General features: G+C 59.4%; 103 protein-coding genes (1 of these 103 cut by a window edge). 48 read left to right on the top strand and 55 right to left on the bottom strand.

Annotation, left to right across the window (positions count from 1 at the left end):
* On the bottom strand, positions 1-486 hold the 5' portion of the coding sequence (locus AD669_RS11245) for a LysE family translocator (protein WP_053119682.1). The gene continues 132 nt to the left of window position 1, outside the view; 486 of the gene's 618 nt are visible here — the first part of the coding sequence; the start codon lies at positions 484-486; its stop codon lies beyond the left edge, outside the window.
* 149 nt (positions 487-635) lie between these two features.
* On the opposite strand from AD669_RS11245, the gene AD669_RS11250 reads away from it, so the two are divergent.
* Together AD669_RS11250 and AD669_RS11255 are read left to right on the top strand one after the other, a co-directional pair.
* The gene (locus tag AD669_RS11250) at positions 636-1,094 is read left to right on the top strand and encodes an Lrp/AsnC family transcriptional regulator (RefSeq protein WP_053119684.1); all 459 of its coding nucleotides are present in this window, start codon (positions 636-638) and stop codon (positions 1,092-1,094) included.
* A gap of 134 nt (positions 1,095-1,228) precedes the next feature.
* Positions 1,229-1,465 (top strand): hypothetical protein, encoded by a 237-nt coding sequence (locus tag AD669_RS11255; protein ID WP_053119685.1) that lies wholly within the window; start codon positions 1,229-1,231, stop codon positions 1,463-1,465.
* Between the two features lie 58 nt (positions 1,466-1,523).
* Here AD669_RS11255 and AD669_RS28095 read toward each other — a convergent pair whose 3' ends face one another.
* From AD669_RS28095 to AD669_RS11265, 3 genes are all read right to left on the bottom strand, one after another.
* Complete coding sequence (locus AD669_RS28095) at positions 1,524-1,682, bottom strand: DUF2986 domain-containing protein (protein WP_082341425.1); 159 nt, start codon at positions 1,680-1,682, stop codon at positions 1,524-1,526.
* Positions 1,683-1,715: 33 nt separating this feature from the next.
* Positions 1,716-2,039, bottom strand: a complete 324-nt coding sequence (locus AD669_RS11260) for a gamma-glutamylcyclotransferase (RefSeq protein WP_053119687.1) — start codon at positions 2,037-2,039, stop codon at positions 1,716-1,718.
* Positions 2,040-2,108: 69 nt separating this feature from the next.
* Positions 2,109-3,017, bottom strand: coding sequence for an alpha/beta fold hydrolase (locus AD669_RS11265; protein WP_053119689.1), 909 nt, complete (start codon positions 3,015-3,017; stop codon positions 2,109-2,111).
* Between the two features lie 215 nt (positions 3,018-3,232).
* On the opposite strand from AD669_RS11265, the gene AD669_RS11270 reads away from it, so the two are divergent.
* Both AD669_RS11270 and AD669_RS11275 read left to right on the top strand, forming a co-directional pair.
* Positions 3,233-3,700 (top strand): anti-virulence regulator CigR family protein, encoded by a 468-nt coding sequence (locus AD669_RS11270; protein WP_053119691.1) that lies wholly within the window; start codon positions 3,233-3,235, stop codon positions 3,698-3,700.
* 213 nt (positions 3,701-3,913) lie between these two features.
* Entirely contained in the window at positions 3,914-5,458 is a 1,545-nt protein-coding gene (locus tag AD669_RS11275; RefSeq protein WP_053120447.1) for an arylsulfatase, read from the top strand.
* 48 nt (positions 5,459-5,506) lie between these two features.
* Here the strand turns inward: AD669_RS11275 and AD669_RS11280 are convergent, their stop codons facing one another.
* From AD669_RS11280 to AD669_RS11290, 3 genes are all read right to left on the bottom strand, one after another.
* The gene (locus AD669_RS11280) at positions 5,507-5,794 is read right to left on the bottom strand and encodes a barstar family protein (RefSeq protein WP_053120449.1); all 288 of its coding nucleotides are present in this window, start codon (positions 5,792-5,794) and stop codon (positions 5,507-5,509) included.
* 182 nt (positions 5,795-5,976) lie between these two features.
* Complete coding sequence (locus AD669_RS11285) at positions 5,977-6,399, bottom strand: VOC family protein (protein ID WP_053119693.1); 423 nt, start codon at positions 6,397-6,399, stop codon at positions 5,977-5,979.
* A 51-nt stretch (positions 6,400-6,450) separates the two neighbouring features.
* On the bottom strand, positions 6,451-7,899 hold the full coding sequence (locus AD669_RS11290; RefSeq protein ID WP_053120451.1) for an L-lactate permease: 1,449 nt from the start codon (positions 7,897-7,899) through the stop codon (positions 6,451-6,453).
* Between the two features lie 132 nt (positions 7,900-8,031).
* On the opposite strand from AD669_RS11290, the gene AD669_RS11295 reads away from it, so the two are divergent.
* The 3 genes from AD669_RS11295 to AD669_RS28590 all read left to right on the top strand — a co-directional run bounded on the left by AD669_RS11295 (position 8,032) and on the right by AD669_RS28590 (position 9,853).
* Positions 8,032-8,514 carry an Lrp/AsnC family transcriptional regulator gene (locus tag AD669_RS11295; protein ID WP_053120453.1) on the top strand — a complete coding sequence of 161 codons (483 nt, stop codon included), beginning with the start codon at positions 8,032-8,034 and terminating at the stop codon, positions 8,512-8,514.
* Positions 8,515-8,791: 277 nt separating this feature from the next.
* Positions 8,792-9,487 carry a class I SAM-dependent methyltransferase gene (locus tag AD669_RS11300; RefSeq protein ID WP_053119695.1) on the top strand — a complete coding sequence of 232 codons (696 nt, stop codon included), beginning with the start codon at positions 8,792-8,794 and terminating at the stop codon, positions 9,485-9,487.
* 216 nt (positions 9,488-9,703) lie between these two features.
* Entirely contained in the window at positions 9,704-9,853 is a 150-nt protein-coding gene (locus AD669_RS28590; RefSeq protein ID WP_172680105.1) for a hypothetical protein, read from the top strand.
* A gap of 42 nt (positions 9,854-9,895) precedes the next feature.
* Here the strand turns inward: AD669_RS28590 and AD669_RS11305 are convergent, their stop codons facing one another.
* A complete protein-coding gene (locus tag AD669_RS11305; RefSeq protein WP_053119696.1) occupies positions 9,896-10,111 on the bottom strand; it encodes a PLD nuclease N-terminal domain-containing protein in 216 nt (71 codons plus the stop codon).
* A gap of 74 nt (positions 10,112-10,185) precedes the next feature.
* Positions 10,186-11,769 (bottom strand): EAL domain-containing protein, encoded by a 1,584-nt coding sequence (locus AD669_RS11310; protein ID WP_053119699.1) that lies wholly within the window; start codon positions 11,767-11,769, stop codon positions 10,186-10,188.
* Between the two features lie 272 nt (positions 11,770-12,041).
* Here AD669_RS11310 and AD669_RS11315 point away from each other — a divergent pair, with 272 nt between their 5' ends.
* Positions 12,042-15,929 carry an autotransporter outer membrane beta-barrel domain-containing protein gene (locus AD669_RS11315; RefSeq protein WP_053119701.1) on the top strand — a complete coding sequence of 1,296 codons (3,888 nt, stop codon included), beginning with the start codon at positions 12,042-12,044 and terminating at the stop codon, positions 15,927-15,929.
* 193 nt (positions 15,930-16,122) lie between these two features.
* On the opposite strand, the gene AD669_RS11320 is transcribed toward AD669_RS11315, so the two are convergent.
* The 9 genes from AD669_RS11320 to AD669_RS11360 form a co-directional block, all read right to left on the bottom strand.
* A complete protein-coding gene (locus tag AD669_RS11320) occupies positions 16,123-17,709 on the bottom strand; it encodes an arylsulfatase (RefSeq protein WP_053119703.1) in 1,587 nt (528 codons plus the stop codon).
* A gap of 84 nt (positions 17,710-17,793) precedes the next feature.
* Positions 17,794-18,426, bottom strand: a complete 633-nt coding sequence (locus tag AD669_RS11325; protein ID WP_053119705.1) for an SDR family NAD(P)-dependent oxidoreductase — start codon at positions 18,424-18,426, stop codon at positions 17,794-17,796.
* On the bottom strand, positions 18,423-19,061 hold the full coding sequence (locus AD669_RS11330) for a TetR/AcrR family transcriptional regulator (protein WP_256218847.1): 639 nt from the start codon (positions 19,059-19,061) through the stop codon (positions 18,423-18,425). Before AD669_RS11330 ends, AD669_RS11325 begins: the two co-directional genes overlap by 4 nt.
* Before the next feature lie 76 nt (positions 19,062-19,137).
* Positions 19,138-19,962: an SDR family NAD(P)-dependent oxidoreductase gene (locus AD669_RS11335; protein WP_053119709.1), complete on the bottom strand. Its 825-nt coding sequence runs from the start codon at positions 19,960-19,962 to the stop codon at positions 19,138-19,140.
* A 30-nt stretch (positions 19,963-19,992) separates the two neighbouring features.
* Positions 19,993-20,409: a MaoC family dehydratase gene (locus AD669_RS11340; protein ID WP_053119711.1), complete on the bottom strand. Its 417-nt coding sequence runs from the start codon at positions 20,407-20,409 to the stop codon at positions 19,993-19,995.
* A 14-nt stretch (positions 20,410-20,423) separates the two neighbouring features.
* Positions 20,424-20,864 carry a MaoC family dehydratase N-terminal domain-containing protein gene (locus AD669_RS11345; protein WP_053119713.1) on the bottom strand — a complete coding sequence of 147 codons (441 nt, stop codon included), beginning with the start codon at positions 20,862-20,864 and terminating at the stop codon, positions 20,424-20,426.
* Positions 20,865-20,893: 29 nt separating this feature from the next.
* On the bottom strand, positions 20,894-22,078 hold the full coding sequence (locus AD669_RS11350) for a lipid-transfer protein (protein ID WP_053119715.1): 1,185 nt from the start codon (positions 22,076-22,078) through the stop codon (positions 20,894-20,896).
* A 27-nt stretch (positions 22,079-22,105) separates the two neighbouring features.
* Positions 22,106-23,206: an acyl-CoA dehydrogenase family protein gene (locus tag AD669_RS11355; protein ID WP_256218855.1), complete on the bottom strand. Its 1,101-nt coding sequence runs from the start codon at positions 23,204-23,206 to the stop codon at positions 22,106-22,108.
* A 334-nt stretch (positions 23,207-23,540) separates the two neighbouring features.
* Positions 23,541-26,354, bottom strand: coding sequence for a LuxR C-terminal-related transcriptional regulator (locus AD669_RS11360; protein ID WP_053119719.1), 2,814 nt, complete (start codon positions 26,352-26,354; stop codon positions 23,541-23,543).
* A gap of 198 nt (positions 26,355-26,552) precedes the next feature.
* On the opposite strand from AD669_RS11360, the gene AD669_RS11365 reads away from it, so the two are divergent.
* The 18 genes from AD669_RS11365 to AD669_RS11450 all read left to right on the top strand — a co-directional run bounded on the left by AD669_RS11365 (position 26,553) and on the right by AD669_RS11450 (position 50,239).
* The gene (locus tag AD669_RS11365) at positions 26,553-27,707 is read left to right on the top strand and encodes a CaiB/BaiF CoA-transferase family protein (RefSeq protein WP_053119721.1); all 1,155 of its coding nucleotides are present in this window, start codon (positions 26,553-26,555) and stop codon (positions 27,705-27,707) included.
* A 59-nt stretch (positions 27,708-27,766) separates the two neighbouring features.
* Positions 27,767-28,570 carry an enoyl-CoA hydratase/isomerase family protein gene (locus tag AD669_RS11370; protein ID WP_053119723.1) on the top strand — a complete coding sequence of 268 codons (804 nt, stop codon included), beginning with the start codon at positions 27,767-27,769 and terminating at the stop codon, positions 28,568-28,570.
* 49 nt (positions 28,571-28,619) lie between these two features.
* Positions 28,620-30,176 (top strand): long-chain fatty acid--CoA ligase, encoded by a 1,557-nt coding sequence (locus tag AD669_RS11375; protein WP_053119725.1) that lies wholly within the window; start codon positions 28,620-28,622, stop codon positions 30,174-30,176.
* 4 nt (positions 30,177-30,180) lie between these two features.
* A complete protein-coding gene (locus AD669_RS11380) occupies positions 30,181-31,719 on the top strand; it encodes a long-chain fatty acid--CoA ligase (RefSeq protein WP_053119727.1) in 1,539 nt (512 codons plus the stop codon).
* A 221-nt stretch (positions 31,720-31,940) separates the two neighbouring features.
* On the top strand, positions 31,941-33,080 hold the full coding sequence (locus tag AD669_RS11385; RefSeq protein ID WP_053119729.1) for an acyl-CoA dehydrogenase family protein: 1,140 nt from the start codon (positions 31,941-31,943) through the stop codon (positions 33,078-33,080).
* Between the two features lie 31 nt (positions 33,081-33,111).
* Positions 33,112-34,323 (top strand): lipid-transfer protein, encoded by a 1,212-nt coding sequence (locus AD669_RS11390; protein ID WP_053119731.1) that lies wholly within the window; start codon positions 33,112-33,114, stop codon positions 34,321-34,323.
* Positions 34,320-35,477: an acyl-CoA dehydrogenase family protein gene (locus tag AD669_RS11395; RefSeq protein ID WP_053119733.1), complete on the top strand. Its 1,158-nt coding sequence runs from the start codon at positions 34,320-34,322 to the stop codon at positions 35,475-35,477. Before AD669_RS11390 ends, AD669_RS11395 begins: the two co-directional genes overlap by 4 nt.
* Positions 35,478-35,497: 20 nt before the next feature.
* Complete coding sequence (locus AD669_RS11400) at positions 35,498-36,499, top strand: acyl-CoA dehydrogenase family protein (RefSeq protein WP_053119735.1); 1,002 nt, start codon at positions 35,498-35,500, stop codon at positions 36,497-36,499.
* 10 nt (positions 36,500-36,509) lie between these two features.
* The gene (locus AD669_RS11405) at positions 36,510-37,298 is read left to right on the top strand and encodes a crotonase/enoyl-CoA hydratase family protein (RefSeq protein ID WP_053119737.1); all 789 of its coding nucleotides are present in this window, start codon (positions 36,510-36,512) and stop codon (positions 37,296-37,298) included.
* Positions 37,299-37,465: 167 nt separating this feature from the next.
* Entirely contained in the window at positions 37,466-39,295 is a 1,830-nt protein-coding gene (locus AD669_RS11410) for a DUF1302 domain-containing protein (protein WP_053119739.1), read from the top strand.
* Between the two features lie 26 nt (positions 39,296-39,321).
* Complete coding sequence (locus tag AD669_RS11415) at positions 39,322-40,689, top strand: DUF1329 domain-containing protein (protein WP_053119741.1); 1,368 nt, start codon at positions 39,322-39,324, stop codon at positions 40,687-40,689.
* Between the two features lie 566 nt (positions 40,690-41,255).
* Complete coding sequence (locus AD669_RS28890) at positions 41,256-43,040, top strand: LuxR C-terminal-related transcriptional regulator (RefSeq protein ID WP_305728905.1); 1,785 nt, start codon at positions 41,256-41,258, stop codon at positions 43,038-43,040.
* Between the two features lie 98 nt (positions 43,041-43,138).
* Positions 43,139-44,491 carry a coniferyl aldehyde dehydrogenase gene (locus AD669_RS11425; RefSeq protein ID WP_053119743.1) on the top strand — a complete coding sequence of 451 codons (1,353 nt, stop codon included), beginning with the start codon at positions 43,139-43,141 and terminating at the stop codon, positions 44,489-44,491.
* Positions 44,492-44,519: 28 nt separating this feature from the next.
* Positions 44,520-45,605 (top strand): Zn-dependent alcohol dehydrogenase, encoded by a 1,086-nt coding sequence (locus AD669_RS11430; RefSeq protein WP_053119745.1) that lies wholly within the window; start codon positions 44,520-44,522, stop codon positions 45,603-45,605.
* A gap of 456 nt (positions 45,606-46,061) precedes the next feature.
* The gene (locus AD669_RS11435) at positions 46,062-47,255 is read left to right on the top strand and encodes an acyl-CoA dehydrogenase family protein (protein ID WP_053119747.1); all 1,194 of its coding nucleotides are present in this window, start codon (positions 46,062-46,064) and stop codon (positions 47,253-47,255) included.
* Between the two features lie 13 nt (positions 47,256-47,268).
* Complete coding sequence (locus AD669_RS11440) at positions 47,269-48,411, top strand: acyl-CoA dehydrogenase family protein (RefSeq protein ID WP_053119749.1); 1,143 nt, start codon at positions 47,269-47,271, stop codon at positions 48,409-48,411.
* Positions 48,412-48,494: 83 nt separating this feature from the next.
* Entirely contained in the window at positions 48,495-48,917 is a 423-nt protein-coding gene (locus AD669_RS11445) for a MerR family transcriptional regulator (RefSeq protein WP_053119751.1), read from the top strand.
* 89 nt (positions 48,918-49,006) lie between these two features.
* The gene (locus AD669_RS11450; protein ID WP_053119753.1) at positions 49,007-50,239 is read left to right on the top strand and encodes an NADH:flavin oxidoreductase/NADH oxidase family protein; all 1,233 of its coding nucleotides are present in this window, start codon (positions 49,007-49,009) and stop codon (positions 50,237-50,239) included.
* On the opposite strand, the gene AD669_RS11455 is transcribed toward AD669_RS11450, so the two are convergent.
* A complete protein-coding gene (locus AD669_RS11455; protein WP_053119755.1) occupies positions 50,240-50,683 on the bottom strand; it encodes a PaaI family thioesterase in 444 nt (147 codons plus the stop codon).
* Between the two features lie 72 nt (positions 50,684-50,755).
* Positions 50,756-51,259, bottom strand: coding sequence for a thiol-disulfide oxidoreductase DCC family protein (locus tag AD669_RS11460; protein WP_053119757.1), 504 nt, complete (start codon positions 51,257-51,259; stop codon positions 50,756-50,758).
* A 219-nt stretch (positions 51,260-51,478) separates the two neighbouring features.
* Here AD669_RS11460 and AD669_RS11465 point away from each other — a divergent pair, with 219 nt between their 5' ends.
* Together AD669_RS11465 and AD669_RS11470 are read left to right on the top strand one after the other, a co-directional pair.
* Positions 51,479-52,291, top strand: a complete 813-nt coding sequence (locus tag AD669_RS11465; protein WP_053119759.1) for a carbon-nitrogen hydrolase family protein — start codon at positions 51,479-51,481, stop codon at positions 52,289-52,291.
* Between the two features lie 70 nt (positions 52,292-52,361).
* On the top strand, positions 52,362-53,462 hold the full coding sequence (locus AD669_RS11470) for a polyamine ABC transporter substrate-binding protein (protein ID WP_053119761.1): 1,101 nt from the start codon (positions 52,362-52,364) through the stop codon (positions 53,460-53,462).
* A gap of 40 nt (positions 53,463-53,502) precedes the next feature.
* Here the strand turns inward: AD669_RS11470 and AD669_RS11475 are convergent, their stop codons facing one another.
* Entirely contained in the window at positions 53,503-54,537 is a 1,035-nt protein-coding gene (locus AD669_RS11475; RefSeq protein WP_053119762.1) for an alpha/beta hydrolase, read from the bottom strand.
* Positions 54,537-54,977: a TspO/MBR family protein gene (locus tag AD669_RS11480; RefSeq protein ID WP_053119764.1), complete on the bottom strand. Its 441-nt coding sequence runs from the start codon at positions 54,975-54,977 to the stop codon at positions 54,537-54,539. The genes AD669_RS11475 and AD669_RS11480 overlap by 1 nt, the downstream gene beginning before the upstream one ends.
* 161 nt (positions 54,978-55,138) lie before the next feature.
* Between AD669_RS11480 and AD669_RS11485 the strand changes: the two genes are divergently transcribed.
* On the top strand, positions 55,139-55,324 hold the full coding sequence (locus AD669_RS11485) for a hypothetical protein (RefSeq protein ID WP_053119766.1): 186 nt from the start codon (positions 55,139-55,141) through the stop codon (positions 55,322-55,324).
* A gap of 27 nt (positions 55,325-55,351) precedes the next feature.
* Here AD669_RS11485 and AD669_RS11490 read toward each other — a convergent pair whose 3' ends face one another.
* The 9 genes from AD669_RS11490 to AD669_RS11530 form a co-directional block, all read right to left on the bottom strand.
* Positions 55,352-57,211, bottom strand: a complete 1,860-nt coding sequence (locus AD669_RS11490; protein ID WP_053119769.1) for an ABC transporter ATP-binding protein — start codon at positions 57,209-57,211, stop codon at positions 55,352-55,354.
* 139 nt (positions 57,212-57,350) lie between these two features.
* A complete protein-coding gene (msrA, locus tag AD669_RS11495) occupies positions 57,351-57,857 on the bottom strand; it encodes a peptide-methionine (S)-S-oxide reductase MsrA (protein ID WP_053119771.1) in 507 nt (168 codons plus the stop codon).
* Positions 57,858-57,963: 106 nt separating this feature from the next.
* Entirely contained in the window at positions 57,964-59,172 is a 1,209-nt protein-coding gene (chrA, locus tag AD669_RS11500; protein ID WP_053119773.1) for a chromate efflux transporter, read from the bottom strand.
* A gap of 215 nt (positions 59,173-59,387) precedes the next feature.
* Positions 59,388-60,242 (bottom strand): GDP-mannose pyrophosphatase NudK, encoded by an 855-nt coding sequence (nudK, locus tag AD669_RS11505; protein ID WP_053119775.1) that lies wholly within the window; start codon positions 60,240-60,242, stop codon positions 59,388-59,390.
* 58 nt (positions 60,243-60,300) lie between these two features.
* Positions 60,301-60,819 (bottom strand): AAA family ATPase, encoded by a 519-nt coding sequence (locus AD669_RS11510; RefSeq protein WP_053119777.1) that lies wholly within the window; start codon positions 60,817-60,819, stop codon positions 60,301-60,303.
* Between the two features lie 10 nt (positions 60,820-60,829).
* Positions 60,830-61,375 carry a GNAT family N-acetyltransferase gene (locus AD669_RS11515; protein ID WP_053119779.1) on the bottom strand — a complete coding sequence of 182 codons (546 nt, stop codon included), beginning with the start codon at positions 61,373-61,375 and terminating at the stop codon, positions 60,830-60,832.
* Between the two features lie 53 nt (positions 61,376-61,428).
* On the bottom strand, positions 61,429-61,902 hold the full coding sequence (locus tag AD669_RS11520; RefSeq protein ID WP_053119781.1) for an LEA type 2 family protein: 474 nt from the start codon (positions 61,900-61,902) through the stop codon (positions 61,429-61,431).
* 67 nt (positions 61,903-61,969) lie between these two features.
* The gene (locus AD669_RS11525) at positions 61,970-63,436 is read right to left on the bottom strand and encodes a nucleobase:cation symporter-2 family protein (protein WP_053119783.1); all 1,467 of its coding nucleotides are present in this window, start codon (positions 63,434-63,436) and stop codon (positions 61,970-61,972) included.
* A gap of 213 nt (positions 63,437-63,649) precedes the next feature.
* On the bottom strand, positions 63,650-64,549 hold the full coding sequence (locus tag AD669_RS11530) for a LysR family transcriptional regulator (RefSeq protein ID WP_053119785.1): 900 nt from the start codon (positions 64,547-64,549) through the stop codon (positions 63,650-63,652).
* Between the two features lie 99 nt (positions 64,550-64,648).
* On the opposite strand from AD669_RS11530, the gene AD669_RS11535 reads away from it, so the two are divergent.
* Together AD669_RS11535 and speB are read left to right on the top strand one after the other, a co-directional pair.
* Entirely contained in the window at positions 64,649-65,740 is a 1,092-nt protein-coding gene (locus tag AD669_RS11535) for a polyamine ABC transporter substrate-binding protein (protein ID WP_053120455.1), read from the top strand.
* A gap of 22 nt (positions 65,741-65,762) precedes the next feature.
* Positions 65,763-66,722 (top strand): agmatinase, encoded by a 960-nt coding sequence (gene speB / locus AD669_RS11540; RefSeq protein WP_053119787.1) that lies wholly within the window; start codon positions 65,763-65,765, stop codon positions 66,720-66,722.
* Between the two features lie 127 nt (positions 66,723-66,849).
* Here speB and AD669_RS11545 read toward each other — a convergent pair whose 3' ends face one another.
* The gene (locus AD669_RS11545) at positions 66,850-67,902 is read right to left on the bottom strand and encodes an aldo/keto reductase (RefSeq protein WP_053119789.1); all 1,053 of its coding nucleotides are present in this window, start codon (positions 67,900-67,902) and stop codon (positions 66,850-66,852) included.
* Positions 67,903-68,184: 282 nt separating this feature from the next.
* Here AD669_RS11545 and zapE point away from each other — a divergent pair, with 282 nt between their 5' ends.
* From zapE to AD669_RS11560, 3 genes are all read left to right on the top strand, one after another.
* The gene (gene zapE, locus AD669_RS11550) at positions 68,185-69,303 is read left to right on the top strand and encodes a cell division protein ZapE (RefSeq protein ID WP_053119790.1); all 1,119 of its coding nucleotides are present in this window, start codon (positions 68,185-68,187) and stop codon (positions 69,301-69,303) included.
* A gap of 17 nt (positions 69,304-69,320) precedes the next feature.
* Positions 69,321-69,902 (top strand): DinB family protein, encoded by a 582-nt coding sequence (locus AD669_RS11555; RefSeq protein WP_053120457.1) that lies wholly within the window; start codon positions 69,321-69,323, stop codon positions 69,900-69,902.
* A 177-nt stretch (positions 69,903-70,079) separates the two neighbouring features.
* The gene (locus AD669_RS11560) at positions 70,080-70,577 is read left to right on the top strand and encodes a GNAT family N-acetyltransferase (protein WP_053119792.1); all 498 of its coding nucleotides are present in this window, start codon (positions 70,080-70,082) and stop codon (positions 70,575-70,577) included.
* 76 nt (positions 70,578-70,653) lie between these two features.
* Here AD669_RS11560 and AD669_RS11565 read toward each other — a convergent pair whose 3' ends face one another.
* The 3 genes from AD669_RS11565 to AD669_RS11575 form a co-directional block, all read right to left on the bottom strand.
* Positions 70,654-70,863, bottom strand: a complete 210-nt coding sequence (locus tag AD669_RS11565) for a hypothetical protein (RefSeq protein ID WP_053119794.1) — start codon at positions 70,861-70,863, stop codon at positions 70,654-70,656.
* Positions 70,864-71,161: 298 nt separating this feature from the next.
* A complete protein-coding gene (locus AD669_RS11570) occupies positions 71,162-73,408 on the bottom strand; it encodes a TonB-dependent siderophore receptor (RefSeq protein ID WP_053119796.1) in 2,247 nt (748 codons plus the stop codon).
* 242 nt (positions 73,409-73,650) lie between these two features.
* Positions 73,651-75,402: a phosphoethanolamine transferase CptA gene (locus tag AD669_RS11575; RefSeq protein ID WP_053119798.1), complete on the bottom strand. Its 1,752-nt coding sequence runs from the start codon at positions 75,400-75,402 to the stop codon at positions 73,651-73,653.
* A 231-nt stretch (positions 75,403-75,633) separates the two neighbouring features.
* Here AD669_RS11575 and AD669_RS11580 point away from each other — a divergent pair, with 231 nt between their 5' ends.
* On the top strand, positions 75,634-80,433 hold the full coding sequence (locus tag AD669_RS11580) for a dermonecrotic toxin domain-containing protein (RefSeq protein WP_053119800.1): 4,800 nt from the start codon (positions 75,634-75,636) through the stop codon (positions 80,431-80,433).
* A gap of 42 nt (positions 80,434-80,475) precedes the next feature.
* Here AD669_RS11580 and AD669_RS11585 read toward each other — a convergent pair whose 3' ends face one another.
* Positions 80,476-80,664, bottom strand: a complete 189-nt coding sequence (locus AD669_RS11585) for a DUF6026 family protein (protein ID WP_053119802.1) — start codon at positions 80,662-80,664, stop codon at positions 80,476-80,478.
* A 275-nt stretch (positions 80,665-80,939) separates the two neighbouring features.
* On the opposite strand from AD669_RS11585, the gene gnd reads away from it, so the two are divergent.
* The 3 genes from gnd to AD669_RS11600 are packed head-to-tail and all read left to right on the top strand — an operon-like array spanning position 80,940 to position 84,267.
* A complete protein-coding gene (gene gnd / locus AD669_RS11590) occupies positions 80,940-81,920 on the top strand; it encodes a phosphogluconate dehydrogenase (NAD(+)-dependent, decarboxylating) (protein WP_008082539.1) in 981 nt (326 codons plus the stop codon).
* On the top strand, positions 81,917-83,440 hold the full coding sequence (gene zwf, locus AD669_RS11595) for a glucose-6-phosphate dehydrogenase (protein WP_053119804.1): 1,524 nt from the start codon (positions 81,917-81,919) through the stop codon (positions 83,438-83,440). The genes gnd and zwf overlap by 4 nt, the downstream gene beginning before the upstream one ends.
* The gene (locus AD669_RS11600; RefSeq protein WP_053119805.1) at positions 83,437-84,267 is read left to right on the top strand and encodes a Cof-type HAD-IIB family hydrolase; all 831 of its coding nucleotides are present in this window, start codon (positions 83,437-83,439) and stop codon (positions 84,265-84,267) included. The genes zwf and AD669_RS11600 overlap by 4 nt, the downstream gene beginning before the upstream one ends.
* A 211-nt stretch (positions 84,268-84,478) precedes the next feature.
* On the opposite strand, the gene nhaB is transcribed toward AD669_RS11600, so the two are convergent.
* The 3 genes from nhaB to AD669_RS11615 form a co-directional block, all read right to left on the bottom strand.
* Positions 84,479-85,981, bottom strand: coding sequence for a sodium/proton antiporter NhaB (gene nhaB / locus AD669_RS11605; protein ID WP_053119807.1), 1,503 nt, complete (start codon positions 85,979-85,981; stop codon positions 84,479-84,481).
* Between the two features lie 224 nt (positions 85,982-86,205).
* The gene (locus AD669_RS11610) at positions 86,206-87,495 is read right to left on the bottom strand and encodes a delta-60 repeat domain-containing protein (RefSeq protein ID WP_053119809.1); all 1,290 of its coding nucleotides are present in this window, start codon (positions 87,493-87,495) and stop codon (positions 86,206-86,208) included.
* Between the two features lie 283 nt (positions 87,496-87,778).
* Complete coding sequence (locus AD669_RS11615) at positions 87,779-88,045, bottom strand: hypothetical protein (RefSeq protein WP_053119811.1); 267 nt, start codon at positions 88,043-88,045, stop codon at positions 87,779-87,781.
* 345 nt (positions 88,046-88,390) lie between these two features.
* Between AD669_RS11615 and AD669_RS11620 the strand changes: the two genes are divergently transcribed.
* Complete coding sequence (locus tag AD669_RS11620; protein WP_053119813.1) at positions 88,391-89,716, top strand: sigma-54 dependent transcriptional regulator; 1,326 nt, start codon at positions 88,391-88,393, stop codon at positions 89,714-89,716.
* Between the two features lie 659 nt (positions 89,717-90,375).
* Here AD669_RS11620 and AD669_RS11625 read toward each other — a convergent pair.
* From AD669_RS11625 to AD669_RS11665, 9 genes are all read right to left on the bottom strand, one after another.
* Positions 90,376-91,692 carry a transporter gene (locus tag AD669_RS11625; protein WP_053119816.1) on the bottom strand — a complete coding sequence of 439 codons (1,317 nt, stop codon included), beginning with the start codon at positions 91,690-91,692 and terminating at the stop codon, positions 90,376-90,378.
* 45 nt (positions 91,693-91,737) lie between these two features.
* Entirely contained in the window at positions 91,738-92,547 is an 810-nt protein-coding gene (locus AD669_RS11630; RefSeq protein WP_053119818.1) for a hypothetical protein, read from the bottom strand.
* A gap of 45 nt (positions 92,548-92,592) precedes the next feature.
* A complete protein-coding gene (locus AD669_RS11635; RefSeq protein WP_053119820.1) occupies positions 92,593-93,273 on the bottom strand; it encodes a C39 family peptidase in 681 nt (226 codons plus the stop codon).
* A 64-nt stretch (positions 93,274-93,337) separates the two neighbouring features.
* Positions 93,338-94,348 carry a hypothetical protein gene (locus AD669_RS11640; RefSeq protein WP_053119822.1) on the bottom strand — a complete coding sequence of 337 codons (1,011 nt, stop codon included), beginning with the start codon at positions 94,346-94,348 and terminating at the stop codon, positions 93,338-93,340.
* Positions 94,349-94,419: 71 nt separating this feature from the next.
* Positions 94,420-94,989 (bottom strand): hypothetical protein, encoded by a 570-nt coding sequence (locus tag AD669_RS11645; protein WP_053119824.1) that lies wholly within the window; start codon positions 94,987-94,989, stop codon positions 94,420-94,422.
* 1 nt (position 94,990) lies between these two features.
* On the bottom strand, positions 94,991-95,440 hold the full coding sequence (locus tag AD669_RS11650; protein ID WP_053119826.1) for a hypothetical protein: 450 nt from the start codon (positions 95,438-95,440) through the stop codon (positions 94,991-94,993).
* A gap of 357 nt (positions 95,441-95,797) precedes the next feature.
* Positions 95,798-96,322, bottom strand: a complete 525-nt coding sequence (locus tag AD669_RS11655) for an AAA family ATPase (RefSeq protein WP_053120459.1) — start codon at positions 96,320-96,322, stop codon at positions 95,798-95,800.
* The gene (pnuC, locus tag AD669_RS11660) at positions 96,319-96,882 is read right to left on the bottom strand and encodes a nicotinamide riboside transporter PnuC (protein WP_053119827.1); all 564 of its coding nucleotides are present in this window, start codon (positions 96,880-96,882) and stop codon (positions 96,319-96,321) included. Before pnuC ends, AD669_RS11655 begins: the two co-directional genes overlap by 4 nt.
* Positions 96,883-97,141: 259 nt before the next feature.
* A complete protein-coding gene (locus AD669_RS11665; RefSeq protein ID WP_053119830.1) occupies positions 97,142-98,776 on the bottom strand; it encodes a methyl-accepting chemotaxis protein in 1,635 nt (544 codons plus the stop codon).
* Between the two features lie 304 nt (positions 98,777-99,080).
* On the opposite strand from AD669_RS11665, the gene AD669_RS11670 reads away from it, so the two are divergent.
* Both AD669_RS11670 and AD669_RS11675 read left to right on the top strand, forming a co-directional pair.
* The gene (locus AD669_RS11670) at positions 99,081-99,911 is read left to right on the top strand and encodes an undecaprenyl-diphosphate phosphatase (protein WP_053119831.1); all 831 of its coding nucleotides are present in this window, start codon (positions 99,081-99,083) and stop codon (positions 99,909-99,911) included.
* Positions 99,908-100,336 (top strand): DUF1294 domain-containing protein, encoded by a 429-nt coding sequence (locus tag AD669_RS11675; RefSeq protein ID WP_053119833.1) that lies wholly within the window; start codon positions 99,908-99,910, stop codon positions 100,334-100,336. The genes AD669_RS11670 and AD669_RS11675 overlap by 4 nt, the downstream gene beginning before the upstream one ends.
* A gap of 115 nt (positions 100,337-100,451) precedes the next feature.
* On the opposite strand, the gene AD669_RS11680 is transcribed toward AD669_RS11675, so the two are convergent.
* A complete protein-coding gene (locus tag AD669_RS11680; RefSeq protein WP_053119835.1) occupies positions 100,452-100,811 on the bottom strand; it encodes an MmcQ/YjbR family DNA-binding protein in 360 nt (119 codons plus the stop codon).
* Positions 100,808-101,716: a LysR substrate-binding domain-containing protein gene (locus tag AD669_RS11685; RefSeq protein ID WP_053119837.1), complete on the bottom strand. Its 909-nt coding sequence runs from the start codon at positions 101,714-101,716 to the stop codon at positions 100,808-100,810. Before AD669_RS11685 ends, AD669_RS11680 begins: the two co-directional genes overlap by 4 nt.
* Before the next feature lie 128 nt (positions 101,717-101,844).
* Between AD669_RS11685 and AD669_RS11690 the strand changes: the two genes are divergently transcribed.
* Together AD669_RS11690 and AD669_RS11695 are read left to right on the top strand one after the other, a co-directional pair.
* Complete coding sequence (locus AD669_RS11690; protein ID WP_053119839.1) at positions 101,845-102,456, top strand: FMN-dependent NADH-azoreductase; 612 nt, start codon at positions 101,845-101,847, stop codon at positions 102,454-102,456.
* Between the two features lie 237 nt (positions 102,457-102,693).
* Complete coding sequence (locus AD669_RS11695) at positions 102,694-103,731, top strand: dienelactone hydrolase (protein WP_053119841.1); 1,038 nt, start codon at positions 102,694-102,696, stop codon at positions 103,729-103,731.
* Between the two features lie 95 nt (positions 103,732-103,826).
* Here AD669_RS11695 and AD669_RS11700 read toward each other — a convergent pair whose 3' ends face one another.
* On the bottom strand, positions 103,827-105,014 hold the full coding sequence (locus tag AD669_RS11700) for an MFS transporter (RefSeq protein ID WP_053119843.1): 1,188 nt from the start codon (positions 105,012-105,014) through the stop codon (positions 103,827-103,829).
* 266 nt (positions 105,015-105,280) lie between these two features.
* Positions 105,281-106,867 carry an ABC-F family ATPase gene (locus AD669_RS11705; RefSeq protein WP_082341426.1) on the bottom strand — a complete coding sequence of 529 codons (1,587 nt, stop codon included), beginning with the start codon at positions 106,865-106,867 and terminating at the stop codon, positions 105,281-105,283.
* Positions 106,868-107,247: 380 nt separating this feature from the next.
* On the opposite strand from AD669_RS11705, the gene lpxO reads away from it, so the two are divergent.
* Positions 107,248-108,147, top strand: coding sequence for a lipid A hydroxylase LpxO (lpxO, locus tag AD669_RS11710; RefSeq protein ID WP_053120461.1), 900 nt, complete (start codon positions 107,248-107,250; stop codon positions 108,145-108,147).
* Between the two features lie 148 nt (positions 108,148-108,295).
* Here the strand turns inward: lpxO and AD669_RS11715 are convergent, their stop codons facing one another.
* Positions 108,296-109,150: a Ku protein gene (locus AD669_RS11715; RefSeq protein ID WP_053119845.1), complete on the bottom strand. Its 855-nt coding sequence runs from the start codon at positions 109,148-109,150 to the stop codon at positions 108,296-108,298.
* 191 nt (positions 109,151-109,341) lie between these two features.
* Between AD669_RS11715 and AD669_RS11720 the strand changes: the two genes are divergently transcribed.
* A complete protein-coding gene (locus AD669_RS11720; RefSeq protein WP_053119846.1) occupies positions 109,342-109,683 on the top strand; it encodes a hypothetical protein in 342 nt (113 codons plus the stop codon).
* A 52-nt stretch (positions 109,684-109,735) separates the two neighbouring features.
* Positions 109,736-110,881, top strand: a complete 1,146-nt coding sequence (locus AD669_RS11725) for a PQQ-dependent sugar dehydrogenase (RefSeq protein ID WP_053119848.1) — start codon at positions 109,736-109,738, stop codon at positions 110,879-110,881.
* Positions 110,882-111,011: 130 nt separating this feature from the next.
* Here AD669_RS11725 and AD669_RS11730 read toward each other — a convergent pair whose 3' ends face one another.
* Entirely contained in the window at positions 111,012-112,112 is a 1,101-nt protein-coding gene (locus tag AD669_RS11730) for a GNAT family N-acetyltransferase/peptidase C39 family protein (protein WP_053119850.1), read from the bottom strand.
* Positions 112,113-112,204: 92 nt separating this feature from the next.
* On the opposite strand from AD669_RS11730, the gene AD669_RS11735 reads away from it, so the two are divergent.
* A complete protein-coding gene (locus AD669_RS11735) occupies positions 112,205-113,779 on the top strand; it encodes a RimK family protein (RefSeq protein WP_053119852.1) in 1,575 nt (524 codons plus the stop codon).
* Positions 113,780-113,786: 7 nt separating this feature from the next.
* Positions 113,787-114,710 carry a magnesium transporter CorA family protein gene (locus tag AD669_RS11740; RefSeq protein ID WP_053120464.1) on the top strand — a complete coding sequence of 308 codons (924 nt, stop codon included), beginning with the start codon at positions 113,787-113,789 and terminating at the stop codon, positions 114,708-114,710.
* A 129-nt stretch (positions 114,711-114,839) separates the two neighbouring features.
* Here the strand turns inward: AD669_RS11740 and AD669_RS11745 are convergent, their stop codons facing one another.
* A complete protein-coding gene (locus AD669_RS11745) occupies positions 114,840-115,175 on the bottom strand; it encodes a DUF2834 domain-containing protein (protein ID WP_053119854.1) in 336 nt (111 codons plus the stop codon).
* Between the last annotated feature and the right edge of the window lie 168 nt (positions 115,176-115,343).

Here is a 115,343-nt window from a genome sequence, read left to right on the forward strand (position 1 = left end):
ATAAATCACTCCGCAACTGACGGTGTGCACCAGCCCGAGCGCGATCATCTGCGCAGGCACTGGCCAAGCTGCGGCGGTGCTGGTGAATTGCGGCAGCAGCGCGAGAAACAGCAAGAACACTTTCGGATTCAACCCGCTGACACAAAAGCCCTTGAAGGCCCAGCGCGCCCACGAATCAGTGCTCTGGCTTGCATCAGCGTGCGGCGTGGGAGGGCGGGCTAGCAGATTAGCGCCTAACCACAGCAGATAACCGGCGCCGGCCACCGTCAGCACCGACAAGGCCAGAGGATGATTGGCGACCAGTGTGCCGACACCCGCCGCGACAATGACGGTTGCGAGCAAATGCCCGGACAACAGCCCCGCCACGGCAGGCATAACGACGCGATGCTTCAAGCCTGCGGAGATCGCGTACGCCCAATCGGCACCCGGTGTGATGACAAATAGAATCGACACCGCCCAGAACGCGGCAAACATGCTCAAAGTCATGGCGTCACCCAGGGTCGTTGATTGGAGGTGGTTTTGATCATCGTTGCTTCCTGAACAGTGTTTTGTGCCAAGGAAGAATAATGAAAACCGGCTAGAATCTTCTTTCAAAGATGATCGTTGTGGCGTCGCAAATTGGAAGGTTTTACTGAATGGACAGAATTGATCGCAATATTCTTGCTGAGCTGCAAAAGGATGGTCGGTTGTCGGTGACTGAACTGGCGGATCGCGTCGGGTTGAGCCTTTCACCCTGTCATCGCCGCGTGCGGGCGTTGGAGGAGTCGGGGGTGTTGCTGGGTTATCGCGCGCAACTCGATCCTGCTGCGCTGGGCCTCAACTTTTCCGCGATGGTGTTCGTCACCCTGCGCGAGGGCAATCGTCAGGCTGTCGAAGCGTTTGAGACGGCGCTGGTGGAGATTCCACACGTGGTGGATGCGCAACGGCTGTTTGGTGAGCCTGATTATTTGCTGCACGTCATCACTGAGGATCTGCCGGCGTTTCAGCGTTTGTACGACGAGAGCCTGTCGACGTTGCCCAATGTGCAGCGGCTGACATCGACGTTGGTGATGAAGCGGGTGGTGCAGGATCGGCCGTTGCCTTTGGGCGTTTAAGAGAGGGGCACTGCGCACCCCGGCGGGGATAAATCCCCTCGCCACAAGGGGCTACATTGTGATTCGGTTGAACTAAAAGCTGACCGGCTCGTCAGGATATTAAGTCGTCCATTCAACCACTGACGGATATCCGCATGCACACCTATACCCTGGAATACCTGTTCAACGGCGAGCCGCGTAGCCACACCTTCGAACTCAAAGAAACCCATCTGGCCGAGCATGAAGCGGCCATGCATCTACTGGAGTTGCATTTGGGCGATGCCGAAAACGGTTTGCTGATGCCCACGGCAGACGCCACCCCGGAAGAAATTCTGGAGCAGGCCGAGCGGGTAGGGTTGACGCAGATTCGCGTGGTCAATCAAACGCGATAAGGGCAGCGCCGATTGCAGTGTGCGTTGCAACACTGCAATCGGGCCTGAAACGCGGGGATCAGCTTTCGGCGGTTTCGCCTGGGGTTGCAGCGGCCTCGGCGTCCAGCTTCAGGCGGTCAGCCTTGCTGATGTATTTCGGCTTTTTCGGCGCCAGTTTGGCGCTGGCCTTTTTGGCCTTTTCCTTGAACAACTGCTTGAGTTTCTTTTGACGGTTCATCGGTTTTACTCGGTTTTAAAGGCGCAATAACAACTAGCGAAGAGCGTACACGTAAGCGTCGATGGTTGAGCCGTCTGCCAGAGTCACCTGCGTCAGCAGGCGTTGGTATTCAGAACCTTCGAATTCGTCAAGCGCAGCCCAGTGCTCGGCAAAATGCTCGGAAGAGAACACGTAGCCGGCAATGTCGTCGCCATCGTCGGCAATGATCAGGCCGGGATAACCCAATTCCGCACCCCAACCGGCTTCGGCCAAACGGCCTTTGAGCGTGGCAGTTTCCCAGACACCGCCGATCTTCAGCATGACATGCTCATTCGGTCGCCCCGGGCCCAGGGTTCCATAAACGAATAGACGCTCCACGTTTGCTCTCCGCTGGAAAAGGGGTGAATCCTGACCTATGGATCGAGTCCAGGCAATCAACAACTGGGGTCACAGCGATATAAAGTCCCGAACGGCTTTAATCGTCGGCACCGGTGCCTCTTCCATCAGCCAATGACCTGCCGCAGGAATCACCACTTCCGTGACGTTGTCGGCGGCGTTGCGCATGACGATCGCCTCGTTGTTGCCGAAGGATTTCTCGCCGCCCACCGCCAGTACCGGCATGCTCAAGTGTTTTTGCAACACCGGTTCGTTGTCGAGGGCATCCTGACGAATGCTGCGAAATTGCGCGAAAGCGGCGTGCATGGCGCCCGGGCGCGCATAGAGTTTGGCGTAGTGCTGACGGGTTTGTTCATCGACCTTGGCCGGGTTGCCGGCGAACTCATTCCAGAAGCGGTCAAGGTAGATGCGCTCGCGGCCAGCCACCAAGCGCTCCATGTCCTTGCCACCAAAATCGAAGTGCCAAAGCATCGGCGAACGCACGATGTCGTTCCATGGCGTAATGCCGGGCACGGGCGCGTCCATCACCACCAAACGATCGGTGAGCTGCGGATAGCGTGCGGCGTAGGCAAACGCGACCATCGTGCCGATGTCATGGCCGATGACCACCGAGTGTTCGATCTTCAGCGCGCTCAACACGCCGCGAATATCGCCGGCCTGTGTCTTCTTGTCATAACCGCCCTCGGGGATCGACGACAAACCCATGCCGCGCAGATCCGGCACCACCACCGTGTGATCGCGCGCCAGATCCGTCGCCAGCGGCGCCCACATGTCGCCGGTATCGCCAAAACCATGCAACAGCACCACCGCCGGGCCTTTGCCGCCGACCCGAACGTGCATCGTCGCGCCTTCGACCTTGATGTCCTGCGTCTTGAAGCCTGCGGGGAACGGCGTGATGTCGGCGTGAGCCTGAAGGCTCAGAGCGAGGAGGGTGAGGGCGGTCAGCAAGGGACGGATCATGTCGGTGGCTCCGGATGCGGGTGCGCTGTTGGGGGAATGGAATGAGCGTAGACGTATCCATGGCGGCAGGAGGGTTTTTAACCGACAGCCAGAAGCTGGTCAGGGACGTCAAATCGCTGTGCAGTCGCCTCCTGAACTTGTGCCCGTTCAATCATCTAAGCTGAACGTGCAGCGTCCGGAAAACACGGGAGCACGCAACCATGAAGGAACCTCTCATGTTCAGATTACGCTCAACGATTGCAGCGCTTTCATGCGTTGCGCTGATTGTCGGTTCTACCGCCGCGCTGGCCGATCTCGGTAACGGAAAGGGCCAGGGCAACGGTAAAGGCAACTCGCAAAACGTGCAGAACCAGGGTGGACAGGACGGGCACGGCAACAAGGGCAAGAAGTCCGGTGGCGACTGGGGCAATGGCCCAGGCATCGACCGCGGCAACGTGCTCGGCATTGTCGGTGGCTATCGCGATTACTGGAGCCCGGGGCCGACGTTGCCGCCCGGGATCCAGAAAAACCTCGCACGCGGCAAGCCCCTGCCACCGGGGATCGCGAAGAAACTGGATGGACGCCTCGTCGGCCATCTGCCGCATTACGACGGCTATGAATGGCAGCAGGTGGGCACGGATCTGATCCTTGTCGCGCTGGCGACGGGTCTCATCTACGAAGTACTCAACGGGGCTTTTGATTAACACCCACCAAGGGTGACAGGTCGCCAGAACCTGTCGCCCATTCTGTTAGATCCCCGCATGACGCAACTACCTTTCTTGCTTAATCACCTCCAATGGGTGATTGGCGTCAAATGACAAAACACTGGCGTGATCTGTCAAGTCGGTGAGTGCGCCACAAGGCAGCCTACGGCCACTGCGCTTCACCCGACAACTACAAGAAAGGATCAAACGATGATGAACACGAGCGACCGGCTCAAGCGCTGGTGCGGCGCGTTCGCCTTGCTGGCGGCGGGTATGTCTTCGGCACTGGCGGCCGATAAGCCGAACATCCTGGTGATTTTTGGCGATGACATCGGCATCACCAACATCAGCCGCTACAGCAACGGCATCATGGGTTACCAGACGCCCAACATCGACAGCCTGGCCAAAGAAGGCGTGATGTTCACCGACTATTACGGCGAACAGAGCTGCACCGCTGGACGCGCGGCATTCATCACCGGCCAGCATCCGGTGCGCACCGGCCTGACCAAAGTCGGCATTCCCGGCGCCCTTACCGGGCTCAAACCCGAAGACCCGACCATCGCCGAACTGCTCAAACCGCTGGGCTATGCCACCGGCCAGTTTGGCAAAAACCACTTGGGCGATCGCGATGAATACCTGCCGACCCACCATGGTTTCGACGAGTTCTTCGGCAACCTTTATCACCTCAATGCCGAAGAAGGCCCGGAAGACCCGGACTGGACCAAGAACCCGGCCATGGACAAGCTGTTCCGCCCCCGTGGCGTGATCCGCAGCAGCGCCGACGGCAAGATCGAAGACCTTGGTGCGCTGACCAAAAAACGCATGGAAACCATAGACGAGGAATTCCTCGCCGCGTCCACCAACTTCATGGACAAAGCTGTCAAAGCGGATAAGCCATTCTTCGTCTGGTTCAATTCCACGCGCATGCATTACTACACCCACATCAGCGACAAAGTGGCGGGCAAGTCGGGGCAGGGTGACTACAACGACGGCATGCTCGAACACGACGACCAGGTCGGTCAGTTGTTGAAAAAACTCGATGAACTGGGCGTCGCCGACAACACCATCGTCATCTATTCCACCGACAACGGCGTGCACTTCAACCAGTGGCCGGACGCGGGCATCACGCCGTTCCGTGGCGAGAAAAACACCAACTGGGAGGGTGGTTTCCGTGTCCCGGCGATCGTCCGTTGGCCGAACCACATCAAGCCCGACACCATTTCCAACCAGATCATGTCGCACCAGGACTGGATGCCGACCCTGCTCGCCGCTGCCGGCGTGACGGATGTCAAAGAGCAATTGCTCAAGGGCTACAAGGCCGGCACCAAGGATTTCAAAGTGCACCTGGATGGCTACAACTTCCTGCCGTATCTGGAAGGCAAAGAAGCCAAAGGCCCGCGCACCGATTTCTACTATTTCAGCGACGACGGCAAATTGCTTGGCGTACGAGACGGCGACTGGAAACTGGTGTTCGCTGAGCAGCGCGCGCATAAATTTGATGTCTGGCGCGACCCGTTTGTAGAGCTGCGCATCCCTAAAGTGTTCAACCTGCGCCGCGATCCGTTCGAACGCGCCGACACTGATTCCAACAACTACAACGGTTGGTGGGACAAGAAAGTCGGCGTTGTCGGGTTGCCAGCCATGGCGCGGGTTCAGCAGTTCCTTGCCACCTTCCAGCAGTTCCCGCCACGTCAGCGCCCGGCGACATTTACGGTCGATCAGATGGTCGAGAAGTTCATGCAATACAAGGTGCAGTGATCGGTTAGCAGCCATAAAAAAGGGACGCAAAGGCTGGTGCGTCCCTTTTTATTTCAACACTACAATGGAGGCCTGATCGGGAAACTCGGTCGTCATCTGCTCAAGGCATTTTTGCATCAGCCGCGCATCCCTAGGCAAGTGGCTGGAGAACGCCTGCCATCCTGAAATCTGCAGCTTGAGCGGCATATCAACCAGCCCGGTAATCGCGTCCCAGAACGCATCCCAGTTACAGCCGTACCAATCAGGGAAACCCAGGCTTTCGCGCAGCAACGCGTGAAGTTCGGCGGAACTCGTCACTTCACTCAAATCAATGGTTACAGTCTGTACTCTAGGCATCATCAGCACCTGAACTCGGATCGCGGAAGTGAACGGGACAGCATTGTTGATCACCTATCCTGTGGGAGCCGAGCTTGCTCGCGAAGAGGCCGGCGCATTCAACATTTCTATCGACAGTTACGCCGCCTTCGCGAGCAAGCTCGGCTCCTACAAGGGATCAGCGTTGATTGAGGTACCTGCGTTCAAACCGCCCGCTCACCCAACCGCTGCACCAGCCTCACCAGATACCCGTCCGGATCCTGAACAATAAACTCGCGCTGACCCACCTCCACATCCGCCGCCCGGTACCACGTGTCCTTGCACTCCCGGTACAGCGCAAACCCGGCATGACCCAGTTTCTCGATGACGGGGGCGACCGCCACAACATCAATCTGCAGGTTGATACCTCTGCCAAACGGCTTGCTCAACGGCGCGGTCAGCCATTGACCCGCCTGCGGATCGACTTGCTCCAGCATGACTTGGGCGCCATTGAGATCCAGATAAGCAAAGCCGTCTTCCGGGCGCTGGTAGGCGATGGTGAACCCCAGGCAGGACACCCAGAAATTCAGGCTGTCCGGCAGGTCGGTGACCATCAATTCCGGGACGAGCGTGTTGCGTTTGAACATGAGGTGAATTCCGTTTCGTTGAATATTTCGGCGCGAGTCTATCTCGAATCACTATCCAATCCACACACTCAACACCCCGGCAGCCAAAGCGACCAGCGCCGTATTCAGACACACCAGCGCAAAGCCAAACCTGACCAGTTCACTCTCTTCTTTGGCCTGTGTTTTGGCTAACCCCAAAATCAACATGACGATCGACAGCGAGCCCAATGCCGCATGCCCGGCCGCGCTGTTTTGTACCGCTGCCAACAACAGACGCGAAGACTCGGGCAGCATCGCGATGGCGGGCATGAAGATCGCGTTGCCGCCGACGTTCGACCCGGTCATGTAGCCTGACAGCGCACCCAGCAGTGCAACCAGCGAGGTCGCGGCGCTGGGCGAAAGACCCGCGAGCAATTGCATCAGGCCCGCGAGAAAACCCGCTTTGACCATCATCTGCGACATCGCCAGAAAGAAGAAAATCGTCAGCAACGGCCGTTTGGCGCGCGCAGCCAATCCGCTCAGCATGCCGCTGTCGGTAACGTTTTTTCGCCTGTGAAAGCTTAACCCGATCAACACCAGAAGCAGTGCCACACCGGGTGACGCCAGTGGTTTCCAGCTGACCTGAGCACCTTGCACCACCCAGTGATTCTGCCAACCGGTGATTGCCCACAAGACTTTCAGCGCGACGATGCTGACGATCAACAACAGATACGGCCAAGCCTGACGCGGCCAATGCAGCTCATCGCGTTCGCTCGTGTTGCGAGACCGTCGCCATAGTCCGGCGGACAGTGCAGCGGTCGCCGTCACCAGACCTGCGGCAACACCGGCGACTTCCGGCCCCAGCCAGCGACTGGTGCAATACAACACGCTGATGAAGATCAACCAAAACGCGCCCAGCGCCCGCCATTCCTGCCATTGCCGCGCACCCGCCAGATACAACGCCAACGCTGCCAATCCGAGGAAAACCAGCGCACTGGTCAGCGCCGACGTCTGCGCCAGCATGGCGGCATCCAGATGCGCCAGCGAAGCGCCAATCACCGAGGCCAGGCCCAATGTGCCCCACGGCATGATCGCCATCCCGGTAAGCGCAATGCGCAAGGCAACCCGGCGTTCGAATAGACTCAACAGCAGCGGCACCGTCGCAATCAGCGACACACCGAAACCGGTCATCGCCTCCAGCAACGGCGCCAGCCCGAGCACGATAAACACCACTTGATCGCCGCGCCCCAGTCCCAGCGAACGCACCCATTGGCTGACGACCAAATTGACGCCGAGTCGCTCGATCATCATGACAAACGCCAGCCCCGGCACAATCACGAATGCAGTGCTGGCGAACAACACGGCGGTGTCTTGAGCTGCGCCCAGCAGGCTGCTCGATTGCCAGGCATCAGCTGCGCCTGCAATCCAGAGCACCATCACCAGCAGCGTGCCGGCGACAGCGGCCTGAACCGGAGGCCGGCGCAGCACGACCAACATGGCGGTCACCAGCAAAACAGGGGAGAGATGAAACAGTGCGTCCATGGCCAACATTACCCTGTGCAAATTCTCGATCAGCCGGCGAATGCCGACTGCGAGCAAGATAATATTTCGCACGACTGGATAAAGGTGCGCAGTTTTCTGCTAGTTTTCGAGAAAATTTCTCGCGAGCCCGACATGGTCAAAAGCGTCGCTACACCCCAATCACTGGATAAATTCGACCGTGCCATCCTCGAACTCGTCCAGCGCGACAACGCCATGCCGCTGCGCCTGATGGCCGAGCAGGTCAATCTGTCCACGGCGGCGGTTCAGCGCCGCATCAAGCGGATGGAAGAGGCGGGCGTGATTACCGGCAATGTTGCGGTTGTCGATCCGAATGCGGTGGGTCGCCCGATCACCATCATTGTCGAGGTGATGGCAGAGCGCACCAGCATTGAGGCGCTGGAGGCAATGAAAGCGCACTTCCGGGTGCCCGAGGTTCAGCAGTGCTATTACGTCACCGGCGAGGTGGATTTCGTGCTGGTACTGACGGTCGCCAGCATGCAGGAATATCAGGCGCTGGCGCGGCGATTGTTTGCCGAGAACACCAACGTAACGTGGTTCAAAACCATTGTGGCGCTGGATCGGGTGAAGGTCGGGCTTGAGGTGCCGGCGGGTTGATGCGGCGCGGCTGAAAAAGCTATCGCGAGCAGGCTCACTCCTACAGTTTGAAATGCGTTCCCCTGTAGGAGTGAGCCTGCTCGCGAAGGGGACAGTCGGGCCACCGCGAAATCCGCCGCTTCCGACAAAGCCGAACCACCGGCACCTGCGGCGCAACCGCCAGACGATTCGCTTGAGATGTCCGCAGCCGTTGGGCAAACTCCGCCGTTTGACTGGCTGCCACACCTTCGCGAAGGGTCGCACACCGCCAAAAGCCGTCGCTCGAAGGAGTCTTTTGTTGAACCACAACACCTTGTCCCAACGCCTGGAACGCGTGGCTGCGCACGTACCGGCGGGCGCACGCCTGGCCGATATCGGCTCCGATCACGGCTATTTGCCGGTGGCGTTGATGCGTCGTGGCGCGATCACCTCGGCGGTGGCGGGCGAGGTCGCGTTGACGCCGTTTCGCGCCGCTGAACGCACCGTGCGCGAAAACGATCTTGAGCAACACATCACCGTGCGCCATGCCAACGGTCTGGCGGCGATCAAACCGGGCGACGCGATCACTGCGCTGACCATTTGCGGCATGGGCGGCGAGACGATTCGCGACATCCTCGACAGCGGTAAAACCCATCTGAGCGGTGAAGAGCGTTTGATCCTGCAACCCAACGGCGGCGAGCAGCCGCTGCGTCAGTGGTTGATGGACAACGGCTACACCATCCTCTGTGAAGAACTGCTGCACGAAAACCGTTTCTACTACGAAATCATCGTCGCCGAACGTGCCGGGCCAGTGGCTTACACCGACGAAGAACTGTATTTCGGTCCCTTGCAAATGCGCGCCCGCAGCGCGGCGTTTCTGAGTAAGTGGCAGCGCAAGTTGAAGTACAAACAGAAAACACTGGCCCAGTTCGCCCACGCCCGCGATGCAGTGCCCGAGGCGAAAGTGCAGGACACCGCTCGGCAGGTGCGCTGGATCGCTGAACTGTTAGCTTGAACGGCAGAACCGATCGGGACGGCACGCCTCAAGTGCCGCCGATACGCGGCCCTCGCCAACCACCACAATGCGTTTGCCTGCTCCATTACCCATTTCAACGTCCCTGCAATCAACGAAAAAGTTCGAACTGATGGGTGATTGTAGCGTCCACCCACAGAGGCAACGCATCGCGCGCACATTCGCGGCGATGGCAAATTCAGTGTTCAGGAGACGATCATGAAGAAAATCTGCGCGTGTCTGGGGATCTGCAGCGTGATGCTGCTGCAAGGTTGTTACGAGGGTTCCAACGATGCTCCCAACAAGGAAGGCGACAAGAGCAAAGCGTCGCTGCAAATACAGCAGGACAAGCCTGAAGACAGTAAATGAACCCGATGGGTGAGGGAGCAATCTCCCTCACCCTCTATCGGTTTAGCGGCTGGAATTAGAGGTCGCGCCATGGGTGATGTGCTTGGGCCCCGCCAGCGCCCAGGCAATCAAACCGAACAGCGGCACAAACACGATCAGCACGATCCACACGCCCTTGGTACTCGATTTCCCCTCGCTTTTGCGCACCCGATTGATGGCCCAAAGCTCGATAAGCAGAAGAACTGCCGCCAGTACGATCCACACGGTTTCGATATGCATTGGCTACCTCCTGATGGTCTATGCGTTAGGTGGCAAGAGGTGCGTTGGGTTCATTTATTTTGTGGAATGCCTGATCACACGGTCGACTCCAGCGCAGCGTGGTCGCTGACCACGTTTGCCCGCGCGTGTTGAAAGCGCAGAAATTCCTCGACCGGCATCGCTTTGCCAAACAGCCAGCCCTGACCGAAGTGCACACCATTGGCGCGCAAGTAATCCCGTTGTGCCTCGGTTTCGATGCCTTCGGCGACGATCTTCAATTGCAGACTCTTGGCCATCTCAATGATGTGGCCGGTGACCGATCCGGTCGCTGCATCCTGTTCAATGTTGTCGACGAACGACTTGTCGATTTTCAGCACGTCCAGCGGCAGCCGTTGCAGGTGTTGCAGGCTGGAGAAGCCTGTGCCGAAGTCGTCGATCGCGGCCAGATAACCCAGCTCGCGGGCGTGATTGACCGTGGCGCGGGCGGCGTCGATGTCGAGGAAACCGCGTTCGGTGGCTTCCAGCCAGATCTGATTCTGCTGCACACCAGCCTTGTGCAGCGCAGCCTCCAGGCCGGGCAGGAAGCGCCCGCTGCTGACGTCCCTGGCGGCGAGGTTGATTGCCACGTGCAGGCCGCGCTCCTTGACCAGCAAGGGGCCGAGGTCGCGCATCACCGAATCGATGACTTGATCGGTGATTGGCAGAATCAGGCCACTGCGTTCGGCCAGCGGAATGAACGCGTCGGGGCAGACCATCGAACCGTCGGGATGCTGCCAGCGCACCAGGGCTTCGGCACCGACACAGGCGCCATCGCTGAGGCTGACAATCGGTTGATAGTGAACGACGAATTCGCGATTACGCACCGCCAGTTTCAGCTCGGCCAGCGGCGACAGGCGTTGGCGTGTGCGGCGCGCAATCAGCAACACCAGCAGGCCGGCGAGCAAACCGCCGATGGGCAACAGCAGCATTTCCCGGCGAACCAGCCCCTGCATCAACTCATGCCGGGAGATCGCGGCAATCGCCACCCAGTCACCGCTGTGCACGAGGGTGTAGAGGTAACCTCCGTCCAGAGCCGAATGCGAACCCGAGTGCACGCGGCTGAGAAAATGCTCCGCTCCCGGTCGCGAGGCGCTGACCAACTGGCCCGCTGCGGTGCCGACTGTCAGGTGCATATCCTCTTCGAGCATCACATGAAGAAATTGTGCGGGGTCGACCAGCACATTGAACGCCGCGTATTGCAGCGCCATCATCGGCTTGGCCGGGACGATGCGCGACTGCACACCGAGCGACACGCGCACGCCGTCGGTGGTGGTGAAGTCTTCCGGCCATGGCGTTGCGTGGTGACCGACCGGGCCCCAGGAACCGCAGGCGTAAATCTCTTGCTCGACATAACCGACCGACTTCACTGAAAAGGTGTTGATGGTCAGCAGGCGCATCTCGTCGATGCTCTCGGGTGTGCAGGGCGCCAGGCTTGAGCCGGCGATGGTTTTGAGGGCGCTGGCGGCTTCGTTGAAGGTGCCGCTGGCCCGACTGGAGGCGACGGCTGCGAGGGTTTCCAGACGTTGTTGCGCGGCGTGCAGATTGAGCACCCAGGCCAGATAACCCATCAACAATACGGGAAGCAAGACACACGGAAACCCCAGGAGAATGCTCCCCCAGACGATGCGTTTTTTATTCATTTGTCGCCACCTTGGCCCAAGGCCTGTGACGTGCGCACAGCACGGCTGTCTTCCAGCAAAGACAGATTACGGCGGCGCTGGCGGGCAAATATTGCTTTGGATCAAAAACTCAGCTGAATGGATAAAGCCGTGCAGAAACACTGCGCAGGCCACGGGTTTTCCGCCATCTTTCGAAATAGCTACTAAGGTTTAAAGCTGTATTTACCACGCAAGACTCCGGTGGTGCCGTCAGTCGCCTGCCACGGGGGAAAACGCTGGACAAGGAGGTTTTCATGCAAAGCGCTTGTGTGCATCCATTCAGCGGGCATGCCCCGCACTTTCTTCGCAGTGCCTTGCTGGTCGCCATGGCCAATGCCCTGACCCTGACCGATGCTCACGCCGCCTGTGGCCCGCTGGCTGCTGGCGCCTATAACGTCTCGCAAACCTGCACGCCGACCGTCGGTGTCGCCGCTGCGATCAGCACCCAGGCGGGCACGAGCATCACCACCACGGCCGGCTCTTCCGTACTCGTTCGCGGCAACAACAGCAACTCGGCGCTCAGCCTCAGCGGCACGACCGTCAACAGCACACCACCGACCGCCGCCAACGCGGTGTTTTCCAATGTCATCGGCACGACCGGCAACGCGACGCTGACCGTCGACGGCGGCACCAACACCGTCAACATCGGCGGCAGCGGCCTCGATGCGCTGGCGATCACCAATGCCGGCGCGGGTTCTTCGACGGTCACGGTGACGTCCGGCACCACCCTGAACATCCTCAACTCGGTCGTCGGCAACGAGCATGACGGCATCGACGTCAATGGCAGCGGCGGCGGAGCGATCAACGTCAGCCACCAAGGCAATGGGCAGATCACCCTGCTGGGCGGTAACGGAATCTGGACGAAGGCCACGGGCAGCGGCGACAACAACGTCAATGTCGGTGCCGGGGTGAATATTCTGGTGAACAACGATGATGCGCTGTCGGCTGGTCTGCCGATCATCGACGACACCTTGCCGACCGCTGGCGTCGGCAACCACGCCGGGGTGCATACCCGCGCGATCAATGGCAACACCACCGTGGTGAATGCGGCCAGTGTTAAGGGACTGGGCATGAACGCCTTCGGCATCTTCACTGAAGGCGGCGCTGGCAATACGCTTCTAAGCAACAGTGGCACGATCAATACCGACGGCCTCAACGGCTTCGGCATTCGTGCGATTTCGACCGTTGGCAGTATCAATGTCGTCAACAACGGCGCCATCACTACCACTGGCGGCGGTGGCCACGGGATTTACGCCAACGACAATACTGGTGGGCTGGGTTCGATCAGTATCGAAAACAATGCGTCGATCAACGTCGGCAACATCGCCAGTAATGTCGGTGCGCGGGCGATCTATATCATCAAGCGCGGTACCGGCGATGTCACCGTCACGGGCAGTGGCGATCTCACCGTGCTCGGCGCGCAGAGCACCAATCGCGCTTACGGCATCATCGTCAGCGCCGAACAGAACAATGTGCTGATTGATTACTCCGGCAACATCACCGCCAGCGGTTTTGGCGCGGGCGGCATTCGGGTGGACTCAACGGGGGGCAACGTCCGGGTCAACTATTCTGGCGATCGAATCGAAACCTTCAACAGCAATGCCAACGGTATTTACGCCACGACTCAAGCCCCGACAGGAACCGTAGACATCGCCGCCAGCGGCACGATCATCACGCACTCCGACGCGGGGACGGGCGACGGCAGTGGCATTGGCTCCTTTGGTTTGCAGGCGCTGACGCTGGGCGGAAATGTCAGCGCGGTGTTCACCGGCACGCTGATTGACGTCAATGGGGCTGGCGCGGCGATTCTTGCCGGTAGCGCGTTCAACGGCGGCACGGGCGCGGGCACAGTGAATATCAGCAATAGCGGGCAACTGATCGCTCGCGGTGATCAGCAGCGTGGCATTCGCACCTTGTCCGGCGATGGTACGCAAACCATCGTCAACACCGGCTCGATTCAAACGCAGGGCGCCAGCAACAGTCAGGGGATTCTGGCTGAAGCGTCGGGTGCGGCGAATGTTTCGGTCACGAACAGCGGAGCGATCACCTCGCGAGGGACGAATTCATCGGGCATCGCCGTGTTGACCGTGGGCGGCGTTGCCAACGTCAGCAACAGCGCAACGATTCAGGGGGGCTGGGCCGACAGCAGCGGTATCGCCTTGGGTGGTGCGACGCAATCGCTGAACAACACAGGCGTCATCGGTTCGCTCAGCGATGTTGCGGTGCGCGGCGATGCGACCACGCCCGGCACGACATTTACCCTCGACAACATTGGGCAGATGACCGGCTCGGTGAACGCTGTGAGTGCGGCGAGCACGGTGGCCAACCGCGGCACCTGGACGCTGCGCAATTTTACCGATTCAACCGGCAGCGGCACGCGGGACACGTGGGGTGTGGCGGCCAGCAACCTCGGTACTTCGGGTGCCAACAGTATCGACAACAGCGGCGTGATCCGCCTGGCAGAGCAACCGGCAAACGGCATCGTTAATTTCAGTAGCAGTGGTGCGTATCTGCCGTTTGGGCAGACGTTCAACACGCCGACTGCGGGCGGTGCGGTGCAGGGGCAGTTGCTTGGCGTTAATCGCTTCACCAACAGCGGCACCCTCGATCTTCCGGGCGGGACCAACACGGTTGGCAACGTCCTGTTGATCAGCGGCGCTTCTACTGCGGGCAGTAACGGTGGCGGGGTGTTTGTCTCCAATGGCGGTCGCTTGCTGCTCAATACCACGCTGAATGCGGGAGGTGCCGACAGTCGTTCTGACATGTTGGTGGTCGACTCGATCGCGACCGGTAGCGGCGGCGCCACGGGGCTTGCGGTGCGCAATGTCGGCGGGCAGGGCGCGGTGACGCAGGGCAACGGTATCGCGGTGGTCGAGGCGCTCAACAACAGCGCCGGGGCCGGTGATGCCAATGCGTTTCGCCTGGCGAGCCGCGTCGTCGCCGGGCCGTATGAGTATCGCCTGCAGCAGGGCGGCGATGATGGCAGTGCGCGCAACAGCTGGTTTCTGCGTTCCGATGCGCCCGTGCCGGATGGGCCGCCAGAGCCACCTGCGCCTCCGACGCCGCCAGATCCGGATCCAACGCCCGATCCCGACCCGACGCCAGACCCCGATCCAACGCCTGCGCCTGCTCCCGTGCCGAACTATCGCCCGGAAGTCTCCCTGTACGGCGCGGTACCCGCACTGGCGCTGGTTTACGGGCGGACGGTGGTCGACACCCTGCACGAGCGCGTGGGCGAAGAACGCCTGAATGCCGGCGATCCACTGCCCAAAGAAGATGAATCGACGACGACACCGTCCATGGGCTGGGGCCGGGTGATTTATCGCAGCGGCAAGCAGGATGGCGATCGCAAAAACGCCTTGGGCAACACGCCTGAATACAACTATGACCTGACGGCGTTTCAGGTCGGCACTGACCTTTATCGCAAGGTCAGAACTGACGGCAGTCATGAGCAGGCCGGCATCTCGCTGTCGGCGGGCAGCATCGACGCGGGCGTCAGCCATTACACCCGTCGCAACGCCGGGGAGGACACCTTGCGTGCTTATGGTTTGGGCGCCTACTGGACGCACTTCGGCCCGTCGGGCTGGTATCTGGATGGCGTGTTCCAGGTCAATCGCTTCGACGTCGAAGCCAAACCGAGCAACCTGCCGAAACTGAAAACCCGGGGCTGGGGCTACACCGCTTCGCTGGAGAACGGCTACCCGTATGAGTTCGACAAAAACTGGTACATCGAACCGCAATTGCAGGCGATCTACAGCTACGTCGACCTCGATAGCAGCGACGACGCCGGCGCAAAAATCCGCTTCCGCGACGTCGACTCATTGATTGGCCGCGCGGGTGTGCGCATCGCCAAGGATTGGGACACCGAAGGCGTCGACAAAAGCGCACGGCGCACCAATGCGTGGATTCGGCCGAGTGTCTGGCACGAATTCAAAGGGCAGCCGAAGACCGAGTTTTCTTCGGAGACGGGTTACATCCCGTTCGAGTCGGATATTCAGGGCACGTGGGGCGAGGTGAATGTCGGGGTGGACTATCAGGCGAATCGGCGCACGACGTTTACCGCTTCGGCGGGGTATCGCCAAGGGTTTGATGGCGACAGTCATGGGTACGACGCTATGTTGGGGTTCAAGATTAATTTTTAGGCAGTACACCATTTTGGAAGAGCAACACTTTCCCTGTGGTGAGGGGATTTATCCCCGACCGGCTGCGCAGCAGTCGTAAGCCCGGTGCATGCGGTGTGATTGATACACCGGGGTGGGCTGGTTTTGGGGCTACTGCGCAGCCCATCGGGGATGAATACCCTCGCCACGGGTGGGTGTGGCGAGGGGATTGAGTTTATTGTTTGGTCTGCATGCGACTTTTCTCTTCGATTTTCGCGTCTACCGCTGCGCGAATCTGATCGATGCTGAAACTCGCCGGTTTCTGACTTGGCGGGTATTCGATGAAGGTCTGCAGGAACCGCGCAGCCTTGCCCACGCCCGCTGCCAGCAGGTATGAGTTTTTCGTCAGCCAGTCGTAATACTGGTCGGAAACTACGTCGGCGCGTTCGTAGGGATCCATGCGCAGGTTGAACAGTTTCGGCACGCGCAATGGCACGAACGGGCTGCTCCATACCGGGAATCCGCCCGGTTCGCGTTGTTCGGCGAAGACCACTTTCCAATTGTCAAAACGCATCGACACCAGTACGCCGTCGTCGTTGAAATAGTAGAACTCCCTGCGCTCGCCTTTTGCCTGCTGGCCGGTCAAGTAGGGCAACTGGTTGTAGCCGTCCAGGTGCACTTTGAAGTTTGTGCCTCCCGAGACGGGCGCCCAGCCTTTGAGCAGTTTGTCTTTGACACCGTTATCGCCCGCTGCGGCGAGCAGCGTCGGGAACCAGTCCATGCCCGAGAACATTTCGTTGGACACTTCACCCGCCTTGATCTTGCCCGGCCAGCGCACGATTGCGGGTACGCGATAGGCACCTTCCCAGTTGGAGTTTTTCTCGTTGCGGAACGGCGTGGTCGCGGCGTCCGGCCAGGAGAACTGGTTCGGGCCGTTGTCGGTGGTGTAGACGACGATGGTGTTGTCGGTGATTTTCAGGTCGTCGAGGGTTTTCAGCAGTTTTCCGACGTCACCGTCGTGTTCGAGCATGCCGTCGGCATAGTCGTTGCCGGGCATGCCGCTCTGGCCCTTCATCGATTCACGCACGTGGGTGAACAAGTGCATGCGCGTGGTGTTCATCCAGACGAAGAACGGCTTATCCGCTTTGGCCTGCTTCTCGATAAAGACTTGCGCGGCGGCGGTGGTTTCGTCGTCGATGGTTTCCATACGCTTGGCGGTCAGGGCGCCGGTGTCTTCGATTTTGCCGTCGACGTAGCTGTGTATCACCCCGCGCGGGGTTCTCGATTTGACGAAATCCGGATCGTCCTTGGGCCAGTACGGGCGCTCGGGTTCTTCTTCGGCATTGAGGTGATAAAGGTTGCCGAAGAACTCGTCGAAACCGTGGTTGGTCGGCAGGTATTCGTCGCGGTCACCCAAGTGGTTTTTGCCGAATTGACCGGTGGCATAGCCTTGAGATTTCAGCGCTTGGGCGATGGTGATGTCGCGTTTTTGCAGACCGATCGGCGCGCCCGGCACGCCGACTTTGCTCAGGCCGGTGCGCAACGGGGATTGGCCGGTGATGAACGAAGAACGGCCAGCGGTGCAACTGTTCTCCGCGTAATAGTCGGTGAACAGCATGCCTTCTTTGGCAATCCGGTCGATGTTCGGGGTTTTATAGCCGACCACGCCCATGGAATAGGCGCTGATGTTGGTCTGACCGATGTCATCACCGAAGATCACCAGAATATTCGGTTTGTCAGCAGCCCCGGCGGATGCCGGGATCGCCAGGGCCGACATCGCCACGAGGACGAGGGTCGGCAGCCACTTGATTGTGCGAGTCATCTGACTGGCTCCTTATTGTCGGGCGTCGCGAAGAGCGACCAATGGCCATGTTCAGATGTCTTGTATCCGACCACCCCACCCGTATCAGGTGGCGCGGTTGTCGATGTGTAAAACAGCGCCGGTGACGCTGGCGCCAGCACCGCTCGCCAGCAACAACAACGGGCCGTCGAATTCTTGCAGGCCGGCGTCTTTGCCTCGGCCGGGGGCGATGACGTTGACGCGGATGCGATGCGGTGTCAGCGACTGGGCCATCGCGCGGCTCATGCGAATCAGGCTGCTGTTGCCGCGCAGGCATGGGTTGGGCTCGGTGATCGGTCGCGGCGGCGGGTCGATGTTGACGATGCTGCCGCCGCGCTCGGCCTCGATCATATGCAGGCTGGTGCAGTGAACGATGTGATTGTTCAACGCAATGTGCTCGCGTTCGGCGCTGTTGTTGATTAATACATCGACGCTGCCAAAGCGCTCTTTAACGGTGTCCAGGGCGGCTTCGATGCTCGGTCGCCGGGCGCTGTCGAGAGCGACGATCAACACTTCACCTCCATCCCAGCGCAGGTCTGCCGCCAGTTGCTCCAACTGCGAAGGATGCTGCGCGCCGATGGCGACTTTTGCACCGGCCAGGCTGATCAAACGGGCGAAGTGCGCCCCCAGACGCGTCGCCGCATCGGCCACCAACACGGTTTTGCCGGCCATGGAAAACGGTTGCATGAGATCACTCATGGCCGCACCTCCATTGGCGCGTGATGACGGCTGATCACGGCGCGCGGCACCGAGAGGCGGGGTGCGGGGAGGGCGCTGGCGCCGAGCATTTTCAGCACCAGCTCTGAGTAATGTTCGATCACGTCGTCAATGCCCCAACGGCCATCGGCCTGATACCAGACACAGGCGTGGGTGAGCATGTTGAACAGCGTGCGCGCCATCAGTTTTGGTTCGGCGCAGCTCAGTGAACCTTCGCGGACGCCTTGTTCCAGCAAATCCTGCAAACCTTTCAAGTACAGGCGTCGGGCCTGACGGACTTGCTGCAGATCTTCTTCAGCGAGGCTGCGGAATTCGAGATTGCCAAGCATGGCCTCGTCCTGGTGTTCGAGGTGATAACGCACGTGACAGGCAATGAACGCGCGCATTTTCACGTCGGCGCTGGCGGTCTTCGGACGGCAGCGCCGCCACGCCTGAGTCAGGCCTTGCAGGTACTCCAGAATCAGCTCCAGCAGCAACTCGTTTTTGCCTTTGTAATAAAGGTACAGCGTTGAGGCGTTTATGCCGGCTTCGGTGGCCAACTGGCGCAGGCTCATCGATTCATAACCGTTACGCGAGATCAGTTTGATGGCGGCCAGACGGATATTGATTTCAGTCATGTTCAAAAGGGGATCCTCCACTCATCAATCTCACATTGCGCAGGTGAGGTGAGGGGAAAGCCCCTCACCGCGATGCTTATTGCAGATTGCCGGCGACGGCGATGGTTTGTGCGGTGATGTAATTCGATTCCGGCGAGCAGAACAGGTACACCGCATCGGCCGCTTCCTTGGTGGTGCCCGGACGGCCCAGCGGGTTGCGTTGGGCGAACGACTTGGCCGCTTCCGGGCTGATGCCGACGCGGATGTCGCGGCCTTCGATGTTCACGGTGGCGCCGGCGTGGGCGTCGGCGCTGGTCATGCGCGTTTCGATGAAACCGAATGCCACGGCGTTGACGTTGACCTTGAAGCGACCCCACTCGCGGGCCAACGCACGGGTCATGCCGAGCACACCGGCCTTGGCCGAGGAATAGTTCATCTGCCCGGCGTTGCCGTTAAGTGCCGACACCGAAGAGATGTTCACCACTTTGCGGAACACTTCGCGCTCGGCGGCGACGTCGGCTTGTGCCTGCGCCTTGATGATCGGGTAGGCGGCACGCAGGATGCGGAACGGTGCGGTCATGTGGCAGTCGAGAATCGCGTACCACTGCTCGTCGGTCATCTTCTGGATGACGTCGTCCCAGGTGTAACCGGCGTTATTGACGATGATGTCGATGCCGTTGAAGTTGTCCATCGCGGTCTTGATGTAGCGTTCTGCGAAGTCCGGCGCACTGACGTTGCCGTGGCAGACGGCCGCTTCGCCACCCAGTTTGCGGATCATTTCCGCTGTTTCGTGGGCCGGATCGGCGTCAAGGTCGTTGATCACTATGCGCGCGCCTTCGCTCGCCAGTTTCAGGGCGATCTGCTGACCGATGCCGCGACCGGAACCGGTGACCAGTGCGACTTTACCTTCAAGTTTTGCCATGGGGTGTTGCTCCTCGATTATTGGATTTGTTTACAGAGCGATCACGGCGTCGCCAACAATTTTGGTTTCGCCGTATTGATTGGTGGTGCGTACTTCAACCTTGATGCGCCGTTCGCCGTCGATCTCGAACAGCTCGACAACGCTGCCGGTGCAGGTGATCTGGTGGCCCAGGTGGGTGATGCCGAGAAAGCGCACGCCGAACTCGCGCAATTGGCGCTGATCGACCCATTGCGTCAGCAAGCGACCGAGGTAGGCCATCGATAACATGCCGTGGGCGAACACGTCGGCCATGCCGGCCTTGCGCGCGTAATCGCTGTCGATGTGAATGGCGTTGTGATCGCCGGATGCGCCGGCAAACAGTGCCAGGGTGGTGCGGTTGATCGGCGGCAGGGCCAGCGGGGGCAGGGTGTCGCCGACGTTGATTTTTTCCAGGCTTATCGCGTTCATCAGGGTTCTCCGCTTCAGCTGTTGCGCTGCACAAGCACGCTGCGCAGATCCGCGACATGCTCACCGTGCTGATTGGTCACTCGGGTTTCACGCACCACAAACTCAAGCGCGCCGCCCTTTTTGTCGTAGATGTCGGCAATGCGCACTTCGAAGCGCAAGGTGTCACCGGCGTAGGCCATGCGGTGATATCGGAACGATTCTTCGCCATGCAGAATCCGCGCGGTGACGATGCCCAACTCGTCACGCCAGGCGTTCGACGGGATCTGGAATTCCAGCGAAAACAGAAACGTCGGCGGCAGCGGCAGGCCCGGATAGCCTGCGTCGCGGGCGGCTTGTTCGTCGAAGTAAACGGGATTGGTTTCCCCGGTAGCCTTGGCGAAGAAGCGCAGTTGCCCGGCTTCGGCGGTGGCGAGGAAGGTCGGCAATTGGCGGCCGATGTGTTTCTTGTCGATCATCTGCAGGGCTCCGTTGAGGACTGGGCGCTTCAGTTTTTCTGGTAAACGGTGACCACGCAGGCACCACCCAGACCGAGGTTGTGTTGCACGGCGATACGCGCGTCCTGCACCTGACGTTTGTCAGCGGTGCCGCGCAATTGGTGGGTGAGCTCGTAGCACTGCGCCAGACCGGTGGCGCCCAGTGGGTGACCCTTGGAGAGCAGGCCGCCGGACGGGTTGGTCACCCATTCACCGCCATAGGTGTTGTCGCCGTCGTTGACCAGTTGCTCGGCGCCGCCTTCAGCGCACAGACCGAGGCCTTCGTAGGTCAGCAATTCGTTTTGGGCGAAGCAGTCGTGCAACTCGATCACGTCGATGTCTTTCGGGCCAATGCCGGCCTGGTTGTAAGCAATCTCGGCTGCCATGCGAGTCATGTCGAAACCGACCACGCGGATCATGTCCTTGGCGTCGTAGGTGCTCGGCAAATCCGTGGTCAGCGCCTGGCCGGCGATCAATACGTCGGTGCGCAAGCCGTGTTTTTTTGCGAAGGCTTCGGAGACCACGATGCTCGCGGCGGCACCGCAAGTCGGTGGGCACGCCATCAACCGTGTCAGCACGCCTTCCCAGAGCATCGGTGCGGCGAGGACTTCTTCGGTGCTGACCACATTGCGGAACACCGCCAGCGGATTGTTCGCAGCGTGACGGCTGGCCTTGGCGCGGATCTTGGCGAAGGTTTCCAGCTGCGTACCGTACTTCTGCATGTGTGCGTAACCGGCGCCAGCGAACTGGCGAATCGCGGTCGGCAGATCAGGCATGCCGACCAGTTCGTTGGTCAGATTGAGCGCGCGCTCGGTGGCCGGGGCACGGTCAGTCCAGGCTGACTTCAGTGCGCCCGGGTTCATCTGCTCGAAGCCAAACGCCAACGCGCAATCCACCACACCGCTGGCCACGGCCTGACGGGCAAGGAACAGCGCCGAAGAGCCGGTGGCGCAATTGTTGTTGACGTTGATCAGCGGGATGCCGGTCATGCCGACGCGGTACAGCGCTTTCTGACCGCAGGTGGAGTCGCCGTAAACGTAACCGGCGTAAGCCTGCTGAATGTCTTCGAACTTCAGGCCCGCGTCGGCCAAGGCCTGACGGATCGCCTGTTCGCCCATGACGTCATAGGGCTCGTTGGTTCCCGGTTTCTTGAACTGGATCATGCCGACGCCAGCAACGAATACCTTATGGCTCATTGTGTTTTCCTTTTTTGTTGTTGAGGGTCAGAGCTTGCGTGCGATCAATTCGCGCATGACTTCACTGGTGCCGCCGTAGATGCGGTTGACGCGCATGTCGACGAAGGCGCGGGCGATCGGGTACTCCATCATGTAGCCGTAGCCACCGTGCAACTGCACCATGTCGTCGATGCATTTCCACAGGGTTTCGGTGGTGTGCAGCTTGGCGATCGCGGCTTCTTCCAGGCTCAGGCGTCGGCGCATGTGTTCGCCGAGGTAGTAATCGACCATCACCCGCATCGCGGTGGCCTGGGCCTTGATGTCGGCGAGTTTGAATTTTGTGTTCTGGAAGTCCCAGACGGTTTGATTGAAGGCCTTGCGATCCTTGACGTAATCGACAGTCTGCTCCAGCAAACGCTCGAGTTTGGCGGCGGCGGACACGGCGATGGAGAAGCGCTCTTGTGGCAGCTCACCCATCAGGTAGGTGAAGCCCAGGCCTTCTCCGCCGAGACGATTGCCGACGGGTACACGAACGTTGTCGAAGAATAATTCGGCGGTGTCCTGCGCGTGCTGGCCGACCTTGTCGAGTTTGCGACCGCGCTTGAAACCGGCGCGGTGGCCTTCGACAGCGATCAGGCTTATGCCTTTGGCACCGGCGGCAGGATCGGTTTTGCAGACGACGATGATCAGGTCGGCGGTCAGGCCGTTGCTGATGAAGGTTTTGCTGCCGTTGATGATGTAGTCGTCGCCGTCGCGTACGGCGCTGGTGCGCACAGCTTTGAGGTCGCTGCCGGTGCCGGGTTCGGTCATGGCGATGGCAAGGATGATTTCGCCGCTGCAGATGCCGGGGAGCCAGCGTTGTTTTTGTTCTTCGTTGCCGCAGCGGTTGATATAGGGGGCGATGACGTCGGAGTGCATGCCGAAGTAGGGGCCGCTGACGCCGGCGCGGGCGAATTCTTCGTTGAACACGGCGCTGTGGCCGAAGTCGCCGCCTCCTCCGCCGTACTCTGGGGGCAGGGTGATGCCAAGCAAGCCTTCGCGGCCGGCCTTGAGCCAGGTTTCGCGGTCGACCTGGCCGGCGGCGTCCCAAGCGGCTTGGCGTGGCAGGCATTCGCGTTCGAAGAAACGCCGCGCGGTGGTGCGGAACATTTCATGGTCGTCGCGGAAAACGGTTCGGGCGATGTGCACGCAAGACTCCTCAATGATCACGGGCCGGGGGCGGCTTGGAACTGAGGGTTACGATAGGGTGGGGGCGTTGGGCGGACGCCACCCGAGGTGGGTGGGATCGGCTGAAATCATGCGCTTGTCTGGGAACTGGCTTGCCAGCGATGGCGGTCTTAGAGCCGAACAGTGTTCTTTTGAAGTACCCGGTTCCAACTGCGGGCTTGCTCGCGAAAGCGGTCTGCCGGTTACGTTGATATTCAACCTGCCGAAGCCTTCGCGAGCAAGTTCGGCTCCTACAAGGATTGTGGTGTGCCGGGCTTTAGTGGCTGAGGTCTGCACCGTCCTGTGATTCCAGATCCCGCACCCGTGCCACGGCCTCGTCGCGGCTGTTGACGCCGAGTTTGCTGTAGATATGGCTCAGGTGCCATTTCACGGTTTCCGGGGACAGGCCCAGGGCGCGAGCGATTTTTTTGTTGGGCAGGGCTTGGGCGAGGAGGCGCACCACTTCGATTTCGCGTTCGCTCAGGGGCTCAATGCCGCTGGCGAGGGGGTTGCCTGGCGCTGTCGTTGCGGGTTTGCCGTTGGGCACTGCGGGGGTGGTGACGTGGGCGGCTTGCAGGCGTTCGACGTAGAAGGCGATCACCGGGTCGAGGGTTTCTTCATCGGCGATCGCGGTGATCAAATCCAGCGCCTCCGGGTGCGCGTCGAGCAGGCTGCGCAGCAGGCCAAAACGTTGGCCACGGCGCAACGCTTGCATGATTTTGTCGCGCGCGGCTTGACGATTACCGCGCTGATTTTCGATGACTGCGCTCAACACCAACAGACGCACGGTGCCGAGTTGGCGGCGGTGCAGCTCGCAGGTATCGATCAGCTTTTCGATGCGCAGCAACGCACCGCCAAGGTCGCCCTGATGGATTTGCCAGCGGGCTCGCGCGTTCTCGGCAAGGATGTGGATTTCCTTCAGCGCACTCTGTTCCGCATCCGGGTGGCGCGCATCGATGGCTTCGAGTTTCGCTAAACGGGCCTGGGCCTGCGTGGTCTCGCCCAATATCAGCAGCCAGCGCACTTGCCACGTCAGGCAATACGCTTGCAGACGATCGAGACCCAGCTTGACTGCGTACTCATTCAGCCGCTCGACAAACGCCTGCGCTTCCTGTTGATTGCCGGCCAGCCATTGCACGTTCCAAAGCACCTGCAATACGCGCAGTACCGAGTCGGGGATGGAGATGCGTTCGAGAATGTCGATCCAGCCGGAGAGCAGTTTGAACGCAGCATCGACATCGTTGGTTTCGTACAACACCTCACCGAGCAACGCGGCCGAAAGATACGTCGCATCGGCGCCCGCCTTGCCGCAGTGCGTGGCTTCGTGGAGCACGTCGCGATATACGCGCTCGGCCTGTTTCATCTGGCCTTCCAGCGCATGGCTCAAGCCAATCAAGCAACGACCCTGCAGACTGCCGGCCGTGGTGCCGAGCAGCGGTTCGCCGTTGATCAGCAGTGTCGGCCGGTCGAGTTGCACTTGCCGGGCTTTTTCGTATTCGCCGCGATGCATGTACAGCCACGAGAGAATGTTGGCGCAGGAACCGATCGCCACGCTGTTGCTGCCTAGCGGTGGGTTGAGCAGTTGCGGCAGTACGGTCATCGCCGCGTCGGTGTCGTCGCGCTGCAACGCCAGCGAGGCGCGCAACAGCGCAATCATGAAACGGTCATGCACATCGCTGAGCGGTACGTCTTCGAACAGTCGATCAAGGCTTTGCGTGCACGCCGCAAAATCACGCGCATACAGTTGCATCCGCGCCTTGAGGATGCGCAGTTTGACCCGCGCCTGCACTTGCTCGACCGGCAGCAATCGAACCAATTCAATCAACATCCGCAGGTCGCCGTGGGCATACAGCGCCTCGGCGTGCTGCTCGACCAGATCCGCCGCCGCCTCGGGATCCCCCCCGGTTACGGCGTGATGAACCGCTTCATCCAGATGCTGATGATCACGAAACCATGCCCACGCGCGAGCATGCACTGCTTGTTGTTCAGCCTTGCTGCGCGAGTCGAAATACTTCAGCAAGGTCTCGCGCAGCAGTGGGTGCAGGCGATACCAGGTCTCGCGTTCGGCGCTGTCCACCGGGATCAGGAACAGATTGTCCCGCTCCAGTCGCGCCAGCAAATCGGTGGCCTGACCGACGGCGTCCGGGTTGCCACTGAGGGCGGCGCACAACGAAGCGCAAAAGCGGTTGCAGACGGCCATCAGCAGCATGAGGTCGAGGTCGGTTGGCGACAGGTGCGACAACACTTCCACTTCAAAGAATTTGGCAAATGCCTGATCGTCGCGCAACTGCGCCTGATCGGCCTCGGTCGGACGATTTTTTTTGCGGCTGACCGCCAGCAATTGCAGCCCGGCAACCCAACCGTCAGTCAACTCGTGTATGCGCTTGGCGTCGCGGGCGCTGATCTCACCCAGTTGCGCCTTGAGGAATTTTTCGGACTCCAGCGGGGTGAAGCGCAAATCGCGCAGGTTCAGTTCCAGCACCAGATCCTGACTGCGCAAACGCGCCAGTGATAACGGCACCGAACTGCGCGAAACCAACGCCAGATGCAGGTTGGCCGGGGCGTAGTCGATCAGCCATTGCAGCGCCTGATGAATGCCGACATCGGTCAGGTGGTGCAGGTCGTCGAGCACCAGCACCAGTTCGCGCGAGCGGCTGGCGATGCTGCGCACCACGGTGATAATCGCGCGCTCCACGGCTTCACTGTCGATCCCGCGACCTTCGAGTTGCGTGGCTTCGTGCACCAGCGTCGGGTCGATCTGGCCGAGGCTGGCCAGCAAGTAGTCGAGAAACCGCGTCAGCTCGTTGTCATCCGCCGACAGCGTCAGCCACGCCACGTCGAAACCCAGCGGCAAAAGCGCCTGACGCCAGGCAATCAGCGTCGAGGTCTTGCCACAACCGGCCGGGCCCTTGAGCACAATGCAGCGCTGGCGGCGCGCTTTGAGCATTTGTTCTTGCAGACGTTCGCGGGAGATCAGCCGGCCGGCGCTGCGCGGCGGGATCAGTTTGGTGCTGACAATCGGCGACTGCGAAGGATTCAAGGCCTGACTGGCGAGCGTGTCCGGGGTTTTGGACTTGCGAGGTGTGTCCATGGGGCTGTCCGAATCTTTTTTTGTTATGAGAGTGCACGAATTGCCACCGAGTGTAACGCACACCCGCGCCGATATGACCCTGTGTTTGGCCCCCGCCACCCGATGCGGGTGGTGGTGATTGGTGGGTGCCTTGATTTACTGGATCGCACAAAATAGGGGTGCTGGCTGGCGCTCCATCAGAATAATGGAGCGGCAGCAATGGGCGTACTGAGCGGCATTCGTGTGGTGGAATTTGCGGCAATCGGCCCGGCGCCGTTCGGCACGATGTTGCTGGCGGACATGGGCGCCGACGTGGTGCGCATTGACCGGGCGGAGGCCGCCAGCGATCTGGGACCCAGGCTTGAGGGCAGAACCGTGGACATCACCGGGCGCAATCGACGCTCGGTGACGCTCGACCTCAAAGACCCACAAAGCATCACTGCTGCACTGGAGCTGATCGAACGCGCCGACGTGCTGATCGAGGGTTTTCGTCCCGGCACTCTCGAGCGCCTCGGGCTTGGCCCCGACGTGGCGCTGGCGCGCAATCCACGGCTGATCTACGCCCGCATGACCGGTTGGGGCCAGACCGGGCCACTGGCCGACCGTGCCGGCCATGACCTCAATTACATCGCACTGTCCGGCATGCTCTCGGCCATCGGCCCGGCCGGCGGAAAACCGGTGCCGCCGTTGAATCTGGTCGGTGATTACGGCGGTGGTGGCATGTTGCTGGCGATGGGCGTGCTGGCGGCGCTGCTCAATGTGCAACGCGGTGGCGCCGGGCAAGTGGTCGATGCGGCCATGACCGAAGGCGCGGCGCAATTGGGCTCAGTGATCTTTGGCTTGCTGGCTGGCGGGCACTGGACGGAACAGCGCGGTAGCAACCTGCTCGATGGCGGCGCGCCGTGGTACGACACTTATGAAACCGCTGACGGGCAGCACATGTCGATCGGCCCGATCGAATCGCGTTTCTACGTGCAGATGCTCGAGATCCTCGGCTTGGCTAACGCCGATCTGCCGGGTCAGCACGACCGCGCTGGCTGGCCGCGTCTGCGCGAAGCCTTCACCGATGCCTTTCTCAGCCGCACCCGCACGCAATGGGCACAAGCCTTTGCCGACAGTGATGCCTGCGTGGTGCCGGTGCTGGGCCTGGCAGAAGCGGCGGAACACCCGCACAGCGTGGCGCGGGGCAGCTTTATCGAGGTCAGCGGCGTGGTGCAACCGGTGCCGGCGCCGCGCTTTCTCTCCACACCTTCCGCAACGCCGCGACCGGCGCCACAACGCGGCGAACACGGCGGCGAAGCCTTGCGCGACTGGGGCTTCGACATTGCGGCCATCGAGCGTCTGCGTGAGTTGGGGCTGGGTTTCAAGGCCTGAAGGCTTGAACGCCAATCTAATAAAAACACTTGAAACACCCGGAGCGCAGGAGTCAGCCCATGGCCATTCAGTTCAAGATCATCGAGCACGTGGCGGTTATCACGCTCGATGCGCAGCAATCGAACAACGCGCTGAGCATCAGCGACCTGATGCACCTGCGCAAGACGCTGGTGGCTTGTCAGGATGACGAACAAGTGCGGGTGATCGTCCTGAACGGCGCCGGTGACCGCGCGTTTTGCAGCGGCGCGAGCCTGCGTGAACCGTCGCGGGTGCTGCCCGGTTTTGTCGCCAGTTCGCTGAAAAGCCGCGAGACCGAAGCCGAGGAGGGCGGCTATGCACGTCTGTTTGACCTCAGCGATCTGGAGGTCTGGAAACCGGTAATTGCCGCGATCAATGGCGCCTGTCTGGCCGGTGGTCTCGAGCTGGCGCTGCAATGCGACCTGCGCATCGCCGTCACCAGTGCCACGTTCGGTTTACCCGAAGTGCGCGACGCGACCATTCCGGCGGCGGGCGGTGTGCAATACCTGCTGCGCGCGGTGCCAGCGGCTCACGCGATGAAAATGGCCCTGACCGGTGAGCCGATCAGCGCCGAGGAAGCGTTGCGCATCGGTTTGATCATCGATCTGTTGCCCGCAGATCGGCTGATGCCCGCCGCGCTGAGTCTGGCCGAACGCATCGCTGCCAATGGGCCGTTGGCCGTGCAATCGGTCAAGCAACTGGCGATTCAAACCGCGCACCTCACCCCTCGGGATTTCGTGATTCAGGCGCACCTGCACTGGGGCCTTTTGCGCGACAGCGAAGATCACACCGAAGGACGCGTGGCCCTCGCACAAAACCGCGCGCCGAAATACATCGGCGCCTGAGACCCGCACTGCGCCAATCCCTGACAACAACAATTAACAGGACACCCGCATGTATCTGACTCAAGGCCTGCACCGCGTTTTGCAGCAACAACCTCACGCCCTGGCGACGGTCTTTCGCGACCGCCGGCGCACCTATGCCGAACTCGCCGACCGCGTAGCGCGTCTGGCCGGAGCCTTGCAAACATTGGGCATGCACACCGGGGATCGTGTCGGCCTGCTCGGTTTGAACTCCGACCGCTTTCTCGAATATTACCTGGCCACCTGGTGGGGCGGCGGCGTGGTCAACCCGGTGAATATTCGTTGGACGGTGGCAGAAATCGTCTACTCGCTGGATGACTGCGACACGCGCATTCTGATAATCGACGACACGTTCCTGCCGATGGCTGAAGCCATCGCCAGCACAGCCAAAGTGCGACCGCTGCTGATCCATGTCGGCGACGGCCCTGCGCCTGAAGGCATGCTCTCGTACGAGCGATTGATAGCGGATGGGACCCCTGTCGACGATGCCTTTCGGGGAGGTGACGACCTCGCCAGCATTCTCTACACCGGCGGCACCACCGGCCGGCCAAAAGGCGTAATGCAGTCGCACATGAATCTGTGGTCGGCTGCCGTCGCCCGCGCCGCCGATGTGCCGGTACCGGCGGATGCGCTGACGCTGCACATCGCGCCGATGTTCCATCTGGCGGCACTGTCGCGGGTGATCCTGATCTCGTTGATTGGTTTGCCGAGTATCTTCGTCCCGGCCTTCGATGCGCTGGATGTGATGCAGACCATCGAGCGTGAACGCATCACCGACATTCTCATTGTGCCGACGATGTTGCAGGCGTTAATCATGCACCCGCAGTTCGCCCGGCATGACCTAAGTTGCCTGCGCAGCCTGACTTACGGCGCTTCGCCCATTGCCGTGCCGCTGCTGGAAATGGCCCTGAAAGCACTGCCAGCCGTGGAGTTCACCCAAGGCTATGGCATGACCGAAGCCGCGCCGCCGATCGCCGCCAATGGCCCGGAAAACCACAGCGCCGAGGGCATCGCCAATGGCCGGCTGCGCTCCGCCGGACGCCCGGGGCTGGGGGTGACGGTACGTATCGTCGACGAGCACGACAACGAAGTCCCGCGCGGTACCGTCGGCGAAGTGTTGGTGCGCGGGCCAAACATCATGCTCGGCTACTGGAATAAACCCGAGGAAACCGCCGAAGCCTTGCGCGGTGGCTGGATGCACACCGGCGACGGCGCTTACATGGACGACGACGGTTATCTGTACATCGTCGACCGCTTCAAGGACATGATCGTCAGTGGCGGCGAGAACGTGTATTCCGGCGAAGTCGAAAGTGCGATTGCCAGTCACCCGGCAGTCGCTGCGTGTGCGGTGATCGGGATTCCGTGCCCACAGTGGGGCGAGGCGGTGCACGCAGTGATTGTGCTCAAGACCGATGCGCAAGCGCTGGGCGTGGAGATCATCGAACATTGCCGCCGCCAGATCGCCGGCTACAAAACCCCGAAAAGCGTCGAGTTCCGCAGTGCGTTGCCGCTGTCCGGCGCCGGCAAAGTGCTCAAGCGTGATCTGCGTGAACCGTTCTGGGCTGGCAAAGATCGGGGCGTGAGCTGACACCATGTACATGACTCAATGCCTGCAACGCACGGTGCAGCTGAACCCGGATCACCTGGCGACGATTTTCGGCGAGCGACGCCAGACTTATCAGCAGTTTGGCGAACGTGTCGCGCGGCTTGCCGGGGCCTTGCAACGACTGGGCATGGCGGCGGGTGACCGGGTCAGTATGCTTGCGCTCAACTCCGACCATTACCTCGAATACATCATGGGCGTGTGGTGGGGCGGCGGGGTGCTCAACCCGGTCAACAGCCGCTGGAGCGTGGCGGAAATCGTCTATTCGCTGGATGACTGCACGCCGGTTATTTTGATTGTCGATGAGCATTTCGCCGCGATGGCCGAGGAGATTCGTCAGACGGCTCGGCAGGCGCCACGTTTCGTGTTTGCCGGGGAGGGCGAGGTGCCAGTGGGCATGCTCGGCTTCGAGCAACTGATCGCCCACGCCACGCCAGTGGAGGATGCCGGGCGTGGCGGCGATGACCTCGCCTGCATCATGTACACCGGTGGCACCACCGGGTTTCCGAAGGGCGTGATGCAATCGCATTTGAATCTGTGGTCGGCGTGCATGCCGCGCATGGTCGACATGCCGCCGATTGCCGGCGGGCGCTTGTTGCACGTGGCGCCACTGTTCCATGTGGCCGGGATGGCGCGGGCGTTGATTCAGTTTCTCGCCGGCGAAACCCATGTGATTGTGCCGACGTTTGAGGCGCAGAATCTGCTGCAGATCATTCAGCGTGAGCGCATCACCGAAATCTTGTTGGTGCCGACCATGATCCTGGCGTTATTGGCGCATCCCGAAATCGACCGTTATGACTTGAGCACTCTCAAACGCCTGACCTATGGCGCCTCGCCGAGTGCCGGTGAGATGGTCGAGCAGGTGCTGAAACGCTTTCCGGACATCGAGCTTTCGCATTCTTACGGATTGACCGAGGCATGCCCGGTGGTGTCGAGCAATCTGCCCTGCAACCACACGGCAGAGGCGCGACGCAGTGGTTTGTCGCGGTCGGTTGGGCGCGGCGGGCTCGGCGTTAATGTGAAGATTGTCGATGCGCAGGGGCAGGAAGTGCCGCGTGGCACCGTCGGCGAAATCATCGTGCGCGGACCGAACATCATGCTCGGCTATTGGAACCGTCCAGAAGAAACCGCCAAGGCGTTGCGCAATGGCTGGTTGTACACCGGCGACGGCGCTTACATGGATGAGCAGGGGTATCTGTTTATCGTCGACCGCTTGAAGGACATGATCGTCAGCGGTGGCGAGAATATTTATTCGGCGGAAGTCGAAAATGCCCTCGCCAGGCATCCGGCGGTGTCCATGGCGGCGGTGATCGGCATACCGCACGAGCAATGGGGTGAAGCGGTGCATGCAGTGGTGGTGCTCAAGCCCGGCGCCGTGGTGGAGGCCGAGCAATTACGCCGCCATTGCCGCCAATACATCGCCGGCTACAAATGCCCGAAAAGCATCGAATTCCGCAACGCCTTACCCCTGTCCGCCGCCGGCAAGATCCTCAAACAACAGTTGCGCCAGCAGCAACTCATCGACTGACCCGCCGCCTTCGCGAGCAAGCCCGCTCCCATACTGGATCCGTGCCCGGCACCAATCCCCCTGTGGGAGCGGGCTTGCTCGCGAAGAGGCCAGCCGCTTGAACATCGATCCTGTGCCCAGCCATCGCTACCCGATCCGGGTGGCTTCAATGGTTCGCCCCGTCAATACATTGGACTCACGAACCCGGCGCTCGCGCGCTTGGCCATCCACTGGAGAGTCCGATGCATATCAACCGTACCGTCTACCGTGAAGACCACGAAATGCTGCGTGAAACCGCGCGGCGTTTTTTTGAGCGTGAATGCCTGCCCAAACAGGCGCAGTGGGATGAGGCCGGGCAGGTTGACCGGGAAACCTGGCTCAAGGCCGGCAAGCACAATTTGCTCTGCCTGACCGTGCCGACCGAGTACGGCGGCGGTGGCGGTGACTTCGGTCACTCGGCGGTGCTGATCGAAGAACTGTACCGCGCCGGCGTGTCCGGCTGGAGCCTGGGCGTGCACTCGGATATCGTCGCGCCGTACATCGTGCGTCTGGGCACCGAACAACAGAAGCAACAGTGGCTGCCGAAAATCTGTTCCGGCGAAACCGTGCTGGCGGTCGCCATGACCGAGCCCGGCACCGGTTCTGACCTCAAAGCCATCCGCACCACCGCCGTGCGCGACGGTGATGAATGGGTGATCAACGGCAGCAAAACCTTCATCAGCAACGGCCTGACCTGCGACATGGTGGTGGTGGTCTGCAAAACCGATCCGAGCGCCGGCGCCAAGGGCTGCAGCCTGATCATGGTCGAGTGCAACCGTGAAGGTTTCCGTCGCGGACGCAAGTTGGAGAAGGTCGGCCAGCACGCAGCCGACACCGCTGAACTGTTTTTTGACGACGTGCGCGTGCCGGTCGGCAACCTGCTCGGCGAAGAGAACAAGGGATTCATGCACCTGATGGAAGAGCTGCCGCAGGAACGTCTGGTGATCGCCCTGTACAGCGCCGCCAAACTCGAACGCCTGCTCGAACAGACCGTCGAGTACGTAAAGGATCGCAAGGCGTTCAACCAGACCGTGTGGGACTTCCAGAACACCAAATTCAAGCTCGCCGACATCAAGGCGCAGGCCACCGCCGTGCGCCTGACCATCGACCATTACATCGGCGAACACATGCGCCGTCGTCTGACGGTGCAGGAGTCGGCCATTGCCAAACTTTATGCCACCGAAACCCTGTGCAAGTGCATCGACGACATGGTGCAACTGCACGGCGGCTACGGCTACATGCTCGAGTACCCGATCGCCCGCGCTTTCGTCGACATGCGCGTGACGCGCATTTTCGGCGGCACCAGCGAAGTCCTGCGCGAGCTGATCGCGCGCCAGTTGTAAGCCTTTCCTCCTCCCGTTTTCAGGTGATTCCATGAGCGAAAAAGTACTGGTTGCCGGCGTCGGCATGATCCCGTTCCGCAAGCCCAGCGACAGCCCGACCTACGTGCAGATGGGCGCCGAAGCCGTGCGCCGGGCGCTGGCCGATGCCGGCATCGATTACACGCTGGTTCAGGAAGCCTATGCCGGTTACGTCTACGGCGACTCCACTTGCGGCCAGACCGTGTTGTACGAAGTCGGCATGACCGGCATCCCCGTGGTCAACGTCAACAACAACTGCTCGACCGGTTCGACCGCGTTGTTCCTCGCGCGCAAGGCCATTGAGTCTGGCTCCGCCGATTGCGTGTTGGCCGTGGGTTTCGAACAGATGCAGGCTGGCGCATTGAAGTCGCACTGGGATGATCGCCCACCGACCCGTGAGCGTTTTTTGCCGATCCTGCGCGGTCTCACCGCCGATGTCGGCGCCGACATGGCCCAGGCCCTGCGCACCTTTGGCGGTGCCGGGCGCGAGTACATGCAGAAGTACGGCACACGTATGGAAACCTTCGCTGCCGTGCGCGCGAAAGCCAGTCGCCATGGCGCCAATAACCCGTTGGCGCTGTTCCGCAAAGTCCTGACCACCGAAGATGTGATGGCCGATCCGGTGCTGTGGCCGGGGGTGATGACTCGCTTGATGGCGTGCCCACCGACCTGTGGCGGCGCGGCAGCGATTCTGGTCTCCGAACGTTTCGCAAAAAAACACGGCCTGCGCCGCGACGTCGAAATCGTCGCTCAAGCGATGACCACCGATACCCCGCAATCCTTCAATTTCGAAAAGCCGTCGATGCTCGATTGGGTCGGCACGCACATGACCCACGCCGCCGTGAATCAGGTCTACGAAAAGGCCGGGGTCGGCCCGCAGGACATCGATGTCTGCGAGCTGCACGACTGCTTCGCCCAGAACGAGGTGATCTGCTACGAATCGCTGGGTTTCTGCCCTGAGGGTGGCGCGGAAAAATTCGTCATGGACGGCGACAACACTTACGGCGGCCAGATCGTCATCAACCCGTCGGGCGGCCTGCTTTCCAAGGGCCACCCACTGGGCGCAACCGGTCTGGCGCAGTGCTACGAGCTCACCCAGCAACTGCGCGGTAATGCTGAACATCGCCAGGTCCAAGGCGCGCGCCTGGCCATGGCGCATAATCTCGGTCTGGGCGGTGCTTGTGTGGTGACGCTGTACGGTAAAACCGGCGGAGGTGCGCAGTGAGCAGTTTGCTCGATGCCTTCCGTCTGACAGCCTTGCCGGCGCACGCGGAAACCTTTCGCGCTGAAGTGAAACGTTTTCTCAGCGAACACCTGCCAGACGTTTCGCCGGATGTGCGGGCGCGCAGCTGGACCGGTTTCGACGCCGCGTTCAGTCGGCAATTGGCCGCACGCGGCTGGGTCGGCCTGACTTTGCCGCCGGCCTACGGTGGCGCGGGGCTGGATGCGTTCAGTCGTTTTGTACTGGTCGAAGAACTGTTGTCGGCCGGAGCACCGGTGGCCGCGCACTGGATCGCAGATCGGCAGAGCGGGCCGCTGATCCTCAAGTTCGGCAGCGACGCGCAGAAGGATTTTTATCTGCCGCGCATTTGCGCCGGTCAGGCATTTTTCTGTATTGGCATGAGCGAGCCCAACTCGGGCTCGGATCTGGCCAGCGTGCGCAGCCGTGCGACCCGCTGCGACACCGGCTGGCGCCTGAGCGGGCGGAAAATCTGGACCACCAACGCCCATCACGCCGATTACATGATTGCGCTGGTACGAACCAGCGGCGTGCCTGAAGACCGCCACAACGGCCTCTCACAATTCATCATCGATCTCAAGCAACCGGGCGTCAGCGTGCGGCCGATTGTCGATCTGGCCGGCGACGCGCATTTCTCCGAAGTGGCCTTCGACGATGTGTTGCTCAGTGAGGATGCATTGGTCGGTGAGGAGGGCAGTGGCTGGAAGCAGGTCAACGCCGAACTGGCGTTCGAACGCAGCGGCCCGGAACGCTTTTACTCCAGCATCGTTTTGCTCGATCTCTGGGCCGACAGCCTGCGCCGCCACGGTGCCAGTGCTGCCGAAGCGACGTTGCTCGGCAGTTTTATCAGCCAGCTCAGCAGCCTGCGCAACCTCTCGCTGGCACTTACCGAGTTGCTCGCTCGCGGCGAAAGCCCGGTGGTGGAAGCGGCGTTGGTCAAGGACATCGGCACCGAATTCGAACAGGCGATCCCGGCCGCCATCGCCGCTGCCATTAGCGCGAATCCGGACGCCGCAGTTGACGCCGATGTGTATCGCACTGTGGCGTATCTCAATCAGGTCGCACCGACGTTTTCGCTGCGGGGCGGCACACGAGAAATCCTCCGCGGGATGATCGCCCGTGGTCTCGGCCTGCGCTGAATTCAAACAGGAACCTTGTGATGTTCACTGAAGCCATTGAAAAGATTTTGAGCGACCTGTGTACGCCGGCGCGGGTGCGTGCGGTTGAACGAGGTGAGGGCGCGCAAGCGTTGTGGCAAGCCCTGGAGGAAGGCGGTTTTCTCGAATTGTTGACCCCGGAAATCGCCGATGGCGCCGGGCTGTCGCTTGAGTCGCTGGCGCCGATCTTCCTCGCGTTCGGTCGTCATGCGTTGCCCGTACCAGCGGCGCAAAGCATTGCCGCCCGCGCGCTGATGCGCGACTGCCCGCAGGCCCCTCCGGCCGGAATGCTGACGTTGTCCGGCAGCGCTCGGCGTCAGGCTGATGGCGAGCTGTGCGTGCCGCATCTGGCTTACGGATCACGCGCCGATTTCGCGCTGGTCAATCTCGACGGTGAACTGTTGCTGCTCGATTGCACCCAGGCTCGACGCGAGTCTGACGGTGTACACGGCAGCCTGTGCGCGACGCTGTATTGGCCCGACGAAACGGTGGGCCCGGCCCTCGGCGACAACGGTGCAGAGATCCGCATGTTCAATGCCGCGATCCACGCCGCCAGCATCGCTGGAGCGATGGAGCGGGTGCTAGACATGACCCTGGAGTACTGCAACGACCGCGTGCAGTTCGGCAAAGCCATTGGCAAATTCCAGGCGGTGCAGCATCAGCTCAGCGTCATGGCGGAGCACGTCGCGGCGGCGCGAATTGCCGCACAACTGGCTTTCGCTGGCGATCACCCGGTGCCGGAACTGATGACCACCGCCATCGCCAAGGCGCGCACCAGCATGGCCGTGCCCAGTGTCGCCGCCACTGCGCACGCCTTGTTCGGAGCGATCGGCATCACTGAGGAGCTCGACCTGCAATTGTTCACCCGTCGTCTGCACGAATGGCGCATCAGCGAAGGCGCGGAAACCTACTGGAACGGCCTCGTAGGCCAGGCCCTGTTGGCTCAGCCGAACGTCAGGGCCTGCGAATTCGTGCGTCAACTCACCCCATCGCCCGCCGCTTGAGGAACCCGCTATGAGCGCTTTTTTGAAGTATGAACAGGACGGCCATGTCGTCACCTTGACGATGAATGATCCCGAGCGACGCAACCCGCTGACCGGCAACAGTGCCGTGCCGGAATTCCTTGAAGCCATCGAACGAATCGAGCGCGACAGCAGCGTGCGCGCGGTGATCATCACCGGGGCCGGCAGTGCTTTTTGCTCCGGCGGCAATGTGCGTGACATGGATCGTTATGCGCAGATGTCGGGCATGCAATTGCGTCAGGAGTACCGCACCGGCATTCAGCGCCTGCCGCTGGCGTTGTTCAATCTGGAAGTGCCGGTGATTGCCGCTGTCAATGGCGCAGCCATCGGCGCCGGCCTTGATCTGGCGTGCATGTGCGACATCCGCATTGCCTCCGAACAGGCGAAGTTTGCCGAGAGCTTCGTCAAGCTCGGGATCATTCCGGGTGACGGCGGCGCATGGTTGTTGCCGCGCATCATCGGGTTGTCGCGGGCCACCGAACTGACCCTGACCGGGCAAATGATCGACGCTTGCCAAGCGGCGGAATGGAACCTGGTGTCGCGAGTGGTACCCGCCGATCAGTTGCTCGACAGTGCCCGTGACATAGCCGCAGCCATTGCTGCCAACCCGCCGCACGCGGTGCGTCTGGCCAAGCGTTTGTTGCGTGAAGCTTTGCACACCCGACTCGACACCTTGCTGGAAATGTCTGCGACGTTTCAGGTGTTGTCGCACCAGACCGCCGACCATCGCGAAGCCGTTGCAGCGTTTATCGATAAGCGTACGCCAACGTTTACCGGCTGAGTGTCACCCCTGGTAACGCCCCGGAGCGCGACTTGAAAAAGAGCCGTTACACCTTCGAAAAATCGCTGCAAAACCCGTCATCCAAATCACCCATTCGGGTGTGAGGGCAGACCCGGCGCCTCGCTAGCATGAGCGCTCAACCCGTCATCCTTAACCGGAGAAACCGCATGACAAAAACAACAATGCGCGGCGTCTTCCAGCCAAGTCTGCTGGCCGTAGCTGTAATGGTTGCCACCGGTGTGAGCAATAGCGCTCACGCCGTTGATTTCAACATTGGCGAGATTGAAGCGAAGTTCGATTCGTCGCTGTCGATCGGCGCCAGTTGGTCGGCCTCTGATCCCGACAAGCAGTTTATTTCCAACTTCAACTCCCAGGGCAAGACCGGTGAATCGTCCTCACGCACCACCGACGACAACCGCTTGAACTTCAAGAAAGGCGAAACCTTCTCAAAGATCTTCAAGGGCGTGCATGACCTGGAACTGAAGTACGGCGACAGCGGCGCCTTCGTGCGGGGCAAATACTGGTACGACTTCGAATTGATGGACGAGCATCGGCCGTTCTACGACATCGATGATTCGGGGCGAGATCGCGCCGCCAAATCTTCCGGGGCGATGTTCCTCGACAGCTTCGTTTACCACAACTACACGATCGGCGATCAGGTCGGCAACGTGCGGCTTGGCAAGCAAGTGGTGAGCTGGGGCGAGAGCACGTTCATCGGCAACTCGATCAACAGCATCAACCCGATCGACGTCGCGGCATTGCGCAGGCCAGGTGCCGAAGTGAAGGAGGGGTTGATCCCGGTCAACTTGCTCTACGTCTCGCAAGGGTTGGCGGACAACGTCACCGCCGAAGGTTTCTACCAGTTGCAGTGGGACAAATCGGTGGTCGACAACTGCGGCACGTTCTTCGGTAACGATGGCGTTCCGCAGGGCTGTAATGACCGTCTGGTGATCGCCGGCCAGGATCTGGCGCCAGGCGTGGCGAAGAACACTGGCAGTCTGGCCGCCATTGCCGCCGGGACTGACGATGCCTACATCCCGCGCCTGAAAGACAACGATGCGCGCAACAGCGGCCAGTATGGCCTGGCGTTGCGCTGGTACGTGCCGGAAGCCAACGACACCGAATTCGGTGCCTACGCGATGAACTACCACAGCCGTAATCCTTACCTGAGCATCAGCCAGATGAGCAGCGCGGCTGGCGGCGTGGCCTCGGCGCGCAGTGCGCGTTATTTCATTGATTACCCGGAAGACATTCGTCTCTATGGCTTGAGCTTCCAGACAAACGTCGAGGGCGTGTCGCTGGGCGGTGAAGTCAGCTACCGGCCTAACATGCCGCTGCAATTGAACACCGCCGATTTGCTTTCGGCAGCGACTTTCGGCGCGACTTCGCCGCTGATCACCACCGGATTCGCCGGGCGCACCCTGGGTGCCGAGGTCAACGGCTACAAGCGTATGCCAGTGACCCAGGCGCAAGTGACTGCCACACAGTTCTTCGATCAAGTGTTCGGTGCGAGCCGCCTGACCGTGGTCGGCGAGGTGGGCTACAACCACATCAATGGTCTGGGCAAGGCTGATGGCTCGGATTTGCGTTTTGGTCGCAGCCCGGCGTTCGGTTCCGGTGAGCTGCCGGGCGTGGTCGGCGCCACCACGTGCCGTGGCAGCGCGGCGGGCCTGCCCAATGCGAGCAACCCGGCGCAGGAATGCAACAGCGACGGCTTCTATACCAGCAACAGTTGGGGTTACCGCCTGCGCGGCAAGCTCGATTACCAGAACGTTTTTGCCGGCATCAACCTGTCGCCGAACATCGCCTGGTCGCATGACGTCGAGGGTTACGGGCCGAACTTCGAAGAGGGCTCTAAAGCCGTCAGTCTCGGTGTCGACGCCGACTACCAGAACACCTACACCGCCAGCCTGAGTTACACCAATTACTTCGGTGGCGATTTCAATACCAACGTCGACCGCGACTACGTTGCGCTCAGCTTCGGCGTGAATTTCTGATGCAACCCTGCCAGAGGTACTTCCCCATGAACGCACGTAAGTTTCTGCGCGCTGGCGCATTGAGTCTGTCGCTGCTGGCCAGCACTGTGATGGCTGCGGTTTCTCCTCAGGAAGCCGCCCAACTGGGCACCACACTGACGCCGCTGGGCGCGCAGAAAGAGGCCAATGCCAACGGCACCATTCCTGCCTGGACAGGGGGCCTCAAGCCCGGTGCCGCCTCCCTCGACAATGGTTTTCTCGGCGACCCGTTTGCCGGTGAAAAACCTGAATTCGTGATCACCGCGGCCACTGCCGAACAGTACAAAGACAAGCTCACGCCGGGGCAACTGGCGATGTTCAAGCGCTACCCGGACACCTACAAGATCCCGGTGTACAAAACTCAGCGCACGGCGGCCGTGCCACAGAATGTCTATGACATTGCCAGGAAAAGTGCGGTGACCACCGAGCTGACCCCGGATGGCAACGGTCTGGTCAACTTCACCCAGACCCGTTACTACCCGTTCCCGATCCCGAAAAACGGCGTGGAGATTTACTGGAACCACACCAACCGATATCGCGGCGGCAACATGGAGCGGGTCGCGGCACAAGCGGCGCCGCAGACCAATGGCTCGTACTCCATCGTCGAATACGAAGACAAACTGGCGTTCCCGCAATTGATGGAAGGCGTGCAGGGCTCTGAGGGTGACAACGTTCTCTATTACTACAAACAGGAAATCACCGCACCATCGCGGATGGCCGGCAGCGTGATCCTGATTCACGAGACCATCGACCAGGTCAAGGAACCACGTCTGGCCTGGGTCTACAACGCCGGTCAGCGCCGTGTACGCCGTGCGCCGCAAGTGGCTTACGACGGCCCGGGCAACGGCTCCGACGGCATGCGCACCGCCGACAACACTGACATGATGAACGGCGCTCCGGATCGTTATGACTGGAAACTGCTGGGTAAAAAAGAGCTGTACATCCCGTACAACAACTACCGTTTGCAGTCGCCGAAACTCAAATACGACGACATCATCAAACCGGGGCACATCAATCAGGATCTGACCCGTTACGAGTTGCACCGCGTGTGGCACGTCGAGGCGACATTGAAGCCAGGGCAACGTCATGTCTATGCCAAACGTGACATGTATTTTGACGAAGACACCTGGCAACTGGCCGAGGTCGATCACTACGACGGTCGCGGGCAACTGTGGCGGGTGGCCGAAGGTTACGCGATCAATGATTACGAACGCGGCGCGCCGAACTTCGCCATGCTCGGGATCTACGACCTGATCGCCGGTCGCTACAACGTGCTGGCGATGACCAACCAGTCCAAGCATGCGACGACCTACGGCATGACCGCGAAGATGACGGACTTCACCCCGTCGGCGCTACGGAACGCCGGTATTCGCTGATTTTTTGAGCAATGTGCTTTACACAACGCCCCGCTGTCGGGGCGTTGTGCGTGAGAGTCGCCACCACCTGATGCGGGTGGCGCGGCGTGTCGGGGTTCGCTCAATGATGGAGGCCACATACCATCAGCGAGGTTCGCCATGTTTGTGCCACGGCCGCATTTGTGCGGCGTACTCCAGCGTGAACAGCGCCGCTTGCAACTGCTTTGTGCGCCTGCCGGTTATGGAAAAACAGCGTTATTGCGCGAGTATTTGCGCGGGGAGGCGGTGGTCTGGCTGGCGTTGGCGGGGCGACCGTTGACGTTGCAGGGATTGGTGGCGGCGTTGGTGGATGAGCTTGGGTTGGCGAGTGATATAGCGCCGGAGGCATTGCTGAGATTTTTGCAGTCTGAACTATTGCCTTCGCGAGCAAGTCCGCTCCCACAGGGGGATGTGTACACAATTGAACAAGTGAACCTATTCCCAAAGGGCAATGCGATCAAATGTGGGAGCGGGCTTGCTCGCGAAGAGGCCAGGGCCGACAACCCTCATTCTGGATGTTGCCTGTTTTCGACGACCTCCCACCCCAAATGCCCGCCGACCTCAACCATTGGTTCGACCAACTCCTGACCCTGCAAAACCCTCACCTGCGCGTACTCGTCACCTGCCGCCAACGCCCCGGCTGGAACCTGCCGCAGTTGCTGCTAAACGGCGAGCTACTCGAACTCGATGCCCATCAACTAGCGCTTCGCCCTGACGAATTCGAAGCGTTGGTCAATCTGCACGCGCCCTACACCGATGCGGCTGCACGGGAAAAGCTCTGGCATGAAACCTACGGCTGGTGCGCCGGAGTCCGGCTGTGCCCCTCAGGTTTGCTAACGCAATACCTCGAACGCGAACTGCTGCCGCGCCTCAGCGACACCCAGTGCGACATGCTCTACGCCCTGGCGCACTTGTCCAAAGCCAACGCCGAGCTGTGCGAGCAACTCTGGGAAGGTCAGAAGGGCGCTCAAGTCTTTAAAAGCCTGATCGACTGCCAGGCGTTTCTGCTGCCCATCGACGCCCAACCGGGTTGGTTTCGGCTATTGCCCGCCGTCGCCCAGACACTGCAAAACCGTTTGAGCGGCGCTGCGTTGAATCGACTGCGTTTGCGCGCCTGCCAGTTACTCAGCGTTGCCGGCCACGTCGATGACGCTGTCGAACAGGCGCTTAGCGCCGATCAGCCGGAAGTGGCGGTCAATTACATGGAGCGCTTGTGGCTGAGCTGGATCCTCAGTGAACGCCATCTGGATCGGTTCATGGACTGGCGCGAGCGCCTCGACCCACAATTGCTGCAAAGCAGTTCGCGGCTGATTTACCTGTGCGCTAAAGCGCTGTTGTTCAGTGGACGGCTGGACGAGGCCGAGGCGTGTCTGCAACGTCTCGGACATTTTCTGCCGCTGCCGGACGCGCTGCGCAATCAACGCCTGTTAGCCAATTGGCAGACGTTGCACGGCACCTTGCAGGCTCTGCGTGGCAACTACGACGCGGCACGTCTGCATTGTCAGGCGGCGCTGCAGTATCTGACCACGCAAGACTGGCTGTCGGTGTTGCTCTGTCACTGCATGCTGGCGCGCATCGCCATGCAAACAGGTGAACTGACCGAAGCGCAGGTGCTGCTCGAGTATTCGCTGGAGCTCGCGCGCCGACGTGGCAGTCGCGAAGCCGAAGTCCTGGTGAACATGGATCGGGTGCGTCTGATGATGCTGCAAAGCCAACCGAGCCTAGCGCAGTCGTTGTTGCGCAGCGAGCTGGCGCAACTGACGGGCAGCACTGCCCAGTCTTATCCGTTGCTTGGTCGATTGATGTTTCTCGAAGGCAAATTGCTGTTGCAGCAGGGTTGTCCCGGTGAGGCTGAACACGTGCTGCTACGCGGACTGTTGCAGGTTCGCCACTGTAACGCGCCGTTTGTCATCGATGCCTACCTGCTGCTGTCCGAGATCGCCTCGCGCAACCATGACGTGGAGAAGGCGCATCTGTTGTTGTATGAGGCCGAGCGGCGCATGCAGTGGGGCAAGATCGACGCTGCCTGCTATCAAGAGCCAATTGCCGCGCAAAAAGCTCGAAATCTGGCACGCGAACAGGGCGAGGACACCGATAAAACCGCTCCCGCGCGCGTCAGTGGCGTGATGGATTATCAGGATGACCTGACGCCCCGTGAAGTCTCGGTGCTCAGGCTACTCGCCGACGGACTGTCGGTGCGAGAAGTCGGCCACCGGTTGTTTATCTCGGTGAACACCGTGAAGACCCACGCCAAGAACATCAACGTCAAACTCGGCGCCTGCCGCCGCACCCAGGCCATCAACAGCGCCAAAGCCATGGGCATCCTTGCCTGACGTCACTCGGCAAACCGTCACCCACCTGATCCGGGTGGCGGCGCCATGCCGGTGATGCGCCACCCTTCGCTCAGACACGAATAACAAGAGAGGTAGTGATGAGCGCCATCGAGAGTTCGACGAGCACAACCATCCGCGCAACCCTGGAAAAGCAGCGCGCGGCATTCCTCGCCAGTGCGCCTTGGAGCGCCGAGCAACGCTGTGAATTGCTCGATCGGGCGATCAGCCTGCTGGTCAATCATGAACAGGAAATCATTGACGCGCTGACGGCGGATTTCGGCCATCGCAGCCCCGGCTTTTCCAAGGGCAGCGAAGTACTCTCGCCGCTGGCGACGCTCAAGCAAACCAAGGCCGAACTTGCCGACTGGATGCACCCCGAAACCCGCAAGGCCCGCACGGGTGAAGCCTGGGTGCAATATCAGCCGCTGGGCGTGGTTGGCATCGTCACCGCGTGGAATGTGCCGGGTTACATGGTCTTCAGTGGATTGGCCGGCGCCTTGGCGGCGGGCAATCGGGTGATGATCAAACCGTCTGAATTCAATCCGCACACATCGGCGTTGATCGCACGATTGATCCGTTCGGTGTACGCCGAAGACGAAGTCGCGGTGGTGTTGGGCGGCGCCGAAGTCGGCCAGGCGTTCTGCGCGCAGCCGTTCGATCACCTGTTGTTCACCGGCGCGACCAGCATCGGCAAGCATGTGCTGCGCGCAGCGGCGGAGAATCTGGTGCCGGTGACGCTGGAACTGGGCGGCAAGTCGCCGACGATCATTTCACGCTCGGCAGACTTCAAGGACGCCGTGGCGAAAACCGTGATCGGCAAACTGCTCAACGGCGGTCAATTGTGCGTGGCGCCGGACTACGTGTTCGTTCCGCAAGAATCGATGGACGCATTCATCAGCGTCGCCAAAGCGGTCGTCGCCGGGTTCTTCCCGACGCTCAAGGACAACCCGGAATACACCTCGATCATCAGTGGTCGTCATTTTGAGCGCTTGCAGGGTTACCTCAGCGAAGCGCGCAAAGCCGGGGTCGAGTTGATCGAACTGAACGCCGCTGCTGAGGATTTCAGTGAAGGCCACCGCAACAAGATCGTGCCGACCTTACTGCGTGATCCCGATGACCACCTGCAAGTGATGCAGGACGAAATCTTCGGCCCGCTGTTACCGATTATTCCTTACGCGACCCTTGAAGAGGTGATCGCGCGGATCAACGCGCGGCCACGTCCGCTGGCGCTGTACTACTTCGGCAACGACGCCGTCGAAGAGACGCAAATATTGACGCGCACCTGTTCGGGCGGGGTGACGCTCAATGGTGTGTTGAGCCATGCCAGCACCGAAGGTCTGCCGTTCGGTGGCGTCGGCCAGAGTGGCATGGGCGCTTATCACGGCATCGACGGTTTCCGCACCTTCAGCCACGCCAAAGCCGTACTGCGCACCGCGGCCAACCCGGCCTGAATTCTTATTTACTGTTGAGAGCATTGCCATGAAAGCTGCCGTATTCCATCAGGTGGGCACCCCGCTGGTCATCGAAGAAGTGGGCATCAGCAAACCTGGTCCGCGTGAAGTATTGATCCGCACCAAAGCGGTGGGTGTTTGCCATTCCGATCTGCATGTCATCGACGGCTCGTTTCCATATCCCGGGCCGTTGGTACTGGGCCACGAGGCGGCCGGGGTGGTTGAGCAGGTCGGTTCTGAAGTGCGTTCGGTCAAGCCGGGCGACCATGTGGTCACTTGCCTGACGGTGTTCTGCGGCCACTGCGACCACTGCGTGACCGGGCATCTGGCACGTTGCGTATCGCCGGAAACCAAACGCGGCAAGGACGAGGAATCGCGGCTGACGTATGTGCAGAAACCGATTCCGCAGTTCGTCAATTTGTCCGGGTTTGCCGAGCAGATGCTGGTGCATGAAAACGCCTGCGTGGCGATTCGCCGGGACATGCCGCTAGATCGCGCGGCTTTGCTCGGTTGTGCGGTCACCACCGGTACGGGCGCTGTGTTCAATACCGCCAAGGTGCGGCCGGGCGAAACCGTTGCGGTGATCGGTTGCGGCGGCATCGGCCTGGCCGCAATCAACGGCGCAGCACTGGCCGGGGCAGGGCGGATCATCGCCATCGACATGCTGGATTCGAAACTGGAACTGGCTCGGCAGTTCGGCGCCACTGATGTGATCAATGGGCGCGACGGTGATGCTGCCAGGCAGGTGATGGAACTGACACGCGGTGGCGTGCATCACGCTTTCGAGTGCATTGGCCTCAAGCAGACAGCGGAACAGGCTTTTGCGATGTTGGCCCGTGGCGGCACGGCGACAGTGATCGGCATGCTCAAACCCGGGCTCAAAATTGAAATCGATCCATTGCAATTACTGCATGAACGCCGCATTCAGGGCTCGCTGATGGGCTCCAACCGCTTCCCGGTGGACATGCCGCGGCTGGTGGATTTCTACATGGCCGGCAGGCTGAAACTCGACGAAATGATCTCCCAGCGGATTCGCCTTGATCAGATCAACGACGCGTTCGACGAACTGCGCCGAGGCGAACTGGCGCGTTCGGTGATTATTTTCGACGAGTGACAACGGCGCGCCTGACAGACCGCTTTCGCGAGCAAACCCGCTCCCACAGATGTGCAATGTCGTTCGCAACATTGGCGTTCACCCCAAATCCCCCGTGGGAGCGGGCTTGCTCGCGAAGGCGTCGGGACAGCTGCATTGATGGTGACTGATGCACCGCTTTCGCGAGCAAGCTCAGCTCCTACAAGTGTTTGGTGGCGATCGCAACATAGGCGTTCACCCCAAATCCCCTGTGGGAGCGGGCTTGCCCGCGAAGGCGTCGGGTCAGCTGCATTGATGGTGACTGATGCATCGCTTTCGCGAGCAAGCTCGCTCCTACAAGTGTTTGGTGGCGATCGCAACATTGGGGTTCGACCCACATCCCTTGTGGGAGCGGGCTTGCTCGCGAAGGCGTCGGGTCAGCTGCACTGATGGTGATCGATAAACGCAATATTTGAATCCAGCCACTGGAGTTGATTGATGGACATTGATTTCACACCGGACGAATGCGCGTTTCGCCAGGACGTCCGTGCCTTTTTGCGTGATCAGCTGCCGGCCGAACTGTCGGAGCGCATCACCCATGGCAAGCGCTTGAGCAAAAACCACCAAGTGCTCTGGATGCAGACGCTTAACCGCCAGGGGTGGCTCGCTCCGGGCTGGCCGCAAGAGTTCGGCGGTACCGGCTGGAGTGACGTGCAAAAACACATTTTCGACGAAGAATGCTTTGCTGCCGGTGCACCGAAAGTCGTTTCCTTCGGCCTGAAAATGGTCGCCCCGGTGATCATCAAATTCGGCACACCGGAGCAACAAGCTCGATTTTTGCCACGCATTCTCAACTGCGAAGACTGGTGGTGTCAGGGCTATTCGGAACCGGGCGCCGGCTCTGATCTGTCGTCGCTCAAAACCCGCGCCGTGCGCGATGGCGATAACTACTTGGTCAACGGCCAGAAAACCTGGACGACCCTCGCGCACTTCGCCGACTGGATGTTCTGTCTGGTGCGCACCGACCCGGAGGCGCGGCAGCAGCGCGGGATTTCCTTTCTGCTGATCGACATGAAAACCCCCGGCATCACCGTGCGCCCGATCATCACCCTCGACGGTGAACACGAAGTCAACGAAGTGTTTTTCGACAATGTGCGCGTGCCGGTGGCCAATAGGCTCGGCGAAGAAAATCAGGGTTGGACCTGCGCCAAATACCTGCTCACCCATGAGCGCACCAGCATCGGCGGAATCGCGCAGAACAAGGCACTGCTGGCACGCCTCAAACGCATTGCCAGTCAGGAAATTCGTGATGGTCGACCTTTAATCGAAGATCCGCTGTTCCGTGCCCAGATCTCCGAAGTCGAGATGCAACTGATGGCCGCCGAGATGAGCAACCTGCGCACGTTGGCAGCCGCGCGTGACGGCGGAGTGCCGGGCGCGGAAAGTTCGTTCCTGAAGATCAAGGGCACCGAAATCCGCCAGGCGATCACTTGGCTGATCAGCAAAGCCGTTGGCCCGTATGCGCTGCCGTTCATCGAAGACGAGTTGGGTTACGGCAGCGAGGCGTTGCTCTATACCGACTACAGCAGCGCCGCCACTTACCAATACCTGGACGCACGCAAAGCCTCGATTTATGGCGGCGCTAACGAAATCCAGAAAAACATCATCGCGAAAATGATTCTCGAACTGTAAGGGGCAGGGCGCCATGAACTTCAAACTCAACGAAGAGCAGCTCATGCTGCAAGACACCGCCGCCCGACTGGTGCGCGACGCCTACGGTTTCGAGCAGCGCGAGCAATATCGGCAAAGTGAACAGGGCTTCAGTGCGCCGTTCATGCAGCAACTCGGTGAACTTGGCCTGTGCGCCGTACCGTTCGCCGAGGAGTTTGGCGGCTTCGGCGGCAGCGGCGTGGAAAACATGCTGATCGCGACCGAACTCGGCCGAGGCCTGTGCCTGGAGCCTTGGCTGCAATCGGTGATTTTCGGTGGTGGCTTGATCAGCCAATTGGGCACGCCGGAACAGAAGCAAACCCTGCTGCCACCTGTCGCCGAGGCGAGTCTGCAATTGGCGGTCGCGCTGGAAGAACCGCAGAGCCATTACCAATTGCATGATGTGCAAACCGTGGCCACGCCGGCCAGTGGCGGCTGGGTATTGAGCGGACGCAAATCCGTGGTCATCGGCGGCCAGAGCGCCGGGTTGATCCTGGTCTCTGCGCGCACCAGTCATGGCGTGCGGGACGAGCAGGGCATCAGCCTGTTTCTGCTCGATCCGCAAGACAAAAGCGTGCGTCGCCGCGCCTTCCCGACCATGGACGGGCGGATGGCTTGCGAGCTGTATCTCGACGACGTTTACGTCAAAAGCAGCGCCATGCTCGGTGAAACCGGACGCGCATTGTCAGCGTTGCGCTACCAGCAAGGCCGCTGCATCGCTGCCCAGTGCGCCGAAGCAATCGGCAGTATGGAAACCGCTTGCGCCTTGACCCTCGACTACCTGAAAACACGCCAGCAGTTCGGCCAGCCGATCGGTAAATTCCAGGTGTTGCAGCACCGCATGGTCGATATGCGCATTGAACTCGATCAAGCCACGTCGATGACCTTGCTCGCGGCCTGCGTTGCCGATCAACAGGACAGCGACGAGCGCAGCCGCAAACTATCGGCCGCCAAATTCATCGTCAGCCGCGCCAGCCGTTTTGTTGCCGATCAGGCCATTCAACTGCACGGCGGTATTGGCCTGACCTGGGAATACGTGTTGTCGCACCATGCCAAGCATTTGCTGATGGTCGCGCGGCAGTTCGGTGACGACGATCACCACCTGCACACCTACGCGAGATTGCTGCAATCGGCGTAGGCCCATCCGGCGTGCAGCCCTTGGCCACAAAACCGCCAAAGGTTTAAAGTGCCCTTCAAGGTCAAACGCTGCTCGGGTGAAACATGAAAATCGGTGAACTGGCAAAAATCAGCGGTCTGGCGACGTCGCGCATCCGCTTCTACGAGGCGAGCGGGCTGATCAAGTCCGTTGCGCGCAAGGCCAACGGCTATCGGGATTACGCGCCGGAAACCGAGTGGATTTTGCAGATCATCACCGGTGCGCAGGCGGCGGGGTTTTCGCTGGATGAAGTTCGCCAGCTGCTGCCGACAGGGGCAGATGACTGGCGCCCAGAAGAAATGCTCGTGGGGCTCAAGCGCAAGGTTGCGGAAATCGAAGTGCTTCAGCAGCGGCTGGCGCACAACAAAGCGCAATTGCTACAGGTGATCGAAGGCATCGAGAGCAAGCCAGAAAACGTTGGCTGCGCGGACAATGCGCAGCTATTACTCAAGCGCATGCGCAAGGACGCGGTTGAGTCTTCCCGTTAACGCCTGATGTTTGATCGACACCAAAAAAGCGGTTGACCTTCAAGTTGACTTCAATCTTATGGTGATCCCACGTTAAACGAGGATTGCCCATGAACGTGTTCGACAGCCTGTCACTTCCCAACGGCTCCACCGTCAAAAACCGCATCGCCAAAGCCGCCATGGAAGAGAACATGGCCGACGCCGATCAGGCGCCTTCAACCGAACTCATGCGTCTCTACCAAGCTTGGGCCGACGGCGGCGCTGGCCTGATCATCACCGGCAACGTAATGGTCGACGGCCGTGCCATGACCGGGCCGGGTGGCGTGGTGTTGCAGGACGAACAGCAACTGGCCAAGTTCAAGCGCTGGGCGCAGATAGGTCGATCCGGTGGCGCGCAGTTCTGGTTGCAGATCAACCATCCGGGCCGACAGATGCAGGCCAACCTCGGACAGAAAACCTGGGCACCGTCAGCGATTGCGCTGGAACTGGGCAGCCTGTCCAAACACTTCGCTACGCCCCATGCGATGACGCCGGAAGTGATTGCCGACGTGATTCAGCGTTTCGCCACTACCGCACGGCTCGGTGAGCAGGCCGGGTTTACTGGCGTAGAAATTCACGCCGCGCACGGCTATTTGCTCAGCCAGTTCCTTTCGCCGTTGACCAATCAGCGCACAGACGAATGGGGTGGTTCGCTGGAAAACCGCGCGCGACTGTTAATCGAGATCGTCAAAGCTGTGCGCGCTGTGGTGGCGCCAGGCTACGCCGTCGCGGTGAAACTCAATTCTGCCGATTTCCAGCGCGGCGGCTTCAGTGCCGAGGACGCGCGGCAAGTGGTGACATTGCTCAACGATCTGGGCGTGGACCTGGTCGAGTTGTCCGGTGGCAGCTACGAAGCGCCGGCGATGCAGGGCGACGCGCGTGATGGTCGCACCTTGGCGCGCGAAGCGTATTTCGTCGAATTCGCCCGCGACATTCAGACCGTCGCCAAGATGCCGGTGATGGTCACTGGTGGCGTCCGTCGTCGTCCGATTGCCGAGATGGTCGTGCAGAGTGGCGTGGACATGGTCGGCATCGGCACAGCCTTGGCCATCGACCCCAACCTGCCGCGTGACTGGTTGCAGGGCAAAGACAGCGCGCCCGAATTGCCGGCGATTACCTGGAAGAACAAGGCCATGGCCTCGCTGGCCAACATGGCGGTGGTCAAGTTCCAGTTGCGTAAACTCAGCCAGAACCGAACCCCCGATCCGAAGGTGTCGCCGTTGCGCGCGTTGATTCAGCAGCAGATTGCCAATGCCTTGCGCACTCGGCAGTACCGCAAATGGGTGGCGGCACGGGCGCTGTGATCAGCCCTTGTACGGCAGGTTGCGCATGGTCACCAGCGCCGTGGCGCAAAGCGTTTCCTTGCCATCCTTGACGGCAAACAGATCAGCCGCCGCCACGGTGGTGTTGTTCGACGCATTGATCACCCGCCCTCGGGCGAGCAGTTTTTCGCCGTCGGCCGGGGCGATCAACTTGACCGTAAAATCCGTGGTCATGTTGATCCAGCCCGGCGGCAGCAAGGTGCCCGCCGCCGAACCGCCGGCAAAGTCCGCCAGCGCACCAATGATCCCGCCCTGAAAAAAACCATTGTGCTGAGTGAGTTCTTTGCGCGTCGGCTGCTCGATTTCGCAGTGACCCGGTTTCAGGTAATTAAAGTGAAAACCCAGCAGTTTCGCCGCCGGCATGCTGAGCACAGCGGCGGGCACGTGCTTGTCGTAATCGGGGTTGCTGGCAGTGAAATCTTCCATGGTGTTGATCCTTGTCGTGACATGAGTCACTGGGTATAGCGGCTCAGCGGCAGAAACCAAGGTTTGTGCGGGTTAATAAGGCTTTTGAATATCCTCCGATAACGCGATGCGGTGGGTTACGCCTGCGTTGAAGGCTTTGAGGAAACGCCGTTCGTGATCGGCACTGGGCAACAGGCAGGTGTCGTACTTGCCGAACAGTCGATAGCGATTGCGCGCGATGCGGTCGTAGGCCCAATCGCGTAACGCACGCGGGATGACGCGCAACAGCCTTAGCGGTTGCCAGCGCCCGGGTAACTGGCTGATGACTTCGAAAAAAGCCTCCGAACGCTCCCAGTAATGCCGGTCACGAATCACCGCCATGGTGTCGAACTGATCAATCGGTAAACCCGCCCATGCCAGCAGCGCCTGACCCTCGGGCGATTGCACCGCCGCCAGCCGCACGCGGCGTTGCTGATCATGACGAATCAAGAAACGCGCCCAGCCGTTGCACAGTTTGCACACGCCATCGAACAGCACCACGGTTTCACCGGGTTGCAGCAAGGGCGCTGGGGTAGGGCGGGTCTGTGTGGCGGGCATAGGGGCTGATTCTTGGCAGAGGGGCACGTCGGATCATAGCCGGGTGTTGGGTGAATCAAAAGATCGCAGCCTTCGGCAGCTCCTACTTGGATCGGCATCTAACCCTTTGGGGGTACTCCCTCAGCGTGATAGGAAGTTTCGCCATGATCCGCATACTGGTCGCACCTTTGACAAAGCCTTGCTTCCTGGCCAGGACGCTATTTTCCGAAAGGTCTGACAATGAAACTAGAACTCGTACAGCTGGCAGGACGCGATGGCGATGTCGCGCACAATCTGCAACGCATTTTGCAAACGATCGCCGACTGCCAGCCGGGCACCGACATCGTGGTGTTTCCCGAGGCGTACCTCACCGGTTTTCTCGGCCATGACAACATTGCCCAACTCGCTGAAAACCTCAGCGGGCCAAGTGTGCAGACGATTTGCACCGCCGCCCGCGAACGCGATATCGCGGTGGTGGTTGGCCTGATCGAACGCGCCGGCGAGCGCCTCTACAACACCACGCTGTTCATCACCCCAGAAGGCATCGCCCTGAGTTATCGCAAAACCCATCTATGGGTTGGCGAGCCTGAACTGGTGTTGCCCGGCGACCGCTTCGCCACCGTGCAATGGCGCGGCGTGCGCATCGGTTTGTTGATTTGCTACGACATCGAATTCCCGGAAAGCGCCTGCGCACTGGCCGCGCTCGGCGCCGAACTGATCCTGATCACCGACGGCAACATGCAGCCCTACGGCCACGTTCACCACACCGCCGTGGCCGCTCGGGCGCAGGAAAATCAGCTGTTCGCCGCCATGGTCAATCGCGTCGGCGAAGGCGTTGGCGAAGTGTTTGCCGGTGGCAGCACCGTCGTCGATCCCTTCGGCCAGCGCCTTTTCGAAGCCGGCGCGGAGGAATGCCGGCATGTCATCGAACTGGACATGACGCGCATCGCCCCGGCCCGCGCGCTCTACGATTATCGCGCCGAGAAACGTTTGAAACTCGCCGCTGACATCACCGAACACCCGGACGGTCGCCGCGAGCTGCTGATCCCCTGAACCTTGCGCTATCCATAACAACAATGTCGCGGCGAACGGCCAAGCGCTGGCCGATTCCCCAGGAGCTCCTATGAAACTCAAGCGTTTGCTGCACCTTGGCGTGTTCACCGTTTGCGGCTTGGTGGCGGCCGTCAGTTCGGCGCAGGGCCCCACGGTGAACTTCTACAACTGGTACGACTTCATCGCGCCGGAAGCGCCAAAAGACTTCGAGAAAGAAACCGGCACACCGATGCTGCTCGACACCTTCGACAGCGCCGATGTCATGCAAAGCAAGTTGATGGTCGGCCGCAGCGGCTACGACGTCGCTGTGGTGACCAACAGCGCGTTGCCCAACCTGATCAAGGCCGGCGTCTTGAAGGAACTCGACAACAGTCAGTTGAGCAATCGCGCGAATCTTGATCCAGACATTCTCGCCAAGGTCGCGCAAAACGATCCCGGCAACCGCTACTCGATCCCGTATCTGTGGGGCACCACGGGGATTGGTTATGACGTCGATCAGGTGAAGAAAATCTTCGGTGACGAGACGCCAGCGGATTCCTGGGATCTGATCTTCAAGGAAGAAAACATCAAGAAGCTCAGCCAGTGCGGCGTGGCGATGCTCGACTCGCCGAGCGAGATCATCCCGATCACCTTGCACTACCTCGGCCTGCCGCCGGACAGCACCAACCCCGCCGACTACGAAAAAGCCGAAGCGCTGCTGCTGAAAATCCGCCCGTACATCACCTATTTCGACTCGTCACGCTTTATCACCGATCTGGCCAACGGCAACATCTGCGCGGTGGTCGCCTGGTCGGGCGGCGTGTACGACGCGAAAACCAGCGCCGAGCGGGCGAAGAATGGCCGACAACTGGCCTATCGCATTCCGCGCGAAGGCTCGTCGGTGTGGATTGAAAACCTCGTCCTGCTCAAAGATGCGCCGCACCCGGAGCAGGGCATGCAATTCATCAATTACATGCTGCGCCCCGAGGTCATCGCGAAAAGCACGAACTACCTGAGCTACCCCAACGGCAACAAAACGGCGCTGGCCTTCGTCAATGAGAACCTGCGGAACAATCCGGACATCTATCCGCCGGCCGCGACACTGGCGACGCTGTTTCCTTCACAGCCATTGCCGCTGAAGATCGAACGGGTGCGTACGCGGGTGTGGAGCAAAGTTAAAAGCGGCACTTAAGGCTCGTCATGTGGTGAGGGAGCAGACGCCCTCACCACCGTTACTGTGTTGTCCTTTGAGTCGCGGGATGGTTGGCGATGCCATTTACATTGGCGGCGCCATCCGCGATCCGCGCCGTAATCCACTCACGACTGTACGCCAGCACACTCTGCGCAAACGCTGTCGGAAAGTGAATGAAACCGTGCGGCGAGGAAGGCAGCAGGTACACCTCGACCGGCGCCGATTTGATCCAGCGTTCAGCGATGTCGAGCGTGTCGTCACGCAGAGGATCCAGTTCACCGGCAAACAGCAACGCCGGCGGCATGCCGCTGAAATCGTCATAGAGCGGTGAAAGTGGCGGCTGACGCCGTTGTTCATCGGTCATGTCCGGCGTCAGCATGCGCAGCGCTTCAACCATCCCCGGCCCGTCCAGCACCAGCGTATCTGCCCGCGCATTGCGCACACTCGGCGTTCCCGTCAGGTCATAAACGCCGTAGTACAACAGCGCCCCGCAGATTCGTTGCAGCAATGGCGGTGACTGTTTCAGTGCCAGCAAAGTCGCTGCCGCCAGATGACCGCCCGCCGATTCGCCGACGACGATAACCGGCAGGTCGGCAAACTCGTCCTCATTGAGCAACCAGCGTGCGGCGTTCAGACAGTCCTCGAGCAGGCCTTCAATCGGCGTCGACACGGCCAGACGATAATCGACCGACACCACCGCGACGTCGCAGGTGTTGACCATGGCGATGTTGAAGTTGTCGTTCATCTGCGCGTTGCCGATGACCCAACCGCCGCCATGAAAATCCAGCACCACACCTTTCGGTTGGCCTTTGGGACGGATGATCCGAACCGGCACCGCGACGCTGCCGCTGCTAATCATTCTTCGCTCAGCCGTCAGGCCGTGCTGACGCAATTGCTTCGCGCCGCCGCCCACCTGACTGACCCGCAACAACGCCTGAATCAACCGCGGCGTGAATCGATTACGAATGCGGAAGCGCGGCAACCACGCGAGTTTTTTATTAAAGGCGTGCACCTCCGCCAACTCCCGCTCGCCCTGCGGCCACGGTGCTTTCCGCGTCGACCTGAAGCCGCCCATCAACGGTTATTACGCAGAATGGAGAAATTCAGCGCCGCCGCCACGCACAACCACACGAGGTACGGAAACAGGATCAACCCAGTGATCACATCCAGCCGCAGCGCCATCACCACCATTACCGCCACCACCAGCCACAGCAACACCAGAATCACCATCGCCGCCAACACCTGATGCGCGCCAAAGAACACCGGCGTCCACAGCGTATTCAACGCGATCTGCGCCGCCCACAAAGCGAGAACCACCTGACTGCCGGGAATCAGCGTCAAGCGGTAACCGGCCCAGGCCAGCAACAGATAAATCACCGTCCAGGCCAGCGGAAATGCCCAGTTGGGCGGGGTGAAACGCGGTTTGTTCAGCGACGCATACCATTCGCCCGGTTTGAAAATCACGCCGGTAGTCGCCGCCGCGGCGCAGGCCAGAAGAAAAATGAACAGAGTCATCGCCAGTCCTTAGCTGTGATCAGCTGGTTAGGGGAGGAGGGCCGAGTTGGCCGTGTTAGAGAGAAGACGCCTGGCGTGGCGAAAAGTTTGGAATTGTCTGCGGTTCAAGCACTGGCGGGTCAGCTACGCTCAGCGCAGCAGCGAATTTTGGCGAGGATAAAATGGACTTCATCCTGGATTTGATAGCCCATCGCATCGGCGTGTTTGTGCTGAGATTGCTCAGCGGTGGCCGCTTCAAGGGCGAGAGTGGATTTGCGTGGGGCTGGGCGGTGGCGGTGGGCGGGGTGATTCTGATCGCGCCATTCGTGGCGTTTATCGCGTTGCTCATTCATTACAGTGGCCCGTAGCGTTTGTCGGCTACGGGTCATTTGTACTTAATCCTGATCCATCGCCTCGGCAATCCCTTGATCCTCACCGAGGAACCCGCCGCTCTGATGGTGCCAAAGCCGCGCATAGATGCCGTTTTTGGCCAGCAGTTCGGTGTGGGTGCCTTGTTCGATGATGCGCCCGTCGTCCATGACGATCAGTCGATCCATCGCCGCAATGGTCGACAGTCGGTGGGCAATGGCGATGACGGTTTTGCCTTCCATCATTTTGTCGAGGCTTTCCTGAATGGCCACTTCGACTTCCGAGTCCAGCGCGCTGGTGGCTTCGTCGAGGAGCAGGATCGGCGCGTTCTTGAGCATCACTCGGGCAATCGCTACGCGTTGACGCTGGCCGCCAGACAGCTTGATGCCACGCTCACCGACCAGGGTGTCGTAGCCGCTGTGGCCTTGGCGATCGCTCAGTTGACTGATGAACTCATCGGCCTGCGCGTTGGCGGCGGCAGTGCGCACTTGCGCGTCGGTGGCATCGGGGCGGCCATAGGCGATGTTGTCGCGAATCGAGCGGTGCAGCAGGGACGTGTCCTGCGTGACCATGCCGATGGCGCTGCGCAGGCTGTCCTGCGTGACGTGCGCGATGTCTTGCCCGTCGATGCGGATCTGGCCTTTGTCGACATCATAGAAGCGCAGCAGCAAGTTGATCAGCGTGGATTTACCGGCGCCGGAGCGACCGACCAGACCGATTTTTTCGCCCGGACGAATGTTCAGGCTCAGGCCATCGAGCACTTGGCGTTCGCCGTTGTAGTTGAAGCTGACGTTGTCGAACGTGACCGCGCCGCCGGAGGTGACCAACCCCTTCGCGTCCGGCGCATCCTGCACTTTAGGGCTGCGCGTGAAGGTGGCCATGCCGTCCTGCACGGTGCCGATGCTTTCGAACAACGCGGTCATCTGCCACATGATCCAGTGCGACATGCCGTTGATGCGCAAGGCCATCGCGATGATCGCCGCCACGGCACCGGTGCCGATTTCGCCCAAGTGCCACAACCACAGCGCATAGCCGCCGGCGCTCATGATCAAGCCGACGACCAATGCCTGGTTGACGATCTCGAACTGGCTGACCAGGCGCATCTGACGAAAACCGGTCTGTTTGAAATCTTCCATCGCCGCGCGCGCGAAGTGCGCTTCACGGTTGGAGTGGGAGAACAGTTTGACCGTGGTGATGTTGGTGTAGGCGTCGGAAATACGGCCGGTCATCGACGAGCGTGCATGTGCCTGTTCCTGACCGACTTTGCCCAGACGCGGGACGAAATAGACCATGGCCAGGCCAAACAACGCGATCCAGCCAACGAACGGCAGCATCAGTTTCAGCGCAAACCCGCCGGCCAGCGCGATGATCGCGATGAAATACACGCCGATGCCGGGAAGGATTTCGATCAGGGTGAACAGCACGTCACGCACCGCCAGCGCGGTCTGCATCACCTTAGTGGTGACCCGGCCGGAGAACTCATCGGAAAAGAACGAAAGGCTCTGCCGCAGCATTAGCCGGTGGAAATCCCAACGCAGGCGCAGCGGCAAATTGATCGCCAGAATCTGGTGCTGCACCATCGTGCGCAGCGCGACCAGGCCTATGCTCGCCACCATGACGATGCCCATGCCCCACAACACGCGGGCTTCCTGTGCGCCGGCGTCGCCACCAGCCTTCCAGGTCGAGAGCAGATCGACGACCTGACCGAGGAACGAAAACAGCCACGCTTCGTAGATCGACACCGCGGCACTGAGCAGCGCAAACAGCAGGATATAGCCGCGCGCGCCGCGTGTGCAGGCCCAAAGGAACCGCGCCAGACCTGCGGGTGGTGGCGGTACTTCGTCTGGCGGGAAGGGGTCGAGTCTTTTTTCAAAAGCGCGAAGCATGGTGGTTTCCGAAACGATAAATATGCGGCGATTTTGCCACTTTAAGACTGCATCAGGGTCGGAAGCCGTCATTTACCCATGACTGATTTCGACCCCGACGCAGTGTGGCGATTAACGGAGATGCCCGTTGCGCTGACCCTCAGGCGCGCTTTGGCAGTTTCCAGTTCGGCCGGATGAAGTGGCAGGTGTAGCCATTCGGGATACGTTCGAGGTAATCCTGATGCTCAGGTTCCGCCTCCCAGAATGGCCCCGCCGGTTCGATTTCAGTGACGACCCGGCCCGGCCACAGTTTAGAAGCGTCGACGTCGGCCGCGGTGTCTTCGGCAGTGTCGCGTTGCGCTTCGCTGAGGTAATAGATCGCCGAACGATAGCTCGGGCCGAGGTCGTTACCCTGACGGTTCGGCGTGCTCGGGTCGTGGATCTGGAAGAAAAATTCAAGAATCTGCCGATAGCTGATCACCGCCGGATCGAAGATGATCTCGATGGCTTCGGCGTGGTTGCCGTGATTGCGATATGTGGCGTTCGGCACGTCGCCGCCGGTGTAACCGACCCGCGTTTGCAACACGCCCGGATAACGCCGCAGCAGATCCTGCATGCCCCAGAAGCAGCCGCCGGCGAGAAGGGCAGTTTCGGTTTGAGTGGTCATGTCAGTGCTTCCTCTTGAGGGCATTGGTGTCTGTGTAGTTATGAGGGCGGGTTGGCGGATTCCAAGGAAAAAGGCAGGGAATAGTTTTCCGGTCTTTCGACGGCGCTCACAAAGTGGTGTTGATCATCCCACCGACAACACCGCTGCCGATCACGACCAGCCACGCGGGAAGCCGCCAAAACATCAACGCGATCAGGGCTGCCAGCGCCAGTCCGAAGTCTTCAACCGTGAAAATGGCGTTCGTCCAGACGGGGTCGTACAGCGCCGTCAACAGCAAGCCGACCACCGCCGCATTGATCCCGGCAAGCGCAGCCCGCGTGCGCACGCTGCGTCGCAAGCGCTCCCAAAAAGGCAAAACCCCTGCGATCAATAAAAAGGACGGGGCGAAGATCGCCAGCAAGCAAAGCAGGCCGCCTGTCCAGCCGGAAGGTGTCTGGTTCATCGACGCTCCCAGAAACGCTGCGAACGTAAACAATGGGCCTGGAACCGCCTGAGCAGCCCCATAACCGGCAAGAAAGGTTTCATTACTGACCCAGCCGGGCGGCACCACCTCGGCTTGCAGTAGCGGCAAAACCACATGCCCGCCGCCGAATACCAGAGAGCCTGTGCGGTAGAAGGCGTCGATCATTGCCACGCTTCTGTCAGCGGTCAGTCCGGCTAACAGTGGCAGGCCAAACAGCAGTGCAAAAAATAGCGTCAGCCAGATTGCGCCGGACTTGCGGCTGATCGGAATTGGCAGTAAATCGTGCGCATCGCTTGGCCCGGGTTTGCATAGCATCACACCGGCAAGTCCGGCAATGACGATCACGCTGACCTGTCCCCACGCAGACGGTTCAAGCAGGGCGCCACACGCAGCAATAACCATGAGAGCGATGCGCGTGAGATCAGTGCAGAGGTTTTTCGCCATGCCCCAGACCGCTTGGGCAACGACCGCCACAGCGACCACTTTGAGGCCGTGAAGGGCGCCGGGCCCAAGCGCATCGCCGTAACGGGAAACACCCAAGGCGAACAAAATCAGTAGAGCGGCCGATGGCAACGTGAAGCCGGCCCACGCCGCCAGCGCTCCGCGATAGCCAGCGCGGGACATGCCCAATGCGATGCCCACCTGACTACTGGCCGGTCCTGGCAGAAACTGGCAGAGCGCTACCAGATCGGCATAACTGCGTTCGCTCAGCCAGTGTCGTTTTGTGACGAACTCATGGTGGAAGTAACCCAAATGCGCGATGGGGCCCCCGAATGAGGTCAAGCCGAGGCGCAAGAAGATTGCCAACACCGACCAGGCACTGCTGCGCGTTTCGTTAAAGGGTTGGGCCATTAATACGGTTACTCAGCAGGGTGCCCGGAGCTTTTTTCAATGGTGTCTTCCTTGAGTGGAGCGTTTTCAGATGTTGTGAGGGTGAACGGGCGGGCCCCTTCGCGAGCAAGCCCGCTCCCACATGGGGTCCGTGTCGTGCTCAAAATCCGCGTTTGACGCAGATCCCCTGTGGGAGCGGGCTTGCTCGCGAAGAGGCCGGCCGCGCCACCACAAACCTACTGTTTAGCAACCAGTATGTCGTCGAGGGCGCGATAAATCGGCAGCCCCAGTTGCACAGCCAGTTCTTCGATCAGATCGGCGCTCCCGGAGGTACCACCAACACGCAAAACCCCATCGCAGCGCTGCAACAGCGTCTTCGCATAGTCGCGATAAACCCCATCCCCCAACCCCGCCGACGCCACCAACGGAAAATGTCCCGCCTGCAGCAATTCACTGCCAGTAGCCAACGCCACCCGATCATCAGAACCGCAAACCACAATCGTCAACGCATCCGAGCTCGGCATCACTTGCTTGAGGTACTGCAAAAGCATGATGGTCTTGCCATCCATGATCCGCCCGTCATCAACCATCGCCAGTGCTTCGGCAAACGGCAACTCCAGTACCTCGATGTCTTCGCCTTCCTCGGCCAGACCACCGCCATCGCTGATGCGATCCTGCGGCTGATACTCACCGACAAAAAAATGCAGGCATTCAGTCACCGAGCCGGGGCTCATGAACGCTTCGTAGACCTTACGCACCGATTGCACGCGATAGCCGGTTTCTTCTTCGGCCTCAAGGCGCACGCGCTCTTCAGGGCTGGCGTCATCCAGCAAACCGGCAGCGGTTTCGATCAGGTAGCCGTCATGGCCATTGACGAACGTCGGGATGCGGAACTGGCGGATGAGAATGACGGTGCGCTTAGCCAAATTATAGAGACCGATCGTGGCGCCATTGCCGCGATCGTAGACCTCACGGGTGAGCGCCTGCCAACTGCCGTCACGGCGTTGCAGTTCGAAATCGATCTTCTTCAGGATGTACCAGTTGTCCGAGAGCAGATGCTGGGCGACGATGCGCACATTGCGGTGATTCATGAACAAGCAGCCTTGCTGGAAATTTATGAATTAATACCACACGTCTGCACGAACTTCGCTAATCGACAGACACGCCTTGCACAGCCCCGTTGAGCAAGATGAGTTCAACGGCTTGATCGACGCTCAGTCGCGCCGTATCAACCGTGAGCGGTGCCGGCGACCAGGGTTCATAGTCATGATCAAGCACCGATTGCCACGAGGGTGGGATCAAACCCGGAACATCTGACTGCCGCTGTTCAACGCGCCGACGGTGCTCTTGCGGGTCTGAGCAGATCACTTCGATATTCAGCAGCGTAGCGTCAGCACGGGCGGCAACTTCGGCCCACGCTTGTCTGCTTTCAGCCACAGGATTGACGCAGTCGACGATGACAGTGTGACCCGGTCGAAGATTGCCCAGCGCCAGTTCAAGCGCAACAAAATAACCACTGCGGCCGACATCGCCTGCGAGAACATCGGCGTTACGGATCGCTTGTTCAATCGTATCAATCCTCAGGTACGTGGCTTTTAACCGCGTCGCGACAGATTTGGCGAGGGTCGTTTTGCCGGTGCCGGGCAAACCGCTGAACACAATAAGCATGGGGAGCTCCTCAGCGTTGACTCAGCCATTCTTCGCGGCTGATTTCCCAAAGATCCCGGGGCCAGCGGCCGCTGACGAAGTTACCTTCATCGCTGCCAATCAGGCGCATGCCGCTGCGTTCGGAGAGCCGGCGCGAGGCGATATTAGGCGCCGCTTTCGGCACCCGCAGGATCGGGCGATCAAGGGTTTCGAACCAATAATCGGTGACGGCGGCGCAGGCTTCGGTCATCAAGCCTTGACCGTGCCATGCCGGCGCGAGCCAGAGCCCACGGTTGTTGTCCTGCTCATCCATCAGGCTGATGTTGCCGATCAATTGTTCAGGTGCCGATTTCAGCCGCAGCGACCAATGCCACTCCTTGCCAGCGGCCATCGCCGGCAATGCAATGTCGCGCAGGTAGGTGAGGGCGCCGTCGGCGGGGTAGGGCCAAGGGACGAGGGCGTTCAGGTAACGCACCACTTCCCAGTGCGCAAATTGCTGCTGCACGGCATCAGCGTCGGCCAGTTCCAGCGGGCGCAGGATCAGCCGTTCGGTGTACAACGTCGGTATCTCTTCCATAGTCGTGCCGCCTCCTTGAGCATTTCCAATGAACGCCCAAGGCTAACCCATCTTTACCAGGTCGCGGCAGTGGCTTTTGGCAAACTCAGCTTGCCGCTGTCGACAAAACGCATGGTGCCGAACAAGCCGCTGGCGAGTTTGCCGCGCAGCACGTACGGCAGATTGTCGAGGGTTTGCGTCTGACTGAGGCCGAGGGTTTGGCGCAGTACCGAGAACGCGGAAATGCTCACCGGCACGCTGACGATGGTTTCGGAGAAGCGCGGAATCGTGCCGCTCTGATCGCTCACGCCGGAGGCCAGTGAATGGCCGTTGACTTCCAGATCGAGGGCGATGCCGTTGTAGTCGATGGCGGTTTCGTTGGGGTTCTGCACGCGGATCTTGATCGCGAAGCGCACTTCCAGATCCTGGCTCGGCAACGGTTCGAGGCCGACCACGTTGATGTTCACCGGATCTCGGTTGGGAAACAGCGCGCAGGCACTGAGGGACAGCAGCAGTAACGACAGAATGACGGCGTGGACGCGGCGCATAAACGGTCTCTCAACAAAAAAGGGCTGAACCGTTGCCGGTGCAGCCCTTTCTGTTAAAGGCCGGACGTCAGCGGTTCAACTGTGCGACAGCCGCCGGTTGGCCAGGTTCAGCTTTGGACGGCATGTCCGGGTTTTCCATGACCTGAAGAATAGAAGCTTCCGGGTCGAAATCGTCTTCTTCCAGCTCGATGAATTCTTCCGGCAGGAAGACGTTCAGCACGATAGCGCACAACGCACCGACGGTGATTGGCGATTCGAAGATGTTGCGCAGCGCTTGCGGCAGTTCGCGCAGCACCTCCGGCACAGCGGCAATGCCCAGGCCCATGCCGAGGGAAATCGCCACGATAAGCATGTTGCGACGGTGCAGGCCGGCTTCGGCGAGGATCTTGATCCCGGCCACCGCGACGGTGCCGAACATCACCAGCTCAGCGCCGCCGAGCACCGGTTTTGGCATCAATTGCAGCACCGCGCCGATCATCGGGAACAGCCCGAGCAGCACCAGCAGACCGGCGATGAAGAAGGCGACATAACGGCTGGCGACGCCGGTGAGCTGGATCACGCCGTTGTTCTGCGCGAAGGTCACCATCGGCATGCTGTTGAACACCGCCGCCATGGCCGAGTTGAGGCCATCGGCGAGCAGACCGGACTTGATCCGGCGGATGTACAACGGGCCTTTGACCGGTTGGCGCGAGATCATCGAGTTGGCGGTCAGGTCGCCCGCAGCTTCGAGCGGCGATACGAGGAAAATCACCGCGATCGGCACGAACGCGACCCAGTCGAAATTGAAACCGTACTTGAACGGCACCGGCACGCTGACCAGCGGCACTTCGGGCATCGAAGCGAAATCGACGGTGCCCATCAGCCATGCAACGAAGTAACCGAGGGTCAGGCCGATAACGATCGCGCCGAGGCGCAGGAACGGCACGTCAACGCGGTTCAACACGACAATGGTGCCGATCACCAGCGCGGCCAGAAACAGATGGCTGGACGCGCCCAGATCCGCCGCGCCGAAACCGCCGGCAATGTCAGTCATCGCCACTTTGATCAACGACAGGCCCATCAAGGTGATGATGGTGCCGGTGACCACCGGGGTGATCAACATGCGCAATTTGCCGATGAACTGGCTGAGCGCGACCTCGATGAACGCGGCGAAGAAGCACACGCCGAAGATCGTCGAGAGGATTTCATCGGTGCCGCCGCCGCGCGCCTTGACCATGAAACCGGCACTGAGAATCACGCTGATAAACGAGAAACTGGTGCCTTGCAGACACAGCAATCCAGAACCGACCGGGCCGAAACGCTTGGCCTGAACGAACGTGCCGAGGCCGGAGACGAACAGCGCCATGCTGATCAGGTAGGGAATTTCGCTTTGCAGACCGAGGGCGCCGCCCATGATCAGGGTTGGCGTGATGATGCCGACGAAGCTGGCGAGCACATGTTGCAGCGCGGCGAACACAGTGGCGGTGAGGTGCGGACGGTCGTTGAGACCGTAGATCAAGTCGTTGTTGCGCGGGGCTTTTTCAGAGGCGGTCATGGTGATTTATGCGCCGCGAGGCGGGGCCGGGTCAGAAAATGGAGGCGCAGGATGCCGCAAGAGCGCGGCGAGGGCAACGAGCAAAAATTGCCTGAAAGGTCAGGTTTTATTGGGGGTTGTACCCAAATCCCTGTAGGAGCTGTCGAGTGAAACGAGGCTGCGATCTTTTGATCTTGAATGGCAAAGTCAAAAGATCGCAGCCTTCGGCAGCTCCTACAGGGGGTTGAAGGCAGCCAATAGGTCTTCTTCGAAGGCTTTCTGCGCATCCCCCGGCACTTGCGCCCGGTGCCGAGCCAGGTGAAATGCCACATCGAAACTCAACTCACCTTCACGCACCGGTCGCAATAAACCCTTGTCCTGCAAACCCCGCGCATAGTGATCCGGCAAATACCCCACATGCTTGCCCGACAAAATAAACGCCAATGTGCCTTCAACCTGCTCCGATCTGGCCGAACACACCTTGCCCTGAAACGGCTCGTCACTGCGCAGAAACCGGTACGGATGATCGACCCGATCACACGCCGCCAGTGCCGCATCGCTGGGCGCATCGTCGGTGAACAGCGGATGCCCCGCCGCGCAATACAAATGCTGGGTTTCGCTGAACAACTCGTGATAGTCGAACGCACTCTGCACCTGGGAAAAATAACCGATTGCCAGATCCAGCCGCTGCCGCAACAACAAGCGCTCCATCTCCCCGGGCATCGCACTGATCACTTCGATGCGCACCGATTCATCACGCTCGCGAAAGCGCCGAATCGCCTCGGCCACCCGTTGCAGCACCGATTGATCGACGGCTTCAGAAATGCCCAGCCGCACTTCACCGATCAAACGTCCGGCGACGCCGTTGGATTGATGGCGAAACGTCTCGATAGATTCAAACAGCGTGCGCGCGGCGATCAGCAGTTGCTCGCCCTTGGGCGTCACGCCGAAACCACCCTTGCCACGGCTGCACAGACGATAGCCGAGGCGGGTTTCGAGCTTGGCCATTTGCTGGCTGATGCTCGACTGGCTGAGGCCCAACTCACCCTGCGCCGCACTGAAACCGCCGCACTCGACCACGCTGACAAACAGGCGCAACAGCTGCAAATCGACATCGTGGAGCTGACCGAGCATCACATTACTCCGCAATAAAGTCAGGATAACTATTCAGGTATTTTTCTAATGTATCCGACGGCGCACGCTGCAACCACTTCCCTCGGTCAGGTGTGCGTCATGGCTCCCATGTTCAAGCTGTGTTTCCCCGCGTTGCTGTTTACCGTTGTCAGCATGGCTCAAGCCGAGGACAAGACCCTCAACCTCTACAGTTGGGCCGATTACGTGCCGCCGCAGACGCTGCAACGCTTCGAGCAGGAAACAGGTATTCACGTGCGTTACGACACGTTCGATACCTCCGAAGTGCTCGAAACCAAACTGCTCACCGGCGGCAGCGGTTATGACGTGGTGGTGCCGTCGTCCAGCGTGCTGGCCCGTGGATTGGCCGCGGGGGCGCTGAAGGAAATTCCTCACGAAGGGCTCAAGGGTTACGCCAACCTCGATGCGGATTTGTTGACGAAACTGGCGGCCGTCGACCCCGGCAATCGTTATGCCGTGCCTTACACCTGGGGCACGCTCGGATTGGGCATGAACGTCGAAGCAGTGAAAAAACGCTTGCCGGACGTGCCGCTGAATAGCCTCGATCTACTGTTCAAACCGGAGTACGCCGCCAAGCTCAAAGACTGCGGCATCGCGATTCTTGATTCACCGCAGGAAGTCATCGGCCTCGCGCTGCACTACCTCGGCAAAGATCCGTACAGCACCGACAAAACTGATCTGGCCGCCGCCGAAGCGCTGCTGCAAAAACTGCAACCGTCGGTGCTGTATGTCGCCACGGGTCGGCAGATCAGCGATCTGGCCAACGGCACGGTCTGCCTCGCGCTGACCTACAACGGTGACGCGAGCATGGCGGCGGATCAGGCGCACAAGGCCAACAAGCCGTTCGAAGTCGCTTACCGCATTCCCAAGGAAGGTACGCTGATCTGGCAGGACAACCTGGCCATCCCCAAGGACGCGCCACACCCTGAAGCTGCGCGGGCGTTCATCGAATTCATGCTGCGGCCTGACTCGGTCGCCGAGCTGACCAACACGCTGTTTTTCGCCACCGCCAACCAGGCTGCGACGCCGCTGGTGGATGAAGCGGTGCGCAACGATCCGGACATCTATCCGCCGGCCAATGTGCGCGAGCTGCTTTACGCCGACCGCAGCATGAGCCTCAAAGACATGCGTCAGCGCACACGTCTGTGGACCACTTTCCGTAGCCACCAGTAACGATAAAAAAAGGAGCACTCCGATGGACGTGCCGATGCTCAACGACCAAGCCCTGACGCGCGACAGCCTGTATGGCACCTCTGCCGAAAGCACTTACGCCGGTATCACCAGTTTCATGCGCCGGCGTTACAGCCGTGATCTGCGCGGTGTTGATGTGGCGGTCAGCGGTGTGCCGTTCGACACCGCCACCAGCAACCGCCCGGGCGCACGTTTCGGGCCGCGCGGGATTCGTGCGGCGTCGACCGGGATTGCCTGGGAACGCCACTGGCCGTGGACGTTCGACCCGTTCGATCATCTGGCGGTGGTCGATTACGGTGACTGCGATTTCGATTACGGCTCGCCGCACAGCATCCCGGAAAGCATCGAGGCCCACGCTGAGCAGATTCTTGAATCCGGCGCGGCCATGCTCACTTTTGGCGGCGACCATTTCGTCAGCTATCCGCTGCTTAAAGCCCATGCGCGTAAGCACGGGACGCTGTCGCTGATCCACTTCGATGCGCACAGCGACACCTGGCCGGACGAGGAGGGCAAACGCGTCGATCACGGCACCATGTTCTGGCACGCCGCGAAGGAAGGTCTGGTGGATCCGGCGCGTTCGGTGCAGATCGGTTTGCGCACCACCAATGACGACAACATGGGTTTTCAGGTGCTTGATGCGCGGCAAGTGCATCGGCGCGGTTGCGAGGCGATTGTCGAAGCGATCCGCGCAAGGGTGGGCGATAACCCGGTGTATTTGACGTTCGACATCGACTGCCTCGACCCGGCATTTGCGCCTGGCACAGGTACGCCGGTGTGCGGCGGTTTGAGCACGGTGCAGGCGCTGGAGATTCTTGGCGGTTTGCGCGGGATCAATCTGGTGGGCATGGACGTCGTCGAAGTGGCCCCGGCCTACGATCACGCCGAAGTCACTTCACTGGCCGCCGCCACACTGGCCATGGAAATGCTCTGCCTCTACGCCGCCAAACACAAAGTAGACCTCTAACCGCAATTGCCTGTGTAGGAGCAGAGCTTGCTCGCGAAAGCGGCGTATCAGTCGATGCATGAGTTGACTGAACCACCGCCTTCGCGAGCAAGCTCTGCTCCTACAAGGGTGTGTGGCGTTGAGGGTGTCAGGCCACTGGGATGATCGGCCGATCCAGCGTCTCCGGCCCGGTGTAGCGGGGTGCTGAACTGGTAATCGTCTCGAACGGCACGCCCGCCGGCACGCTACTCACACCCTCCAGCCGCGCCAGTTGTTCATCGCTCAGTTGCACCGCAAGCGCCCCCAACGTCGCATCCAGTTGTTCACGGGTACGCGAACCCAGAATCGGGATCAGCGCCGTGGTCGAGCGCTTGGCTTTTTCGCGCAGCCAGGCAATCGCGACGTGAGTGGGGCTAACGCCGATCTCGCTGGCAACCGCGAGCAAGGCATCGAGCAAAGCCGTTTCCCGCGCGCTTTTTTCCGCATGCACCAGCATGCCGAGTTTGGCTGCGCGGTTGTTGTCATCGTTGCCGCGATACTTGCCGGTGAGGAAGCCGCCACCCAATGGCGACCAGAGTGTTGCGGCCAGTCCGAGGGCTTCGGCCATCGGCAGTAATTCCCGTTCGGCGGTGCGTTCGGCGAGGCTGTACTCGACTTGAATCGCAGCAATCGGCGCGAACCCGCGCACCTCTGCCAGCACGTCGGCGCGAGCGATGCGCCAGGCCGGGAAGTTCGACAAACCGGCGTAGTGAATCTTGCCGGCGCGCACTAGATCGTCGAAGCCGCGCAGGATCTCCTCCATCGGCGTCACGCCATCGCTGATGTGCGCCCAGAACAGATCGATGTGATCGGTCTTCAAGCGCTTCAGGCTTTCTTCGACGGCACGCATCATGTTTTTGCGGCTGTTGCCGGTGTGGGAAATATCGGCCGCCGGCGTGGTGCCCATGCTGTATTTGGTGGCGATGACCAGTCGATCGCGCTCAGGCGCGATGAACTCGCTGAGCATCGACTCCGATTGCCCGCCCTGATAACCATTGGCGGTGTCGATGAAATTGCCGCCGGCCTCGAGGTAACCGTCGAAAATGCGTTTGGCTTCGTCACGCTCTGCGCCATGCCCCCAACCGGTGCCAAAGTTGCCGGCGCCCAGCGCCAGTTCCGATACACGCAAGCCGGTTTTACGGCCAAAAACCTTGTAGTGCATGGCGATGCTCCCGATCCGACTCAGTAAGATTACGGTTGAAATATGGCGCCAATATGATGCTGGTAATATTCCACTGTCAAGACACACTCCGCTCAACGGTACCCTCGTATTTGTAGGAGCCGAGCTTGCTCGCGAAGGCGGTGGATCAGTCAATTCATGCGTCGACTGATACGCCGCCTTCGCGAGCAAGCTCGGCTCCTACAGGGTTTTGCGGTGCTCTCAAGCCTGGTTGGCTAACGGCGATGAGTCCGTTTTGCGGGCCGTCGTGGCATACTCCCGCGCATGACTTTCGACTCCCCCCTCAGCGCTTGGCAACACGCCATCGAGCACAAGGGCTTCATCCAGGATGAAGCTCAGGAGCACGCCGTCTGGGCGTTGCAAAAATGCCACGAAGCTTTGCACGCCGGGGCCAAGTCGGTCACCGGCGTGTACCTGTGGGGCCCGGTCGGGCGGGGCAAAACGTGGCTGATGGATCAGTTCTATCAAAGCCTGCGCGTGCCGGCGCGGCGACAGCATTTCCATCACTTCATGGGCTGGGTGCATCAGCGTTCGTTCCAGTTGACCGGTATCGCCGACCCGTTGCGCGCGCTGGCCAAGGAACTGGCAGCCGAAGTGCGGGTGCTGTGTTTCGACGAACTGTTCGTCAACGACATTGGTGACGCGATCATTCTCGGTCGGCTGTTTCAGGTGATGTTCGACGAAGGCGTGGTGGTGGTTTGCACGTCCAATCTGCCGCCGGATGATCTGTACGCCGATGGCTTCAACCGTGACCGCTTCACGCCGGCAATCGCTTCGATCAAGGCGCACATGCAGGTGGTGCCGGTGAACGGCGCCGAAGACCATCGTCTGCACCCCGGCACCGGGCTGCAGCGTTACTTCGTCGCCACGCCGGAGCAGGGCAGCGCGCTGGATGAGGTGTTTCAAACGCTGAACGCCGGGCAACCCGCCAGCGCTGAGCCTGTGTCGGTCGGCCACCGCGTGTTGAACGTGGTGCAGGCCAGTGCGACGGTGCTCTGGTGTCGCTACGCCGATCTCTGCGAGCAACCGTTCGCCGCCATGGATTTCATCGCGCTGTGTGATGCCTACCAGTCTATTCTGTTGAGCGAGGTGCCCAACCTTAGCGCGCAGAAACGCGAAGGCCGCATTGCCCGTGGCACCGAGGACAACGCCGAGCGCGTGGCGGCGGGGGATCGCGAGTTGCCGCAGTTGTCGGTGCATGACGACGGTGTACGGCGCTTCATCGCCCTGGTCGACGAGTGCTACGACCGCAAGGTGCCGCTGTACATTGAGGCGCAAGTGCCAATGGATGCGCTGTACACCGAGGGTTATCTGGAATTCCCGTTCCGTCGCACCCTCAGCCGTTTGCAGGAGATGCAATTGCAGCGCTTTGCGGAAGCGTGAGTGAAGAGGGCGCCAACATGACCCAGCCGCTGTCCCATCATTTGCTGACCATGGCCTATCAAAATGCCTGGGCCAACCATCGTCTGGCCAAGGCCTGGATGCAGCTCGATGGCGCGGATCTCGTCGCGCCGCGCATCAGTTTTTTCCCCAGTATTCGTCTGACCCTCAATCACATCCTCACTTGCGACTGGTTCTATGTCGACGCGCTGGAACGCGAGTTGCGCGGGGCCGAGCCGCACCCGGATTGTTACGTGTTTTTCATTCAGGATGAGCCGTTTACCGAGGCTGCGTCCCTGCGCGAGGAACAGGCGCATGTGGATCGCCGGCTGATCGCCTATTGCGAGCAGATGCGCGATGCCGATCTGGGCCGAATCGTCACCATCGCCCGCGACACGCCGCAACATGACAGCCGATTGCGCATGCTTTCGCATCTGTTTGAACATCAGATTCATCATCGTGGGCAGGTGCACGCAATGCTCAGTGACACCTCGGTGAAGCCGCCGCAACTGGACGAGTTTTTCTGCGCGGGAGAGGCCAGGTTGCGGGCTGAAGACTTCGCCGAACTCGGCTGGACGGAAGAGCTGATTTGGGGGCATTGATTTTTCGAAAGCAAAAGATCGCAGCCTTCGGCAGCTCCTACAGGGGAATGGGATCCATGTAGGAGCTGCCGAAGGCTGCGATCTTTTGATCTTGTCGACAACACCGTGCTCGCGCTAAGGTCAGGCAGCCTATCAGTGCGCACTTTGCGCGCCGGGGTTGTGTGTTTGGGGATGGAAATGGATTCCGCAGAAATTCTTGTACTTCAGGCCAGTTACACCAATCCAGTGCATGCCGAGGCCATCGGCGTGGTACTCAACAACTATGCAGAAGATCCCATGGGCGGCGGTCATCCGATTGCCCCCGAGCTGCTGCAACGCCTGCCGGAAGAGCTGGCCCGGCGACCGCATGCGTTCAGCGTGCTGGCGTTCGTTGGCGGTGAGCCGGCCGGTTTGGTGAACTGCTTTGAAGGCTTTTCGACGTTCGCCTGCCGACCGCTGGTCAACGTTCACGATGTGGCGGTGGTGAACAAGTTTCGCGGTCTCGGCTTAAGCCAGAAGATGCTGCGCAAGGTCGAGGACATCGCCCGCCAGCGTGGCTGCTGCAAGATCACCCTTGAAGTGCTCGAAGGCAACGATATCGCCCAGGGCTCTTACCGCAAATTCGGTTTTGCCCCGGGGATGTTTAACCCGGAGCACGGCCGCATGCTGTTCTGGATCAAGGATTTGCAGGCATAAAAAAAGGCGCCCCAACAGGGCGCCCAACTGTCATCTGCGGTGACCGGAGCACAGTCCTCGCAGGTCCATCGGTGATTCAGTTGCGATAAGACTCGGTCACTTGGGCCGTCTGGTCGTCGGGAACCCGCAGTTCTTTGGTCTTGGCGTCGCTCACCTGTTCGCTTTGCGCGTGGTGAACGGGAAAGTTGTTGAAGTAGTAGCGCATGCGTTCGGCGCCCCCTTCGGCAAAAGCGCTGGCAGAGCCAAGGGCTAGCAGCCCGGCAAGCATTACAGTCGTGGTTTTCATGGTGCCTCCTACTGAACAAGTCGGAGCCGTTCGTCCATGAAGCAGAACTCGAAAGCGAGTGTGTTCTTCAGGAATTAACTCGGGGTTAACACCAGAACATTCGTGGTGGGAGGAATAACTGTGGCGAGGGGATTTATCTGTGGCGAGGGGATTTATCCCCGATGGGGCGCGCAGCGGCCCCTCTTTTGATCTGAAAGAGAAGGGGGCCTGCTGCGCAGGCCATCGGGGATAAATCCCCTCGCCACAGATAAATCCCCTCACCACCGATAAACCCTGCACTACTCGGATAGGGGAGGGACTAAAGCTTCCAGTCCAGACTCAGCGCCACCGTGCGCGGATCACCCCAGAACACGCCGTTGTAGAAGCCGACATTGTCGTAATACTTCTCGTCAAACAGGTTGTCGACGTTCAGCGACGCCGACACGTGCTCGTCGAATTGATAACGCGACATCAGCTTGACCACGGTGTACGCGCCCTGATGAATCTTGGTGTTCTCTGTAATGAAATCACCATTCGCCTCACGCCCGACCGGTCGATCAGCGTAGTCGAACATCGCACTCTGCCAATTCACCGCACCGCCGACCGTCAGCGCCTGCCAATCCCCCGGCAAACGATACGCCGTCGACACGCGCAGCATGTTCAACGGCGAACTGGTATTGGTGCGCTGTTTATCGCCATTGACCGAATGGGTATAGGTGTAACCTGCCGTCATGTTCCAGCCAGTCATCACTTCGCCAGACACTTCCGCTTCGAAACCGTTGACCTTGTTGCCCTTGCCGCCAGACTTATAAAACTCTTCGCCGCTAGCCGGATCCGGTGGTACCGAATCGTCAAGTTCGGCCACGTTGTCCTGCTTGCTCCAGAACACCGCTGTCGCGACGTTGAGGCGTTCTTCCAGCAGGCTGCCCTTGAGACCGACTTCGTAGTTGCTGCCCACCACCGGGTCGAGGTAGTTGCGGCTGCTGTCGCGGTAACTCTGCGGTTTGAAAATATCGGTGTAACTGGCGTAGACCGTGTATTCCGGCGTCAGGTCGTAGAGCAGACCGGCGTAAGGCGTCCAGATGTCGTTCTGGCGCTGAGTGGTGCTGTCGACACTGGTCAGTTGCAGGTTTTCGTCGTAGTAACGATCGTCCTTTTTGCCTTCCCAACTGCCGTAGCGGCTGCCGATCACCGCGTGCAGTTCATCGGTCAGGCTCAGGCGTGTGGCGATGTAGCCGGCCTTCTGGCGGGTGCTGCTGCGCGAGCCGGTGCGGCCGGTAACGGTGTCGGAGAACTTGGCGATATCGCCCATGTATTTCCAGTCACGAATGCTGTCATAACCCGCAGGCACCGCGCCCGCGACGATGGACGGGGAATACGAACGGTGATTCGCCTCGCCGTAACCGAGCATCATTTCGTGCTCACGGCCGAGCAGGCTGTACGGGCCGGACAGATTGAAGTCGTACACATTCATTTTCTGATTGCCGAGCATATGGCCCCGGTAGGCGTACATGCCGCTGCGATCGGCTTCCGGGAACCCTGTGCCGCCGTAATAAACCTTGCCGTCGACATCGCTGTCGCGGTGGGTGTAGGCGGCTTTCAGGCGCCAGCCACCGGCCAGATGCTGATCCAGCGTGGCGAACGCGGTTTTATCGCGCAGCGGCCACGAACTCCATGACGTCGCCATGTTGGTCGAACGACCGAGCCCGGCCTTGGTGCCATCGGCATTCCAGTACGGCAGGGTGCCCCATGAGGTGCCCTGAACCTGTTTGTCCTGATAGTCATAACCCACTGCCAACACGGTGGAGTCAGTCAGATCCGCCTCAAGAATGCCGTAGCCGACTCCACGTTGCAGGGCGTAGCTGTCGCGGAACGACTGGCTGTCGCGATACGCCAGCACCGTGCGCCCGCGCAAACGACCATCGAACGCCAGCGGCCCACCAACGTCGACGTAGCTGTAGTAATCGTCATAACTGCCGCCGCTGACCCCGGCCAGCGCCTGCCATTGAGCCGTCGGGCGTTTGCGCACCATGTTGATCGTCGCCGAAGGGTCGCCAGCGCCCGTGGTCAGGCCAGTGGCGCCGCGTACCACTTCGATGCGGTCGTAGATGATGGTGTCGGCATCGGTCTTCATCCGGTCGAAGGTGTTGAGCATCCCGTCGATCTGGAAATTGTTGATCGAGTAGCCGCGCGACGAATAACCGACCCGATCCGAATCGTTGTGCTGCACGACGATACCCGTGGTCTGGCTCATGGCTTCGGACAAGGTACCGAGTTTGAAATCGTCCATTTGCTGACGGGTGACCACGGACACAGATTGCGGGGTTTCCTTGATCGACAGGTTCAGCCGGGTCGCGGTGCTCATGGCGCCGGTGGTGTAGGCATCGGTGTTTTCGGTGGTGATGCCCAAACCTTGGGCGGTAACGTTGGTCGACGCCAGTTCGAGCGCCGTAGAGGCAGGCTCTGGCTGTTGTTCAACGTCTGTTTCGGCCAGCAAGTCAGGGCTCAGTGCAACGCCGCAGAGGCCGAGGGTGAGGGTCATGGAACGGGTGATAGGCGCGAACATCGCAGCCGACTCCTTGTCTTCGAGGGGAAATATCCTTTGGTTCAAAGACGAAGAGGGCGGATGCGATTTAGTAACAAACAAGAAATATTGTTATTTGGGTGTTTCAAAACCCCGTAGGAGCTGCCGAAGGCTGCGATCTGTTGATCTTGTCTTCTTAAAAACAAAGTCAAAAGATCGCAGCCTTCGGCAGCTCCTACAGGGAATGGTGGGCATGAAAAAGGGGCCTTTTTGGCCCCTTTACGTTATTGCTGTTGCGCCACTTCGGGTGGTGCCTCTGCAGGTTTTTTCGGCTTCATCAGACTGAAGTCGATCAAGGCACGTTGCTGCTTCTCATACGGGTTGCCGATCAACAACGGACGCGGCTTGAAGCTGTCACTCACCAGGCTCTTGCTGCGATCCAGTTCATCGGAACTCAAACCGGCCAGATCCGCCCAGGTATGGATCAGGTGCGAGCTGCTGTAAGGGCGATCCAGATCAGCGGCGAAGTTCCAGTCATGGTTTTCACGCCACTTTGGCGATGCCCACGCCATGAACGGAATGGTGTACATCGGCGCTGTCGGTTTGTTCTCGTTACGGCCCAGCGTGGTGTGGCCGACCGAGTCGAACACGTCTTCACCGTGGTCGGAGAGGTACAGCAGGAAGCCGTTCGGATCGGACTTGGCGTAGTCCTTGATCAGGCTCGACACCACAAAGTCGTTGTACAACACGGCGTTGTCGTAGCTGTTGTAAGTCGGCACCTGATCGTCACGCACGCCGGCCGGTACGCCGGTGCGATCCTGGAACTTGTCGAAGCTCGGTGGATAACGGTACTGGTAGCTCATGTGCGTGCCGAGCAAATGCACGACGATCAACTTGCGCGGTGCCGGATCGGTCAGGGCCTTGTTGAACGGCTCGATCACGTCGCCGTCGTACTGCGCGGCGTTCTGGTTGCGGTTGTTGTTCAGGTACACCTGCTCGTCGGCCTGTTCGGAAAAGGTCGTGAGCATGGTGTTGCGCTTGGTCATGGTCTGCTGGTTGGTGATCCAGAAGGTCTTGTAACCGGCCTGTTTCATCATGCTGACCAGCGACGGCGTCGACAGGTACAGATCCGGATTCTCTTCATCAGCGAAGGTCAGCACTTGCTGCAAGGCTTCGATGGTGTAAGGGCGCGGGGTGATGACGTTGTCGAACACCGCGAGCTGATCTTTGAGCTTGTCCAGTTCCGGCGTGGTCTTGCGCGGGTAGCCGTAAAGGCTCATGCGCTGACGGTTGGTCGACTCACCGATCACCAACACCAGGGTTGCAGGCTGATTGGCAGAAGCGTCCTGGAGGTTTTTCAGCGGCGGAATCTTGCTCGCGCTGTGCAGCATGTCCTGCATGTCGGCCAGGGTGTTGACGTAGCGGTGATAGGCCACCGCCATCTGCCACGGCACGGCCGGCTCGATGCGGGTTTCGAACTTCTCGAAGCCTTCAGTAAAGCTGCCGGTGCGCATGGTTTGCTTGATCAGCGGGTAGCCAGCCACTGCAATCACGATCGCGGCGGCAGCCACATAGGCACGGCCACGCGGCATGTACACCGGGCGTAGACGCGTCCACAGGAAGTAGGCGAACAGGGTATGGGCGAGGAACGCCGGCACCATCCACCAGGCAAAGTACTGGGTCATGTACTCGCCCGCTTCAGAAATGTTCGACTCGAACATGATGAAGATGACGCTTTGCGAGAATTCTTGCTGATAGATGAAGAAGTAACCGAGGCTGGCCATCGAGCAGGCCCACAGCACCACGCCGATCACGGCGGCAATCAGTTTTGTGCGCTTGGGGAACAGCAGCATCGGCGCCAGCCAGATTGCGCTCATCACGAACGCCTGACGGAAACCGGTGAAACCGGAGGTGCCGGTCAACTGGATCAGCAGCTGGGTAATACCCGAGAAGTACCAGAAGAAAACGAACAGCCAGAGAAAACCGGCCCAGTCAAAACCTGTCGCAGACTTGTTGCTGCGTTTGAACATCGCCATCAGCGCTCCAGCTTTTAAATTAATTGTGCGGATGCACCGGGGGGTGATCGCGCAAATGCCATCCGCGCAGAAAATGAGCGGTTATCCACAAAAGGAGAAGTATCCGCAATCCGTTGTGAAAAGTTTGTGATTTACACCCGAACGGCACTTGCCGTGCGGTATTGGGATACCGCACGGCAAGTGCCGCGATAGGGTTTGATGAGGTTCGCCCGAATCCAGAAGGAAATGGATATGACCGAACCTGTCTTAACCGAGCCTGCGTTGCAGGCCAATGAAGTCCTGGCCCAGGCGGTAGCACTGGAGTTTGCACAGCGGCCGATTGTCATCACAGCGGTTCTCAAGCATTTTTCCGCTGCATTGGCCCGGCGTTTTCCAGCGCAACGCATCAACGTTCTTACCACAACGCTCAACCTGCCGGCGTGGGAGGCCGACGATGAACGCGACAACAGCGTTCACGCCGTTGAAATAGAAGGGGCGGGACACACTACCGTGCCACTGCTTGAAGTGATGATCCACAGCATCACCGGCAAGGCGTCATTGCACTTCACCGCCGGGCATTTTCTCAGCGATGTAAACGGACAGCGTCTGCAGGTCGACATGCCCGAGGTCGAAGACCTGCTACGCGCAATACCGAAGGTGCTGCCCGCTTTGCTTCAGCAGGCGCTGACCGATTTCTGGAGCGATACGCTCACCCGCTATACGCGACGATGGCAGTGGTTTGCGGACATCTGCAAAGCCGCGCTGGTGCTCAACTTGACGCCGGCGAGCGACCTCGACCACGAGCAAATCCTGACGCTGCGTCAGATTGCCCACTGTCCTGAGAAAGCCGAACGACAGCGGGCATATGGCGCTGATTGTGCAGAGGCCTGGTTGATGAGCTACAGCGCAACCAGCGGCGAAGCGGCGCACACGGGGCACGACATACTGGTAACGCGCCGCGTCGGAGCGCGCCAGATCGTCCTGTGTTTCGATCCTGCCGGAAACGTTGCCGCGTTCGACACGCTGCAAGCCGTGACCGATCGGTATGGCGGCGTGGGCACCGCGATCAACGTCGATATCCAGCTTTGGTCGATAACGGCGGACGTCTTTGTCACCCAGGTTCAGGCTGTGCTCGACGCGCAACTGGGCAAGCTTGCACAGTGGGGAGACGCTGGTGGTCATGACCTGGCTGATCTCGAAGCGCAGTTCGCTGCGATCGGAGATACCGGCGCGTTGTTTTATGTAGCGTCAGATCTGGCTGTGCCTTCAGGTGTGTTCGGCGCGGTAGCCAACAATCAGCCTCTATGGCTTTCTCTCGCTTCCTCCGTGCAACTGCTTGATTGCAGTCAACGCTTGTTGGCGTTGGCGGCATTGCACTTAGCCACCGAGGGTCGCAGCTACGATGACGGTATCGACAGCGCCGCGACATTTGCCAGGCATGCACTGATTGGCGCCATGGCACCTTTCGGTACGGGCTTTGACCCGGACGCGCTGCTCGTCACGCAAACCCGCTATCAAGCGGATGCTTTCGGCGTGGCCACCGGCACAGCGATTGTTGAGACGACGACTCTGACCCAACGTGCACTGATGAATCTCGGAGGGCTGGTGCACGCCAAAACCACTTGGCGCTTGCGCGATGACTCAGTTTTACCTGCCTGGGTCAGTGAGGACTCGCTGCGATCGCTGATCACTGACGCCGATATCGGCGCTGGCTATACAGAAATGGTCAAACGTGAGCTTCTCGATGACCCCGTTAAAAGGCTTTGGCGAGAACGGCGTTTTGCCGAACACCTGCGCGTGCAACTGCCGTTGCTGGCACTTGAAAGCCACATTACCGGACGCGGCGCGCTGACTGAGGCGGGTTATCGGCAGGTGGATGCGCTGATGCAGGTGCAAATCATCGACCGCAAAGTCGATGCGCAACCCATCGTGATCCGTCCGCTGGCGTTTGTGCTGGACGCGGCAGAGCGTGTCGACGTGGTCAGTAACATGTTCGTGATCGGCCCGCAAAGTGTCGACGCAGGGCCGCATGTGTTGTACCGACCGCTTTATTCTCCGCCATTGATGCAATTCAGCTCGTTGCCGGCGTTGCTGGCTGCGATCTGCGCTGATACATCGCTACAGAAAAGTGTGCTCGACTGGCTTGAGCCGGACGCGCGCAGCATTTACGCCAATGGAGGATTTGAGGAGCCTCATCTGGCGACGGTCATCATTGACGTCGATTTTCCAGTGCGGCCTGCGCCGGCAGCGCCGGTGATCAGTGAGTTACCCGTCGTCGGCGATCCGCTGATGGAGCTGTACCGTGCCAATGCACATTTTTTGCTGCAAAAGGCGGATGAGCAGACAGTTTCTAACGCCGAGTATCGCTGGTCTGTGCTGCTCGGGCTGGGTGTGCATGTTTTCGATGCGTTGCTAGGGTTGATCATGCCCTATCTGCGAGGCTCTACGGCGGCGGCAGGCTGGTTAATGACGCTGGAGCTGGATGCCCTGCGATCATTGACTGCCTTGGGCAGCGGTGAGGTCGACCCGGGCCGTCAGTTGTTGGTCAGTCTGATGGCGCAACTGGCCGTGGCATTGCTGGCGCATCGACTCGCGGAGCGCGACATCGCCTTGCCAGGCACGCCTGTCAGGGCTGCGCGTACGCCTCACGCCAGTTCTATAGGTCATGTTCTGACGACAACCGCTTCGGTCGAAGAGGCGCTGGACACGGTTGTGGACTTTTCTGTCGCGCCCCCCAGGGATTCACGCACGCGACTCGAACGCTACCTGAGCCTGCACCCACAAGGCGTCGGGCCGCGCATTGATACTGCGGCGTTCCCCGGCATTCATGTAGTCGACGGTCGTTGGTACGCGAAGGTGCCTGGCCGAATTGCCGGTTGGGGATGGGCGCAGGTGACGCCGGTCGAGGCGCCGGATGTGGTCATGCTGGATCACACCGGCCAACCGATAAAGTGGCTGCAACTGCGTTACAACGGGAATGACCAGTGGGATACCGCTCCGGAGTTTCGTGTCCGCCACGGCGGGCGGGCGGCCAGTCGTCTGCGCAACTTCGTATCAGGTGATCCACAGCTCAATGCCGCTCGCGCAGCCCGCGCCAATAAGCTGGAGCGGCTCAAGGCAAAAAGAGCGGAGCTTGACGTACAGATCATCAAGGTCAGAGAAAGCGGTAACGCGGCGATTCTCGCTTTCCACAACGCCTCGGCGGGATTCGACGAGTTACAGGCGCGCATAGATGGCACTCAGGGCAGGGAGCAGGCGCAATTGAAGCGCGAGATGCAGGCTCTGCAGCAGCGGTTACGGATTCTCGATCCGCAGATCCACAAGGCTGGGGCCTCCTACGCCGAACTGCAGCTCAAATACATCACGGAACTGGACAAGGTGCGCCCGATACTTGATGCCGATGAGCATTATCTACGCGAGGACAGAATCCATTACCTCGAGGACAAACTGGCACGACTTTTCGTCATAGAAAATGCCCTGGAGAATGTCTCCGATACCATGCCGCAGTTGGGTTTCGGCAAGGAGCAGGTGTTCCCGCTGGTGTATGACGGCGCTGCGTCCGCCAATGACGTTCCCTACAACGCATTGTTTGAAGCGCGCAAACGCATTCTGAAGTTCTACCCCACGCGCATCGAAGTCAGTCAGGCGCTGGAAGATACCGCTGAAGAGCTGGTTAAAGTTGACGAGGTTGTCTCAAAGGGCCGTCGTTCGGCGAGTTTTATTCAGGGTTTTACTGCTCGAGCGTTGAACACTGATGACTACAAGGTCTTCGAACTGATGTCGATACAGGGCGCACTCACGGGTAATCCGGCTCATTCGCCCAGCATGCTCGAAGCCGCTGCGATCGAGGGACTCAGCCGAATACCGTTAGGGCGTGTGACCGGCCACCTGTTGGAACTTGATTCAACTTACGGTTTTACCCCCAACGAGCGGATTCTGCTGCTTCAAGATGCCGTCGCTCATTACGCCAATGCTGAAGCATTGGCGCATTGTCTGGAACGGCACGCCGGGGCAACCTCGTTTGTACCAGAGGAATTCGTCAGTCGGTTTCTCGACAGATTGAAGCCTTATCGCTTCAAGGCCGAGCAAGAACTGGAGCGCGTCGCGCGGGCTGAAGTCACGCAAACAGAACCGCAAGAGCCTGCTGCTGATGTGAGACCGCGTGCAAAACGCACCCGCAACAAGACGCGGCGAGTCATCGAAACTGCAGACGGGATGGTCATGGGGTCATCCAGTGACGAATTGGATGATCCTGATGAAACCGTGATCTCCGTTGACCCTTACACGGGGACGCGTACGACCTATTATCGCCATGTGGATGCCGATCCGGCTTACCAGGCCCGGCGGGTCGCGTCACCTGTACCGCCGCGCCCGATACCCGGTCTGGGCAAATTGCTCAAGGACGGGCATTCGCTGCTCAAGGGTGTCGAAGGGTTCAGGATCCGCGTTGCGCAGGCAGCAAACATCTCCATCGAGCCCAAAAGCCAGGAGGACATGTTGGTGAGTCAAGCGCTAAAGCTCGAAGAGACAGCTGATCAGCTACAGCGCAGACGCCACGAATATTCGACGGAGCAGCAAGAAAGTGTGTCCCGACTCGCCCAGGCATTATCGGCTAGCGGTCAAAGTCTTCGCGATCAGGCTGTGCAATTGCGAATCGACGGAGCACGCCGTCTGCCGCCAACCGTCGGTAATCTGCAGTATTTGCTGGATCACCGTGAGGTGCGCATCGGAAATTGGAGCTGGTCAGACAGAACGACCCTCGCCGGTGGTGCTGATTTTTTGCTGGAGTTTGAAGTGCTGGACGAAAAGGCCTTGGCCAATCAACGGCATCGCGTGTTGTGGTACGCGCATTTTCATTGCGCCAAAAAAAACGCGACAACGCTGAAGAAAGGCCATCTGAAATTGGCCAGCTTGCGCTACAAAACCTATGCCGATCAGGTGCGAGAGGCGCAAGCCAATCAGGTCAAGGCAATTGAAAGCGCCAACATCAACGCCAAGGTGGCGGAGAAGCTGTTTTTCATGCATTTGCCGGCAGAGGAGCGATCCAGATAAGCGACCGCTCGACTTTTGATCACTGTGCAGGCGCGTTACGACTTAATTGCGCAGTGCGCGGGCAGTCGGAGCGGGCAGCAGGTCAGCAGAATGTTGGGCTTGCACCAGCGACTGCAGTTGGGCGACCTGGCGCAGGAGCTGTTCACGCTCTTCGCGCAATTGGCGCAGTTCGTCACGACGAACGGTGACATACAACGTTTGTGGGGGACGTGCGGTAACGACTGTATCCATTGCTCACCTCGCAAATGGCATGCATCAACTGTGGACAGGCCCTCGTTCGCGAGGGCTGAACCACTATCGGCGCCAATTTTGATTTCTTTTGTGCGGGAATGGAACTTTTTTATTTTTCATGGTCGGTGTGTCTTCGCCACGTTTCGGGGCGTTATCAGTCTGGATCGGGCACAATGCCCGGAAACTTCATCGCAACGCTCTGGACTAACCTCCTATCAGTCGCGTTGGGCTATAACCAATGACACACATTTATTTGTAGTAAGGAGCATCAGCACATGCAACTCGGGATTATTGGACTGGGCCGCATGGGCGGCAATATTGCGCGGCGTCTGATGCTCAACGGTCACACCACCGTTGTTTACGACCGCAATACCGCTTTCATCGACAACCTGGTCGCCGAGGGCTCCACGGGCGTCGCCGACTTGCCGGCACTGGTTGCCGGTCTGGCCAAACCGCGTGCGGTCTGGGTCATGCTGCCGGCCGGCGCGCCGACCGAAGACACCATCAACACCCTGAGCACACTGCTGGAGGCCGGCGATACCATCATCGACGGCGGCAACACCAACTATAAGGATGACATTCGCCGGGCCAAGACCCTGAACGAGAAGGGCCTGCACTACATCGACGTCGGTACCTCGGGCGGCGTCTGGGGCCTGGAGCGCGGCTATTGCATGATGATCGGCGGCGACGCTGAAACCGTGCAGCGCCTCGACCCGCTGTTCGCTGCACTGGCGCCGGGTATGGGTGACATCCCGCGCACCAAGGATCGCAAGTCCGATGACCACCGCGCCGAACACGGCTACATCCATGCCGGTCCTGCCGGCGCCGGGCACTTCGTGAAGATGATTCACAACGGCATCGAGTACGGCATGATGGCCGCGTTCGCTGAGGGCTTCGACATCCTCAAGACCAAATCCAGCGAGCGTCTGCCGGAAGATCAGCGTTTTGATCTGAACGTGGCTGACATCGCCGAAGTCTGGCGTCGTGGCAGCGTGGTGTCCTCGTGGTTGCTCGACCTGACGGCTGATGCGCTGGCCAGCGATCCGAAACTCGACGGCTTCTCCGGTTCGGTAGCGGACAGCGGCGAAGGTCAATGGACCATCGAAGCGGCCATGGAACAAGCGGTGCCGGTACCGGTGCTGTCCAACTCGCTGTTCTCGCGCTATCGCTCGCGCGGTCAGGGTACATTTGGCGACAAGATTCTTTCGGCCCAACGCTTCGGCTTCGGCGGCCATGTGGAGACACCGAAGAAATGAGTCATACGATCCGCAGAAAATCCAAGGCAGAACCCGCTCCACCGACCACGCTGTTCCTGTTCGGTGCCCACGGCGACCTGGTCAAGCGCTTGCTGATGCCGGCGCTGTACAACCTCAGTCGCGACGGCCTGCTTGACGAGAATCTGCGGATCGTCGGCGTTGACCACAACGCCATTACCGATGAGGCCTTTGCGCAGAAGCTCGAAGACTTCATCCGTACCGAAGTGGCGGCGAAGGTCGGCAAGGGCGATCAGATGCTTGATCCGGCCTTGTGGGCCAAGCTCGCCAAAGGTATCAGCTACGTCCAGGGCGACTTCCTGGACGACAGCACCTATTCCGCGCTGGCGGCGAAAATCGCCGACAGCGGCACTGGCAATGCGGTGTTCTATCTGGCCACCGCGCCACGTTTCTTCAGTGAAGTGGTGCGCCGACTGGGCGCCGCGAAACTGCTGGAAGAAAGGCCTGAAGCGTTCAGAAGGGTGGTGATCGAGAAGCCGTTCGGCTCCGATCTGCACACCGCCGAAGCGCTCAACGCCTGTTTGCTCAAGGTGATGTCCGAGAAGCAGATCTATCGGATCGACCATTACCTGGGCAAGGAAACCGTGCAGAACATTCTGGTCAGCCGGTTCTCCAACAGCCTGTTCGAAGCGTTCTGGAACAACCATTACATCGACCACGTGCAAATCACCGCGGCGGAAACCGTCGGTGTTGAAACCCGTGGCAGTTTTTACGAACACACCGGCGCGCTGCGTGACATGGTGCCCAATCACCTGTTCCAGTTGCTGGCCATGGTCGCCATGGAACCGCCGGCGGCGTTCGGGGCTGACGCGGTGCGCGGCGAGAAGGCCAAAGTGGTTGGCGCGATTCGTCCGTGGACGACCGAAGAGGCGCGCGCCAACTCGGTTCGCGGCCAGTACAGCGCCGGCGAAGTCGACGGCAAAGCCTTGAACGGCTATCGCCAGGAGCCCAACGTCGCGCCGGACAGCAGCACCGAAACCTACGTGGCGCTGAAGGTGATGATCGATAACTGGCGCTGGGTCGGCGTGCCGTTCTATCTGCGCACCGGCAAGCGCATGAGCGTGCGCGACACCGAGATCGTCATCTGCTTCAAACCGGCGCCTTATGCGCAGTTCCGTGACACCGAAGTCGACGAGTTGCAGCCGACTTACCTGCGCATCCAGATCCAGCCCAACGAAGGCATGTGGTTCGACCTGCTGGCGAAACGGCCGGGGCCGGCGCTGAACATGGCCAACATCGAGTTGGGGTTTGCCTACAAGGATTTCTTCGAGATGCAGCCGTCGACAGGTTACGAAACCCTGATCTACGACTGCCTGACCGGCGATCAGACGCTGTTCCAGCGCGCCGACAACATCGAGAACGGCTGGCGCGCCGTGCAACCGTTCCTCGATGCCTGGCAGCAGGATGCGAGCGTGCAGACTTATGCTGCCGGTGACGATGGCCCGCAGGCCGCCGAAGACCTGCTGACTCGCGATGGTCGCGTCTGGCATGGCCTCGGGTGAGTGACCTGCCGAAACAACCCATCCGTTTTCTGCTCAGTGACATGGACGGCACGCTGTTGCTGCCCGATCACACGCTGAGCCAGCGCACCATTGATGCGGTTCGTGCCTTGCGTGAGGCGGGCGTGTTGTTCAGCCTCGCCACCGGGCGTCCACCGAAAGCCATGTTGCAGCAGATCGAAGCTTTGGGCGTTGATCTGCCGACAGCGGCGTTCAATGGCGGCACCATCGTCAATCCGGACGGCAGTTTGCTGGCCGCGCATTACTTGCCGGCCACCACCGCGCTGATTGCACTGGCGACGTTCGCCGATCAGCCGGACGTGGAAATCTGGGTGTTCAGCGGCGGCGACTGGCTGCTGAAGGATCCGCACGGGCCGATGGTGCCGCGCGAGCAGCATGGCCTCGGCTATCCGCCGGTGGTGGTTGAGAGTTTCGAGCCGTATCTGGAGCGCATCGACAAGATCGTTGCGACCAGCAATAACACTGAACTGCTGATCGAACTGGAAGCGCGCTTGATTCCGAAGGTCAACGGCATGGCGCAAGTCTCGCGCTCGCAACCGGTGTACCTCGACGTGACCGCGCTGGAAGCCAACAAAGGCACCGCACTGACGACGATTGCCGAGCACCTGGGCATCCCGCTGGAACAGACCGCCGCGATCGGCGATGGCGGCAACGACCCGGCGATGTTCCATTGCGCCGGATTATCGATTGCCATGGGCCAGGCTGAGGACGCGGTAAAGCGCCAAGCCGACGTAGTCACCGCCCCCAACACCGAAGACGGTGTCGCCCAAGCCATCGAAAAATACATCCTCCCAACCCAAAACCTGTAGGAGCCGAGCTTGCTCGCGAAGGGGCTGTGTCAGACAGCGCATTTGTCGAATGACACACCGCTTTCGCGAGCAAGCCCACTCCCACAATTGTTATGCGGCGTTTTGACTGTAGGAGCTGCCGAAGGCTGCGATCTTTTGATCTTGCTTCAAAAACAAGATCAACGGATCGCAGCCTCGTTGCACTCGACAGCTCCTACAACGTGCACGGTGGTTAGAGCCAGTAGCTCACGGCGTACCAGCCCAGCAGGCCCATCACGCAGGTGTACGGCAGCGCCATCCACACCATCCGCCCGTACGACAAGCGCACCAGCGGGGCAATCGCTGAGGTCAGCAGGAACAGAAATGCTGCCTGACCATTCGGCGTCGCCACGCTCGGCAGGTTGGTGCCGGTGTTGATCGCAATCGCCAAGGTCTCAAAGTGCTCGCGGCTCATGTGCCCGGCGAGGAAGGCCTGTTTCACTTCGGTGATGTAAATGGTCGCGACAAACACGTTGTCACTGATCGCCGACAGCACGCCGTTGGCAATGAACAGCATCCCCGGTTGTTGCTCGACCGGCAGTGCCAGCACCCACTGAATCAGCGGCGCAAACAATTGCTGATCATGAATCACCGCCACCACCGCAAAAAACACCACCAGCAGTGCCGTAAACGGCATCGCGTCCTTGAACGCGCTACCGAGACGGTGCTCATCGGTGATCCCGGTAAACGCCGTGATCAGCACGATCACCATCAGTCCAATCAGGCCGACTTCGGCGACGTGAAACGCCAGGCAACCAATCAAAATCAGTGCCGCCGCACCTTGCACCAGCAAAGCGGCGCGTTGACGCGGGGTACGCTCGGCATCGTCTTCGGCGGCGTAATCGGCCAGCACCGCACGCACGTTGTCCGGCAGCAGCGTGCCGTAGCCGAACCAACGCAGTTTCTCCAGCAGCACGCAGGTCACAAGACCGGCCGCCAATACCGGCAACGACACCGGCGCAACCTTGCTGAAAAACTCGCCAAAGTGCCAACCCATCTCATGGCCGATCAACAGGTTTTGCGGCTCACCGACCAGCGTGCAGACACCGCCCAGCGCCGTGCCGACCGCGCCGTGCATCAACAGGCTGCGCAAAAACGCGCGGAATTGTTCGAGATCGTCGTGATGCAGTTTGGGTAGGTGCTGATCGTCGGCAAACTCGCTGTCCTGACGCGGATCATTGCCCGAGGCAACGCGGTGATACACCGAATAGAAACCGACCGCCGCACTGATGATCACGGCCGTAACGGTCAAGGCATCAAGAAACGCCGACAGGAACGCCGAGAGAAAGCAGAACATCAACGCCAGCGCCGCTTTCGAGCGAACCCCCAGCAACAGCCGCGAGAACAAATACAGCAACAGATCCTTCATGAAGTAGATGCCAGCCACCATAAACATCAGCAGCAGGATCACCGGGAAGTTGTGCACCAGCTCATCGTAGAGAGCCTGTGGCGTGGTCATCTTCAGCAGCAGCGCTTCGATCAGCAGCAGGCCGCCCGGCATCAGTGGGTAGCACTTGAGCGCCATGGCCAGGGTGAAAATGAACTCGATCACCAGCAACCAACCGGCAGCGACCGGGCCTGCGGTGAACAGAACTACAGCATTGAGGATCAGGAATCCGACGATGGTCGCCTTATACCAACGTGGCGAATGCCCGAGAAAATTTTGCGCGAACGCCTGGGCCATTGAACCGGACATCGGTTGCTCCTTATCTTAAGAAGCGCGCAAGTTGCCGCATGTGTCGAGCAAGTTCAAGTTGTTAATGACTTGGCTGGAAATCCCTTGTAGGAGCTGTCGAGTGAAACGAGGCTGCGATCTTTTGACTTTGCAAGATGAAGAACAAGATCAAAAGATCGCAGCCTCGTTTCACTCGACAGCTCCTACAGGTCAACAGGTCAACGGGTCAACAGGCCAACAGCCCGTTATGGGTTGAGGTAGCGCGCGACCATTGCCCGGTAGTTGCCATCCAGTGAATAACCGCCGACCAGAATCCCGCCATCGGCTTGCAGGGCCAGTGAGTTGGCGGTGTCGAGGCTGCGTCCCAGGCGTGTGCGCAGCCAGCCGCAGCCATCGCCGAAACTTGGGTCGAGGTCGCCGTCAGCCAAATAGCGCGCGACGATAAAATCCGCTTCAACGCCGCCGATGGTCGCGCCGACTGCGATCATGCGACCGTCTGCCATGCGTTGCGCAGCGCTCCACTGGCAGCCGCTCGGGCCGATTTCCAGCAACTGCGCCAAACCGTCATGGCTGTGCAGATCCGGGCGGCCGTTATGGTGCAGCGACAATGCCACGCAGCGAATCGGATCACGGCTGCTGCCGAAACAATGCAGGTGTTCCGCCGATTCAATCACCTGGCTGACCTGCGCGCTTCGCCCCTGAGCCTTGAACGCCATAAAACCGTCCACCGCAAAACGTTCATCCAGACTGCCGTCGGCCAGATAGCGCGCGAGCAGGCCTTCCTGCGGGAAGTCGATCGAACCGGCCACCACGATCCGCCCGTCCTCCTGCAACAGCAGGCTGCTGAGCCAGGTATTGAGCAATAGGTGACGGATCATGACGAAGCCGCGACCGTTGAACGTGTCGTCGAGACTGCCATCGGGTTTGAGGCGAATCAGCATGCCGGCGTGATCGGCCAGTTCGAAATGGTGGTTGGCGATCAGCAGGATGTGCCCGTCATCCTGTACAGCGAAGTCGCAGGCTTCGGCCCCGGGCACGCCCGGCGGTAGCCAGGTATCGCGCGAGCCGGTGGATAGATTGCCCGGCAGGCGCACGACTTGCCGGCCATTGTCGCCGAAGGTCGGGTCTGGCTGACCGTGGGCATCGAAGCAGGCAAAGGCGGGAAGGGTTTGATGGGCGCTTTCATAATGCAGGCCGGCGAGCAGGATTCGGCCGTCCGGCAGCGCCAGCACCTTGCTGGCAGCGGCCTCGAAACCGGCGGCGAACTCGCCGATGACGCTGCCCTGATGGCCGAACCCAAGATCGGCAGAACCGTCGGCCAGCAATCGCGCCAGGCCAAACCGGCTGCCATGAGCGGTGCCGATTTTTGCGGCGACCAATACACGACCTTGCTGATCGAGTGCCACGGCTTGCGTCATGCTCGACAGGCTGCCGGCGAAATAAACCTGCGCCACGCCGGTCGCAGCGAATGTCTGATCAAGATGTCCGACTTTATTTATGGGGGTTGCCAGCGCAAAAGCATTCGAGCCGAACATGCACGCATCTCCTTGCGAGTTGACCATAACCCGGGAGCCGGGTGGGTAACTGCATGAGCGGAACATTCAATCCCTGATAAACAATAAGCACAACTGTAAGAACTAACAGGCGGAGGGTCGCACTGTGCCGAAACAGTGTCTTTTTGAACCAAATGCAAGCCTGCCAAGCAGTTGTGCCTGGTTTCGTTGCTTAGCGATGTAAAAAGTGCGCGGGGTTAAAACAACAGGGCAACTAACAAAGAAGAGGGCGGATGACATTGAAGTCATCCGCAATGCCCTCTGCTCAGTGCGGCATCGACCACGATTGCAGCTCGTAACCTTCTTCGCTCAATTGTGCGCGAGCTTGCTGCAAGACCAATTCAAGTTGTGCCGGATCCGAATAGTCACTGCTGGAAATCTGTTTGCGACCAATGTGATTGTTGGTGCGGTCGATGACGGTCAGGCTGACTTCGCCATTGCCGTCTTGTGGGGCCCAAGCCACGCACTGGAACGGTTTGAACGCGTGGTTGGCAATCAAAAGAGCTTCGTTGATACGGAGCGGGGCGGTCATGGGGTCTTCTCTCTGTCGTGCCCAATCAAGTGATGTGCCGTCGGTTGGGCTTACCGTTCGGCTGGTTACTTGTACTGATGCACGCAACCCGGTGACAGGTCACACCTGAAACAAAGAAATTTCAACTTTCTTTCATATACTCAGTTTTACGGGAGCTATTGAAAGCCGGATGAAAGATTTAAAGTCGATAGCTGACTAACAACTTCCCTTCTTATAACTGGTTCGCTTGTATCCCTATAAGCAATCGATACAAGGCGCTGTCAAAATCTTGCTAATGTTACAGCCAGGTCTGCCAAATGACTGTTTTTACAATCATTTCTTATAATTTGGCGCCAAGGAACAGTCATGAGCGAAGCGCCTGCATTACGACGTTTATTGGTCGTCGATCCTTGCGACGATTGTCATCGCCTTTTGCCCGGTTTACGTGCGATAGGCTGGGATGTCGACAGCTGTACTTTGGAAAACGCCGCTGACCGAAGTTGTGATGTTGGTTTGCTGCGCTTGCAACCGTTTCACCTCGAACGCCCCGAAGCCGTCAAAGAACTGATCAGCCGCAGCGGTACTGAATGGATCGCCGTGCTGAATCAGGAAGTCCTGCGTTTACAGAACGTTGGCGACTTCGTTTGCGAATGGTTTTTCGATTTTCATACCTTGCCGTTCGACGTCTCGCGGGTGCAGGTCACCCTCGGTCGCGCGTTCGGCATGGCGCGCCTGCGCGGGCAGGGCACGATCCATGTGGATCAGCCGGAGCATGAGTTGCTCGGTGACAGTCGACCGATTCGCGAATTGCGCAAATTGCTCAGCAAACTGGCGCCGACCGAGTCGCCCGTACTGATCCGTGGCGAAAGCGGCACGGGCAAAGAGCTGGTGGCGCGCACCCTGCATCGACAATCGCAGCGCCACAGTAAACCGTTCGTGGCGATCAACTGCGGGGCGATTCCTGAGCATTTGATCCAGTCAGAATTGTTTGGCCATGAGAAGGGTGCGTTTACCGGCGCTCATCAACGCAAGGTCGGGCGCATCGAAGCGGCCAACGGTGGCACGCTGTTTCTTGATGAAATCGGCGATCTGCCGCTGGAACTGCAAGCCAATCTGCTGCGTTTTCTCCAGGAAAAACACATTGAACGGGTTGGCGGCAGTCAGCCGATCCCCGTGGATGTTCGGGTATTGGCCGCGACCCACGTCGATCTGGAGTCGGCGATCGAGAAAAAGCGTTTCCGTGAGGATTTGTATTACCGGCTGAATGTGCTGCAAGTGGTCACCGCGCCGTTGCGCGAACGCCATGGCGATCTGTCGATGCTGGCCAACCACTTCTCGCATTTCTACAGCCACGAAACCGGCCGGCGGCCGCGCAGTTTCAGTGAAGACGCGTTGATTGCGATGGGCAAACACGACTGGCCGGGCAATGTGCGCGAACTGGCCAACCGCGTTCGTCGTGGTTTGGTGCTGGCCGAAGGGCGACAGATTGAAGCGCGAGATCTGGGTTTGATCAGCCAGCAGTCGATCGCCACGCCGATGGGCACCCTGGAAGACTATAAAACCCGCGCCGAACGCCAGGCCTTGTGCGATGTATTGAATCGGCACAGCGACAACTTGAGTGTGGCGGCAAAAGTGCTGGGCGTTTCGCGACCTACGTTCTACCGGTTACTGCACAAACATCAAATTCGTTAAATCAAAAGATCACAGCCTTCTGTAGGAGCCGAGCTTGCTCGCGAAGAGGCCGGTACATTCAACATCAATATTGAATGTACTGACGCCTTCGCGAGCAAGCTCTGCTCCTACAGAATCATGGCGTACGCGCAGTTTAATTTGCACCACAAACCAGTGTAGGAGCCGAGCTTGCTCGCGAAGAGGCCGGTACATTCAACATCAATATTGAATGTACTGACGCCTTCGCGAGCAAGCTCTGCTCCTACAGAATCATGGCGTACGCGCAGTTTAATTTGCACCACAAAACAGTGTAGGAGCCGAGCTTGCTCGCGAAGAGGCCGGTACATTCAACATCAAAATTGAATGTGCTGACGCCTTCGCGAGCAAGCTCTGCTCCTACAGAATCATGGCGTACGCGCAGTTTAATTTGCACCACGAAACAGTGTAGGAGCCGAGCTTGCTCGCGAAGAGGCCGGTACATTCAACATCAATATTGAATGTACTGACGCCTTCGCGAGCAAGCTCTGCTCCTACAGAATCATGGCGTACGCGCAGTTTAATTTGCACCACGAAACAGTGTAGGAGCCGAGCTTGCTCGCGAAGAGGCCGGTACATTCAACATCAATATTGAATGTACTGACGCCTTCGCGAGCAAGCTTTGCTCCTACAGATTTCTGTGGTTAGAAGTAATACGGGAATTTCAGGCTGAAGGAAAAGTCCGGCGCATCTTCGGTCATACCTATGGACAGGTTAGGCACGATCGTCAAGTTGTCGGTGGCCGCAATGGTCATACCGATGTTGAAGTAACCGGCGTTGGCGTCACTGGAGACAACCGACTCCCAATCGCCGCCATCCTGTTTGATCTTGCTCTTGCGTTGCACCAGGTCGGAGACCGAGAACGACATACTCATCTTCTCGTTCAACGCAAACGCTACACCGGCGCCGATCTGGAAGCTGTCACCGAGTTGCACTTTGCCGCCAATTTTCTCGTTGACCCGTGGACTGATGTCGTCAAACGAATCTTCGAAGTTGTGGGTGTAGGACAAGCTACCGAAGAGCACGGCAGGGTCGAAGGTTTTCACCAGCGAGATGCCCGGCGTGATCGACCAGACGCCGTTACCGGTCGGCAGGCTGTCAGGCACGAACAGGTTGGTGTTGTCGCCTGGAGCCTGTTTCAGCTTGATCCCGAAAGGATCCTTGCCGGTTGGCGCCTTCACACGCAACGTGACCACCGCATCCGGCAGGTTTGGCGATTCGTCGAGGAATTTGTACGCCACGCCGACGTTGACATCGCCAAGGGTCGGATCCTGAGTGACATCCTGTTCACTGAGGGCGCCCGATGCGCCGCCTTGCGCACCGCCGGACTGGTAAGTCGAGTCGCGGTAAATGACTGGAGCGTTGATATCGAACTGCCAACGGTTGTTGTAGTTGTAGCGTGCCGTCAGGTCGAGGGTCCAGGTATCCGCCTTGATCCGGTCAAGGTTGATGCTGCCGAGAAAGATCGAATCCAGCGCCAGGAAGCCATTGAGCGCCAGTTGACGAGTGTCGTAACGCGAATAGGTGATACCGGTTTCAACGCTGAAACGACCGCCACCGAAGAAGCCGCTGGCCTCGTCGTAAAGGTTGGACACCGATTGTGCGGGCTGCGAATCATCGGCCAGCGATTGGCCATAAGAACTGCCCGTGCCCCCACCGGCTGCGCCCCCCGATGCGGCTGCTGCACCAGTCCCTGTTGCGGCCGCCACTTTTTGAGTTCTGAGGTCGGCCGGCGATTTGACCAGGCGTTTGGGTTGCGGCGCAGCGGGTTGGTCTTCGACCTGGCGGACACGTTGTTCAAGGACCGCCAGGGCTTTTTGTTGCACTTCGTATCGTTGCTTGAGTTCCATCAGTTCTTGTTTTAGCGCTTCTACATCGGCGTCAGGTGCAGCTTGCAACATTGCCGCCGGGAGAAGCGTACTCAGACATACAGCAGCACGCAGTGATACTGATCGATACATGAAAAAGCCGTCCCTTTAAGCCCAATGATCGAGACTCAGCGTAGTTCAATATCCTATGTTGCGTAGGGCCCTGAGTTGAGTCAGGTTGCAATCCAGTGCGCCGGCACTCATGCCGTTATTGTTCAACACAACGTTGAGTTGAGTCATGTTATTGACCACGTTCGAACTGCCCAGCAAACGGGTGTTCTGCAGCAGCCCGCTCTGGGCAACCTGTTGCAGGGCGGTGCCCTGATTGCCGCTGGCCTGAATTGCCATTTGCACGCCACCGCCGGTAGCGGAAACCGCGACATTGCCGGCGGCGTTGCTGCCGGTGATGGTCTGGCCTGCGACCAGAGCTTGTCCCTGGGAAGGCGTAATGGCGGGGGCTTGGCTGGCTTCTTTGACGTTGATCGCAACGTTGTTGTACGCGGTGTTGTCATCGCCGGCAGCGCGCACGCTTTGCGTTACGCCCTGGCTGGTATTCAAGGCTGCGCCACCAATGATGGTGCCGGTGCCTTGTTGTTGGGCCGGTTGGGTCGTTGGGGCGGCGCCGCCATTGTTGGCGCTGGCGACGGCGTTCTGCGCCGAATTGACGATATTGCCGGCCTCTTTGATGGTCGAAACATAGAATTCGGGTTTGATCGTGGATTGCTGGATCTGCATCGAGGCGGCTGCACCGATCAGATCGCCACTGGCGTTGCGCCAGGTACTACTCATAACAATGCCGAAGCTGATAATCCGCCCCGGCATGACATACCGACCACGCAGCTCAGAGAGCTCCTGATCTTTTATTTCGATGGGTTTAAATCCTGCATTGGCATAGCCTGACGCACTCGCGGCCAGGCAGGCGGCGGCCAGCCAGTATGAGGTTTTCATCTGCTGCTCCCGGGACATCCAGTCCCATTTTTTTATAAGCGGCGATTAAAAGAAGTCGCTCTGAATGAATCCGAAGTCCATCAATTCAGCATCTTTGACAGGGTTGAAGCCATCCAGCTTGTTCTTCGCGGTCAGCGGTACCGGTGGGCTGCGTAGTGCGTTTGCCTTGTCATAACCGGGGCCCACAATGGCGAAGACGATGCCGTTCCAACCTTTGACAAAATCATCATGTTTATAGCGTTTGTGTCCCAGCACCGGGTCTCCGATGTAAACCCAATCCTTATCCGAACGCTGTAGCACGACGAAATGCTTGTAGCCGCGAATTTCCATCAGTACCACCACCGGGATTGTTACTGCGTCGAGCTTCTCCGGTGGAATCTTGTAGCCCCTGGCGCGCATGCCGATACTTTCTATGTAGCGCTTCATGTCGAGCATGGAAAAACCTTGAGTACGGACAAGGTCCTGGTCAGCGTTGACCAGCATGCCTTTGATGATGTGCTCCTCATCGACGTCGAGCCAATAGGCCTGGCGTAACACCGTCGCCAGTGCAGCAGCGCCGCAGCTGAAGTCGGTTTTCTGTTCGACGATGTCGGCAAACTTGCGCTCACGAATGCTCTGCACATCCTTGTAAATGAGTACGCCACCGGGGAGGGCGGCCACTGGCATTTGCGCGGCCTGGCTCAAGCCAGACAGGCAAAGCAAAGCGATAAGGGCAGTTTTACGCATGATCGATACGCCTTGGCGGACTGAAGGAAAAGCCCCGTTGCCGGGGCTTTCAGTTCGATCGCGATTACATGCAGGCTTTGCAACCTGCGGCGATGGACAGCGAGTTGCTTTGTTGGTTGCCAACACCTGCGGCGTTGTTGAAACCAGCGTTGCCGGAGAAGTTGTTGCCAACGTTGCTCAGGGTGGCATTGTTGGTCACAGGGTTTTTCCAGCCGTCTGGAGTCATCACTTGTTGAGTGGTTACGCCAGCCAGACCGAAGACACCCACAGCTTCGAAGGTAGCTTTCTGATCTTTGCTACCACCGTTGCCACCGTGGCCACGATCGTCATAGCCGCCACCGCCGTGACCGCTATCGCCTTTGATGGTTGCTTCGCCAACTGCACCGAACGCGCCAAGAGCGGCGACAGTACCGGTGAGGGTAGTGGTTTTGTAGGTTTGAGTGGCGGAGTTGGCCACAGTCAGACCGGTGGAGCTTTGGTTGGCTGCAGCGGCAGCATTCGCTACACGGCCACCCGATACAGCAATTGCCAGGTTGTTTTTCTGTTGGTTGAAGTTGCCGGCACTGTTGTTGATGCCAATGTTGCCGGAACCGCCGTTACCCACATTGTTCAAGCTTGCATTGTTGGTCGTCGAGGCGTTAGCCACAGCGTTGTTGTTGTTAACCTGGGTAGCGCTGGAAACAGCAACGGCGGTGCCGAAGATGAAGCTTTCGTCAGCGGTGGCCAGTGCAGCAGCGTTGTCTTGCTGGTTGCCGTCGCCGGCGGTGTTGTTCATGCCCAGGTTCCCGTTGGAACCGTTCGCCGAGTTATCGACAGTGGCATTGTTTTTAGTACCCTGGTTGCCAACGATGTTGCTATCGCTGTTTTGCGAGTCGAGTACAGCAGCCCCAGCGCCGGCCCCGATTTGCAGAAGCTCTTCGAGAGTAGGGCCTTTTGGTTGATTGTTATGACCACCGTTATTGTGGCCGCCGTTACCATGACCGTGATCGTCATCACGACCGCCTGCCTGTGCTGCGATTGCCATCACTGCTGCAAGTGCGAAAACCAGTGGTTTGAGAGCCATTGTAGGTTTCATGGTGTTTCTCCATCGTGCTTATTAGTTGGTTAAGTGTTGGTACTTTCTAATTGCACTGCTTTTTATATGGGTCAGTCTGCGACCCGGATGCTCAGGGTGTTAGCCATTCGGTTCCCCACCCCGGCACTCTGGTTCACCTGGATTACCCCGCGGCTGCCGGTGAAGGCCTGATCACTTGTCGTGACCTGGCGACTGCCGATTGAGGTACCAGTTGCTCCTGAGCTTGGTAACAACGCCACGTTCTGTTGCGAAAGGGCGCTATCGTCAACACTCTGCGGGGCAGCACTGATGCTGACGCGCGTCACGTTGGCCATTTGGTTGTTGGCCCCGGCACCCTGGTTCACGCCCAGAATCCCGTTACCATTACTGAAAGAGTTGCCGCCGATGTTCGCGCTGGCATTGGCCGAGCGTTCGGCCGGGGTGTCGATGTGCTGAATCACGCTGGTCGATGCGCTGGCACTGGTGCCGATGGCGATTGCTTTGGTGTTGGTTTGTTGCATCTGGTCGCCGGCGGCCTGGTTAACGTTGTAGTTACCTTTGTATTGGATGCCGGTGTTCTGAATGTCTGCGTTGTTGTTGCTGGAGTCGGCCATGGCGCTGGTGCAGCTGAGCAAGGCCAGAATGAGCAGGGTGCGATTCATCTCATTGGCCTCCAGCCATGCGGGTTAGCGGGGCGAGACCGGTGCTCAGAGAGCGATTGATGGTGTTGGAAATGCTGCCGCCGCTGCCGCCACCGTGACCGGCACTCATACCGGGCAACCCGTTGGGGTTGGTGATGACGTTGGTACCGGGCAGCGCACCGTTCTGATTCATGATGGTGCCGCTGATGGAGGAACCGCTGGCGACGCTGGCAAACTCGCCGTCGCTGAGTTCACCGCTGTTCACGGCCTGATTGACGCGTGCCGAAGGGTTGGCGTTGACGGTGGTTGGGTAGGGGTCTTTGCCCCTCTCGCGTCCGATCGAATGAACCTGGACATCGCGATTGAGCACAATCACGCCGTTGCCTTCGGCCTGAGCGTAGAAACTGATGAATGTGCTGGCTGCAGATCCGATCAGCACCAGGCAGGTGAAGCCTTTTTTGATATTCCCCACGGCGGCAATTCCTTCTTCAGTGGGCTGGCCCTAGTCAGCGTTGGGAAGGAGAGAGCGAAAGCTGTGCCGCTTTTTAAAAAAGACGGTTTTTCAATGGGTTATCGGAAAAGTTCGCAGGGCTGAAACACGTGATGTTTCATCGCTGAAACAGTGCTTGGCCAGCAGACCTGTCTGTTCGCTGAACAAAGCTCTGGAACAAGGGTTTGCGGGGATGTGTTTCATCAGCGTAACAAGCGGCATGACAAAACGATGAAGGGCGTTGAAACGGCCACTTTGCACTCGGGCGAGTGTTTCAGAAACGGACACAATTGCCCCAAAACAGGGTGAAATGGTGGGGCAAAAGCCCCACGTCGCTGATCACTCAGCCAATAGATGTGCGACCGCGGCTACGGCTTGCGCCTGTCGCTCGGCCCAATTGCCTTGAATGATTTGAAAGGGCTGCTGGTGTTTACCAAGCCAGTTTTGGGTGGCTCGAAAGAACATCAGACGTTCCTGCAGATCCGGTTGGCAGCGCTGACCGTCATCCGTCCAGTCGATCTGCTCAGGGGACAGCAACAGGTGCAGATCGTAATGCCGCGCCAACAACTCGGGCTCCAGCCAGTCCGGACAATCACCGAACAGCGTCTGGCTCCAGAGGATATTGCTCAACAAGTGGGTGTCGAGAATCAGCAGCGCTGGCCGCTGCGCGCGCGCCTCGTCTTCCCATTGCAACTGGCCACGGGCGATCGCGGGAATGTCAGCCAGACAGGTATCGCGCGGATTCTCTTCGATGAACCGGCGCACGTACTCATCCACCCGAACCCCGCCGAACTGCTTTTGCAGGCCAGCAGCGAGCCAGCTCTTGCCCGTCGATTCAGGGCCGGTGAGCACCACGACTTTCATGTGCGCAACGCCGGATCGGCCCGCCATTCACGCCAGCCTTGCACGGCGATCAGGGTGAACAAGGCGTACAGCGCAGCGGTGAGGTACAGACCTTTATAAATGAACAACCCGACGAAGATCACATCCAGCACAAACCACAGCGCCCAGCATTGCAGACGTTTCTGCGCCATCCACAACTGTGCGACCAGGCTAAAACCGGTGAGTGCTGCGTCCAGCCAAGGTTGCGCGGCATCCGTCCAGTGCGCCATCGCCGCGCCCAGCAACAAACTGCCAACCGCGCCGACACCCAGCCCCAACAGAATCGAACGCTGATCGAGCCGCGTGACCTGCCGACCGTCATGCATCGTCCCGGCCCGCGTCCACTGCCACCAGCCGTAGATTTGCAGGGCGGCGTAGATCACTTGCAGCAACATGTCCGAATACAGCTTCACCTCAAAGAAGATCCAGCTGTAGAGCAACACCATGACCAGCCCGATCGGCCAGCACAGCGGATTCTGTTTAACCGTCAGCCACACGGCAATCACACCGAGAGCGGCGGCAAACAGTTCGAGCCCGGACATGAGTCTTCCTTGGGGGAGTTGAAGGGGGGCGGATTGTACCCAGAGACGGCTAAGGGGCGTTAGCTACCGCACACGCACTGTTGGCAACAAATTTCCCTGTGGCGAGGGGATTTATCCCCGTTCGGCGGCGCAGCCGTCGCAAAACCGCAGAACGCGTTCTACCTGGAAGACCGCGGTTGCCGGGTTTGGGAGCGCTGCGCACTCCAACGGGGATAAATCCCCTCACCACAGGATTAGTGTTCCACAGGCAATTGGGGGGTTAGACACGGAATTGGCGTAGGAGGCTGTTCAGCTGTTCGCTCAACTGGCCGAGCCGTACGCTGGCCACACTCGACTGTTCCGCCGCCAACGCCGTGCTGTGCGACAGCCCGGCCGCTTGCGCCACGTTCTGGTTAATGTCCTCAACCACATGCGCCTGTTGCAGCGTGGCGCTGGCAATCGAAGCGTTCAAGCCATTCAGATTGCGCAGTGCCTGGCCAATCGCACTCAAACTGGCCCCGGCCAGACCCGCTTGCTCAATGGTCAGCTGCGATGCCTTGCTGCTATCGCCAATCACCTTCACGGCCGCTTCGGAATGATTTTGCAAACGCTCAATCATCGTCTGAATTTCCGCCGTCGACTTCTGCGTCCGTTGCGCCAGCAATCGAACCTCATCCGCCACCACCGCAAAACCGCGACCCTGTTCACCAGCACGTGCCGCTTCGATAGCAGCGTTGAGCGCGAGTAGATTGGTCTGCTCGGCAATCGAACGAATCACTTCCAGCACACTACCAATCTGCGTGCTTTCAGCAGCCAATGTGCGAATCACTTCAACCGCCTGATCAATCGTCCCTGACAGCTTGTCGATTTGCTGCAGGCTGCCATCGATATTGATCTGTCCCCGTTGTGCCTGCGCTTCGGCGTCGCGCATTTCGGCGGCGGCGTGCTCGGCGTTTTTCGCCACGTCTTGCACGCCGTAAGTCACCTCGTTGATCGCGGTGGCCACCAACTCCATTTGCTGCGATTGCTGCTGACTGCGTTGCTGCGCCTGCGAGGCATCGTTGCCCAGTTCGCTGGACGACACTCCCAGCGCACTGGCCGAGACCTGCAAGTCGCCGATCACCCGACGCAACTTGGCCGTGAAGGCGTTGAAGTGGTGGGCCAGCTCAGTGACTTCGTCCTGACCGTGGGTATCGAGACTGCGGGTCAAATCGCTTTCGCCGCTGGCGATGTTGGCCATGGCGTTCACGGTTTCCTGCAACGGCCGCACGATGCTGCGCGCGATCAGAATCACCAGCAGCGCCATGATCACGGCAATCGCCAGACCAATCGCCGAGGCCTTGATCACCTGGCCCTGAAATTCGGCCTGCACATCGTCGATATACACGCCGGAGCCAAGCACCCAGCCCCACGGCTCGAACAGTTTGACGTAGGAGGTCTTGGCCACAGGTTCGCTGGCACCGGGTTTTGGCCAACGATAATCGACCATGCCAGCGCCTTTGGCTTTGGCGATGGCGACCATCTCGTTAAACACCGCAAAACCGTCCGGATCGCGGATTGCCGAAAGGTTCTGGCCTTCAAGTTTGGGGTTGGTCGGGTGCATGACCATCACGGGCGTGAGGTCGTTTATCCAGAAATAGTCGTTCTGGTCATAGCGCAGGCCGCGGATCGCAGTCAGTGCCTGCTTCTGCGCGGCCTCTTTGCTCAAGGTGCCGGCGATTTCCAGGTCATGGTAATAGGTCAGCAGGCCGCTGGCGGTTTGCACCACATGCTGGGTTTTCTGGGCTTTGGCGTGATAGAGGTCGGCGTGGATCTGCTTGAGCATCAACGCACCCAAGGTCAACAACATCACCACCGCTACCACCAAAATGAGCCACAAGCGTCGGCTGATCGACACACTGCGCAAGCTGTTCATAACGCTGTCACTCCGGGTTCTTTTTATTGTCATAAACCATCGCCAGCATCCAATCACGATTCGGCGATGCGACCTACGCGAGCCAAGTCGTATAACGCGGCAGCGCTTTTACGGCTTGTCTGATAGGATTTCGGCCCCGCGCGTGAAAACCTGAATCCAAGTTGATATTTCACGGAATTTTGACCTTTTCGTGTAGATCCTGTGCGCGCGGAATCGGTACAGCCACAAACAGCTACGCTGATCGCAGTGAACGTAAAAAAACATTATCGGGGCATGCCGGCGTGCATCGCTCTTTGGGGGATTGATGGATCTTTGGACTGCCTTTCAGGCACTGATACTCGGAGTTGTAGAGGGGCTGACGGAGTTTTTGCCCATTTCCAGTACCGGACACCAGATCATCGTTGCCGACTTGCTCAACTTCGGCGGCGAACGGGCCATGGCGTTCAATATCATCATCCAGCTCGGCGCGATTCTCGCGGTGGTCTGGGAGTTTCGCCGCAAGATTCTCGACGTGGTTATTGGTTTACCGACCCAGCCGAGCGCGCGACGTTTTACCGCTAACCTGCTGATCGCATTTATGCCGGCAGTGGTGTTGGGGGTGATTTTCGCCGACCTGATCCACGAATACCTGTTCAACCCGATCACCGTTGCAGCGGCTCTGGTCATTGGCGGCATCATCATGTTGTGGGCGGAAAAGCGTCAGCATGAAGTGCATGCCGAAACGGTCGATGAGATTCGCTGGACGGACGCGTTGAAAATCGGTTTCGCCCAGTGTCTGGCAATGATTCCAGGGACTTCGCGCTCCGGCTCGACGATCATCGGTGGTTTGCTCTTCGGTCTGTCGCGCAAAACCGCAACCGAGTTCTCGTTCTTCCTCGCCATGCCAACCATGGTCGGTGCAGCGGTTTACTCGGGCTACAAGTACCGCCACTTGTTTGTGCCGGCGGACTTTCCGGTGTTCGCCATTGGTTTTGTCACCGCCTTCATCTTTGCCATGATCGCGGTGAAAGGCTTGCTGAAGTTCATCGCCAGCCACAGCTATGCGGCGTTCGCCTGGTACCGGATCGTCTTCGGTCTGGTGATTCTGGCGACCTGGCAGTTTGGCTGGGTGGACTGGTCGGCAGCCAAGCCATGAGTGATTCCCGCGCACGCCGGCCGGAAGGGCGACCTTCTGGCGGCAGCATTCAGCACCCGAAATTGAAGCTGATGGTGCTGCTGATCGTTCTCGCGCTGCCGCTGTTCGGCTCGCTGTCGATGTGGCTGCGCGGGATCTCGCTGGTGCCTTTGGCGGCATACGGCATCGTCAGCGTGCTGGCGTTCTTTCTGTACTGGGCGGACAAACGCAAGGCCCGCGCCGATGCCTGGCGCACGCCGGAGAACATCCTTCACGCCGTGGAACTGGCGGGCGGCTGGCCGGGTGCGTTGATCGCCCAGCAAGTGTTTCGGCACAAGACGCGCAAGGTGTCGTTTCAGGTGCTGTTCTGGATGATCGTTGCGCTGCACCAGGTGTTCTGGATCGACCAGATCTTCCTCGGCTCGAACCTGCTGGCCCTGTTCTAAACAAATACCGACTCCCCCTGTAGGAGCTGCCGAAGGCTGCGATCTTTTGATTTTTCTTTTTAAACATCAAAATCAAAAGATCGCAGCCTTCGGCAGCTCCTACAGGGGGTTGGGTTTACAGCAGTAGGGCGATCTGGGTTTTCTTGGGCAGTTTGCTTACTACCAACTGGTGCGAACGCTGCAACAATCCGCGCAGTTCCTCAGCGCCTAGCGGGTAGGGCGGGTGCATGATGATCCACTGCGCCCTCGCCAGATACGGCGCCGGTTGAATTCCCGGGCGGTCGCAATGGCCGAGGAACAGATCCTTGTCGACCTTGAACGCCAGCGAATCACCGCGCAGTCCCTGCAAGGCAAACATCTTGTTGCCGGCAATCGAGAACACGCGCACGCCGCCCCATTTATAATCTTCCCGAGCACCGGGCAGGCCCAGGCAAAACGCGGCGACGTCCGCTTCGCTCATTTTTCCTTTCGTCATAACAACCGCTCCCCACAGGCATTAAACGACTCGACCAGATGATCGATCCACGCGCGCACCGCCGGCATCACCCCGCGACGATGCGGGTACACCGCTTGCAGCCAGCCGCCGGGTAGCGACCACTCCGGTAGCATCTGCACCAGCGTGCCGTTTTCCAGTTCGGTTTCGCAATACATCATCGGCAACAGCGTAAAGCCCTGACCGGCCAGTACGCAGGCCTTGCGCACCACAAAATCGTCGATTCCCAAACGTGCTTCCATGCTTAGCTCGAAGCTCTTGCCGTGTTGATCGAGCAAGCGCACATGCACCATGCGATCAGCTTCCAGCGCGCCGAGCACCGGCAGATTTTTCAGGTCTTGCGGATGTTCGATTGTCTTGCCTTCAAGAAAAGCCGGGCTGGCGATCACCACCATTTGCGCCTGACGCAATCGTCGAGTCACCAGCAATGGATCTTCGTCACCCAGTTCTCTGACGCGCAACGCGACATCAATCCCTTCGGTGACCAGATCCACCCGGCGATTGAGCAGCACCACTTCCAGTTGTACCTGCGGAAATTTGCCGAGAAAGTCGCTGATGACCATCGGCAACATTTCATGGGCCAACCCGGTAGGGCATGACACACGCAATCGACCGCGTGGCTCGCTGGACATGCTCGCCACGGCCTCGTCAGCCATTTCCGCTTCCAGCAACATCGCCTGACAGTGGCGCAGATAACGCTCGCCGACCGCAGTGAGATTGAGCTGGCGTGTGGTGCGCTGCAGCAGACGCGCGCCGAGTCGCTCTTCGAGTTCGGCAATTCGCCGCGACAGTCGTGACTTGGGAATGCCCAGCAAACGGCCCGCCGCCGCAAAGCCACCGGCCTCGACGACTTTGGCGAAATAGTAGAGATCGTTGAGATCTTGCATCAGGGAAATCCAACTGTTCTATCAGTGGGACAAACTATCGCATTGTCGGCGGCTAATCATCCATTGGTTTCTTGCGTAGGATTGTCTCCATTCAGTCGCCACAGGCGATGCATTCCAGGAGATTCCGCATGAAACTGCTGCATATCGATTCGAGCATTCTGGGCGACAACTCGGCTTCCCGTCAGTTGAGCAGCCAAGTCACCAAAGCCTGGCAAGCCGCCGAGCCGAGCGCCGTGGTCACTTACCGCGACCTGGCCGCTGACGCCATCAGCCACTTCTCGTCGACCACCCTGGTTGCCGCCGGCACCACCGCTGAACTGCGCAACGCCGCACAACAGCATGAAGCCGACCTGAGCGCGACCACCCTGGCCGAATTCATCGCTGCTGACGCGATCGTTATCGCCGCACCGATGTACAACTTCACCGTGCCAACCCAACTCAAAGCCTGGATCGACCGCATCGCCGTTGCCGGCCAGACTTTCCGTTACACCGAAGCCGGCCCTGAAGGTTTGTGCGGTGGCAAGAAAGTCGTGATCGTGTCCACCGCTGGCGGCATCCACGCCGGTCAAGCGAGCGGCGTTGCTCACGAAGACTACTTGAAGCTGGTGCTGGGCTTCCTCGGCATCACCGACATCGAAATCGTTCGCGCTGAAGGTCTGGCGTACGGCGACGAAGTGCGCAACAACGCGATGACCGCCGCTCAAGCGAAAATCAGCGAGCAACTGTTCGCCGCTGCGTAAGGCTTGCGTAAAGAACAGCTGTTGTTCAGGTAACACCCAAAAAACTCTGTATTCTGGTTCTGCAAGGGCCAAATACGGAGTTTTTTGTTTCTGACTGTTACATAATCTGGCCCGGGTTATGCAGTCAAACAATCAGTGTCTGACTGTGTCGCCATTGCGCAGCGTCGAACTCACGACGTTTCGCCCTTGCACAGCAAAAGGACTTTTCGATTGAGTAACAACAGGGTGGGGCATCCCATGATGCGTCTTTGTGCAACGTTACTGATTTGCCTGCTAGGCAGCCTGAATTCAGTGCACGCCGCCCCCGGGTTGCACCCTCGCTGGAGCGTCGGCTATCACGAAATGACGTTCCTTGATCCGCTGGATCTGCAACCGATGCGCGCCATTGCGTTCTATCCATCGACTGACCGCGAGCACACCGCGTTGCTTGAGGGTTACACGGTCGAGGCTGGCGAAGACACCAAAGTTGCCATGGGCCGCTTTCCGATGCTGATGTTGTCCCACGGCAACACCGGCACACCGCTGGCACTGCACGACCTCGCGACCTCACTGGCGCGTAAAGGCTTCGTCGTCGTTGCAGTTATTCACCCCGGCGATAACTCCAAAGATCACAGCCGACTCGGTACCCTGAGCAATCTTTACGGGCGCCCGATCCAGATATCCGAAGCGATTACCGCCACGCTTGGCGACCCAATGCTTGCGCCATTCGTCAACGCTGACCAAGTCGGGGTAATCGGCTATTCGGCAGGCGGTGAGACCGCGCTGATCCTTTCGGGGGCGCAGCCGGATCTGGATCGCTTGCGTCGCTACTGCCAAGAGCGTCCTGACGATCGCGACGCCTGCAACACTAAGGGCGAGTTGATAGTCGATCGCGATGATTTACAGCCTGTCGCCGATCCGCGCGTACATGCCTTGCTGTTAATGGCGCCGCTGAGTCTTAAATTCGGCCGTCATACCTTGGCCGACGTGCATGTGCCGGTACTTCTTTATAGCGGTGATGGCGACAAACTGGTGGCTTTCGACAAAAACGCCGCAGCGCTGGCGCGCAAACTGCCGACCGCGCCGGACTTCAAGTTGCTGGCCGGGGCAGGACACTTTGTGTTTATGGCGCCGTGCACGGAAGAGCAGCTCATGGCGATGCCGGCGTTGTGTACCGACGCTGATGGCGTGGATCGAGAGGATATTCACCGCAACCTGATCTCCGAGGCTGGCCGGTTTTTCTCGCATGCGCTGGGTAAACCGACGCGGGCGGGGATGCAGACCGCGGATCAATAACCCGATAGATCAAAAGATCGCAGCCTTCGGCAGCTCCTTCATGAGAGGGTATTCCTTGTAGGAGCTGCCGAAGGCTGCGATCTTTTGATCTTGATTCAACCCATTGCTCGGCGTTTAAGCAGTAGGGTCAGCCCCAACCCGATCACCGACAGTAGCGCCGCACTGAAGAAAATCCACGAATAGCCCAGATTCAACGCCACCGCGCCCATCAACGGCCCGGCAATCGCCAGCGCCAGATCGAAGAACACTGCATAAGCCCCCAGCCCCGAACCTCGGCTGGAACTCGGCACGCGCTTGATCGCCTCAACCCCCAGCGCTGGATACACCAGCGACAGACCAAATCCCGCCAGCCCCGCACCGATCAAAGCGAATGCCGTGGAAGGCGCCAGCCACAACATCACCAGTCCCACAGTCTCGATGGTCATGCAGGCAATCGCCGAGGTAAAACCGCCGAAACGACTGATCGCCGAGATAAACAGCAATCGCGACAGAATGAAGCACACGCCAAACACCGTCAGGCAGTACGCCGCGCCGCTCCAGCCACGGTTGAGGTAATAAAGCGTGATAAACGTGGTCAGCGTGCCGTAACCGATCGACGCCAAGGTCAGGCTCGCGCCGAACGGGGCAATGAGCCCGAACACTGCCCAGAACGGCAGACGTTCGCCACGAATCACCGGTACCGAAGGTTTGTTGCGGATCAACAGCAGCGCGCCGGCGGCCAATACCGATAGCGCGATCCCGAGGCTGGCGAAGCCGTATTCAGCGACCATCACCACGCCCAGCGGCGCGCCAATCGCAATCGCGCCATACGAGGCGATGCCGTTCCAGCCAATCGATTTTGCCGTGTGTTCGACGCCGACCTGGCCCATGCACCAACTGATCGTGCCGACACCAATGAGGCCCTGCGCGACCCCCAACAACAAACGCCCGAGAATCAGAATCAGCAGGCTGGTCAGTGGAAAACTTTGCAACAGCGTCGAAATCAGGGTGAGCACGCCACTCAGCACAATCCCCAGCAAGCCATACACGATCGCCCGTTTGGTGCCGATGGTGTCTGACATGCGCCCGGCCATCGGGCGGCTGAGCAGGGTGGCCAAGTACTGTGAACCGATGACCAGCCCGGCAATGATTGCGCTGAAACCCAGTTGCTCGTGGACGTAACCGGGCAACACCGCGATCGGCAGACCGATGCAGAGGAAGGCAATAAAGGTATAGAAAACGATGGAAACGATCTGCAGGGTGATCGCCATGGAGCTTTGCGGTGGCAGTTGCTGCGCAGACATGAGGACTCGTTCGCGGGCGGCGGTGGGAGAGTTCGCATGATGGCGTGGGTGAGGGATAAAAGGAAGCAGGCTAACTATTAAAGCATCACAGCTGCTGCGCCTTTGTAGGAGTTGAGCTTGCTCGCGAAGGCTGCGTAACATTCAACACCGTTGCTGAAGCTGATGGCCCCTTCGCGAGCAAGCTCGGCTCCTACAAATGCAAAAAGCCCCGTCACATGGACAGGGCCTTTAACTTGCAGCTAGCAGCTCAAACCTCGAAGCTGCTTTTAGAACACCACACCCTGGCTACGCAGGTAGTCATCGTAGGTGCCGCTGAAGTCAGTCACGCCATCCGGGCTCAGCTCGATAATGCGCGTGGCCAGGGACGATACGAACTCACGGTCGTGGCTGACGAAAACCAGCGTGCCCGGGTAGTTTTCCAGCGCCAGGTTCAGCGCCTCGATCGATTCCATGTCCAAGTGGTTGGTCGGTTCGTCCATGATCAGCACGTTCGGCTTCTGCAAAATCAGCTTGCCGAACAGCATGCGACCTTGCTCACCACCGGAAATCACTTTGACCGACTTGAGGATCTCGTCGTTGGAGAACAGCATGCGGCCCAAAGTACCGCGAATCATCTGCTCACCTTGAGTCCACTGACCCATCCAGTCGAACAGGGTGACATCGTCTTCGAAGTCGTGCGCGTGATCCTGAGCGTAGTAGCCCAGTTCAGCGGCGTCGGTCCACTTGACGCTACCGGCATCCGGGGTCAGTTCGTTGACCAGAGTGCGCAGCAGGGTGGTTTTACCGATACCGTTCGGGCCGATGATCGCCACGCGCTCGCCGGCTTCAACCTGGAAGCTGAAGTCTTTGAACAATGGTTTGCCGTCGAAGCCTTTAGCCATCTTCTCGACGATGACTGCCTGGCGGTGCAGCTTCTTGTTCTGATCGAAACGGATGAACGGGCTCACGCGGCTTGAAGGCTTGACCTCGGCCAGTTGGATCTTGTCGATCGCCTTGGCGCGGGAAGTCGCCTGCTTGGCTTTCGAGGCGTTGGCCGAGAAGCGGCTAACGAACGATTGCAGCTCGGAAATCTGTGCTTTCTTCTTGGCGTTGTCCGACAACAGTTGCTCGCGGGACTGGGTCGCCACAGTCATGTACTCGTCGTAGTTGCCCGGGAACAGGCGCAGCTCGCCGTAATCCAGGTCAGCCATGTGCGTGCACACGCTGTTCAGGAAGTGACGGTCGTGAGAGATGATGATCATCAGGCTGTTACGCTGGGTCAGGATGTTTTCCAGCCAGCGAATGGTGTTGATGTCCAGGTGGTTGGTCGGTTCGTCGAGCAACAGCACTTCCGGATCGGAAAACAGTGCCTGAGCCAGCAACACACGCAACTTCCAGCCTGGCGACACTTCGCTCATCGGGCCGAAGTGCTGCTCGATGCCGATACCCAGACCCAGCAGCAATTCACCGGCGCGGGACTCGGCGGTGTAACCGTCCATCTCGGCGAATTCGGTTTCCAGCTCGGCCACGGCCATGCCGTCTTCTTCGCTCATTTCCGGCAGCGAGTAGATGCGGTCGCGCTCAGCCTTGACCTTCCACAGCTCTTCGTGACCCATGATCACGGTGTCGATCACGGTGAATTCTTCGTAGGCGAACTGATCCTGACGCAACTTACCCAGGCGTACGTTCGGCTCAAGCATGACCTGACCACCGGACGGATCGAGATCACCGCCGAGGATTTTCATAAAGGTCGACTTGCCGCAACCGTTGGCGCCGATCAGGCCGTAGCGGTTGCCCGCGCCGAATTTGACCGAAACGTTTTCGAACAGCGGCTTGGCGCCGAACTGCATCGTGATGTTAGCTGTAGAGATCAAGAGTTATTCCTGCGAAGCATTCTGAGTAGCGAGGGTGCGGCCGGAGCGCTTGGCCCGAGTCAAAGTGCGCTGAGGCGGGAAAGTCCCGGCATCAACCAAGGGGGGCGCGTAAAGTTTGGCGGCAATTGTACTGGTCTGGCGCTCTTAACGATAGGGCGAACACGCCATGACCGCTGATTGGCGCGCACCCGGGACAGTTTTTAACACTTACAGGTTCACTATCGGATACAAAGTGTGGCTAAAATGCCATCCATTCACCCAGCGGCCTTCAACGGCGCGGGCTCAGGGACGTGCCATTTGTAATCCGACCACTGCATCAGACGCCGGGCCAGAAGCCTTCAGGCGCGCAGTTTGTTCACTACTGACATGTGACGATTTCCGTGAAACTCATCATTGCTGCTATTTATGTCATTTCCATTGCATACGTTCATCTTCGTGGACGGGTGCGGCACAAATTGGGTCGCCAACTGAGCGATCATTCGTCGTTTCTCGCGCCGATCAACTGCTTCCTCTATCTGTTTTCGAAAAAACCGAACAAGCCTTATCTGGATCCGTCGGAGTTTCCCGATCTGAGTCCGTTGCAGGAACATTGGCAGGAAATCCGTGAAGAAGGCCAGAATCTGCTGCGTGCCGGCGAGATCAAACGCTCGGATCAGTACAACGATGTCGGCTTCAATTCGTTCTTCAAGACCGGCTGGAAGCGCTTCTACCTGAAGTGGTACGGCGACAGCCATCCGTCGGCGATGAAACTGTGCCCGCGTACCACCGAACTGGTGCAAAGCATCGGCTCGATCAAAGCGGCGATGTTTGCCGAACTGCCACCGGGCTCGAAACTGGTGCGCCACCGTGACCCGTACGCCGGTTCGTACCGTTATCACTTGGGTCTCGATACGCCAAATGATGCTGGTTGCTACATCAACGTCGATGGCGAAAACTACCACTGGCGTGACGGTGAAGCGGTGATGTTCGACGAAACGTTCATTCACTACGCGGAAAACACCACTGATAAGAACCGCATCATCCTGTTCTGCGACATCGAGCGTCCGATGAAATATCGCTGGGCGGCGGCGTTCAACGGCTGGTTCAGCCGTAACGTGATGTCCGCGGCGGGTGCGCCGAACGATGCCGGTGACCGTACTGGCGGCATCAACCGTCTGTTTGCCAGGATCTACAAGATTCGTTTGCGTGGTAAAGAGCTGAAAAAACGTAATCGCAAGCTGTACTACATGGAAAAGTGGGCGATCTTCGGTAGCTTGTTGGCGATCTTTATCCTGATCTGATCCTCCTGTAGGAGCTGTCGAGTGCAACGAGGCTGCGATCTTTTGATCTTGTTTTTTACACACTTCAAAGTCAAAAGATCGCAGCGTGCCGCAGCTCCTACATGGCGTTTGTCTGGCCGGGTCAAATGACTCTCGCAAAAGCAACCTGTCAGTTGGCTGACGCTTTCTTCGTTTTCTTGGCTGGCGCGGCTTTGGCCTTCGGCTTCGCCGCCGCTTTCCCGCCCAGACTGCGTTTCAGCAGCTCCGTCAAATCGATCACATCGGCCGTTTTACGCTCTTCCTCGCCACCCACCGTTTCGACATCCTCGATCTTGCCTTCATGGGCTTTCTTCTCCACCAGCGCCATGATCTTGTCTTCAAACTCGTCTTTGTAATCTTCAGGCTTCCAGTCCGCGCTCATGTCCTGCACCAGCCGTTTGGCCATGTCCAGTTCGCCCTTGGCCAGTTGCGGCTTGGTCACTTCACTCCCAAGCTCTAGCGTATCGAGGCTGCGCACCTCCTGCGGCCAGCGCAGCTTCACCAACACCAGTGCCGACTCCAGTGGCATCAGCGCCGCCAGGTATTGACGAGTATGTAAAACGACGCGGGCAAGGGCGACCTTGTTGGTTTTGCTCAGCGTCTCCCGAAGCAGCGCATACACCTTGCCGCCTCGTTTGTCGGGCGCCAAGTAGTAAGGTGTGTCGATGTTTTGCAGGGGAATCTGCTCAGCATCAACAAAAGAAAAGATATCAATGGTTTGCGTAGAGACCGGGTGTGCCGAACGGATTTCCTCTTCGCTGAGCACTACGTAACGACCTTTTTCATAGGCCACACCTTTGACGATATTTTCTTTGGTGACCTCTTTACCGGTGACCTTGTTGACCCGTTTGTAGCCCACCGGATCCATGCTACGGCTGTCGAGCCAGTCAAAGTCCACGCCTTGGGACGATGTCGCTGAAACCAGCGCGACGGGGATGTGAACCAGTCCAAAACTGATCGCGCCTTTCCAGATTGCCCGAGCCATGGTGATGATCTCCCAAGTGATGATCAGGTGACCTGCGGCCCAGCGTGAAAGTTTCCAGTGATTGCGCGGGCTCTGGGGCCAGCGGTCGTGTCTGGTTACATGTTGTTTAAAGCCTGTGACTTAACAAATGCGAACCCTGGGCGTAGCGTGGACTCGAAGGCTCTAATCCACTTGCATCGAGAGGCTGCCCCATGAACCGAATTCTGCTTGGCATCGCCGTCCTCGGCTTGAGCGTGGGTTGGGCTCATGCGGGCGTCTCGGTGCCAGCCTCGACGCTGTTGCTGGCGCAGAGTCCGTCCGGCAACAGTAACAACCCCTACAACAGCCCGATCCGCCGGGCCAACCCCAACAGCATGCAAGGCACTCAGCCGAGCAACCCGCCGATTCGTGGCCCGAGCACTGCGCCGACGCCGCGTACGCCCACCGTGGAAAACCGTGGCATCGGCAACGGCCAGCCGATTCGTTCGGTGCCAAGTACACCGCCGACGTTTATTCCCAATCCACCCTCACGGGGTACCGACAGCAACCGTTGAACGGCAGGACTGAGGTTCTGTCAGCCTTTCAAGCGAACATAAGGAATCGTGCATGTTGCGTAAAACCCTACTGGCCAGCCTGTGTGCCGGCGTTCTGATCAGTGCTCCGGTATTCGCCGCAGCGCCCAAAGAGCTGAAAAGCGAGCAGGGCATCCTCGAAGTCACCACGATTACTCAAGGACTAGACCATCCTTGGGCACTGACTTTTTTGCCGGATCGCCAAGGCATGTTGGTGACCGAGCGGCCGGGCAATCTGCGTGTAGTGGGCACGGACGGCAAGTTGTCCGAGCCAATCAGTGGCGTACCGCAAGTCTGGGCCAAGGGGCAGGGTGGTTTGCTCGATGTAGCGCTGTCGCCGGACTTTAAACAGGATCGCATGGTGTACCTGTCTTACGCCGAAGGTGGTGGCAAGGGCGACAAGGCCGGCACAGCGGTCGGGCGGGGGCGCCTGTCGGATGATTTGAAAACGCTGAAGGATTTCAAAGTGATCTTCCGCCAGGAGCCGAAGCTCTCGGTTGGCAATCACTTCGGCTCACGGCTGGTGTTTGATCGCGACGGCTATCTGTTTATCACCTTGGGTGAAAACAATGATCGATCAACCGCTCAGGATCTCGACAAGCTGCAAGGCAAGGTCGTGCGCATTTATCCCGATGGCCGAGTGCCGGACGATAACCCCTTTGTCGGGCAATCCGGTGTGCGTCCAGAAATCTGGTCTTATGGTCAGCGTAACCCGCAGGGTGCGGCGCTCAACCCGTGGAACGGCACGCTCTGGGAAAACGAGCACGGCCCACGCGGTGGCGATGAGGTGAACATCATCGAACGTGGGAAGAATTACGGCTGGCCGCTGGCGACTCACGGCATCAACTATTCGATGCAGCCGATCCCTGAAGCGCAGGGTAAAACGGCTGAAGGCACGGTTGCACCGCACCATGTCTGGGAGAAATCACCGGGTGTGTCTGGCATGGCGTTTTACGATGCTGACCGGTTTAAACCGTGGCAGCACAACGCGTTTATTGGTGCATTGGTGACGCAGGAGTTGATCCGGTTGCAGTTTGATGGCGATAAGGTAGTGCATGAGGAACGTTTGCTCGGCGAGCTTAAAGAGCGGATTCGGGATGTGCGCCAAGGGCCGGATGGTTATTTGTATGTGCTTACGGATGAGTCGAATGGCTCGCTGTACAAGCTTGGCTTGAAGTAAGGCGCTGAGAGCGCTCTATACCTGTGGTGAGGGGATTCATCTCCTATGGATTGTGCAGCTTCTCCAGGAAGAGAGGGCTGCTTCGCTGTCCATCGGGGATGAATCCCCTCGCCACAGGGGGTTTTGGTGGCTATAGGTTTTGGGGGAATAGCACCACTGCGGCGCGTAGTTTTCCTCGGCCAAATCGGCACATTTTTTCAAACTCGCCATGGCTGACTGGCACGTGCTGGCAGTCCATCGGTTGTCGGTGCTGGCTGTGATCGACATCGGGATCATGCAGGTAAACGAAGTCCTCATCGCAATCGGTCACTACAACCCAGTGCGGTGATTTTGAGCGGGTCAGACGATAGCTGCTGATCAGCAGCAAAGGCTGGCCACCGGCGTCGAGCAATCGCGGCAAATCCACTGTTGCGCCGATCACACGTTCCACATCGGTTTCTGCCAGTTGCGCAGTAAACTCTTCATGCACCAAACGCATGACGTCTTTTTTATGCGTATCGCGTACGCCATCAAGGAACAGCGGCCCCTCCAGGCTCAGCTCCAAACGGACGCGAAAACCTCTACGCCACGCCGCCAGTGCCAAACCTTGAGGGCTGCAGCCACCATGGCCGGAGGTCATGAACACGGTCGTCGCCTCACGCCAGATCTGTAATTCCTCACGACGCTCCAGCAAGCGTCCGGCCTGCAAGCCGCCCATGGCCATCAACAGACAGGCCGGGCCGCAGGTGAAGTCGGTGGTCTGCGCGTAGTAAGGCACCGTGATGCTACGTGAGTCGCGGTGCTGGAGAATGCGTTTCTCCAGACGCAACGCATCGGCGTGGTCTTCGTAGTAATCGTGGATCAGCGCAAAACGTCGGTAACCGTTGCGCTCATAAAGGGCAATGGCGGTGGGGTTGTCGGTACGCACTTCCAAACGCAGATAAGCGCAATCATGTTCCAGCGCGCAGGCCTCGATTTTCTGCAGCAATTGCTTGCTCAGCCCTGTGCCGCGAGCCTCGGCAGCCAGGGCTATCGAATACAGCCGCGCCAACGAGGTGCCGCGATGAAACAGCACCAGCGCGTAACCGAGCAGATGTTCATCGCGTTCTGCGACCAGCAACTGCGCATGGGCGCGCGTAATCATCCAGTGAAAACTGCGACTGGTGAGCCGATCCGTGGTGAAACATTGCATTTCCAATGCCAGCAACGCCGGCAAGTCTTCAACTACGGCCAGGCGAAAAACAGTACTCATATGACCACCGTAAAAGTTGCGTAACGAAACGAGACTTTCGTAAAACTTCGTGCTTAATAGAAAAGGTCTTGTTCTCCAACGGATCAATCTCTATGTCAGCGGTACAGGGTCATTGGCGCGAAGTATCCGAGCAAAGTTTGCCGACGGCAACTTATTTAAAACCAGCGGTCAGAACCTCCAGTCAAGTGTTGATCATTGTCGAGCGCAAGGAAGATTGGGCCTCTTATTTTCCCAGCGAAGACATCGTCACCGCTCAGGAATACCTCGAGCAAACACGCGAAAGCGAGCCCGGCAAACGGGTTCAGGTGATCAACCTGTGCCGCAGCTACAAGTACTTGGGCCATGGCTATTACTGCTCGCTGCTGGCGGAAGCCCGTGGGCACAAGGTGATTCCGTCGGTGCGCACCATCAGCGAGCTGACAAAAAAATCCCTCTACGGTCTGGCACTGGATGACCTGGATAAAACCCTGGAAAAAGCCCTTAGTCATCACCTCTACAGCGATACCGAAGGGTTTACCTTGACACTGTATTTCGGCAGGACTCATATCGAGCCGTTGCAGGATCTGGCGCGGCAGTTGTTTGAAGTGTTTCCTTGCCCGATTCTGTTAGTTGAGTTTCGCCGAACTAACGGTTGGCACATCGAGGGCGTGAAGTCCGGTGCGTTGCACAAGTTACGCGATGATCAGGAAGATCAGTTTGCCAATGCGCTGGACGGTTTCAGCCGTAAAGTCTGGCGTGTGCCGCGCTCGCCGCAAGTTGCGCGTTATGACCTGGCTATTCTTCACGACCCACAGGAAGCCTTGCCGCCGTCGAATCCCAAAGCACTGGAAAATTTCGTCCGGGTCGGCAAAACCATGGGCATCGATGTCGAGTTGATCGAGCGCAAGGATTACGCGCGATTGGCCGAGTACGACGGGCTGCTGATTCGCGAAACCACCAGCGTCGACAACCACACCTACCGATTCGCCAAGAAGGCCGAGAGCGAAGGGCTGGTGGTGATGGACGATCCGACGTCGATTCTGCGCTGTACCAACAAGGTCTACCTGACTGACCTGCTCAACAGCCATCAACTGGGCATGCCCGCCACCGAAATCCTCTACAAAGAGCGACCCGAAGACTTCGAACGGGTCGGCGAACGCCTCGGTTTTCCCTTGGTGTTGAAGATCCCCGACGGCTGTTTTTCACGCGGCGTGATCAAAGTCGAAAGCCAACAAGCGCTGCTCGAAGCCACCGCCGAATTGTTCGAGCACTCGGTGTTGTTGTTGGCCCAGGAATTCTTCTATACCGAATACGACTGGCGCATCGGCGTGCTCAATCGCAAACCGATCTTCGCCTGCCAATACTTCATGTCCAAGGGCCACTGGCAGATTTACAACCACAAAGCCAAAGGGCAGGACGTCAACGGCGAATGCCGAACCATGGCGATCCATGAAGCGCCGCGCGCGGTCGTCGACCTTGCGGTGAAAACTGCCAACCTGATCGGCGATGGCCTCTACGGCGTCGACCTGAAACAGGCCGGCGACAAAGTGGTGGTGATCGAAGTCAACGACAACCCGAACCTCGATGCAGGCATCGAAGACGCGTATTTGCAGGACGATTTATATTCGCTGGTGCTGGAAGAGTTTGTGCGGCGGCTGGAACTCAAACGTCGCGGGCAAGCGTGGTGAGCCGCCGATGATCAGCAGTTTTTCACTAAGCCACGGCGCGTTACAGCGGGTTGAACGATTGGACGCCGAGGTGATGCTGTTCAGCAATCCCGACGCCGCCGAGCGCGACTTGCTGCACAGTCATTTCAAGGTCGATGAACACGCGTTGGCCTCGGCGCTCGACCCGGACGAAGTCTCGCGGATCGAATTTCACCCCGATCATCTGTTCCTGATCTGGAAACGCCCGGAAAACTATTCCGGTGGCGGTAGCCTGGCCTTTGAGGTGTCGTCCTGCGGCTTGCTGTTCTCGCCGGGGCAATTGCTGGTGATCGCCACCGACGACACGCCGCTGCATGGCCTCGGCACTCGCCAGCCATTAAACACGCCGCTGGATGTGCTACTTGATCTGCTGTTCAACAACATCCATCACTACCTCGGTCACCTGAAGGTGATCAAACTGGTCGCCCGCGAGTTGCAGCAAAAATTCAACGCCTCGATGCAGAACCAGCATCTGGTGCAGATGTTCAACCTCAGCGAGAGCCTGATCTATTACATCAACGCCCTGCACAGCAACGGCGCGGTGCTGACACGGCTGCGTAATCATGCCGAGAAACAGCATTTTTCCAGCGAGGCGCTCGGACTGATCGATGACCTGATCATCGAAAACAACCAGTGCTACAAACAGGCTGAAATCTACTCCACGGTGTTCTCCGGGCTGATTGACGCGCGCGGTAACCTGATGAACAACAGCATGAACAACCTGCTGCGCAAACTGACGTTGATCAACGTGGTGTTTTTGCCGCTGAACCTGATCGCGAGTATTGGCGGGATGTCGGAGTTCAGCATGATGACGGCGGGGACGCCGTGGTGGGTGTCTTATCCGGTGTTTTTGCTGGTGATGTTGATGGGGGCGGGGGGGATGTTGTTTGGGCTGAGGCGCTTGGCCAGGTGATTTGTGTTGTCTGGCCCGGCCCCATCGCGAGCAGGCTCACTCCTACAATGGATCTCTGGTGTGGCGAAGAACCCCTGTGGGAGCGAGCTTGCTCGCGAAAGCTATTTCCCAAACGCCAAAAAATCCGGATCAGCCCGCATTCGCCGAACTGCTCATCTTCCTACGCTCCCGAACCCCACGAACCACCAGATACAACAACGGCCCCACCGACACAAACACCGCCGTCAGCAACAAATAAGGCACCACCGACCAAACCGACTGCCCGCGAGCCTTGGCATCCTTGACCATCCAAACCCCGGCCAACGTCGCCAGCAGGTACAAATCAATCACCACCTGTGCCGTATCCGGCCGCGACATCAAGCTGATCCCAAAATCAATCAGCGACTGTTCAGCCTGGAGCATCACCGAAACGGTGTAACCGGAAAAAGCCAGCAAAGCCGTGAGGGGCAGGGCGACAGACATCATGCATTCCTTCCTTGAACTGATGAGCAGAATCGCCAGATTACCCGCGCCACGCAAAATTGGCCATTGACGTGCCAGCAGCGTTCAGGCTAATTTTCAGGCCATGACTACCTACGTATTGCGCTGCCAGCCAAGCATTATTATTACCGCCATTCCTCACTTGGCGGGCTA

Origin of the sequence: Pseudomonas sp. P1.31 (genome assembly GCF_001269815.1) — a bacterium.
Lineage (GTDB): Bacteria > Pseudomonadota > Gammaproteobacteria > Pseudomonadales > Pseudomonadaceae > Aquipseudomonas > Aquipseudomonas rustica.

Bases quoted from the DNA above. Each gene is read 5' to 3' on its own strand.
- AD669_RS11310 (WP_053119699.1), bottom strand. From the start codon at position 11,769: ATGAATAAAAAACGCATCGTCTGGGGGAGCATTCTCCTGGGGTTTCCG.
- AD669_RS11425 (WP_053119743.1), top strand. From the start codon at position 43,139: ATGAGCGCCATCGAGAGTTCGACGAGCACAACCATCCGCGCAACCCTG.
- AD669_RS11715 (WP_053119845.1), bottom strand. From the start codon at position 109,150: ATGGCTCGGGCAATCTGGAAAGGCGCGATCAGTTTTGGACTGGTTCAC.
- AD669_RS11720 (WP_053119846.1), top strand. From the start codon at position 109,342: ATGAACCGAATTCTGCTTGGCATCGCCGTCCTCGGCTTGAGCGTGGGT.
- AD669_RS11630 (WP_053119818.1), bottom strand. From the start codon at position 92,547: ATGAAAACCTCATACTGGCTGGCCGCCGCCTGCCTGGCCGCGAGTGCG.
- AD669_RS11580 (WP_053119800.1), top strand. From the start codon at position 75,634: ATGACCGAACCTGTCTTAACCGAGCCTGCGTTGCAGGCCAATGAAGTC.
- AD669_RS11405 (WP_053119737.1), top strand. From the start codon at position 36,510: ATGAGCGCTTTTTTGAAGTATGAACAGGACGGCCATGTCGTCACCTTG.
- nudK (WP_053119775.1), bottom strand. From the start codon at position 60,242: ATGAATCACCGCAATGTGCGCATCGTCGCCCAGCATCTGCTCTCGGAC.
- AD669_RS11435 (WP_053119747.1), top strand. From the start codon at position 46,062: ATGGACATTGATTTCACACCGGACGAATGCGCGTTTCGCCAGGACGTC.
- AD669_RS11570 (WP_053119796.1), bottom strand. From the start codon at position 73,408: ATGTTCGCGCCTATCACCCGTTCCATGACCCTCACCCTCGGCCTCTGC.
- AD669_RS11265 (WP_053119689.1), bottom strand. From the start codon at position 3,017: ATGATCCGTCCCTTGCTGACCGCCCTCACCCTCCTCGCTCTGAGCCTT.
- AD669_RS11480 (WP_053119764.1), bottom strand. From the start codon at position 54,977: ATGACTCTGTTCATTTTTCTTCTGGCCTGCGCCGCGGCGGCGACTACC.
- AD669_RS11465 (WP_053119759.1), top strand. From the start codon at position 51,479: ATGAAACTAGAACTCGTACAGCTGGCAGGACGCGATGGCGATGTCGCG.
- pnuC (WP_053119827.1), bottom strand. From the start codon at position 96,882: ATGTCCGGGCTCGAACTGTTTGCCGCCGCTCTCGGTGTGATTGCCGTG.
- AD669_RS11665 (WP_053119830.1), bottom strand. From the start codon at position 98,776: ATGAACAGCTTGCGCAGTGTGTCGATCAGCCGACGCTTGTGGCTCATT.
- AD669_RS11365 (WP_053119721.1), top strand. From the start codon at position 26,553: ATGGGCGTACTGAGCGGCATTCGTGTGGTGGAATTTGCGGCAATCGGC.
- AD669_RS11470 (WP_053119761.1), top strand. From the start codon at position 52,362: ATGAAACTCAAGCGTTTGCTGCACCTTGGCGTGTTCACCGTTTGCGGC.
- AD669_RS11290 (WP_053120451.1), bottom strand. From the start codon at position 7,899: ATGGACGCACTGTTTCATCTCTCCCCTGTTTTGCTGGTGACCGCCATG.
- AD669_RS11735 (WP_053119852.1), top strand. From the start codon at position 112,205: ATGTCAGCGGTACAGGGTCATTGGCGCGAAGTATCCGAGCAAAGTTTG.
- AD669_RS11690 (WP_053119839.1), top strand. From the start codon at position 101,845: ATGAAACTGCTGCATATCGATTCGAGCATTCTGGGCGACAACTCGGCT.
- AD669_RS11560 (WP_053119792.1), top strand. From the start codon at position 70,080: ATGGATTCCGCAGAAATTCTTGTACTTCAGGCCAGTTACACCAATCCA.
- AD669_RS11725 (WP_053119848.1), top strand. From the start codon at position 109,736: ATGTTGCGTAAAACCCTACTGGCCAGCCTGTGTGCCGGCGTTCTGATC.
- AD669_RS11375 (WP_053119725.1), top strand. From the start codon at position 28,620: ATGTATCTGACTCAAGGCCTGCACCGCGTTTTGCAGCAACAACCTCAC.
- AD669_RS11525 (WP_053119783.1), bottom strand. From the start codon at position 63,436: ATGACCGCCTCTGAAAAAGCCCCGCGCAACAACGACTTGATCTACGGT.
- AD669_RS11490 (WP_053119769.1), bottom strand. From the start codon at position 57,211: ATGCTTCGCGCTTTTGAAAAAAGACTCGACCCCTTCCCGCCAGACGAA.
- AD669_RS11320 (WP_053119703.1), bottom strand. From the start codon at position 17,709: ATGACTCGCACAATCAAGTGGCTGCCGACCCTCGTCCTCGTGGCGATG.
- AD669_RS11250 (WP_053119684.1), top strand. From the start codon at position 636: ATGGACAGAATTGATCGCAATATTCTTGCTGAGCTGCAAAAGGATGGT.
- AD669_RS11280 (WP_053120449.1), bottom strand. From the start codon at position 5,794: ATGCCTAGAGTACAGACTGTAACCATTGATTTGAGTGAAGTGACGAGT.
- AD669_RS11295 (WP_053120453.1), top strand. From the start codon at position 8,032: ATGGTCAAAAGCGTCGCTACACCCCAATCACTGGATAAATTCGACCGT.
- AD669_RS11745 (WP_053119854.1), bottom strand. From the start codon at position 115,175: ATGATGTCTGTCGCCCTGCCCCTCACGGCTTTGCTGGCTTTTTCCGGT.
- AD669_RS11740 (WP_053120464.1), top strand. From the start codon at position 113,787: ATGATCAGCAGTTTTTCACTAAGCCACGGCGCGTTACAGCGGGTTGAA.
- AD669_RS28890 (WP_305728905.1), top strand. From the start codon at position 41,256: ATGCCCGCCGACCTCAACCATTGGTTCGACCAACTCCTGACCCTGCAA.
- AD669_RS11445 (WP_053119751.1), top strand. From the start codon at position 48,495: ATGAAAATCGGTGAACTGGCAAAAATCAGCGGTCTGGCGACGTCGCGC.
- AD669_RS11390 (WP_053119731.1), top strand. From the start codon at position 33,112: ATGAGCGAAAAAGTACTGGTTGCCGGCGTCGGCATGATCCCGTTCCGC.
- AD669_RS11535 (WP_053120455.1), top strand. From the start codon at position 64,649: ATGGCTCCCATGTTCAAGCTGTGTTTCCCCGCGTTGCTGTTTACCGTT.
- AD669_RS11685 (WP_053119837.1), bottom strand. From the start codon at position 101,716: ATGCAAGATCTCAACGATCTCTACTATTTCGCCAAAGTCGTCGAGGCC.
- AD669_RS11440 (WP_053119749.1), top strand. From the start codon at position 47,269: ATGAACTTCAAACTCAACGAAGAGCAGCTCATGCTGCAAGACACCGCC.
- AD669_RS11700 (WP_053119843.1), bottom strand. From the start codon at position 105,014: ATGTCTGCGCAGCAACTGCCACCGCAAAGCTCCATGGCGATCACCCTG.
- AD669_RS11640 (WP_053119822.1), bottom strand. From the start codon at position 94,348: ATGAAACCTACAATGGCTCTCAAACCACTGGTTTTCGCACTTGCAGCA.
- AD669_RS11370 (WP_053119723.1), top strand. From the start codon at position 27,767: ATGGCCATTCAGTTCAAGATCATCGAGCACGTGGCGGTTATCACGCTC.
- gnd (WP_008082539.1), top strand. From the start codon at position 80,940: ATGCAACTCGGGATTATTGGACTGGGCCGCATGGGCGGCAATATTGCG.
- AD669_RS11670 (WP_053119831.1), top strand. From the start codon at position 99,081: ATGGATCTTTGGACTGCCTTTCAGGCACTGATACTCGGAGTTGTAGAG.
- AD669_RS11510 (WP_053119777.1), bottom strand. From the start codon at position 60,819: ATGCTTATTGTGTTCAGCGGTTTGCCCGGCACCGGCAAAACGACCCTC.
- AD669_RS11695 (WP_053119841.1), top strand. From the start codon at position 102,694: ATGATGCGTCTTTGTGCAACGTTACTGATTTGCCTGCTAGGCAGCCTG.
- AD669_RS11410 (WP_053119739.1), top strand. From the start codon at position 37,466: ATGACAAAAACAACAATGCGCGGCGTCTTCCAGCCAAGTCTGCTGGCC.
- AD669_RS11645 (WP_053119824.1), bottom strand. From the start codon at position 94,989: ATGAATCGCACCCTGCTCATTCTGGCCTTGCTCAGCTGCACCAGCGCC.
- AD669_RS11675 (WP_053119833.1), top strand. From the start codon at position 99,908: ATGAGTGATTCCCGCGCACGCCGGCCGGAAGGGCGACCTTCTGGCGGC.
- AD669_RS11545 (WP_053119789.1), bottom strand. From the start codon at position 67,902: ATGCACTACAAGGTTTTTGGCCGTAAAACCGGCTTGCGTGTATCGGAA.
- AD669_RS11680 (WP_053119835.1), bottom strand. From the start codon at position 100,811: ATGACGAAAGGAAAAATGAGCGAAGCGGACGTCGCCGCGTTTTGCCTG.
- zapE (WP_053119790.1), top strand. From the start codon at position 68,185: ATGACTTTCGACTCCCCCCTCAGCGCTTGGCAACACGCCATCGAGCAC.
- AD669_RS11315 (WP_053119701.1), top strand. From the start codon at position 12,042: ATGCAAAGCGCTTGTGTGCATCCATTCAGCGGGCATGCCCCGCACTTT.
- AD669_RS11460 (WP_053119757.1), bottom strand. From the start codon at position 51,259: ATGCCCGCCACACAGACCCGCCCTACCCCAGCGCCCTTGCTGCAACCC.
- AD669_RS11610 (WP_053119809.1), bottom strand. From the start codon at position 87,495: ATGTTCGGCTCGAATGCTTTTGCGCTGGCAACCCCCATAAATAAAGTC.
- AD669_RS11555 (WP_053120457.1), top strand. From the start codon at position 69,321: ATGACCCAGCCGCTGTCCCATCATTTGCTGACCATGGCCTATCAAAAT.
- AD669_RS11450 (WP_053119753.1), top strand. From the start codon at position 49,007: ATGAACGTGTTCGACAGCCTGTCACTTCCCAACGGCTCCACCGTCAAA.
- chrA (WP_053119773.1), bottom strand. From the start codon at position 59,172: ATGGCCCAACCCTTTAACGAAACGCGCAGCAGTGCCTGGTCGGTGTTG.
- AD669_RS11400 (WP_053119735.1), top strand. From the start codon at position 35,498: ATGTTCACTGAAGCCATTGAAAAGATTTTGAGCGACCTGTGTACGCCG.
- AD669_RS11455 (WP_053119755.1), bottom strand. From the start codon at position 50,683: ATGGAAGATTTCACTGCCAGCAACCCCGATTACGACAAGCACGTGCCC.
- AD669_RS11730 (WP_053119850.1), bottom strand. From the start codon at position 112,112: ATGAGTACTGTTTTTCGCCTGGCCGTAGTTGAAGACTTGCCGGCGTTG.
- AD669_RS11350 (WP_053119715.1), bottom strand. From the start codon at position 22,078: ATGAGCCATAAGGTATTCGTTGCTGGCGTCGGCATGATCCAGTTCAAG.
- AD669_RS11475 (WP_053119762.1), bottom strand. From the start codon at position 54,537: ATGGGCGGCTTCAGGTCGACGCGGAAAGCACCGTGGCCGCAGGGCGAG.
- AD669_RS11325 (WP_053119705.1), bottom strand. From the start codon at position 18,426: ATGAGTGATCTCATGCAACCGTTTTCCATGGCCGGCAAAACCGTGTTG.
- AD669_RS11285 (WP_053119693.1), bottom strand. From the start codon at position 6,399: ATGTTCAAACGCAACACGCTCGTCCCGGAATTGATGGTCACCGACCTG.
- AD669_RS11615 (WP_053119811.1), bottom strand. From the start codon at position 88,045: ATGACCGCCCCGCTCCGTATCAACGAAGCTCTTTTGATTGCCAACCAC.
- AD669_RS11340 (WP_053119711.1), bottom strand. From the start codon at position 20,409: ATGAACGCGATAAGCCTGGAAAAAATCAACGTCGGCGACACCCTGCCC.
- AD669_RS11635 (WP_053119820.1), bottom strand. From the start codon at position 93,273: ATGCGTAAAACTGCCCTTATCGCTTTGCTTTGCCTGTCTGGCTTGAGC.
- speB (WP_053119787.1), top strand. From the start codon at position 65,763: ATGGACGTGCCGATGCTCAACGACCAAGCCCTGACGCGCGACAGCCTG.
- nhaB (WP_053119807.1), bottom strand. From the start codon at position 85,981: ATGTCCGGTTCAATGGCCCAGGCGTTCGCGCAAAATTTTCTCGGGCAT.
- AD669_RS28590 (WP_172680105.1), top strand. From the start codon at position 9,704: ATGAAGAAAATCTGCGCGTGTCTGGGGATCTGCAGCGTGATGCTGCTG.
- AD669_RS11515 (WP_053119779.1), bottom strand. From the start codon at position 61,375: ATGGAAGAGATACCGACGTTGTACACCGAACGGCTGATCCTGCGCCCG.
- AD669_RS11355 (WP_256218855.1), bottom strand. From the start codon at position 23,206: ATGTTCCGCACCACCGCGCGGCGTTTCTTCGAACGCGAATGCCTGCCA.
- AD669_RS11305 (WP_053119696.1), bottom strand. From the start codon at position 10,111: ATGCATATCGAAACCGTGTGGATCGTACTGGCGGCAGTTCTTCTGCTT.
- AD669_RS11345 (WP_053119713.1), bottom strand. From the start codon at position 20,864: ATGATCGACAAGAAACACATCGGCCGCCAATTGCCGACCTTCCTCGCC.
- AD669_RS11385 (WP_053119729.1), top strand. From the start codon at position 31,941: ATGCATATCAACCGTACCGTCTACCGTGAAGACCACGAAATGCTGCGT.
- AD669_RS11430 (WP_053119745.1), top strand. From the start codon at position 44,520: ATGAAAGCTGCCGTATTCCATCAGGTGGGCACCCCGCTGGTCATCGAA.
- AD669_RS11565 (WP_053119794.1), bottom strand. From the start codon at position 70,863: ATGAAAACCACGACTGTAATGCTTGCCGGGCTGCTAGCCCTTGGCTCT.
- AD669_RS11335 (WP_053119709.1), bottom strand. From the start codon at position 19,962: ATGGCAAAACTTGAAGGTAAAGTCGCACTGGTCACCGGTTCCGGTCGC.
- zwf (WP_053119804.1), top strand. From the start codon at position 81,917: ATGAGTCATACGATCCGCAGAAAATCCAAGGCAGAACCCGCTCCACCG.
- AD669_RS11655 (WP_053120459.1), bottom strand. From the start codon at position 96,322: ATGAAAGTCGTGGTGCTCACCGGCCCTGAATCGACGGGCAAGAGCTGG.
- AD669_RS28095 (WP_082341425.1), bottom strand. From the start codon at position 1,682: ATGAACCGTCAAAAGAAACTCAAGCAGTTGTTCAAGGAAAAGGCCAAA.
- AD669_RS11275 (WP_053120447.1), top strand. From the start codon at position 3,914: ATGAACACGAGCGACCGGCTCAAGCGCTGGTGCGGCGCGTTCGCCTTG.
- AD669_RS11360 (WP_053119719.1), bottom strand. From the start codon at position 26,354: ATGGACACACCTCGCAAGTCCAAAACCCCGGACACGCTCGCCAGTCAG.
- AD669_RS11330 (WP_256218847.1), bottom strand. From the start codon at position 19,061: ATGACTGAAATCAATATCCGTCTGGCCGCCATCAAACTGATCTCGCGT.
- AD669_RS11520 (WP_053119781.1), bottom strand. From the start codon at position 61,902: ATGCGCCGCGTCCACGCCGTCATTCTGTCGTTACTGCTGCTGTCCCTC.
- AD669_RS11585 (WP_053119802.1), bottom strand. From the start codon at position 80,664: ATGGATACAGTCGTTACCGCACGTCCCCCACAAACGTTGTATGTCACC.
- msrA (WP_053119771.1), bottom strand. From the start codon at position 57,857: ATGACCACTCAAACCGAAACTGCCCTTCTCGCCGGCGGCTGCTTCTGG.
- AD669_RS11255 (WP_053119685.1), top strand. From the start codon at position 1,229: ATGCACACCTATACCCTGGAATACCTGTTCAACGGCGAGCCGCGTAGC.
- AD669_RS11270 (WP_053119691.1), top strand. From the start codon at position 3,233: ATGTTCAGATTACGCTCAACGATTGCAGCGCTTTCATGCGTTGCGCTG.
- AD669_RS11415 (WP_053119741.1), top strand. From the start codon at position 39,322: ATGAACGCACGTAAGTTTCTGCGCGCTGGCGCATTGAGTCTGTCGCTG.
- AD669_RS11485 (WP_053119766.1), top strand. From the start codon at position 55,139: ATGGACTTCATCCTGGATTTGATAGCCCATCGCATCGGCGTGTTTGTG.
- AD669_RS11625 (WP_053119816.1), bottom strand. From the start codon at position 91,692: ATGTATCGATCAGTATCACTGCGTGCTGCTGTATGTCTGAGTACGCTT.
- AD669_RS11620 (WP_053119813.1), top strand. From the start codon at position 88,391: ATGAGCGAAGCGCCTGCATTACGACGTTTATTGGTCGTCGATCCTTGC.
- AD669_RS11530 (WP_053119785.1), bottom strand. From the start codon at position 64,549: ATGCTCGGTCAGCTCCACGATGTCGATTTGCAGCTGTTGCGCCTGTTT.
- AD669_RS11380 (WP_053119727.1), top strand. From the start codon at position 30,181: ATGTACATGACTCAATGCCTGCAACGCACGGTGCAGCTGAACCCGGAT.
- AD669_RS11575 (WP_053119798.1), bottom strand. From the start codon at position 75,402: ATGGCGATGTTCAAACGCAGCAACAAGTCTGCGACAGGTTTTGACTGG.